Annotated in this window: 101 protein-coding genes (2 of these 101 only partly in view); 54 read left to right on the plus strand and 47 right to left on the minus strand. The window is 72.2% G+C overall.

The annotated features are described in order from the left end of the window. The 3 genes in view from AC2EAQ_RS12200 to AC2EAQ_RS12210 are tightly spaced (each overlapping or abutting the next) and all read right to left on the minus strand, a layout consistent with a single transcriptional unit that may run on beyond the window. A protein-coding gene (locus AC2EAQ_RS12200; RefSeq protein ID WP_484644137.1) for an ABC transporter permease crosses the window boundary here: on the minus strand, nt 1–1,091 show its 5' portion. 73 nt of this gene lie to the left of the window's left edge; only the first 1,091 of its 1,164 coding nucleotides appear in the window; its start codon is at nt 1,089–1,091; the stop codon falls past the left edge of the window. Then, nucleotides 1,088–1,852 carry an ABC transporter ATP-binding protein gene (locus AC2EAQ_RS12205; RefSeq protein ID WP_484644141.1) on the minus strand — a complete coding sequence of 255 codons (765 nt, stop codon included), beginning with the start codon at nt 1,850–1,852 and terminating at the stop codon, nt 1,088–1,090. Before AC2EAQ_RS12205 ends, AC2EAQ_RS12200 begins: the two co-directional genes overlap by 4 nt. Then, nucleotides 1,849–3,354, minus strand: a complete 1,506-nt coding sequence (locus AC2EAQ_RS12210; RefSeq protein ID WP_484644145.1) for an alpha/beta fold hydrolase — start codon at nt 3,352–3,354, stop codon at nt 1,849–1,851. Before AC2EAQ_RS12210 ends, AC2EAQ_RS12205 begins: the two co-directional genes overlap by 4 nt. Before the next feature lie 169 nt (nt 3,355–3,523). Here AC2EAQ_RS12210 and gstA point away from each other — a divergent pair, with 169 nt between their 5' ends. Then, nucleotides 3,524–4,129, plus strand: a complete 606-nt coding sequence (gene gstA / locus AC2EAQ_RS12215) for a glutathione transferase GstA (RefSeq protein WP_484644148.1) — start codon at nt 3,524–3,526, stop codon at nt 4,127–4,129. Between the two features lie 22 nt (nt 4,130–4,151). Here gstA and AC2EAQ_RS12220 read toward each other — a convergent pair whose 3' ends face one another. The 3 genes from AC2EAQ_RS12220 to AC2EAQ_RS12230 all read right to left on the minus strand — a co-directional run bounded on the left by AC2EAQ_RS12220 (nt 4,152) and on the right by AC2EAQ_RS12230 (nt 8,609). Next, complete coding sequence (locus AC2EAQ_RS12220) at nt 4,152–5,972, minus strand: S8 family serine peptidase (RefSeq protein WP_484644150.1); 1,821 nt, start codon at nt 5,970–5,972, stop codon at nt 4,152–4,154. Nucleotides 5,973–6,171: 199 nt separating this feature from the next. Then, on the minus strand, nt 6,172–7,761 hold the full coding sequence (locus AC2EAQ_RS12225) for a thioredoxin family protein (RefSeq protein ID WP_484644152.1): 1,590 nt from the start codon (nt 7,759–7,761) through the stop codon (nt 6,172–6,174). Nucleotides 7,762–7,829: 68 nt separating this feature from the next. Next, nucleotides 7,830–8,609, minus strand: a complete 780-nt coding sequence (locus tag AC2EAQ_RS12230) for a hypothetical protein (RefSeq protein WP_484644153.1) — start codon at nt 8,607–8,609, stop codon at nt 7,830–7,832. 94 nt (nt 8,610–8,703) lie between these two features. Between AC2EAQ_RS12230 and AC2EAQ_RS12235 the strand changes: the two genes are divergently transcribed. Beyond that, nucleotides 8,704–9,573 carry a pirin family protein gene (locus AC2EAQ_RS12235; RefSeq protein WP_484644158.1) on the plus strand — a complete coding sequence of 290 codons (870 nt, stop codon included), beginning with the start codon at nt 8,704–8,706 and terminating at the stop codon, nt 9,571–9,573. A gap of 204 nt (nt 9,574–9,777) precedes the next feature. Here the strand turns inward: AC2EAQ_RS12235 and AC2EAQ_RS12240 are convergent, their stop codons facing one another. Together AC2EAQ_RS12240 and AC2EAQ_RS12245 are read right to left on the minus strand one after the other, a co-directional pair. After that, nucleotides 9,778–10,074 carry a DUF427 domain-containing protein gene (locus tag AC2EAQ_RS12240; protein ID WP_510166857.1) on the minus strand — a complete coding sequence of 99 codons (297 nt, stop codon included), beginning with the start codon at nt 10,072–10,074 and terminating at the stop codon, nt 9,778–9,780. A 55-nt stretch (nt 10,075–10,129) separates the two neighbouring features. Continuing rightward, nucleotides 10,130–10,375 (minus strand): hypothetical protein, encoded by a 246-nt coding sequence (locus tag AC2EAQ_RS12245; protein ID WP_484644164.1) that lies wholly within the window; start codon nt 10,373–10,375, stop codon nt 10,130–10,132. A 51-nt stretch (nt 10,376–10,426) separates the two neighbouring features. Between AC2EAQ_RS12245 and AC2EAQ_RS12250 the strand changes: the two genes are divergently transcribed. Together AC2EAQ_RS12250 and AC2EAQ_RS12255 are read left to right on the plus strand one after the other, a co-directional pair. After that, the gene (locus AC2EAQ_RS12250) at nt 10,427–12,535 is read left to right on the plus strand and encodes an oxidoreductase (protein ID WP_484644167.1); all 2,109 of its coding nucleotides are present in this window, start codon (nt 10,427–10,429) and stop codon (nt 12,533–12,535) included. 11 nt (nt 12,536–12,546) lie between these two features. After that, complete coding sequence (locus tag AC2EAQ_RS12255) at nt 12,547–14,469, plus strand: hypothetical protein (RefSeq protein ID WP_484644169.1); 1,923 nt, start codon at nt 12,547–12,549, stop codon at nt 14,467–14,469. Here the strand turns inward: AC2EAQ_RS12255 and AC2EAQ_RS12260 are convergent. Continuing rightward, a complete protein-coding gene (locus AC2EAQ_RS12260; protein WP_484644171.1) occupies nt 14,466–14,777 on the minus strand; it encodes a hypothetical protein in 312 nt (103 codons plus the stop codon). The two genes, AC2EAQ_RS12255 and AC2EAQ_RS12260, sit on opposite strands and share 4 nt — an antisense overlap. A gap of 251 nt (nt 14,778–15,028) precedes the next feature. Here AC2EAQ_RS12260 and AC2EAQ_RS12265 point away from each other — a divergent pair, with 251 nt between their 5' ends. Further along, complete coding sequence (locus AC2EAQ_RS12265; RefSeq protein WP_484644173.1) at nt 15,029–15,346, plus strand: hypothetical protein; 318 nt, start codon at nt 15,029–15,031, stop codon at nt 15,344–15,346. 82 nt (nt 15,347–15,428) lie between these two features. Beyond that, complete coding sequence (locus AC2EAQ_RS12270; protein WP_484644175.1) at nt 15,429–16,223, plus strand: sulfite exporter TauE/SafE family protein; 795 nt, start codon at nt 15,429–15,431, stop codon at nt 16,221–16,223. On the opposite strand, the gene AC2EAQ_RS12275 is transcribed toward AC2EAQ_RS12270, so the two are convergent. From AC2EAQ_RS12275 to AC2EAQ_RS12295, 5 genes are read right to left on the minus strand one after another with little or no spacing between them, the layout of a single operon-like run. Next, the gene (locus AC2EAQ_RS12275; protein WP_484644177.1) at nt 16,214–17,788 is read right to left on the minus strand and encodes an ATP-binding protein; all 1,575 of its coding nucleotides are present in this window, start codon (nt 17,786–17,788) and stop codon (nt 16,214–16,216) included. The two genes, AC2EAQ_RS12270 and AC2EAQ_RS12275, sit on opposite strands and share 10 nt — an antisense overlap. Before the next feature lie 58 nt (nt 17,789–17,846). Next, nucleotides 17,847–18,410 carry a heme NO-binding domain-containing protein gene (locus tag AC2EAQ_RS12280; RefSeq protein ID WP_484644180.1) on the minus strand — a complete coding sequence of 188 codons (564 nt, stop codon included), beginning with the start codon at nt 18,408–18,410 and terminating at the stop codon, nt 17,847–17,849. 7 nt (nt 18,411–18,417) lie between these two features. Beyond that, complete coding sequence (locus tag AC2EAQ_RS12285; protein ID WP_484644182.1) at nt 18,418–21,030, minus strand: sensor histidine kinase; 2,613 nt, start codon at nt 21,028–21,030, stop codon at nt 18,418–18,420. 48 nt (nt 21,031–21,078) lie between these two features. Then, entirely contained in the window at nt 21,079–21,453 is a 375-nt protein-coding gene (locus tag AC2EAQ_RS12290) for a response regulator transcription factor (RefSeq protein ID WP_484644186.1), read from the minus strand. A 38-nt stretch (nt 21,454–21,491) separates the two neighbouring features. Beyond that, a complete protein-coding gene (locus AC2EAQ_RS12295; RefSeq protein ID WP_484644189.1) occupies nt 21,492–22,610 on the minus strand; it encodes a sensor histidine kinase in 1,119 nt (372 codons plus the stop codon). Between the two features lie 214 nt (nt 22,611–22,824). Between AC2EAQ_RS12295 and AC2EAQ_RS12300 the strand changes: the two genes are divergently transcribed. The 5 genes from AC2EAQ_RS12300 to AC2EAQ_RS12320 are packed head-to-tail and all read left to right on the plus strand — an operon-like array spanning nt 22,825 to nt 28,128. Then, entirely contained in the window at nt 22,825–23,436 is a 612-nt protein-coding gene (locus AC2EAQ_RS12300; RefSeq protein WP_484644191.1) for an HAD family hydrolase, read from the plus strand. Nucleotides 23,437–23,459: 23 nt separating this feature from the next. Next, nucleotides 23,460–24,359: a nucleotidyltransferase family protein gene (locus AC2EAQ_RS12305; RefSeq protein ID WP_484644193.1), complete on the plus strand. Its 900-nt coding sequence runs from the start codon at nt 23,460–23,462 to the stop codon at nt 24,357–24,359. 36 nt (nt 24,360–24,395) lie between these two features. Continuing rightward, nucleotides 24,396–25,376 carry an extracellular solute-binding protein gene (locus tag AC2EAQ_RS12310; protein WP_484644195.1) on the plus strand — a complete coding sequence of 327 codons (981 nt, stop codon included), beginning with the start codon at nt 24,396–24,398 and terminating at the stop codon, nt 25,374–25,376. 17 nt (nt 25,377–25,393) lie between these two features. Beyond that, nucleotides 25,394–26,467 carry an ABC transporter ATP-binding protein gene (locus AC2EAQ_RS12315; RefSeq protein ID WP_484644198.1) on the plus strand — a complete coding sequence of 358 codons (1,074 nt, stop codon included), beginning with the start codon at nt 25,394–25,396 and terminating at the stop codon, nt 26,465–26,467. Continuing rightward, complete coding sequence (locus AC2EAQ_RS12320; protein ID WP_484644200.1) at nt 26,464–28,128, plus strand: ABC transporter permease; 1,665 nt, start codon at nt 26,464–26,466, stop codon at nt 28,126–28,128. The genes AC2EAQ_RS12315 and AC2EAQ_RS12320 overlap by 4 nt, the downstream gene beginning before the upstream one ends. 12 nt (nt 28,129–28,140) lie before the next feature. Here the strand turns inward: AC2EAQ_RS12320 and AC2EAQ_RS12325 are convergent, their stop codons facing one another. Both AC2EAQ_RS12325 and AC2EAQ_RS12330 read right to left on the minus strand, forming a co-directional pair. Next, nucleotides 28,141–28,941 (minus strand): SDR family NAD(P)-dependent oxidoreductase, encoded by an 801-nt coding sequence (locus AC2EAQ_RS12325; RefSeq protein WP_484644202.1) that lies wholly within the window; start codon nt 28,939–28,941, stop codon nt 28,141–28,143. Nucleotides 28,942–28,990: 49 nt separating this feature from the next. Next, the gene (locus AC2EAQ_RS12330) at nt 28,991–29,563 is read right to left on the minus strand and encodes an SOUL family heme-binding protein (RefSeq protein ID WP_484644204.1); all 573 of its coding nucleotides are present in this window, start codon (nt 29,561–29,563) and stop codon (nt 28,991–28,993) included. A gap of 215 nt (nt 29,564–29,778) precedes the next feature. On the opposite strand from AC2EAQ_RS12330, the gene AC2EAQ_RS12335 reads away from it, so the two are divergent. Further along, nucleotides 29,779–31,497, plus strand: a complete 1,719-nt coding sequence (locus AC2EAQ_RS12335) for a hypothetical protein (RefSeq protein WP_484644206.1) — start codon at nt 29,779–29,781, stop codon at nt 31,495–31,497. 124 nt (nt 31,498–31,621) lie between these two features. Further along, nucleotides 31,622–32,407, plus strand: coding sequence for a protein NO VEIN domain-containing protein (locus tag AC2EAQ_RS12340; RefSeq protein ID WP_484644208.1), 786 nt, complete (start codon nt 31,622–31,624; stop codon nt 32,405–32,407). Between the two features lie 41 nt (nt 32,408–32,448). Here the strand turns inward: AC2EAQ_RS12340 and AC2EAQ_RS12345 are convergent, their stop codons facing one another. From AC2EAQ_RS12345 to dnaA, 5 genes are all read right to left on the minus strand, one after another. Beyond that, the gene (locus AC2EAQ_RS12345) at nt 32,449–33,354 is read right to left on the minus strand and encodes a bile acid:sodium symporter family protein (RefSeq protein WP_484644210.1); all 906 of its coding nucleotides are present in this window, start codon (nt 33,352–33,354) and stop codon (nt 32,449–32,451) included. 3 nt (nt 33,355–33,357) lie between these two features. Next, nucleotides 33,358–35,088 (minus strand): AMP-binding protein, encoded by a 1,731-nt coding sequence (locus AC2EAQ_RS12350; protein ID WP_484644212.1) that lies wholly within the window; start codon nt 35,086–35,088, stop codon nt 33,358–33,360. A gap of 166 nt (nt 35,089–35,254) precedes the next feature. Then, nucleotides 35,255–37,750, minus strand: coding sequence for a DNA topoisomerase (ATP-hydrolyzing) subunit B (gene gyrB / locus AC2EAQ_RS12355; RefSeq protein WP_484644214.1), 2,496 nt, complete (start codon nt 37,748–37,750; stop codon nt 35,255–35,257). A gap of 73 nt (nt 37,751–37,823) precedes the next feature. After that, nucleotides 37,824–38,930 (minus strand): DNA polymerase III subunit beta, encoded by a 1,107-nt coding sequence (gene dnaN / locus AC2EAQ_RS12360; RefSeq protein ID WP_484644216.1) that lies wholly within the window; start codon nt 38,928–38,930, stop codon nt 37,824–37,826. A gap of 240 nt (nt 38,931–39,170) precedes the next feature. After that, nucleotides 39,171–40,586 (minus strand): chromosomal replication initiator protein DnaA, encoded by a 1,416-nt coding sequence (gene dnaA / locus AC2EAQ_RS12365; protein ID WP_484644218.1) that lies wholly within the window; start codon nt 40,584–40,586, stop codon nt 39,171–39,173. 201 nt (nt 40,587–40,787) lie between these two features. Here dnaA and rpmH point away from each other — a divergent pair, with 201 nt between their 5' ends. The 5 genes from rpmH (at nt 40,788) to mnmE (ending at nt 45,076) form a co-directional block, all read left to right on the plus strand. Further along, complete coding sequence (rpmH, locus tag AC2EAQ_RS12370; RefSeq protein ID WP_484644222.1) at nt 40,788–40,922, plus strand: 50S ribosomal protein L34; 135 nt, start codon at nt 40,788–40,790, stop codon at nt 40,920–40,922. A gap of 44 nt (nt 40,923–40,966) precedes the next feature. Beyond that, nucleotides 40,967–41,443 (plus strand): ribonuclease P protein component, encoded by a 477-nt coding sequence (locus AC2EAQ_RS12375; RefSeq protein ID WP_484644226.1) that lies wholly within the window; start codon nt 40,967–40,969, stop codon nt 41,441–41,443. After that, nucleotides 41,440–41,715 carry a membrane protein insertion efficiency factor YidD gene (yidD, locus tag AC2EAQ_RS12380; RefSeq protein WP_484644230.1) on the plus strand — a complete coding sequence of 92 codons (276 nt, stop codon included), beginning with the start codon at nt 41,440–41,442 and terminating at the stop codon, nt 41,713–41,715. Before AC2EAQ_RS12375 ends, yidD begins: the two co-directional genes overlap by 4 nt. Then, nucleotides 41,712–43,424, plus strand: a complete 1,713-nt coding sequence (yidC, locus tag AC2EAQ_RS12385) for a membrane protein insertase YidC (RefSeq protein ID WP_484644233.1) — start codon at nt 41,712–41,714, stop codon at nt 43,422–43,424. Before yidD ends, yidC begins: the two co-directional genes overlap by 4 nt. 224 nt (nt 43,425–43,648) lie before the next feature. Continuing rightward, nucleotides 43,649–45,076 carry a tRNA uridine-5-carboxymethylaminomethyl(34) synthesis GTPase MnmE gene (mnmE, locus tag AC2EAQ_RS12390; protein WP_484644235.1) on the plus strand — a complete coding sequence of 476 codons (1,428 nt, stop codon included), beginning with the start codon at nt 43,649–43,651 and terminating at the stop codon, nt 45,074–45,076. A gap of 27 nt (nt 45,077–45,103) precedes the next feature. On the opposite strand, the gene AC2EAQ_RS12395 is transcribed toward mnmE, so the two are convergent. From AC2EAQ_RS12395 to AC2EAQ_RS12405, 3 genes are read right to left on the minus strand one after another with little or no spacing between them, the layout of a single operon-like run. After that, on the minus strand, nt 45,104–45,667 hold the full coding sequence (locus tag AC2EAQ_RS12395) for an adenine phosphoribosyltransferase (RefSeq protein ID WP_484644238.1): 564 nt from the start codon (nt 45,665–45,667) through the stop codon (nt 45,104–45,106). Nucleotides 45,668–45,694: 27 nt separating this feature from the next. Next, entirely contained in the window at nt 45,695–46,285 is a 591-nt protein-coding gene (locus tag AC2EAQ_RS12400; RefSeq protein ID WP_484644243.1) for a histidine phosphatase family protein, read from the minus strand. After that, nucleotides 46,282–48,279 (minus strand): monovalent cation:proton antiporter family protein, encoded by a 1,998-nt coding sequence (locus AC2EAQ_RS12405; RefSeq protein ID WP_484644245.1) that lies wholly within the window; start codon nt 48,277–48,279, stop codon nt 46,282–46,284. The genes AC2EAQ_RS12400 and AC2EAQ_RS12405 overlap by 4 nt, the downstream gene beginning before the upstream one ends. Nucleotides 48,280–48,348: 69 nt before the next feature. Here AC2EAQ_RS12405 and AC2EAQ_RS12410 point away from each other — a divergent pair, with 69 nt between their 5' ends. The 7 genes from AC2EAQ_RS12410 (at nt 48,349) to AC2EAQ_RS12440 (ending at nt 55,324) form a co-directional block, all read left to right on the plus strand. Beyond that, nucleotides 48,349–49,341: a KpsF/GutQ family sugar-phosphate isomerase gene (locus AC2EAQ_RS12410; protein WP_484644247.1), complete on the plus strand. Its 993-nt coding sequence runs from the start codon at nt 48,349–48,351 to the stop codon at nt 49,339–49,341. Beyond that, entirely contained in the window at nt 49,341–49,922 is a 582-nt protein-coding gene (locus AC2EAQ_RS12415) for a KdsC family phosphatase (RefSeq protein WP_484644249.1), read from the plus strand. Before AC2EAQ_RS12410 ends, AC2EAQ_RS12415 begins: the two co-directional genes overlap by 1 nt. A gap of 21 nt (nt 49,923–49,943) precedes the next feature. Further along, nucleotides 49,944–50,642 (plus strand): LPS export ABC transporter periplasmic protein LptC, encoded by a 699-nt coding sequence (lptC, locus tag AC2EAQ_RS12420; RefSeq protein ID WP_484644251.1) that lies wholly within the window; start codon nt 49,944–49,946, stop codon nt 50,640–50,642. A gap of 78 nt (nt 50,643–50,720) precedes the next feature. Further along, nucleotides 50,721–51,503, plus strand: a complete 783-nt coding sequence (locus tag AC2EAQ_RS12425; protein ID WP_484644254.1) for an SDR family oxidoreductase — start codon at nt 50,721–50,723, stop codon at nt 51,501–51,503. 290 nt (nt 51,504–51,793) lie between these two features. After that, a complete protein-coding gene (locus AC2EAQ_RS12430; protein WP_484644256.1) occupies nt 51,794–54,022 on the plus strand; it encodes a carbohydrate binding family 9 domain-containing protein in 2,229 nt (742 codons plus the stop codon). Between the two features lie 31 nt (nt 54,023–54,053). Then, the gene (locus tag AC2EAQ_RS12435) at nt 54,054–55,019 is read left to right on the plus strand and encodes a sodium-dependent bicarbonate transport family permease (RefSeq protein ID WP_484644258.1); all 966 of its coding nucleotides are present in this window, start codon (nt 54,054–54,056) and stop codon (nt 55,017–55,019) included. Continuing rightward, on the plus strand, nt 55,016–55,324 hold the full coding sequence (locus AC2EAQ_RS12440; protein WP_484644260.1) for a P-II family nitrogen regulator: 309 nt from the start codon (nt 55,016–55,018) through the stop codon (nt 55,322–55,324). Before AC2EAQ_RS12435 ends, AC2EAQ_RS12440 begins: the two co-directional genes overlap by 4 nt. Nucleotides 55,325–55,406: 82 nt before the next feature. Here AC2EAQ_RS12440 and rbp read toward each other — a convergent pair whose 3' ends face one another. Then, nucleotides 55,407–55,898, minus strand: coding sequence for an RNA-binding regulator (gene rbp / locus AC2EAQ_RS12445; protein WP_484644262.1), 492 nt, complete (start codon nt 55,896–55,898; stop codon nt 55,407–55,409). A gap of 233 nt (nt 55,899–56,131) precedes the next feature. On the opposite strand from rbp, the gene AC2EAQ_RS12450 reads away from it, so the two are divergent. The 10 genes from AC2EAQ_RS12450 to AC2EAQ_RS12495 all read left to right on the plus strand — a co-directional run bounded on the left by AC2EAQ_RS12450 (nt 56,132) and on the right by AC2EAQ_RS12495 (nt 66,174). Beyond that, nucleotides 56,132–56,911 (plus strand): helical backbone metal receptor, encoded by a 780-nt coding sequence (locus AC2EAQ_RS12450; protein WP_484644265.1) that lies wholly within the window; start codon nt 56,132–56,134, stop codon nt 56,909–56,911. Nucleotides 56,912–56,921: 10 nt separating this feature from the next. After that, nucleotides 56,922–57,551 carry a MarC family protein gene (locus tag AC2EAQ_RS12455; RefSeq protein ID WP_484644268.1) on the plus strand — a complete coding sequence of 210 codons (630 nt, stop codon included), beginning with the start codon at nt 56,922–56,924 and terminating at the stop codon, nt 57,549–57,551. Nucleotides 57,552–57,562: 11 nt separating this feature from the next. Continuing rightward, complete coding sequence (locus AC2EAQ_RS12460) at nt 57,563–59,185, plus strand: GMC family oxidoreductase (protein ID WP_484644270.1); 1,623 nt, start codon at nt 57,563–57,565, stop codon at nt 59,183–59,185. Nucleotides 59,186–59,281: 96 nt separating this feature from the next. Next, nucleotides 59,282–61,327 carry a sensor histidine kinase gene (locus AC2EAQ_RS12465; RefSeq protein ID WP_484644272.1) on the plus strand — a complete coding sequence of 682 codons (2,046 nt, stop codon included), beginning with the start codon at nt 59,282–59,284 and terminating at the stop codon, nt 61,325–61,327. A gap of 46 nt (nt 61,328–61,373) precedes the next feature. After that, nucleotides 61,374–62,159 carry a sulfite exporter TauE/SafE family protein gene (locus tag AC2EAQ_RS12470; RefSeq protein WP_484644274.1) on the plus strand — a complete coding sequence of 262 codons (786 nt, stop codon included), beginning with the start codon at nt 61,374–61,376 and terminating at the stop codon, nt 62,157–62,159. Between the two features lie 151 nt (nt 62,160–62,310). Next, complete coding sequence (locus tag AC2EAQ_RS12475; protein WP_484644276.1) at nt 62,311–64,011, plus strand: AMP-binding protein; 1,701 nt, start codon at nt 62,311–62,313, stop codon at nt 64,009–64,011. Nucleotides 64,012–64,183: 172 nt separating this feature from the next. Continuing rightward, on the plus strand, nt 64,184–64,813 hold the full coding sequence (locus tag AC2EAQ_RS12480) for a nucleotidyltransferase family protein (protein WP_484644279.1): 630 nt from the start codon (nt 64,184–64,186) through the stop codon (nt 64,811–64,813). After that, entirely contained in the window at nt 64,782–65,057 is a 276-nt protein-coding gene (locus AC2EAQ_RS12485; protein ID WP_484644281.1) for a DUF2164 domain-containing protein, read from the plus strand. The genes AC2EAQ_RS12480 and AC2EAQ_RS12485 overlap by 32 nt, the downstream gene beginning before the upstream one ends. A gap of 108 nt (nt 65,058–65,165) precedes the next feature. Further along, nucleotides 65,166–65,816, plus strand: a complete 651-nt coding sequence (locus AC2EAQ_RS12490; RefSeq protein WP_484644283.1) for a dihydrofolate reductase family protein — start codon at nt 65,166–65,168, stop codon at nt 65,814–65,816. 10 nt (nt 65,817–65,826) lie between these two features. Further along, nucleotides 65,827–66,174, plus strand: a complete 348-nt coding sequence (locus AC2EAQ_RS12495) for a cupin domain-containing protein (protein ID WP_484644285.1) — start codon at nt 65,827–65,829, stop codon at nt 66,172–66,174. Nucleotides 66,175–66,198: 24 nt separating this feature from the next. Here AC2EAQ_RS12495 and AC2EAQ_RS12500 read toward each other — a convergent pair whose 3' ends face one another. The 6 genes from AC2EAQ_RS12500 to AC2EAQ_RS12525 form a co-directional block, all read right to left on the minus strand. Further along, nucleotides 66,199–67,899, minus strand: a complete 1,701-nt coding sequence (locus tag AC2EAQ_RS12500; RefSeq protein ID WP_484644287.1) for a M14 family metallopeptidase — start codon at nt 67,897–67,899, stop codon at nt 66,199–66,201. 66 nt (nt 67,900–67,965) lie between these two features. Further along, nucleotides 67,966–68,724: a LytR/AlgR family response regulator transcription factor gene (locus tag AC2EAQ_RS12505; RefSeq protein ID WP_484644288.1), complete on the minus strand. Its 759-nt coding sequence runs from the start codon at nt 68,722–68,724 to the stop codon at nt 67,966–67,968. Then, on the minus strand, nt 68,721–69,791 hold the full coding sequence (locus AC2EAQ_RS12510; RefSeq protein ID WP_484644289.1) for a sensor histidine kinase: 1,071 nt from the start codon (nt 69,789–69,791) through the stop codon (nt 68,721–68,723). The genes AC2EAQ_RS12505 and AC2EAQ_RS12510 overlap by 4 nt, the downstream gene beginning before the upstream one ends. Beyond that, complete coding sequence (locus tag AC2EAQ_RS12515) at nt 69,781–70,968, minus strand: sensor histidine kinase (protein ID WP_484644290.1); 1,188 nt, start codon at nt 70,966–70,968, stop codon at nt 69,781–69,783. Before AC2EAQ_RS12515 ends, AC2EAQ_RS12510 begins: the two co-directional genes overlap by 11 nt. Before the next feature lie 121 nt (nt 70,969–71,089). After that, nucleotides 71,090–71,845: a class II glutamine amidotransferase gene (locus AC2EAQ_RS12520; RefSeq protein WP_484644291.1), complete on the minus strand. Its 756-nt coding sequence runs from the start codon at nt 71,843–71,845 to the stop codon at nt 71,090–71,092. Nucleotides 71,846–71,873: 28 nt separating this feature from the next. Continuing rightward, nucleotides 71,874–73,121: an NAD(P)/FAD-dependent oxidoreductase gene (locus AC2EAQ_RS12525; protein ID WP_484644292.1), complete on the minus strand. Its 1,248-nt coding sequence runs from the start codon at nt 73,119–73,121 to the stop codon at nt 71,874–71,876. A 76-nt stretch (nt 73,122–73,197) separates the two neighbouring features. On the opposite strand from AC2EAQ_RS12525, the gene AC2EAQ_RS12530 reads away from it, so the two are divergent. Continuing rightward, entirely contained in the window at nt 73,198–73,572 is a 375-nt protein-coding gene (locus AC2EAQ_RS12530; protein WP_484644293.1) for a TraR/DksA family transcriptional regulator, read from the plus strand. A 1-nt stretch (nt 73,573) separates the two neighbouring features. After that, nucleotides 73,574–73,954, plus strand: coding sequence for a hypothetical protein (locus AC2EAQ_RS12535; protein WP_484644295.1), 381 nt, complete (start codon nt 73,574–73,576; stop codon nt 73,952–73,954). A gap of 49 nt (nt 73,955–74,003) precedes the next feature. On the opposite strand, the gene AC2EAQ_RS12540 is transcribed toward AC2EAQ_RS12535, so the two are convergent. Both AC2EAQ_RS12540 and AC2EAQ_RS12545 read right to left on the minus strand, forming a co-directional pair. Further along, nucleotides 74,004–76,199: a malate synthase G gene (locus AC2EAQ_RS12540; RefSeq protein ID WP_484644297.1), complete on the minus strand. Its 2,196-nt coding sequence runs from the start codon at nt 76,197–76,199 to the stop codon at nt 74,004–74,006. Nucleotides 76,200–76,224: 25 nt separating this feature from the next. Then, a complete protein-coding gene (locus AC2EAQ_RS12545; protein WP_484644299.1) occupies nt 76,225–76,908 on the minus strand; it encodes a haloacid dehalogenase type II in 684 nt (227 codons plus the stop codon). A 107-nt stretch (nt 76,909–77,015) separates the two neighbouring features. On the opposite strand from AC2EAQ_RS12545, the gene AC2EAQ_RS12550 reads away from it, so the two are divergent. Beyond that, a complete protein-coding gene (locus AC2EAQ_RS12550; protein WP_484644300.1) occupies nt 77,016–77,951 on the plus strand; it encodes a LysR family transcriptional regulator in 936 nt (311 codons plus the stop codon). A gap of 19 nt (nt 77,952–77,970) precedes the next feature. On the opposite strand, the gene AC2EAQ_RS12555 is transcribed toward AC2EAQ_RS12550, so the two are convergent. Both AC2EAQ_RS12555 and AC2EAQ_RS12560 read right to left on the minus strand, forming a co-directional pair. Continuing rightward, nucleotides 77,971–78,321, minus strand: a complete 351-nt coding sequence (locus AC2EAQ_RS12555) for a hypothetical protein (RefSeq protein ID WP_484644302.1) — start codon at nt 78,319–78,321, stop codon at nt 77,971–77,973. A 161-nt stretch (nt 78,322–78,482) separates the two neighbouring features. After that, nucleotides 78,483–79,829 carry a serine/threonine-protein kinase gene (locus AC2EAQ_RS12560; protein WP_484644304.1) on the minus strand — a complete coding sequence of 449 codons (1,347 nt, stop codon included), beginning with the start codon at nt 79,827–79,829 and terminating at the stop codon, nt 78,483–78,485. Nucleotides 79,830–80,040: 211 nt separating this feature from the next. Here AC2EAQ_RS12560 and argS point away from each other — a divergent pair, with 211 nt between their 5' ends. The 10 genes from argS to AC2EAQ_RS12610 all read left to right on the plus strand — a co-directional run bounded on the left by argS (nt 80,041) and on the right by AC2EAQ_RS12610 (nt 88,791). After that, nucleotides 80,041–81,756, plus strand: a complete 1,716-nt coding sequence (gene argS, locus AC2EAQ_RS12565; RefSeq protein WP_484644306.1) for an arginine--tRNA ligase — start codon at nt 80,041–80,043, stop codon at nt 81,754–81,756. Continuing rightward, nucleotides 81,753–82,385 carry an SPOR domain-containing protein gene (locus AC2EAQ_RS12570; RefSeq protein WP_484644309.1) on the plus strand — a complete coding sequence of 211 codons (633 nt, stop codon included), beginning with the start codon at nt 81,753–81,755 and terminating at the stop codon, nt 82,383–82,385. The genes argS and AC2EAQ_RS12570 overlap by 4 nt, the downstream gene beginning before the upstream one ends. A gap of 50 nt (nt 82,386–82,435) precedes the next feature. Further along, complete coding sequence (locus tag AC2EAQ_RS12575) at nt 82,436–83,080, plus strand: thiol:disulfide interchange protein DsbA/DsbL (RefSeq protein ID WP_484644311.1); 645 nt, start codon at nt 82,436–82,438, stop codon at nt 83,078–83,080. A 129-nt stretch (nt 83,081–83,209) separates the two neighbouring features. Next, a complete protein-coding gene (lptA, locus tag AC2EAQ_RS12580) occupies nt 83,210–83,785 on the plus strand; it encodes a lipopolysaccharide transport periplasmic protein LptA (RefSeq protein WP_484644313.1) in 576 nt (191 codons plus the stop codon). Then, on the plus strand, nt 83,782–84,579 hold the full coding sequence (lptB, locus tag AC2EAQ_RS12585) for an LPS export ABC transporter ATP-binding protein (protein WP_484644316.1): 798 nt from the start codon (nt 83,782–83,784) through the stop codon (nt 84,577–84,579). The genes lptA and lptB overlap by 4 nt, the downstream gene beginning before the upstream one ends. Nucleotides 84,580–84,601: 22 nt before the next feature. Continuing rightward, on the plus strand, nt 84,602–86,143 hold the full coding sequence (locus tag AC2EAQ_RS12590; RefSeq protein ID WP_484644319.1) for an RNA polymerase factor sigma-54: 1,542 nt from the start codon (nt 84,602–84,604) through the stop codon (nt 86,141–86,143). Further along, on the plus strand, nt 86,140–87,372 hold the full coding sequence (locus AC2EAQ_RS12595) for a THUMP domain-containing class I SAM-dependent RNA methyltransferase (RefSeq protein ID WP_484644321.1): 1,233 nt from the start codon (nt 86,140–86,142) through the stop codon (nt 87,370–87,372). Before AC2EAQ_RS12590 ends, AC2EAQ_RS12595 begins: the two co-directional genes overlap by 4 nt. Before the next feature lie 93 nt (nt 87,373–87,465). Beyond that, the gene (locus tag AC2EAQ_RS12600; RefSeq protein ID WP_484644324.1) at nt 87,466–87,879 is read left to right on the plus strand and encodes a DUF6249 domain-containing protein; all 414 of its coding nucleotides are present in this window, start codon (nt 87,466–87,468) and stop codon (nt 87,877–87,879) included. A gap of 7 nt (nt 87,880–87,886) precedes the next feature. Then, nucleotides 87,887–88,429, plus strand: a complete 543-nt coding sequence (locus tag AC2EAQ_RS12605; RefSeq protein ID WP_484644326.1) for an RNA polymerase sigma factor — start codon at nt 87,887–87,889, stop codon at nt 88,427–88,429. Then, nucleotides 88,426–88,791, plus strand: coding sequence for a hypothetical protein (locus AC2EAQ_RS12610; RefSeq protein ID WP_484644329.1), 366 nt, complete (start codon nt 88,426–88,428; stop codon nt 88,789–88,791). Before AC2EAQ_RS12605 ends, AC2EAQ_RS12610 begins: the two co-directional genes overlap by 4 nt. 35 nt (nt 88,792–88,826) lie before the next feature. Here AC2EAQ_RS12610 and AC2EAQ_RS12615 read toward each other — a convergent pair whose 3' ends face one another. The 5 genes from AC2EAQ_RS12615 to AC2EAQ_RS12635 form a co-directional block, all read right to left on the minus strand. After that, on the minus strand, nt 88,827–89,561 hold the full coding sequence (locus tag AC2EAQ_RS12615) for a 16S rRNA (uracil(1498)-N(3))-methyltransferase (RefSeq protein ID WP_484644332.1): 735 nt from the start codon (nt 89,559–89,561) through the stop codon (nt 88,827–88,829). 86 nt (nt 89,562–89,647) lie between these two features. Continuing rightward, a complete protein-coding gene (locus tag AC2EAQ_RS12620) occupies nt 89,648–90,343 on the minus strand; it encodes a 5'-methylthioadenosine/adenosylhomocysteine nucleosidase (protein WP_484644334.1) in 696 nt (231 codons plus the stop codon). Nucleotides 90,344–90,352: 9 nt separating this feature from the next. Next, nucleotides 90,353–92,041, minus strand: a complete 1,689-nt coding sequence (locus tag AC2EAQ_RS12625; protein WP_484644338.1) for a long-chain-fatty-acid--CoA ligase — start codon at nt 92,039–92,041, stop codon at nt 90,353–90,355. 143 nt (nt 92,042–92,184) lie between these two features. Further along, on the minus strand, nt 92,185–93,177 hold the full coding sequence (locus AC2EAQ_RS12630; protein WP_484644340.1) for a BMP family lipoprotein: 993 nt from the start codon (nt 93,175–93,177) through the stop codon (nt 92,185–92,187). A 23-nt stretch (nt 93,178–93,200) separates the two neighbouring features. Next, nucleotides 93,201–95,525: a TonB-dependent receptor gene (locus AC2EAQ_RS12635; protein WP_484644342.1), complete on the minus strand. Its 2,325-nt coding sequence runs from the start codon at nt 95,523–95,525 to the stop codon at nt 93,201–93,203. Nucleotides 95,526–95,650: 125 nt separating this feature from the next. Between AC2EAQ_RS12635 and AC2EAQ_RS12640 the strand changes: the two genes are divergently transcribed. Next, nucleotides 95,651–96,535: a phytanoyl-CoA dioxygenase family protein gene (locus AC2EAQ_RS12640; protein WP_484644345.1), complete on the plus strand. Its 885-nt coding sequence runs from the start codon at nt 95,651–95,653 to the stop codon at nt 96,533–96,535. A 34-nt stretch (nt 96,536–96,569) separates the two neighbouring features. Here the strand turns inward: AC2EAQ_RS12640 and AC2EAQ_RS12645 are convergent, their stop codons facing one another. Genes AC2EAQ_RS12645 through AC2EAQ_RS12655 form a run of 3 tightly spaced genes read right to left on the minus strand, consistent with a single transcriptional unit; the run spans nt 96,570 to nt 99,459 of the window. Next, complete coding sequence (locus tag AC2EAQ_RS12645; RefSeq protein ID WP_484644347.1) at nt 96,570–97,994, minus strand: NAD(P)(+) transhydrogenase (Re/Si-specific) subunit beta; 1,425 nt, start codon at nt 97,992–97,994, stop codon at nt 96,570–96,572. Further along, entirely contained in the window at nt 97,991–98,311 is a 321-nt protein-coding gene (locus AC2EAQ_RS12650; protein WP_484644350.1) for an NAD(P) transhydrogenase subunit alpha part 2, read from the minus strand. Before AC2EAQ_RS12650 ends, AC2EAQ_RS12645 begins: the two co-directional genes overlap by 4 nt. A 5-nt stretch (nt 98,312–98,316) precedes the next feature. Further along, entirely contained in the window at nt 98,317–99,459 is a 1,143-nt protein-coding gene (locus tag AC2EAQ_RS12655) for a Re/Si-specific NAD(P)(+) transhydrogenase subunit alpha (RefSeq protein WP_484644352.1), read from the minus strand. Nucleotides 99,460–99,605: 146 nt separating this feature from the next. On the opposite strand from AC2EAQ_RS12655, the gene mnmA reads away from it, so the two are divergent. Further along, nucleotides 99,606–100,766, plus strand: a complete 1,161-nt coding sequence (gene mnmA, locus AC2EAQ_RS12660; protein ID WP_484644354.1) for a tRNA 2-thiouridine(34) synthase MnmA — start codon at nt 99,606–99,608, stop codon at nt 100,764–100,766. Here the strand turns inward: mnmA and AC2EAQ_RS12665 are convergent. The 3 genes from AC2EAQ_RS12665 to ssb form a co-directional block, all read right to left on the minus strand. Continuing rightward, complete coding sequence (locus tag AC2EAQ_RS12665; RefSeq protein ID WP_484644357.1) at nt 100,726–101,439, minus strand: alpha/beta fold hydrolase; 714 nt, start codon at nt 101,437–101,439, stop codon at nt 100,726–100,728. The two genes, mnmA and AC2EAQ_RS12665, sit on opposite strands and share 41 nt — an antisense overlap. 28 nt (nt 101,440–101,467) lie before the next feature. Then, entirely contained in the window at nt 101,468–102,433 is a 966-nt protein-coding gene (locus tag AC2EAQ_RS12670; protein WP_484644359.1) for a fasciclin domain-containing protein, read from the minus strand. A gap of 267 nt (nt 102,434–102,700) precedes the next feature. After that, entirely contained in the window at nt 102,701–103,180 is a 480-nt protein-coding gene (gene ssb / locus AC2EAQ_RS12675) for a single-stranded DNA-binding protein (protein WP_484644362.1), read from the minus strand. 131 nt (nt 103,181–103,311) lie between these two features. Here ssb and recQ point away from each other — a divergent pair, with 131 nt between their 5' ends. Next, nucleotides 103,312–105,177, plus strand: coding sequence for a DNA helicase RecQ (recQ, locus tag AC2EAQ_RS12680; protein WP_484644364.1), 1,866 nt, complete (start codon nt 103,312–103,314; stop codon nt 105,175–105,177). Between the two features lie 31 nt (nt 105,178–105,208). Here recQ and AC2EAQ_RS12685 read toward each other — a convergent pair whose 3' ends face one another. Then, the gene (locus tag AC2EAQ_RS12685) at nt 105,209–105,592 is read right to left on the minus strand and encodes a hypothetical protein (protein WP_484644366.1); all 384 of its coding nucleotides are present in this window, start codon (nt 105,590–105,592) and stop codon (nt 105,209–105,211) included. 179 nt (nt 105,593–105,771) lie between these two features. On the opposite strand from AC2EAQ_RS12685, the gene uvrA reads away from it, so the two are divergent. The 3 genes from uvrA to AC2EAQ_RS12700 all read left to right on the plus strand — a co-directional run. Next, nucleotides 105,772–108,693 carry an excinuclease ABC subunit UvrA gene (gene uvrA / locus AC2EAQ_RS12690; RefSeq protein ID WP_484644368.1) on the plus strand — a complete coding sequence of 974 codons (2,922 nt, stop codon included), beginning with the start codon at nt 105,772–105,774 and terminating at the stop codon, nt 108,691–108,693. A gap of 81 nt (nt 108,694–108,774) precedes the next feature. Continuing rightward, nucleotides 108,775–109,380: a 2-hydroxychromene-2-carboxylate isomerase gene (locus AC2EAQ_RS12695; RefSeq protein ID WP_484644373.1), complete on the plus strand. Its 606-nt coding sequence runs from the start codon at nt 108,775–108,777 to the stop codon at nt 109,378–109,380. A 5-nt stretch (nt 109,381–109,385) separates the two neighbouring features. Continuing rightward, nucleotides 109,386–109,947, plus strand: partial view of an amidohydrolase family protein gene (locus tag AC2EAQ_RS12700; RefSeq protein WP_484644376.1) — the 5' portion only. 314 nt of this gene lie beyond the right edge of the window; 562 of the gene's 876 nt are visible here — the first part of the coding sequence; its start codon is at nt 109,386–109,388; its stop codon lies off the right edge, out of view.

Raw genomic sequence — 109,947 nt, forward strand, 5'->3', positions numbered from 1 at the left:
AGCAGGGGCACGCCCACGTCCAGCGCGGCGACGACGTCGCCCTTGAGCACGCGGTTCATCAGCGTGATCTGGCCCAGGGCGGGCACCCACAGGTGCCAGGGCGACTCGCCGCCCAGGTTGAACAGCGTCACCATCGGCAGCAGCGACACGCCCAGGATCACCACCGTGTTGTTGGCCTGCGCCTCCTTGAAGGTCTTGCAGCGGATGGCGATGGCCATCATCACCGCGGCCAGCGCGGCGGCCAGCGGCGCCAGCAGCAGCAGGAACAGGCCGGCCTCGCGCGCGCCGAACTGGAACATCGCCGCCAGCGTCTCGCTGCGCAGGAGCCACTGCGCGGGCAGGAATGACAGACACGACAGCACCGCGATCAGCATGCCCACCGCGGCCACCGCGCCCCACTTGCCCAGCACCAGCGCCAGGCGCGAGGCCGGGTTCATCAGCAGCGGCTCGAGCGAGCCGCGCTCGCGCTCGCCGGCGGTGGTGTCGAGCGCGGCATTGAGCGCGCCGTACAGCACCGCCATCAGCACGAAGAACGGCAGCATGCCGGTGAAGCGGGCCGCGCGCGACTGCGGGTTGGCGAGGTCGCGCTCCTGCACGTCCAACACCTCCAGCGTGGCCGGCGCGACACCGCGCAGCGACAGCCGCAGCGTGGCCTGCTCGCTGGAGAAGCCGCGCAGCAGCCGCGTCAGCCGGCCCACGCCGGCACCGGCGCGCTGGTTGGCCGACGACGACACCAGCTCCACCAGCGGCTGCTGGCCGGCGGCCAGCTCGGCCTCGAAGTCGCGGCCGATCACGAGCACCGGGTCGCCCAGCTTCTGCGACACGAGCTGCGCCTCGTAGTCGGGCGGCGCGGCGTCGATGCGGTAGGTCTGCCGCTCGAGGTAGTTGCGCAGCGTCGGCGCATGCTCGATGCCGGCCACCACCAGCGTGCGCTCCTCGGCGCGCTTCTCGATGCCGCTGACCAGGGCCGACAGCGCGATCAGCACGATCGGCCCGATGGCCACCGACGACAGCAGCACCATGAACAGCGTGCGCCGGTCGCGCAGCGCGTCCAGCAGCTCCTTGCGGAAGACGACGAAGGCGTTCGTCATGCGCGGGCCCTTTCCTCGGCCGAGAAGGCCAGCTTCACGAAGGTTTCCTCGAAGTCGCTCTCGCCGCACTGGGCGTTGAGCGAGGCCACCATGCCGTCGGCCACGGTGCGGCCGTGCGCAACCACCACCACGCGGTCGCACAGCCGTTCCACCTCCTGCATGATGTGGGTGGAAAAGACGATGCACTTGCCGGCGTCGTCGCGCAGCCGGCGCAGCGCCTCGCGCAGCGAGCGCGTGGCCAGCACGTCCAGGCCGTTGGTCGGCTCGTCCAGGATCAGGTTCGGCGGGTCGTGGATCACCGCGCGCGCCAGCGCCGTCTTCATGCGCTCGCCCTGGCTGAAGCCCTCGGTGCGACGCTCGAGCAGCGGCCGCATGTCGAACATGTCGGCCAGCGTGTCCGCGCGGGCCGACGCGGCGGCCTCGGTCATGCCGTGCAGCCGGCCGTAGTAGACGATGTTCTCGCGCGCCGTCAGCCGCGGGTACAGGCCGCGCGCGTCCGACAGCACGCCCATGCGCGCCAGCGCCTCCTGCGGCCGGGTCGCCACGTCGATGCCGTCCACCAGCACGCGGCCGGCGTCGGGCGGGATCAGCGCCGCGGCCATGCGCAGCGTGGTGGTCTTGCCCGCGCCGTTGGGGCCGAGCAGGCCGGTGATGCGGCCGTTGTCGGCCACCAGGCTCACGCCGTCCACCGCCTGCACCACGCGCGCCTTGCGGCCGCGTCCCTGAACGAAGCGCTTGGCGAGTTGCTCGATGACGATCATTTCGTGCCCCCCTTCGGCGCCAGTGCGGGATCGGGCAGCGCGAACATCGGCGGCCGCGGGATCGCGGTGACGCAGCCGGCGTCCACCGCCAGCGCGTCGGCGTCGGTGGCGGCGTCGACGAAGCGGTAGAGCACGTCGCGCATGCAGCCGATGCCCATCACGCCGTGGCCGGCCTGGGGCACTTCCACATGGCGCGCCAGCGCGCCCAGCGCCTTCGTGGCGCGCTGGCCGTGGCGCGGCGGCGTGACCGGGTCGATGCCGCCGGACAGCACCAGCGTGGCCTGCTGCGCCGGCACCATCGAATAGAACGCCGCGGGCACCTCGGCGCGCGGCAGCGCGCGGCAGGCGTCGCGGTAGACGTCGGCGAAGGTCTCGCCGAAGTCGGCGCCGGGCCGGTCGGTCGCGGCGGCCAGGCGGGGGTAGTCCTCGGCGCAGATCACGGCGAAGTGCATGCCCGCGGCCATCTGCGTGCTGCGCCGCGATCCCGCAAAGCCCACGGCCAGCGCGGCCAGCGGCTCGAAGCGGCCGCGCGTGGCCTCGCCCATCGCCGCGGGCAGCGCGGCGGCCAGCGCCGGCACATACAGCGGCCCGCGCAGCAGGCCCGCCAGCATCGGCGCGCTCATCTCCACGGTCTCGGGCCGGCCCGTCACCGGATGCGCCAGCGTCACCTTGCGCGGCAGCGACGCGCGCAGCGCGGCCCAGCGGCCGGCCAGGCCCGGCTCGCGCGCGTTGCAGGCGGCGTCCTTCGCGCAGGCCGCCAGCAGCGCGTCGAGCGCGGCCTGGTTGTCGGGCGAGAACGACGCCGGCAGCACCATGTCCGGCGGCGCCACGCCGTCGATCACCGCGCGGCGCACGCGCTGCGGGAACTGGCGCTGGTACTCCAGCACCGCCCGCGTGCCGTAGGAGCCGCCGATGGCGTTGATGCGCTCGGCGCCGAGGGCGGCGCGCACCGCGTCGGCGTCGGCCATCGCGATGGGCGTGGTGAAGAAGCGCAGGTCGCCGTAGGGCAGCGCCTGCAGACGCGTCAGGCACTGCGCCAGCCGCTCGCGCGCGCGCTGCAGGTCGAACTGCTCGGCCAGCGGCAGGCCCGGGTCCTCGGCCTCGCACTGCAGCGGCGCGCTGCGGCCGGTGCCGCGCTGGTCCACCAGCACGATGTCGCGCCGGTTGCCGAAGCGGCCCAGCAGCATCGCGATCTGCGGCGCGAGGTCGATCGCGCTCTGGCCCGGGCCGCCGGCGAAGAAGAACACCGGGTCCGGCTTCTTGTTGCGCGCCAGGGCCGGCAGCACGGCGTAGTGGACGTCGATCTGCGGCCCGTCGGGCCGGGCCGGGTCGAGCGCCCGGCGCACGGTGCCGCACAGGGCCTCGTGTTCGACGCCGCGCAGGCGGCAGGCAGCGGGCGGTGCGCCGGCGGCGCCGGTGGCACCGGCGGCGGAGGCTTCGGCGGGCCAGGCCAGCAGCGCGCCCGCGAACGCGGCTGCGGCGATGAGCAATGGGTTCGGCATGGGGGCATTGTCAGCGCGGCCCCGACCGCCCGGCCCAAGACGCGGGCGAATGGCCGTTTGCGGTGCGCGAGCGGCCGGCCGGGCTGGCGAGTGGCGGGCCGGCGCCTGCAAGCCGGAGCACAAACCGCTATCGTGTCCGGCCGTCCTACTTCCAGAAGACCCCGACACCATGAAGCTCTACTACAGCCCCGGCGCCTGCTCGCTGTCCCCGCACATCGTGCTGCACGAAGCCGGCCTGCCGTTCACGCCTGTGCTGGCCAGCACCAAGACGCACCAGCTCGCCGACGGCACGGACTTCTACACGATCAACCCCAAGGGCTACGTGCCGCTGCTGGAGCTGGACAACGGCGAGCGGCTGTCCGAAGGGCCGGTGATCGTGCAGTACATCGCCGACCAGGCGCCGGCCAGCAAGCTGGTGCCGCCGGCTGGCACGATGGCGCGCTACCGCGTGATGGAGTGGCTGAACTTCATCACCAGCGAGCTGCACAAGAGCTACTCGCCGCTGTTCAACAAGGACATGCCCGAGGAAGGCAAGGCGATCTACCGCAAGAAGCTCGGCGACCGCTACGCCTGGATCGACCGCCAGCTCGCCGGCAAGGACTACCTGATGGGCGAGCAGTTCACCGTGGCCGACGCCTACCTGTACACCGTGACCACCTGGGCCGGCTACGTCGGCGTGGACCTGTCGGCGCTGCCGAACCTCGGCGCGTACATGGCGCGCGTGGCCGCCCGCCCCGCGGTGCAGGCCGCGCGCAAGGCCGAAGGCCTGAAGTAGGCCCCGGCCCCCGGCCGGGCGCTCAGGGCCGCAGGCCCACCAGCTCGGCCGAGCGGCGCGGGTTCACCAGGTTGACCCGGCCGCGCCGGTCGGCGCCGTCGAGGATGGCCTGGCGCACCTGCGCCACGGTCAGCGTGGGCTTGAGCGCGAACAGCTTGGCGGCCAGGTTGGCCACCTGCGGGCTGGCCATGCTGGTGCCGCTGAACTTGATGCGGTCGCCACCGGGGATGACGCTGTCGACCTCGAAGCCGTTGGCGTGCACCACCACCGTCTTGCCGAAGGTGGAGAAGCTCGTCTCCTCGCCCGAGCGGTCCACCGCGCCGACGGTGATCAGGTTGGGCAGCTGCAGGCCGGCGGGGATGTACTCCTGGAAGTCGGCGCTGTTGTCCTCGTTGCCCGAGCCGGCCACGAACAGGATCTCCGGCGCCGACGCGATGGCCTCGCGCAGGGCGTCGCGCTCCAGCGCGAACATCTGGCGCGCGATCTCCTTGCGCTCCTGCGCATTGGCGCCGACGTTGTGCCAGGCCAGCGCGCCTTCATACGCGGTCGAACCGTAGCGCCAGCTCATGTTGACCACGCGCACCTTCTGCGCCTTGAACGCGTCGACGATGCGGCGGTAGCTGTCGGCAGTGCGCTGCGAGCGCTCCATCGTCGGCTTCTGCGGCTCCAGGCGGTGGTCCCAGAGCATGGTGGCGGCATAGACGCGGGCGAAGGGGTTGCCTTCCACGGCGATGCCGGCCACGTGCGTGCCGTGGGTGTACACGCCGGCCAGCGACAGGTCCTCCTGGAAGCCCTTGGCCTGGTCGGCCTTGAGCGAGGCCACCGTCTGCTTCAGGCGCCGCGAGTCCTCGGTGTCGAGCGCGGCGCGCAGGTCCATCGCGCCCTTGACCATCTGCCTGAGCTGCGGCCAGCGCGGCGCGGCGTCTTCCAGCGGGCGCAGCAGCTGCGTCGACGGCCGCGAGTCGCGATCGATCGCGATGCCGCGTCCGGGCGCCGCCTTGAACAGCGACAGGTCCACGCCCGAGTCCCACACCGCCACCACCACTTCGGAGGCCTTGGCGTCGGGGGCGATCGCGAACTGGCGCGGCGTCCAGATGTCGGGGCGGGCGGCGGCGCTGGCCTGCCGGTCCACCACGACCTGCAGCCCGGCGACGATCGCGTCCTTGATCGGCACGATCTGCTCCTGCTGCAGGCGCGCGCCGACGATGGCGCCGACGATGCCCTCGGGCACGGTCATGTTCATGTTGCGCGCCATCGTGTCGAGCTGCTGCTCGAAGGTGCCGCGCACCAGCGCCGGGTTCAGCAGTTCAAGCTGGCTCTTCAAGCCCTTGATGTTGTCGGCCGCGTCCTGCCACGGCAGCTCGCCGTAGCGACGCGTCACTTCCGCCTGCACCCAGGCCGCGTCGCGCTGCCCGGTGGCCCGGTCGGCCAGGATGCCGGCCATCACGCCGGTGGTGACGCGCGCGCCGGGCTTGTCCTGCAGGTCGCGCAGCCGCGCCACCAGCGTGGGCATCGCGGCCCAGTCGCCCTTGTACTGGGCCACCGTCAGCAGGGCGCCGTAGTAGGCGCGCTGGGTGGCCACGTCGCGGATGTCGTAGCGCGCCAGGTCGCCTTGCAGCACGGTCTGCATCGCGTCGGCCAGGGCCAGCACCTCGGCACGCGGCGCGTCGAGATAGGCGCTGGGCAGCTTGTCCAGCTTGACGGTGCGGCGCGGCAGCTGGTCGGCGGAGGTCACCACCTCCTTGGCGGGCGCGGGCGACGGCGCGGTCTGGGCCTGCGAAGGCGCAGCGGCAAAGGCAAGGGCGACGGCGGCGGCCAGCAGGCCGGGGCGGAACGGACTCATCGGTGGACTTCCTCGGTCGGTTGAAACGGCGGGCGCACTCTATCCAGCGGCCCGGCGCTGCGGGCCCGCGGCCGGACGGGTGGCCGGAACGGGGACACGAGCGGCCGTCCTGGCGGACAAGCTGCGGGTCGGCGGGGCCGGTCCCGGTGGGGACCGGCGAGGGGCATCTGCCCCTGATCCGCCCCGGATCAACCCCGGTTCAACCCTTGGGCGCGGCGGCCGGCGACGCCGGCAGCAGCGCCTTGCAGGCGGTGCGGTCGGTGGCGGGCACCTTGGCGCACAGCGCGTCCACGCGCGCCTGCACGCGGCGCAGCGTGGCGGCCTGCCTGCCGTCGGCGTTCCAGGTCGCGAGCTTCTTGCTCACGCGCAGCAGCGAGCGGCCGCTGCGGTCGTGCAGCGCGCCGCGGCTGTCCTTGGCCGCGTCGTCGAACACCTGCGAGGCCGCCTTCCCGATGCGCGCGGCGTCGGCGGGCGCCAGGTCCACCAGCGCGTTGACGTAGCTCGCGCCCCACTGCAGCCGCGTGGCCGGGCCGACGCTGGTGTCGTAGGCCTTCTGGTACCAGGTCAGCGCCTCGTCGTTGCGGCCGAGCTTGCGCGCGTTGCTGGCGAGCTGGCTCATCAGGTAGTAGGGCGAGTGGCTGCGCGTCAGGTTGGCCTTGAGCAACGCGTCGCTGTCGGCCCACAGGCCGGCATGGCCCTGCAGGTAGGCCACCGCAGTGATCACGGCCTGGCGCTCGTAGCCGTCGGTGATCTCGCGATCCATCCGCGCGGCGGTGTCGCGCACTTCCTGCACCAGCGCGGCGGGCAGCTGCGGCTGGGTCTGGCTGCGCGGCTGGCCCAGGCGCGCCAGGTCCACGCGCTCGATCAGCAGGCCCACCCGGTCGCCGCGCGACAGCGAGGTATCGGCCTGCAGGCGCGCCAGCGTGGCGTCGAACTTCGCCACCAGCGGCGCGCGCTCGGCGCTGTCGTCGCTGGTCAGCGCCTTGGCCATCCGGGCCGAGCCGCTGCCCAGCACGTCCATGTGGGTGCGTGCCGCGGCCGGGTCGGCCAGCACGCGGGCCACGCGCTGGCGCAGCGCGTCGTCGGGCTTGACGCCCTTGCCCTCGTCGCTGGCGGCCAGCGCCTTGAGCCACAGCCGGGTCGTGGTTTCGGTGTCGCCTTGCGCGGCCTGCGCCTTGGCGGCCAGCTCGGCCAGCACCGCGGGGCGGTCGGCCTCGGCCACCAGGCCGCTGTCGTCCACCTCCCACGAATGGAAGGACAGCATGCGCCACTCGTTGGGCGTGAGCGCCTTGCCGGCGCGCGCGTCGGCCAGCACAGCGGCCACCGGGCGGCCGCCGGACAGGCCGGCTTCCAGCAGCGACAGCACCTGCGGCGCGTCGGCCTCGCCGGGCAGGCGCGTGATCTCGCGGCCCTCGGGCGTGAACAGCACCAGCGTCGGATAGCCGCTGACCTTGAAGCGCGCGCCGAGCTTCTGCGCCGACGGGCGGTCGCCGTCGACGAACACCGCCACGAAATGCTTGCTCTGGGCGGCGAAGTCCTGCCGGTTGAACAGCGTGGCCTTGAGCTGGTTGCACGGCGGGCACCAGGTGGCGCCCCAGTACAGCAGCACCGGCTTGTTCTGGGCACGGGCCTGGGTGAAGGCGCGCTCCACGTCGGCGTCGACCGCCGCGGTGAGCCAGGCCACGTTGGTGGACGGCAGGTCGCCCGGGCGGGCGTGGGCGGCAGGCGTCAGTGCCAGGGCGGCGGCGAACGCCAGGGCGGCGGCGGCGAGAACGGGTGTGCGGGGCATCGTGGGCTCCGAGGGCGGAACGGCCGGCGCGGGTGGCGGGACCAGGCCGGGGCCGGAATTGTGCGCCGTCAGGCGCCGCCCGGGGCCTCGGGGGGTTCCTGAGCCTGCGGGGGTTCGCCGAGCAGCCGCTGCCACTCGTCCTCGGGCGGCAGCGCCACCGGCGTGGCGCGCGCCAGCGCCATCCACACCGCGAACGGCAGCCCGGCCTCGTGGGCCATGGCCCGGGCCGGCGCCGGGCGCTGCACCTCCAGCGTGCCGAAGCCGCCCTCGGGATGGCGCCGCGCGAGCATCACGCCGCAGGCCTCCGGCACGTCGTCGGCCTCGCCCACGCCTTCGGCCAGCACGTACCAGCAGGCGCCGGCCATGCCCAGGTAGGCGGCGCGCTTGTGCGCGGTGCGCAGGTCCGACAGCAGGTCGGCGCGGCGCACCTTCACCTCGTGCACCTCGGGTTGCAGGTAGCCGGCCACCGTGGTGTGACGCACCGAGTACACGTCGGGCATCGCCACCTGCCAGCGCTCGCCCTTGGGGTGCTCCGGGTCGGGCACGCGGGCGCGCAGCGACAGGCCGCACCAGGCGATGCGCCCGGCGCGCTGCTGTTCCAGCGCCACCCGCGCCACCAGCGCCTCGTGATCGTCGCGCGCGGCGCGGTTGCGCTGCAGCGTGGCCGCCAGCACCTGCACCCCGGCGTCGGTGACGCGCAGCGTCTCGCGGCCCTGCGCGTCGCGCACCCGCTCCAGCAGGCCGGCGGCCAGCAGCTCCACTTCCAGCAGGTCCTGGCACGGCCAGCCGGCCGAGCGCCACACCTCGCGCAGGCGGCGACGGTGCTGGGCGGTGAGGGCCGGGCTCATGGGCGCGAGGTTAGCGCCGACGCACAGCCGGATTGAACGCTGCGTTCAAGGACTTGCCGATGCTGCGGCGCCGGCGCCGCCCTACATTGACGCCATGGACACTTCCGCCACCCCCACCCTGCCCCCGCTGGCCGCGCCGCGCGCGGTCGAGCGCCTGATCGCCGGCCGCGCCACCAGCGACGGCGCCGGCGTCAAGCTCACCCGCGTGCTGACGCAGGACCTGCAGCGCCGGCTCGACCCGTTCCTGATGCTCGACGCCTTCGGCAGCGACTCGGCCGACGACTACATCGCCGGCTTCCCGGACCACCCGCACCGCGGCTTCGAGACCGTGACCTACATGCTGGCCGGCCGCATGCGCCACCGCGACTCCGCCGGCCACGAGGGCCTGCTGGCCGACGGCGGCGTGCAGTGGATGACCGCCGGCCGCGGCGTGATCCATAGCGAGCTGCCCGAGCAGACCGAGGGCCGCATGGAAGGCTTCCAGCTGTGGCTGAACCTGCCCGCGCGGGACAAGATGAACCCGCCCTGGTACCGCGACATCCAGAGCGCCGAAGTGCCCGAGTGGCACGGGCCGGGCGTCACCGCCCGCGTGATCGCCGGCCACAGCCACGGCGTGGCCGGGGCGGTGCAGCGCGACGGCACCGAGCCGCTGTACCTCGACCTGCACCTCGAGCCCGGCGCCGCCTTCGAGCAGCCGCTGCCCGAGGGCCACAACGCCTTCGTCTATGTCTACCGCGGCGCGCTCGACATCGGCGCCCAGCCGGTGCCGGTGCAGCGCATGGCGATCCTGGCCAACGCCGGCGACGGCGTGCGCCTGACCGCCGGGGCACAGGGCGCGCGCGCGATCCTGGTGGCGGGCCGGCCGCTCAAGGAGCCGATCGTCCAGTACGGGCCCTTCGTGATGAACACGCAGCAGGAGATCTTCGCGGCGGTGGAGGACTACCGGGCGGGGCGGCTGGCGTGACCGGGACGGCGCAACGTGGTGGCTTAGCGAGAGAGTGACTGCGCAGACCGCTGCGGCAGCGCGGCGGCGGCACCCGCGGGCTCCGGTCGCCCGCGAGCGTGGACCGGAGATCGCACCCCCGGACCCCCGGCCACGCTGAACACTCCGCAAGCGAGAGCCGACGCCCTGCCTCCAGCAGCCCGCCACGGAGAGCTGCGGTCCGGGTCACCCCACCGTCACGCCCTTCCAGAACGCCACCCGCCCTTTGATCTCGGCCGCCGCCTCGCTCGGCTCGGGGTAGTACCAGACCGCGTCCGGGTTCAGCTCGCCGTTGACCAGCAGGCTGTGATAGCGGGCCTGGCCCTTCCAGGGGCAGCACGTGCGGTGGTTGGAGAACGTCAGGTACTCGCGCTTGACGCTGCTCTCGGGGAAGTAGTGGTTGCCCTCGACGACGACGGTGTCGTCGCTCTCGGCGATGGTGACGCCGTTCCAGACCGCCTTGACCATGGGGCTGCTCCGCAGGGTGTTGCCAGGCGCGCATCATGCCGCGCCCCGCGGCCGGGGGCCGGCGCTGCGGCTACCGGGCCAGCGCCTGGGTCGACGGCGGGTAGTGGAAGGCGGGCATCGTGTCCGGGAACACCGGCACCGGCTCGAAGTGCTCCACCACCGCCAGCCCGGCCGACAGCTCATAGCTGGAGTTGTGCCAGGTGCGGTCGCTGTCCTCCCAGTCGCGGGCCGGGCGGGCGGGCTGGCGGCGCGGCAGCAGCCGGGCGAAACCGGAGGCGATCTGGTCGAGCATGGCGGCGAGCGGTGAGGAAGGCATGGGTGGCATCTTGGTCGCCGGCCGGTCCGGGGCCAATCACACCGAAGGGGGATGCGGCCCCCTAGACTCGCGTCTGCCCGCCACCACACCCGCCCCGCCTTGACCTACCCGCACCTGCTCGCGCCGCTGGACCTCGGCTTCACCACGCTGCCCAACCGCGTGCTCATGGGTTCCATGCACACCGGCCTGGAGGACGGGCGCAAGCACTTCCCCGCGATGGCGGCGTTCTACGCCGAGCGCGCGCGCGGCGGCGTGGGGCTGATCGTCACCGGCGGCTTCGCGCCCAACATCGAGGGCTGGTCCAAGCCCTTCGCCGGCACGCTGGCCACGCATGCCGCGGCGCGGCGGCACCGCGCGGTGACCGACGCGGTGCATGCCGAGGGCGGGCGCATCGCGCTGCAGATCCTGCACACCGGCCGCTACGCCTACCACCCGCTGGCCGTGGCGCCGTCGCGCATCCAGAGCCCGATCTCGCCGTTCACCCCGCGCGAACTCACCGAGCGCGGCATCGAGCGCCAGATCCGCGCCTTCGTGCGCTGCGCCGCGCTGGCGCGCGAGGCCGGCTACGACGGCGTGGAGGTGATGGGCAGCGAGGGCTACCTGATCAACCAGTTCCTGGTGACGCACACCAACCAGCGCACCGACCGCTGGGGCGGCGACTACGCCAACCGCATGCGGCTGGCGGTGGAGGTGGTGCGCCGCGTGCGCGAGGCGGTGGGGCCGGACTTCATCCTGATCTACCGCCTGAGCCTGATCGACCTGATCCCCGGCGGCAGCTCGTGGGACGAGGTGCTGCAACTGGCGCAGGCGGTGGCGGCGGCGGGCGCCACGATCATCAACTCGGGCATCGGCTGGCACGAGGCGCGCGTGCCCACCATCGCCACGTCGGTGCCGCGCGCGGCCTTCACCGGCGTGACGCGGCGCCTGCGCGAGGACCTGCGCGCCCTGGGCCTGACCACGCCGGTGGTGGCCAGCAACCGCATCAACACGCCCGAGGTGGCCGAGCAGGTGCTGGCCGCGGGCGACGCCGACATGGTGAGCCTGGCGCGGCCCTTCCTGGCCGACGCCGACTTCGTGGCCAAGGCCGCTGCCGGCCGTGCCGACGAGATCAACACCTGCATCGCCTGCAACCAGGCCTGCCTCGACCACGCGTTCCAGAACCGGCTGGCGAGCTGCCTCGTCAACCCGCGCGCCGGGCACGAGACCACGCTCGTCATCCGCCCGGCCACCGAGCGTAGGCGCTTCGCGGTGGTGGGCGCCGGCCCGGCCGGGCTGGCCGCGGCCACCACGCTGGCCGAGCGCGGCCATGCGGTGGACCTGTTCGACGCCGCCGACGACATCGGCGGCCAGTTCAACCTGGCGCGGCGCATCCCCGGCAAGGAGGAGTTCGCCGAGACGCTGCGCTACTTCCGCCGCCGCATCGAGCGCACCGGCGTCGTGCTGCACCTGCGCACGCGGGTGGACGCGGCCGCGCTTGCCGGCGCCGGCTACGCCGCGGTGCTGCTGGCCACCGGCGTCACCCCGCGCAACCCGCGCATCCCGGGCCAGGACACGCCGGGCGTGCTGAGCTACATCGACGCCATCCGCGACCCGTCGCGCGTGGGCCGGCGCGTCGCACTGGTGGGCGCGGGCGGCATCGGCTTCGACGTGGCCGAGCTGCTGGTGCACGACAGCGCGCACGCCGCGCCGTCGCTCGACGCCGCGGCCTGGCGCCTGGAATGGGGCGTGGCCGACCCGACCGAGGTGCGCGGCGGCGTGGTGCGCGCCGAACCGGCGCCGCCGGCGCGCCAGGTGACGCTGCTGCAGCGCAAGGCCGGCAAGCCCGGCGCCGGCCTGGGCAAGACCACCGGCTGGATCCACCGCGCCGCGCTCAAGATGAAGGGCGTGGAGATGCTGGCCGGTGTCAACTACGAGCGCATCGGCCCGTGGCAGGACGGCCTCGGCCTGCATGTCACCTTCGGCAGCGAGCGCCGCGACGCCACCGTGATCGAGTGCGACAACGTCGTGCTGTGCGCCGGCCAGGAGCCGCTGCGCGAGCTGGCCGACCCGCTCACGGCCGCCGGCGTCGCGGTGCACCTGATCGGCGGCGCGCTCGAAGCCGGCGAGCTCGACGCCAAGCGCGCCATCGACCAGGGCACCCGCGTGGCGGCCGCGCTCTGAGCGGCGCCGCGATGCCGCGCCGCTTCGGGTCCGACATTCCGCCGCACGAGCGGCTGCCGGTGGCTTGGTACGCGCCGCCGGTGCTGCTGCAGGCTGGCGAGGAGCTGGTGCAGTCGCAGAACTTCCTGCGCAACCTGGACCGGCGCGAGAGCTTCTCGCCGGCGCTCGCGCCGATCGACCTGACGGCGCAGCGCGCCGCGGACGGCCAGTCGCTGTGGCTGGACTTCATCGCCGACACCGGCGACGGCGGCAATGCCACCTTCGCCGTGGCGCAGGGCGCGTTGGCGGCGGCGCTCGACGTGACCGACGCGCAGGGGCGCACGCACCGCCTGCCCGAGGGCGACGTGCTGGTGCTCGGCGGCGACCTCGCCTATCCCGGCGCCAGCCCGGCCACCTACCAGTACCGGCTGTACGAGCCGTTCAAGCTGGCGCTGGACCCGTCGAGCCGGCTGCGCCAGCCCGGCGGGCCGCGCAAGGTGGTGGCCGCGATCCCGCAGAACCACGACTGGTTCGACAGCGCCTCCACCTTCTGCCGCTACTTCGTGGCGCAGGACCGTGGCGACTTCCTCGGCGCCAGCACGCCGCAGCGGCAGACCTACTTCGCACTGCGCCTGCCGCACGGCGCGTGGCTGCTGGGCTTCGACTGGGCGCTGACCGGCGACCTCGACCGGCAGCAGTTCGACGCCTTCCGCGCGCTGCTCGACCCGACCCGGCCCGACGCCATCGCGCCCGGCGACGACGTGCTGCTGGTCTACCCCGAGCCCTACTGGACACGCCCGATCGGCGACGGCGCGCCCGACGGCTACCCGCGCCGCTACCAGCGCCTGGAAGCGCTGATCGAGGCCCACGGCGCGCGCATCCGCCTGCGCCTGGCCGGCGACCTGCATCACTACCACCGCGACACGCTCGACGCCGATGCCGCCGCCGGCGGCACCGACAGCCACCTCGTCGTGTGCGGCAGCGGCGGCGCGTTCCTGCACCCGACGCATGGCCGCGAGCAACTGCTGCACAAGGCGATCGACCGCACGCCCGAGCCCGCCGCCGCCGACCCCGAGCTGCGCCACCGCGTGCGCGTGGGGCTGCCGCGGCGCGGCGCCGCCGGCCGGGCCGCGGCCGACGCGCCGCGCTTCTCGCCGCGCCGCTCCTGGCCCGACGCCGAGACCTCGCGCGCGCTGGCCTGGCGCAACCTGTGGTCGATGTTCACGCTGCGCTTCTCGCGCGCGCCGTGGCGCCAGGGCTGGGCCGCGTCGGCGCTCGACCTGTGGCACAGCAACTTCGCCTTCGCGCTGGCCATCGGCCTGCTGTACGGCGTCAACGTCTACGTCAACTCCTTCGTCTTCACCCGCTCGTTCATGCCCGACGGCTTCGAGCCGATGGAGCAGCTGGCCTTCGACGACGGCGCGCGGCGCTGGCTGCGCGCGATGGTGTTCAGCCCGCTGGCCACCGGCGTGAACCTGCTGATGCTGGCCGGCTGCGTGCGCGTGGCCTGGGAGGGGCCGGCGCCCTGGCCGTGGCGCGTGGCTGGCGGCCTGCTGCACGGCATGACGCATGGCTTCGCGATCTATGCGCTGTACTGGGCCGCCAGCCACGCCATGGCGCCGTGGCTGGCCGCGCTCGGCCCGGTGGCCACGCTCACCGGCGGCCTGCTGGTGTGGTCGGCCGTGGCCCTGGCCGGCGTGGCCGTGGGCGGGCTGCTGTTCGGTGCCTACCTCGCGCTGATGAGCGGCGCCTTCGGCCAGCTGCCCAACAACGCCTTCGGCTCGCTGGCGATCCAGGACTGGAAGGGCTTCCTGCGCCTGCGCGTGCATGCCGGCGGGCTGGAGGTGTGGATGCTGGGCCGCGACCGCGTGCCGCGCCGCGGGCCCGCGCCGCCGGAAGGCTGGCGCGTGGTCGACCGGTTCGAGATCGGGCGCCGGGGCCCGGGGGCCGACTAGCGCGTGGCCGGCCAGTCGCGCGGCACGAGGTCCTCGGACCAGGCCGACTCGCTGACTTCCAGGCCCAGACGCAGCTCGTAGCTCGACTCGTGGAATCCGCCGGCGCGCGCCGCGGCCGCCGCGGACTCGAAGGCGTCCGCTTCGGACTGCGCCGCGGACACGGTGCCGCCAGCGGCCACCGTCACCACCACCGCGGGCGCCGGCACCGGCACCACCACCGGCGGCTGCACGGTGGCGGCCACCGGCTCGTAGGCCGGAGCCTGCGGCGCGAAAGCCGGGGCCTGCGGCAGGCGGCGGGTGGAAGGCATGCGGGCCATGGACAGCTCAGGAAAACGGGGCGGCAGAACGCGGGACGAAAGCCTATCACCGCCCTGTCGCCGCGCCATCTACCGCATTCAGGGGATGTGCGAGCGGTTGAAACGGCCCTTGCGGCGCGCCGCATTTCACGCCGCGGCCCCCTGAATCGATTCTGGGCCCGAAGCGCGGCGCTGTTCGCCCTTTGGCCCGGTGCCCGCCCGGCCGATAGTCACATCACACCGACGCAACGCCGTACCGCACCATGACCACACCTCACATCTTTCGCCCCGCACCCGACGCCGGCATCGAGTGGGAAGAACTCCCGTCGCTGAGCAACGTGGTGCTGCGCCGCAACGTGCCGCAGGGCTCCTACGCGCTGGCCAGCCAGTTCGTCGGCGAGGCCCGCGCCCGGCTGGCCGACGAACCCTTCGGCGGCCCGGTGTGGGTGGAGACCACGCCTTCCGAGCTGGACCCGCTGCAGCCGTCGCTGCCGCTGGCCGACACCCGCATCGAAGGCCTCGCCGCGCGCGAGATCCTCGAGCCGGACCTGTTCCGCCACTTCTTCGGCCGCGCCCGCTGACGCCGCGGCGCTTGCGCTAACCTGCGGGCCCCGCGCCCGCACCCTCCGTGGCGGCCGGCCCTGTCCCGGAGACACCCGCAGCATGCAGTGGATCGCAGCCTACATGGCCATCGGCGCCGTGATCGGCTTCCTCGCGGGCCTGCTGGGCATCGGCGGCGGCATGATCATCGTGCCGATCCTGGCCGCGATGTTCGCGGCCCAGTCCCTGGCCCCCGACCACACCCTGCACATGGCCCTGGCCACCGCGATGGCCGGCGTGATGTTCACGTCCAGCGCCAGCGGGCGCGAGCACCACCGCCTGGGCGGCGTGGACTGGTCCATCGTGCGCCGCCTCGGGCCCGCGATGGCCGTGGGCACGCTGCTGTCGGCCTATGGCGCGGGCTGGCTGCCGCAGCGCACGCTGGCGCTGGCCTTCGCGCTGATCGTCTACGGCGGCGCGACGCAGATCTGGCTCGGCCGCAAGCCCGCCGCCGGACGCAGCCTGCCCGGCAGCGCCGGCCTGTGGGCGGTGGGGCTGGTCATCGGCGCGATCAGCGGCCTGGTCTCGGCCGGCGGCACCTTCCTGTCGATGCCCTTCATGCTGTGGTGCGGCGTGCCGATGCGCACCGCCATCGGCACCGGCGCGGCGCTCGGGCTGCCGGTGGCGCTGCTGGGCACCGTCGGCTACGTGACGACCGGCTGGTCCGTGCCGGGCCTGCCGGCGTGGTCGGCCGGCTTCGTCTACCTGCCCGCGCTCGGCGCGCTGGTGCTGGCCAGCACCTTCACCGCGCCCTACGGCGCGCGCGCCGCGCAGCGCCTGCCGGTGGCCATGCTGCGCCGCCTCTTCGCGCTGCTCCTCTACGCGCTGGCCACGCGGATGCTGTTCGCCTACTGGTAGGCCGCGCCGTCGGCCAGCGCGGCGTAGCAGGTGGAGTCTTGCTCGCCGGGGCCGTCCCCGTCGCCCGACAGCAGCGGCCAGGTCAGCTCCACCGTGGTGCCGCGACCGGACCGGCTCGTCACCTTCACCGCGCCGCCCTGCAGCTCGGTGATCTCCTTGACCAGGCTCATGCCCAGGCCGGTGCCCGGGATGTTGCCCGACGGGTCGGCGCGGTAGAAGCGTTCGAACACGCGGCCGAGCTGCTCGGCCGTCATGCCGATGCCCTCGTCGCGCACGCGCACGGTCAGCGCCGGCCGGCCGGCCAGATCGCTGTCCCTTGTGCTCACCTCCACGGTGCCGCCGGCGGGGGAGTACTTGATCGCGTTGGACAGCACGTTGGTCAGTGCACGATGGGTCTTTTCCGGGTCCAGCCGCACAAGGGTGCCGACGTGGCCCAGCTCGAGGCGGATGGCGTGCACGGCCGACGCCCCGGCGAACGGCGCCACGGCGTCGCGCACCAGCGTCTCCAGCCGGCACGGCACCGGCCGCAGGTCGCTGCCCTGGCGCGCCTCGATGCGCGCCAGGTCCAGCAGCTCGTTGACCATGTGGATCAGCAGCGAGCTCTGGCGGTGGATCGTCTCCAGCATGTCGCGCCGCTTGGCGTCGCTAACGGGCCGGTTCAGCAGCAGCTCGGTGAAGCCGTGCACGCTGACCATCGGCGTGCGCAGCTCGTGCGCCGCGGTGGTGAGGAACTCGCTCTTCATGCGTTCGACCTCGGTCTCGCGCGTGATGTCGCGCAGGTAGAGCACCTGCCCGCCGTCGTCGCGCTGGCGCGAGCTGAGCTCGATGACCGCGTGGCGCGGCCGGGCCAGCACCAGGCGCTGCGACGCGGCACCCTCGGCCGGCGCCACGCCCAGCACGGCCTCGCCACGGGCGGCCGGCGGCAGGCGCCGCCGCACCAGCGCGTCCACCTCGGCCAGCGTCGCGCCGGCCAGGCGGTCGGCCCGCACGCCGAGCATGCGCGTCACCGCCGCGTTGCAGTGCTGCAGCACGCCGTCGGCACCGAAGGCCAGCACGCCGTTGTGACTCAGCTCCAGGATGGAGTCCAGCAGCTCGGTTCGCGCCTGCAGCCGCTCGGCCAGGCGCTCGCTGTCGCGCGCCGACATCTGCGTGGTGCGCGCGGCCAGCAGCAGCTCGCCGGCCGCGTCGTGGCGGGCGAAGTCGTTGAACGTGAGGCCGAGCGAGCGCACCTGGTCCAGCGAGGTGAGCACCGGCGACACCAGCAGCAGCAGGCTGCCGTCGTCCAGCAGCTCGGCATTGCCGCGCAGCGTCAGACGCACCTCGCCGCGCGCGCGCAGCGTGCACAGCGCCGTGCCGTGGCGCCGCCAGTCGGCCAGGTCGACGGCGCCGCGCGGCCGGGTCACGTCGAAGGCGTCCGCCAGGGCCGTGCCCTCCACCAGCGCCGGCAGCGCCTTGCGCAGCGCGCTGCCGGCTCGGCGCAGGCGCAGGCCGGCGTCGAGCCAGAGGTGGAAGGGGAACGCGCGCTCGAACCGAGCGCCGTCCAGCCCGGGCGCGCCATCGCTCACTGGACGACCCTCCGCGCCGTGCGCTGCGGGATTCGCGCTGGGGAGCGGCCCGGCGCGCTCATGCCGCCACCGTCTCCTCGACGTGCTGCACCTCGAACAGGTCCACCGGGCAGCCCTTGCCGCGGGCGTGCACCAGGCGCACCTCGACCTTCTCGCCGAAGCGCTGCGCCAGGCCCTTGAGCAGGCCGGTCACCATCGGCGCGAGGCCCTCGCGCTCGGACGAGTACACCACCCGGTAGCGGCCGGGCTCGATGTCCTGCACCTCGAACTGCGGCAGGCGCATCTGCGGGAACACGGTCTCGACGCGGCCGTGCATGTCGTTCAGGTTGTCGAGGAACTCGCGCAGGCTGCTGCCGCCCGACTCGAGCAGCTCGCCGTAGCCTTCCTCGGCGGTGTAGAGGATCCAGTACTCGCCGAAGGCTTCCAGCACCGACTCGGCCGGCATCGCCATCTCCTCGCTCACCGCGCCCACGAGGCGGTAGGTCACGTCGTCGTGGTAGGGGCACATGGCCACGAAGCCGTCGGCCTGGACGTTGGCGCGCTGGCACACACGCTGCCAGGCGGGTTCGCCCTTGAGGGACACGACAAGCTGTTCGATCGCGCGATTGACGAGGCCGTACATGGGGGGCTCACTTTCCTTCGGTTTCGATGAGGGGTTGCGACGCCGACGCGCAGGGCCACCACAGCGTCACGCTGGTGCCCTCGCCAGGCCGGCTGTCGATCTGCACCGAGCCGCCCTGCAGCTCGGTGATCTCCTTGACGAGGCTCATGCCCAGGCCCGTGCCGGGGATGTTTCCGGACGGGTCGGCGCGGTAGAAGCGCTCGAACACGCGCGCCAGCTGCTCCGGCGTCATGCCGATGCCATGGTCGCGCACGCGCAGGCCCACCGCCGGCTGACCGGCCAGCCGTCCGGCCAGCGTGTCCACCTCGATCGCACCGCCCGCGGGCGAGTACTTGAAGGCGTTGGACAGCACGTTGGTGAACACGCGATGCGTCTTCTCGGGGTCGACGAAGATCTCCGCGTCGGCATGCACCATCGCCACCGCGAGCCGGTCGCCGCCGGGCTGGCTGGCGAACGCCGCCGCGGCCTGCCGCACCAGCGCGCCGAGGCTGCAGCGCTCGCGCTTGAGGTCCTTGCCCTGTCGCGCCTCGATGCGCGCCAGGTCCAGCAGCTCGTTGACCATGTTGATCAGCAGCGAGGCCTGGCGGTGGATCGTCTCCAGCATGTCCTTGCGCCGCGCCTCGGGCACCGGCCGGCGCAGCAGCAGCTCGGTGAAGCCGAACACGCTGACCATCGGCGTGCGCAGCTCGTGCGCAGCGGTGGTCAGGAACTCGCTCTTCATGCGGTCCACCTCGGTCTCGCGCGTCACGTCGCGGAAGTAGAGGATCGTCTCGCCCGCGCCGTCGGCCTGGTGCCGCACGGCCCGCGCCAGCACGCGGTGCTGCGGCCGCTCGATGTGCAGCGTCTCCACCGCGCCGTCGTGCGCCAGCGCCAGCACCTCGGCCACCGGGCGGCAGGGCACGCTCAGGCTGCCCAGCGTGGCGAACTCGCGGTCGAAGTCGGCCAGATTCGCGCCGCGGCCGTCGGCCAGCAGGTCCAGCCCGGTCATCTCGACGAAGGCGCGGTTGGTGTAGACCAGCTCGCCCTCGCGGTCGAACACCACGAAGCCGTCCGGGCTCAGGTCGAACACCGCGTTCAGGCGCGCGCTGCGCTCGGCGATGGCCAGCCGGGTGCGCTCGCGGTCGGTCACGTCGTTGAGCACGCCCACGTAGTGCGCCGCGCGGCCCTCGGGCGAGGGCACCGGCGCGATCGACAGCTCGTTGAAGAACAGGCTGCCGTCCTTGCGGTAATTGCGCAGCACCACCGACGCGCTCTGGCCGTCGGCCACCGCCTGGCGCAGCGTGTCGAGCTCGGGCTGGTCGCGGTCGTCGCGCTGCAGGAAGCCGCAGTTGCGGCCGATCGCCTCGCCCGGCTCGTAGCCGGTGATGCGATAGAAGGCCGGGTTGGCATAGAACACCGGCTGCCCGGGCAGCGTCATGTCGGAGATGACCACGCCGTTGGTGGTGCACTCCAGCGCGCGGCTGTACAGGTTGAGCACCGACGCGTTCATGCGCTGCTCGGTGATGTCGCGCACGACGCAGGTGTAGTGCGCCACGCCGCCGATCTCGGTGCGCGACAGCGACACGTCGGCCGGGAACACGGTGCCGTCCACGCGGCGCGCGTCGGCCTCGAAGCGCGCCACGTGCACACCGCTGCTGCGCAGGTACATGCCTTCCAGCGTGCGCGTCTCGGGGTCGTCCAGGCCCTGGCCCGGCACCAGCCGCTCCAGCGTCACGTCCGCCGGGCGCGACGTGTCCAGGCCCAGCACGCTGGCCGCCGACGGGCTGATCAGTGCCACCTTGCCGTCCGGGTCGATGCCCACCACCGCGTCGGGCAGGCCGTTGAGCAGCGCCTGCATGCGGTCGCGGGCGAGCTTGAGCTCGGTCCACTGCGCCGCCAGCGTGGTGGACGCCTCGTTGAGTGCGTCGTTCAGCTCGCCCACCTCCTGGCTGCCGGCGTCCTGCTGCAGCGTGGCGCCGCGCTGATGCGCCAGCGCCCGCGAGAAGCGCGCCAGACGCTGCAGCGGCGTCAGCGCGCGCTGCAGCAGCAGGTGCGTGGCCAGCAGCGTGACCAGCGCCACCGCCGCGATGCCCAGCACGGCGTCGTAGCGAAGCTCCTGCAGCACGTTGCGCTCGCCGTCGAGCGCGAAGCTCACGCCCACGCTGCCGAGCGCGCCGCCCGGCCCGAGCGGGGCCCAGACCTGCACCGCGTCCTGGCCGCCCAGGCGCAGCGCCCGCGACCGAGCCGCGTCGGGGCCGGGCAGCGGCATGTCGGCGGCGTGGAAGGTGGTGGTGAGCCGGCCCGTGGACTCGTGCATCACCGACAGCAGCGGCCCGTTGCGGTCGTCCACCACGTCGATGCGCAGCACGCCGGGCAGCGAGGCCAGGTCGCGCAGCGTCTCGGCCATGCCCGGGTAGTCGCGCGCGGCCAGGGTGGAGCTGCCGGCGCCGGCCGCGGTGCGCGCCACCGACTCGGCCCACTGGCGCGCGCCGTCGTAGGCCACGCTGCCCAGGCGCCACGAGGACACCTCGTACAGCACCGCCAGCGCCAGCAGCATCACCGCGGCCAGCATCATCAGCATCTGGTGCCGAAGGCGCTGCGGTCGCAGGCGCTGCAGCAGGGAAACGGCGGTGGGGGTCATGGTGTCGTCCGGTCGGGGCGTCGTGATGTCGGGGCGGGCGCGGGCGTGTCAGGCCGACACGGCCAGCTGCTTCTCGATCACGTCGATGAGCTGCAGCGGGCTGAACGGCTTGACGAGGTACTCGTCGGCGCCGGCGCTCTGGCCCGCCTCGCGGTCGCGGGCCTGGCCGCGCGCGGTGAGCAGCACGACCTTGATCGACTGGAGGTTGACGTCGCTCTTGATCGCCTGGCAGACCTGCAGGCCGTCCATCTCGCCGGGCATCATCACGTCCAGCAGCATCAGGTCCGGCCGCACGCCGCGCGCCAGGTGCAGGCCCTGCGTGCCCTCGCTGGCCTCGTGGATCTCGTAGTCCTCGAACTCGAGGGTCATGCGGATGAGTTTGCGGATGTCGGCCTGGTCTTCGACGATGAGGATGCGTTTCATGGTGCGGCTCCTGGTGTGATCGGGTGCGGGGGCGGGTTTTAGGTGGGCGTGCCGGCGTCGGCCTTGCGGGTGCGGGCGCGCGACATCAGCGCGGCCAGGTCGCGCGCGTACTGCTGCGCCTGGGCCACGTCGAGCTGGCTGTGGTCGTTGCGGTGCGGCGCGCCGGTGGGCAGGTCGATCAGGAAGTTGCGCAGGCCGCCCTCCTCCTCCTCGCGCAGCTGGCCGCCGTGCAGCGACACGATGTGGCGGCACAGCTTCAGGCCGATCTGGTCGCGTGCGGCCAGGCGCGGCGCGACGGCGGCCTTGGCGCGCGGCGTCGAGGGCATGGCCACCGCGTCCTGCGTGGGCGGCGGGGCGAACGCGCCGCAGTCGCGGAACACGACCAGCGCTCGCGGGCCCATCTGGCGGTGCTCGATCTCCAGCGTGGCGCCGCCACGGCCGGCGCGCACCGCGGCTTCCATGCATTCGACGAACACGCGCTTGAGCCACTCGTGGCTGCCGTACAGCGCGGTCTGCTTGTCGCTGGTGCCCGACGCACGGAAACGCACCTTCAGACCGCGCTGCACCGCCATCGGCTCGACCTCGGCCCACACTTCCTTGAGCAGCGTCCACAGCTCGATGCGGTCGTTGGCCAGCAGCGAGCTGCTGCCCCACACCGAGGCCAGGTCGATCAGCTTGCGCAGCGTCTGCAGCACGTCGTCGACGTCGTTGGCCAGCGCGTCGATCGCGTGCGCGTCGCCGGCGTTCTGGCGCGCCATCAGCAGCGTCGACTGCGCGCGGTCGAGCGGGTCCTTCAGGTCGGACCGGATCACCATCATCAGGTTGTCGAAGGCCTCGCCGTGGTCGGCGCCGGGGTCGCTGCCGATCAGCACGAAGGCGTCGTCCTGCGACAGGCCGGGGATGACGCGGCACTTGAGTTCGGGCACCGCGCCGCCCTGCTGGGCCGGCGTGCCCATCGCCGTGACCGCGCGCGGCGTGCGGCCCGACACCGCGGTGGACACGGCGCGCGCCAGGTCCGGGTCGTACAGCTTGCGTCCCGGCGCCAGGCCGGTGCGGGCGCTGGCGTCGCCGTTGGCGTAGCGCACCACGCCCTCGCGGCTGACCCACAGCAGTCCGGGCTTCAGGTTTTCGAGCAGTTCGGCGAGGCTTGAGTGCATGGCGTCTGATCTCCTGGCCTCAAATGTATCGACTGCATCATTTTGTGGGTGCGAATAATTCACGAAAATGTGCGCAGATTGATCAATACGGGCCTGAATGCCGCCAAGACGCCCCGCCAGCCGCCCCTGAACAAGGGGCGTAGTATCATTTCAATCAAATGATCGGGGTTAGCGCCAACCGTCGTGCCGCAGCCCGGTCCCGACAATCGGCCCGATGCGCACCATCGACACCGTCGTCTTCGACATCGGCAACGTGCTGATCCCCTGGGACCCGCGCTGGCTGTTCCGCCAGCTGCTGCCGGACGACGCCGCCGTCGAGCGCTTCCTGCACGAGGTGGACTTCAATGCCTGGAACCGGGCGCACGACGCCGGCCTGCCGTTCGCCGAGGGCATCGCGGCGCACAGCGAGGCGTTTCCGCACTACGGCCCGCTGTTCGAGGCCTTCCACGCGCGCTGGGAGGAGACCACCGGCCCGCCGATCGAAGGATCGGTAACGCTGGCGCGCGAGCTGCGGCAAGGCGGATACCGCACGCTTGCGCTCACCAACTTCTCGGCGGAGACCTTTCCGCGGGCGCTGCGCCAGCACCCCTACCTGGGCGAGTTCGAGGGCATCGTGGTGTCCGGCCAGGAGCGGCTGATGAAGCCCGACGCGGCGATCTACCGCCTGCTGTGCGACCGCTACCGCGTGGACCCGGCGCGCGCGGTGTTCATCGACGACAGCCCGGCCAACGTGGAGGGCGCGCGCGCCATCGGCATGCACGGCGTGCACTTCGAGTCCCCCGCGCAGCTGCGCGACGCGCTGCGCGCACTGGGAGTGCGGGCCTGACGTCGCCCGGCCCGACGCTGCTGGTGCTGGCGGCCGGCCTGGGCAGCCGCTTCGGCGGCCTGAAGCAATGCGCGCCGATGGGGCCGGCCGGCGAGACGCTGCTCGACTACGCGGTGCACGACGCCCACCGGGCGGGCTTCTCGCGCGTGGTGTTCGTGCTGCGCGAGGACTTCGCGGCCGAGTTCATGGCCCGCGCGCGGGCACGCTTCGCCGCGCGCCTGCCGGTGGACGCCGTGCTGCAGCGCCCGGACGACCTGCCGGCCGGTTTCGCGCGGCCGACGCAGCGGCGCAAGCCCTGGGGCACCACGCACGCCGTGCTGGCCGCGCGCGACGCCATCGACGGACCCTTCGCCGTGGTCAACGCCGACGACTTCTACGGCCGCGACGCCTACTGCCGCGTGGCCGCGCACCTGACCTCGCCGCCGCTGGTCGCGGCGGGCGCGCCGCTGCCGCTGTGCATGGTGGGCTACCCGCTGGACCACACGCTGTCCGACAGCGGCGGCGTCAACCGCGGCATCTGCGAACTGCGCGGAGAGCAGCTGGTGTCGGTGCAGGAGCACCGCGACATCGTGGCCGACGGCCCGGGCCGCTGCCGAGGGCTGGACCTCGCCGGCGAGCGCGTGCCGCTGGCCGCCGACGCGGTGGCTTCGATGAACTTCTGGGGCTTCCCGCCCACGGTGTTCGGCCCGATGCAGCGCGGCTTCGCCGCGTTCCTGCAGCAGCACGGGCATCGGGACGATGCCGAGTGCTACATCCCCAGCGTGGTCGATACACTGGTCCGCAGCGGCGAGGCGCATTGCCGTGTCCTGCCCACCGACGGCCGCTGGTTCGGCGTCACCTACCCGCAGGACGCGGCCGTCACCGCCCGACGCCTGCGCGAACTCACCGAAGACGGCACCTACCCGCACACGCTCTGGCCCTGAGGCCCGGGCGACACCACCCCCACCGAGGAGACACCCATGAACGCGTTTCGAAAGCTGACGGCCGTGCTGGCCGCCGGCGTCGCGCTGGCCCTGCCGGCGATGGCCCAGGACAAGGTCACCATCTACTCGGCCGCGCCGCAGGACCTGCTCGACCAGATCATCCCGGCCTTCGAGAAGGCCTCGAAGATGAAGGTCGACGTGATCAAGGGCGGCTCGGGCGACCTCATCAACCGCCTGAAGGCCGAGGCCGGCCGCGCCACCGCCGACGTGCTGTTCAGCGTGTCCACCGACGTGGTGGAAGCCAACGGCAAGCTGTTCACCAGGTTCACGCCGGACAACGCCAAGGCGCTGGCCGACACCTTCAAGATCAACGACGCCGCGATCCCGTTCACCGCGGTGGCCACGTCGATCGGCGTCAACACCAAGCTGCTGACCCCGGCCCAGTACCCCAAGACCTGGGCCGACCTCGGCAACCCGATCTACAAGGGCAAGATCTCCGCCGGCCGCCCGGACAAGTCCGGCTCGGCCTACATCCAGCTCGCGCTGATCCTGCAGATCTATGGCGAGGAGAAAGGCTGGCCGATCTACGCCCGCATCCTCGACAACACCGTACTGAGCAACAGTTCGGGCGCGGTGAGCAAGTTCGTCAACGACGGCGAGGCGATGGTGGGCCTGTCCAACGAGGACACGCTGCTGCGCTTCAAGGTCGGCGGCGGCCCGGTGGAACTGCTCTACCCCGCCGACGGCACCTCGGCCATCGCCGACGTGATGGCGCTCACCGCCACGCCGGCCAACCCCAACGGCGGCCGCGCCTTCATCAACTTCATGCTGTCGAAGGAGGCGCAGGAGATCCTCGACGGCGCCGGCCGCCGCTCGGTGCGCGCCGACGTGGTGTCGAAGAACGCGCTGACGCCGCTGTCGCGCATCAAGGTCGTGAAGTACGACGACGACTGGGCCGGCGCCAACCGCGCGCGCATCCTGGCCAAGTGGAACGAGCTGCTGCTCAACAAGAAGTAGCCCGCTGCCCGCTGCCCATGTCGCATGTCCAGATCCGCCATGTCCGCAAGACCTACGGCGCGCATGTCGCGCTGAAGGACGTCAGCCTCGACATCGAGCGCGGCGCGTTCTTCACGCTGCTGGGCCCCAGCGGCTGCGGCAAGACCACGCTGCTGCGCGCGGTGGCCGGATTCAACCCGCAGGACGCCGGCGAGATCCTGCTCGAAGGCCAGTCGATCGGGCACCTGCGCGCCAACCAGCGCCCGATCGGCATGGTGTTCCAGGACTACGCGGTATTCCCGCATCTGAGCGTGTTCGACAACGTGGCCTTCGGCCTGGTGCAGCGCAAGCTGCCGGCCGCCGAGATCCGCGAGCGCGTGGGCGCGATCCTGGCCACGGTGCAGCTGGCCGAGCAGGCGCAGCGCATGCCGCACCAGCTCAGCGGTGGCCAGCAGCAGCGCGTGGGCCTGGCGCGCGCGCTGGTGGTGCGGCCCAAGGTGCTGCTGATGGACGAGCCGCTGTCCAACCTGGACGCCAAGCTGCGCGTGGACCTGCGGCGCGACATCCGCGCGCTGCAGCAGCAGCTCGACATCACCACCTTGTACGTCACGCACGACCAGGAGGAGGCGCTGTCCATCTCCGACCGCGTGTGCGTGATGTACGACGGCGTGGTGCAGCAGGTGGACACGCCGTGGGCCGTGTACAACCGGCCGGCCAACCGGTTCGTAGCCACCTTCGTCGGCAGCAACAACTTCCTGCCCGTGGCGCGCGACGCCGGCGGCCGCACGCTGCTGCTGGGCCAGGCGCTGCCGCTGCCCGCGGCGGCCGGCACCGCGGGCGCGGTGGCCGCAGTGCGGCCCGAGAAGGTGCGCGTGGACCGCGAGCTCGACGGCCCCGGCGTGCTGTGCGACGCGGTGGTGCGCCAGGCCATGTTCGCCGGACGCGAGCTGCAGCTGGCGCTGCAGGTGGAAGGACACGGCACGATCGACGCGCTGGTGGAGCCCAGCGAGGCCATGATGGCGCGCCGCCCCGGCGACCGCGTGCAGCTGGCCGTGCACGCGCGCGACCTGCAGTGCTTCGCGCCCGACGACACCGGGGCGCGCCTCGAATGACCGCGCTGCTGCAGCGCCTGCGACGCGCCGACTTCTGGTCGGTGGTGATGCTGGGGTCGCTGCTGGTCGTGTCGGTGGTGCTGCTGTGGCCGATCCTGCAGGTGCTTCGGCTGGGCGTGTTCGACCCCGAGTCGCAACAGCTGTCGGGCGCCGGCTACGTGAAGCTGCTGACGCACCCCTACTACCTGGGCGCGCTGTGGAACACCGTGCTGGTGGGCGTGGGCGGCATGGTGGGCGCCTGCCTGATCGGCGTGCCGCTGGCCTACTGCACCGCGCGCTACGTGATCCGCGGCCGCGGCGTCATCGCCACGCTGGCGGTGATGGCGCTGGTGTCGCCGCCCTTCATCGGCGCGTACTCGTGGATCGTGGTGCTGGGCAACAACGGCTGGCTCACCAACCAGATGCGCGACCTGGGCATCGCGTTGCCCACCATCTACGGCGCGGCCGGCATCGTGCTGGTGTTCAGCCTGAAGTTCTTCCCCTTCGTGTACCTGATGACCGAGAGCGCGCTGCGCAACGTGAACCGGTCGTTCGAGGAGGCGGCGGAGAACCTCGGCTGCACGCCGTGGCAGCGCTTCCGGCGCGTAACGCTGCCGCTGGTGTTCCCGGCCACCAGCTCGGGCGCGATCCTGTGCTTCGTGCTGTCGATCGCCGACTTCGGCACGCCATCGATCATCGGGCGCGACTTCCGCACCCTGTCCACGCTGGCCTACAACCAGTACACGTCCGAGATGGGCGGCACGCCCACCATGGCGGTGAGCATCTCGATGCTGATGGTGGTCATCTCCATGGCGGCGGTGCTGCTGCAGCGCCACCTGATCGGCAAGCGCCGCTATGCCGGCGCCATGACCAACCGCGCGGCGCCCAAGCCGGTGCGAGGCGCGTTCTCGGCGGCGGTGCATGCGTTCAGCTGGGGCGTCATCGCGCTGGCCACGCTGCCGATCCTGGTGGTGGTGTACACGTCGTTCCTGCAGACCAAGGGCCCGGTGTTCAGCGGCGGCTTCGGCCTGAACAGCTACGCGCGCGTGATCCGCGAGGTGCCCGACGTGGTGTTCAACACCTTCGCCTACTCGCTGGCGGCCACGCTGCTGATCACGCTGGTGGGCGGGCTCATGTCCTACGTGATCGTGCGGCGCGAGTCGCGCTGGGCCGGCTTCCTGGACGCGGTGCTGATGGTGCCCTACGTGGTGCCCGGCGTGGTGATGGCCATCGGCTTCCTGCTCACGTTCAACGCCGCGCCCCTGGACCTGGTGGGCACGGCGTGGATCATCGTGCTGATCCTGTTCATCCGCCGCCTGCCCTACGGCGTGCGCGCCACCAGCGCGGTGCTGCGGCAGATCAAGCCGTCGATCGAGGAAGCCGCCATCGGCCTGGGCGCGTCGCCGGCCCGGGCCTTTGCGTCGGTGACGGTGCCGCTGATGCTGCCGGGCATCGTGGCCGGCGCGATGATGAGCTTCATCACCGCGATCAACGAGCTGAGCTCCACGCTGCTGCTCTACACCGCGCGCACCACCACCATGCCGGTGAAGGTGTACAGCGCCGTGCTCGACGGCGAGTTCGGCATCGCCGCAGCGCTGTCCACGCTGCTGCTGGCCAGTTCCGGCCTGTGCGTGTACGTGGTGCTGCGCTTCTCGCAGCAGAAGGAAGCGGCCTTCGTCTGAGGCCGCGCCGGCTCAGGCCCAGCCGGCGTCTACCTTGAACTCCTGCGCGGTGCACATCGCCGCGTCGTCGGAGGCCAGGAACAGCACCATGCGCGCGATGTCGTGCGGCAGCAGCTTGTCGGGCAGGCACTGGTTGCGGCGCAGGTCCTCCTCGCCGGCGGCGTCGAGCCACAGCGCCATCTGGCGCTCGGTCATCACCCAGCCCGGCGACACGGTGTTGATGCGGATGCGGTCCTGCCCCAGCGGCTTGGCCAGCCCGCGCGTGAGCCCGTTCACCGACGACTTGGCCTGCGCATAGCACGGGAAGCCGCCGCCCTTGGTCTGCCAGCCGGTGGAGCCCAGGTTCACGATCGAGCCGCCGCCCAGGCGCCGCATGCCCGGCACCACCGCCTGGATGGCAAACATCGCCGGCCGCTCGTTGAGGGCCATGCGCTCGTCGTAGTACTCGGGCGTGACCTCTTCCAGCGTGTGGCGGTCGTCGTTGGCCACGTTGTTGACCAGTACCGCGAAGTCGCCCAGCGCCGAAGCCGCCGCGGCAATCGCCGCCTGCAGCGCGCGCACGTCGCGCACGTCGCATGCCTGCTGCCAGGGGCGCGGGTGGCCGGCCTGGTCCAGCCGGTCGGCCAGCGCTCGCGCCGCGTCGGCCGCGACGTCCACGAAGGCCACGCGCGCGCCCTGCTGCGCGAACGCCGACACGATGCCCGCGCCGATGCCGGTGGCCCCGCCGGTGACGAACACCGTGCGGCCGCGCAGGCTGGGGTAGGTGGCCAGCGTGGCGGCCGGCGGCTCGGGGCGCAGGGGGTTCGGCGTCATGGTGGGGCGACTGTAGCCAACCCGCCGCCGCGGAAGAACGCTCGCCGCGTCAGCGGCCCGGCGGCGGCGCCACCGGCACCAGCGCCTCGTTGCGGCGCAGGAACCAGGGCGTGAACGGCCCGTTGTAGACCGCCATCTGCGCCGGGCCCGTGGCCTGCAGGCCGGCGGCGGGCAGCGCGCGCAGCAGCGCCGCGGCCTCGTCCTGGAAGTTGGCCTCGGTGGTGCGCCCGGTGTAGCGGCGCACCGCCACCCACTGCGCCGGCAGCTCGCGCACGCGCAGCGCTGCGTCCAGCGGCACCGGCGCCGTGGCCAGCGTGAAGCGCGCGGGCAGCACGAACTGCATCGTCGGCGCCGCGTCGCCGCCCGGCTGCGTGATCACGGGCACGGTCATCTCGATCCTCTGCGCCGCGGGGCCCATCACCACCGGCACCGTCATCTCGATCTTTTGCTGCGCGCGGTTGTTGCCCGCGATGTAGTCGAACAGCTTGCGGAACGCCGCGTTGCCGCCCTCGTCGCGGCCGCCGGGCATGGCCGCTTCCACCACCAGCATCGGCGCGTAGCGGCGCAGCTCGAAGGTGTCGAAGGTCTGCACGACCTCGTGCGCAGGTTCCTCGTAGGCCATGGCGGGGGGTGTGGACAGAAGGGGCAACGTCAGCGCGAGCACCGCGCCGAGGCGGGAGAGCGCGGCGCGCCAGCGCGGCCGGGCATCGATCGGATGGGCGTGTGGCAAGGGGACCTTTCGGCAAGCGGCATCGAAAGACCGGCGCGCCGGGGGTGAAGTTCCGCTAGGCCGGCGCGACGGTACCGCCTAGCATGGCACGACTGGAGGAGCGCACGATGAACCACACCCTGCACGGCGCCCGGCGCCCGCTGGCCGCCCTGGCCCTGGCGGCGCTGACGGCCTGCGCGATCGCGCCGCTGGAACCCGACGCCAGCGCGCGCGCCCCGCTGCTGGAAGGCTTCGGCACGCTCGACTGGCGCATCGCCACCGACAGCCCCGAGGCGCAGCGCCTGTTCACCCAGGGTGTGCTGCAGGCCTATGCCTTCAACGAGAAGGAGGCGGTGCGCCAGTTCAAGGCCGCGCTGGCGGCCGACCTGCGCTGCGCGATGTGCGCCTGGGGCGTGGCCTGGCAGCTGGGCCCCAACATCAACGCGCCCGACCGCGGCGACCTCACCGAGGCGCGCCGCTACGTCGTCTACGCCATGCGCCACGCCGAGCGCGCCAGCCCGCGCGACCGCGCGCTCATCGAGGCCATGGCCGTGCGCTACGGCGAGGCCAAACCGGCCGACGTGCGCCGCGACGGCCCGGCGGCCGCGGGCGAGGTGTGCCGCAGCGGCAGCAGCGGCGGCACCCAGGCCAACCCGCTGGACGTGGCCTACGCGCAGCGCCTGCATGCGCTGGTGCAGGCCACGCCCGGCGACCCCGACCTGCTGTCGCTGTGGTCCGAGGCCGCCATGATCGCCACCGGCGAGGACGACTGGTGGCACCCGGACACCGGCAAGCCGCTGCCCGTGATCGCCGAGATGGTGGACCGGCTCGAAAGCGCGCAGGCGCGGGCCACGACCCACACCGGCCTGAACCACTACCTGATCCACGCCGCCGACGCGCCCGGCGGCGCGGCGCGCGCGGTGGCCGCCGCCGACCGCCTGGGCGCGCTGGCGCCGGCGTCGCCGCACCTGCTGCACATGCCGTCGCACACCTACGCGCAGGTGGGCCGGTTCGAGGACGCGCGGCGCGTCAATGCGCAGGCCGTGGACGCCGAGGACGCGCTCGACGCGCGCCAGAAGGCGCAGGGCTTCGCCATCAGCAAGGACTGGCGGCAGCACAACATCCACTTCCACTGGTACGGCGCGCTGATGCAGGGCCGCGGCGACGAGGCGCTGGCCGTGGCGCGCAAGCTGGCCACCCGCGCCGCCACGCGCGACACCGCCTTTGCCGAGTACTGGCGCAGCCTGCCGCTGCACACGCTGATGCGCCTGGAGCGCTGGGACGCCGTGCTGGCCGAGCCCCTGCCCGGCGGCGAGCGCGGCATGGCCGCCGTGTATGCGCAGCAGGCGCGCGGCACCGCGCTGGCGCGCCTGGGCCGCGGCGCGGAGGCCGCCGCCGCGCTGGCCCTGGCGCAGGCCGGCTACGACAAGGTGGCCGCCGCCCACCCGGGCGCGGGCGACAACGACCAGGGCATGCGCCACCTTGCCGAAGCCGCGCTCACGCGGCTGCGCGCCGAAGTGGCCGTGGCCGAGCGCCGCGCCGACGCCGCCCTGGCCGAGCAGGCCAAGGCCGTGGCCGCGTCCAAGGGCGCCGACCTGCGCGAGCCGCCCACCACCGGCGCGGGCTCGCTGCTGGCACTGGGCGACGTGCAGCTGGCCCTGGGCCGCGCGGCGGACGCCGAGGCCACGTACCGCAGCGACCTGGTGCTGCGGCCCGAGAGCGGCTGGGCGCTGCGCGGGCTGGCGCGCGCGCTGGCGGCGCAGGGCAAGGCGGCGGAGGCGGCGGTGGTGAGGGGGAGGTTGGAGAAGGTGTGGGGGGACGCGGATGGGGGGTTGAAAAAGGGCTGACTCGCCAGAGGCGCGTGTTCATCCTCAGCACAGAACGCAACGGTGACGTGGCAGGGAGAGGCGATTGAGCGGTAGTGATTGGTCTCGGCTTGAGGTCGAAGCAGTCGTCAACGACTACCTGACCATGCTCGCATCGGAGCTTGCAGGCACTCCCTACAGCAAAGCGGCTCACCGTCGTGCACTGCTGCCCCTGCTCAATGGCCGCACAGAGCAATCGATCGAGTTCAAGCACGCAAACATCAGCGCAGCGCTGCTGGATGCGGGCTTCCCTTACATCTCGGGCTACAAGCCTCGGTCGAACTACCAAGCACTGCTCGCAGATGTGCTCGTTGAGCGCATGGCCAGCGCAGCGCAGCTACAAGTAGTCGCCGCAGCCGATGCCGACCGCCCGATGGTTGTGCCCGAGGTCGACGACATCCTGGCGGTGCTGACCACTGCACCCAAGCCACCGAGCGTGGGTCACAAAGCTGCGGAATCTCCTCGGCCCATCGTCCGACTGTCCACGAACTACATCGAGCGCGAAGCCCGGAATCGATCGTTGGGCGATGCGGGGGAGCACTTCGCGCTCACCTACGAACGCGCACGACTCATTCATCTGGGCCAGGAGAGTCTGGCGGCTCGCATCGAGCACACGTCCAAGGTCAGGGGCGACTACGAGGGCTACGACATCCTGTCCTATGAAGAGACGGGGGCGGAAAGACTCATCGAGGTAAAGACCACCAAGTACGGCGCCGAGACGCCGTTCTTCGTCACGCGCAACGAGGTGGCCACTTCCGAGCGACGCGCGACCCTGTACCACGTGTACAGGCTGTACGGCTTTCGCCAGGCTCCGAAGCTCTACACGCTGCCGGGTGCCATCAGCCAAAGCTGTCAGCTTGCCGCCGCGAACTTCCTGGCGGTGCCCAGGTAGGAGCTACTCGTCGCATCTCGCCACCGACCCTGCCCGCCCCCTCACGCCCGCGCCAGCGCCCCGATCTTGGCCGAGTCGCGCGCCAGTTCCTCGCGCGTGGTGATGCCGCGGAACCAGACCGTCACTGCGCTCGAGGTCAGCACGATGAACAGCGAGTACAGCACCGGCACCAGCAGCACCTCCTGCTGCTGCGTGCCGCTGAAGGTCAGCAGCACGATCAGCACGGCCAGCGGGCCGTTCTGGATGCCGGTTTCCAGCGCGATGGTGCGCGCGCGGCGCGGGTCCTGGCGCAGGCCGCGGCTGAGCAGGTAGCCGAGCGCAAAGCCGGCCAGGCCGAGGCCGACGGAGCCGGCATAGACCGGGAAGCCGGTGGACAGCAGCAGCTGCCAGTTGCGCGGCACCCAGGACACGATCAGGAACAGGATCACCAGCACGCCGAGCAGGCCGCCGATCATCTCGATGACGGCGCCGACGTTGGCGTTCCACTTGCGCAGCGCGATGCCGATGACGGTGGGCACGAGCAGCACGAACAGCACCTGGATCACGTTCTCGCGCGGGATCTGCCACTGGCCCTCGATGCCCTGGCTGTAGAACGCCAGCGTCACCGGCACCATCACGATGGCCACCAGCGTCGAGCTCATCGTCATCAGGATCGACAGGCTCAGCGTGCCCTTGCTGAAGTAGGTGAAGATGTTGCTCGTGGTGCCGCCGGGCATGCAGCCCATCAGGATCAGGCCCACGGCGTAGGCCGGCGGCAGCTGCAGGGCCGTCGCCAGCACGAAGGCCAGCGCCGGCATGATCCCGTACTGGCACAGCAGGCCCACCAGGATGCCGGCGGGCCTGCGCAGCGCGATCGCGAAGTCCTTGAAGGTCAGGCTCGCGCCCATGCCGAGCATGATGACCATCATCATCACGCCCAGCAGCTTGGTTTCGGTGTCGCTCAGCATCGCTCAGGCCTTCTTCTGCAGGGCTTCGGCACGCAGGTCCTTGCGCAGGATCTTGCCCACCGGGGTCTTCGGAAGCTCGTCGCGGAAGACGACGCGCGCAGGGATCTTGTAGCCGGTGAGCAGCTTGCGCGCGTGCTCGGCCAGCTCGGCCTCGGTCAGCGACTCGTCGCGCTTGACCACGTAGGCCACCACCGCCTCGCCGGTCTTGGCGTCCGGCAGGCCGATCACGGCCGCCTCCATCACCTTGTCGTGCCGCGACAGGGCGTCCTCGATCTCGTTCGGGTAGACGTTGAAGCCGCTCACCAGGATCATGTCCTTCTTGCGGTCGACGATGCGGAAGGTGCCGTGCTCGTCCATCACCGCCACGTCGCCGGTGTGCAGCCAGCCGTTGCGGATGACTTCGGCGGTGGCCTCGGGGCGCTGCCAGTAGCCGCGCATCACCTGCGGCCCGCGCACGCACAGCTCGCCGGGCTGGCCCACCGGCACCGGGCGGCCCTCGTCGTCGAGCAGCACGATCTCGGTCATCGGCGCCGGGATGCCGATGCTGTCCTTCACGCGGGGCACGTGCAGCGGCTGGAAGCACACCACGGGCGAGGCCTCGGTGAGGCCATAGCCTTCGGCCAGCGGCGCGCCGGTCACGGCCTCGAAGCGCTCGACGACGGCGTGGTGCATGGCCGCACCCCCGCCGCCGGCAGCCTTCAGGTGCTTGGGCGGGTAGGCGGTGAACCACTCCTCGTTCAGCAGCGCGTTGAACAGCGTGTTCACGCCGGTGATCCAGGTCACGCGGTGGTTCTCGATGGCGCGCTGCAGGTTCTGGATCGGCCGCGGGCTGGGCACCAGCACGTTGCACGCGCCGGCGGCGAACATGCACAGGAAGTTCACCGTGAACGCGAAGATGTGATACAGCGGCAGCGCGGTGAGGACGACCTCCTCGCCCTCGACGATGTGGGCGCTGGCCATGGCGCGCATCTGCGACAGGTTCCACAGCAGGTTGCCATGGGTCAGCTCGGCGCCCTTGGCCACACCGGTGGTGCCGCCGGTGTACTGCAGCAGCGCGAGGCTGTCGTGGGTCAGGTCCTGCCAGTACGGGCGAACCTCGCCGCCGGCCGCGCGGCCCAGCGCCAGCGCCTCGGGCAGCGTCACCGACTTCAGCCCGTGGGCCGGGATCTGCCGGTTCCAGTGCTTCATCACGGCGTGCACGATCGGCCCCACCACCGGCGGGAAGAACTCGGGCACGCGGGCGACAACGATGTGCTCGATCTTCAGTTCGGGGTGCTCGCGCAGCGCCTGCTCGAGCTTGTCGGTGAACAGGTCGGTGATCACCACCACCTTGGCGCCGCTGTCGCTGAACTGGTGCGCCATCTCCCGCGGCGTGTACAGCGGGTTGGTGTTCACGGCCACGCAGCCGGCCTTCATCACCCCGAGCAGCGCCACCGGGTAGGCCAGCGCATTGGGCATCTGCAGGGCCACCCGGTCGCCCGCGGACAGCCCGGCGGTGCGGCGCAGGTACAGGGCGAAGTCGTCACTCAGCCGGTCGAGCTCGGCGTAGCTGAGCGACCCGTACATGCCGTTGGGCATCACGGTCGTGAACGCGGTCCTGGCGGCATGGCGGCGCATGGCGTCGCTGGCCAGCGCGGCCAGGCTGGCATGCGCCGGCGCGGGCAGCGTGTGGGGGATCGTGCCGCCGTACTGGCCGATCCACGGCTTGAGCTCGTAGGGGGAAGAGGCGTCCATGGACCGGGCCCGCACTGAAAAAGTGCGCGACGATAACCCACGGATATCGCTCCCGGCGATCGGCCCCGCTGACTGTGGGGCTGATTCACCGGGTGCGGCGCCGCGACGCTCCCGTCCGATGGCCCGAATGGCGCCGTTGGCGCTGGCGCGGGCGCTCCGGCCCCGCTCAGACGTCGATGTTCGCCGCCCTCAGCGCATTGCCCTCGATGAAGTCGCGCCGCGGCTCCACCTCGTCGCCCATCAGCATCGTGAACACCCGGTCGGCCTCAATCGCGTCGTCGATCTGCACGCGCAGCAGACGCCGCACGGTGGGGTCCATCGTGGTCTCCCACAGCTGCTCGGGGTTCATCTCGCCCAGGCCCTTGTAGCGCTGGCGGCTCACGCTGTTCTCGGCCTGCTGCATCAGCCAGGCCATCGCCGCGCGGAAGTCGGCCACCTGCAGCTCGCGCGCCTTGTCGCCCTCGCCGCGGCGCACCAGCGCGTCGGCGCCGAGCAGGCCCTTGAAGGTGACGCCCGCGCGCGACAGCGCCTCGTAGTCGGCGCCATGCACGAAGTCGGCGGTGATCACGCTGGACTTCACGTTGCCGTGGTGGCGGCGGCTGATGCGCAGCAGGTGCTTGTCGGTGCGCGCGTCGTACTCGGCGGCCACCTCGGCGTCGTGCAGCGCGGCCTGCAGCGCGGCGGCGCTGGCCTCGGCGGCGGCGGCGCTGTCCAGGTCCAGCGCCAGGCCGTCGGCCATGGCCTTGAGGCCTTCCACGTCCATCCAGTTGGCCAGGCGCTCGATCACGTTCTCGGCCAGCACGTACTGGCGCGCCAGCTCCTCCAGCGCGCTGCCGCTGATGGCGGGCTTGCCGTCGCCGGGCTGCACCTGCGCGCCGTCCAGCGCCACCTTCATCAGGTAGGCGTCGAGCTCGTGGCCGTCCTTCAGGTACTGCTCGGCCTTGCCGTGCTTCACCTTGTACAGCGGCGGCTGCGCGATGTAGATGTGGCCGCGCTCCACCAGCTCGGGCATCTGGCGGTAGAAGAACGTCAGCAGCAGCGTGCGGATGTGCGCGCCGTCCACGTCGGCGTCGGTCATCACGATGATGCGGTGGTAGCGCAGCTTGTCGGGGTTGAAGTCGTCCTTGCCGATGCCGGTGCCCAGCGCGGTGATCAGCGTGATGATCTCGTTGCTGGTGACGAGCTTCTCGTAGCGCGCCTTCTCCACGTTGAGGATCTTGCCGCGCAGCGGCAGGATCGCCTGGAACTTGCGGTCACGCCCCTGCTTGGCCGAGCCGCCCGCGGAGTCGCCCTCCACGATGTAGATCTCGCACAGCGACGGGTCCTTCTCCTGGCAGTCGGCCAGCTTGCCCGGCAGGCCCATGCTGCCCAGCACCGTCTTGCGCGTGGCCTCGCGCGCCTTGCGCGCCGCCTCGCGGGCGCGCGCGGCGTCGACGATCTTGCCGCACACGATCTTGGCGTCGGTGGGGTTCTCCAGCAGCCAGTCGTTGAGCTTGGCCGCCACGATCTCCTCCACCGGGCCGCGCACCTCGGACGACACCAGCTTGTCCTTGGTCTGCGAGCTGAACTTGGGCTCGGGCACCTTCACGCTCACCACGCAGGCCAGGCCCTCGCGCATGTCGTCGCCGGCGATCTCCACCTTGGCCTTCTTGGCGAGCTCGTTTTCCTCGATGTACTTGTTGATCACGCGCGTCATCGCCGCGCGCAGGCCGGTCAGGTGGGTGCCGCCGTCACGCTGCGGGATGTTGTTGGTGAAGCACAGCACCGACTCGTTGTAGCCGTCGTTCCACTGCATCGCCACTTCCACGCCAATCGGCGTGTTCTGGTCGCTCATCTTCTCGCCCATGGCGTGGAAGATGTTCGGGTGCAGCGTGCGCTTGCCCTGGTTGATGAACTCCACGAAGCCCTTGACGCCGCCCACGTAGGCGAAGTTGTCCTCCTTGGCCTGGCGCTCGTCCACGAGGCGGATCTTCACGCCGTTGTTCAGGAAGGACAGCTCGCGCAGGCGCTTGGCCAGCACGTCGTAGTGGAAGTCGATGTTGTTGAAGATCTCGTCGTCGGGCAGGAAGTGCACCTCGGTGCCGCGCTTGTCGGTGTCGCCCACCACGCGCATGGGGCTCACCTCCACGCCGTCGCGCGTTTCGAGGACACGGTCCTGCGGCACGCCCTTGCGGAACTCCAGCAGGTGCACCTTGCCCTCGCGGCGCACGGTCAGGCGCAGGTGCTTGCTCAGCGCGTTGACGCAGCTCACGCCCACGCCGTGCAGGCCGCCGGACACCTTGTAGCTGTTCTGGTTGAACTTGCCGCCGGCGTGCAGCTCGGTCAGCGCGATCTCGGCGGCCGAGCGCTTGGGCTCGTGCTTGTCGTCCATCTTCACGCCGGTGGGGATGCCGCGGCCGTTGTCGATGACGCTGATGCTGTTGTCGCTGTGGATGGTGACGATGATGTCGTCGCAGTGGCCGGCCAGCGATTCGTCGATGGAGTTGTCCACCACCTCGAACACCAGGTGGTGCAGGCCGGTGCCGTCGGAGGTGTCGCCGATGTACATGCCCGGGCGCTTGCGCACGGCTTCCAGCCCTTCCAGGATCTGGATCGAGTCCGCGCCATAGGCGTCGGGCTGGCTGCCGGCGGGGCCGGGGGGCAGGTTCGGGGTGTCGCTCATCGTTCTCGCAATCGCTCGAAAAAGCGCAAGCGGGCTCGCGGCCCGCTCGCTGCAGGGGTGTCGGTGCCGGCGCTCAGATGCGCATCGGCATCACCACGTACTTGAAGCCGGCCTGGTCGGGCAGGGTGAACAGCGCGCTGGAGCTGCTGTCCTGCAGTTCCAGCTTCACCATCTCGGCGCTGCTGTTGGCCAGCGCGTCGATCAGGTAGGTGACGTTGAAGCCGATCTCGATGGCGTCGCCGTTGTAGTCGACCTCGAGCTCCTCCTTGGCCTCCTCCTGCTCGGCATTGCTGGCCGACAGGCGCAGCACGCCCGGCTCGATGTTCACGCGCACGGCCTTGAACTTCTCGCTGGTCAGGATGGCGGCGCGCTGCAGACTCGACAGCAGCGGCGCGCGGCCGAGGGTCACGCTGTTCTTCAGCGTCTTGGGGATCACGCGGTTGTAGTCGGGGAACTTGCCTTCCACGAGCTTGGTCACGAATTCCATGCCCGAGAAGGCGAACTTGGCCTGGTTGCCGGCGAAGCGCATCTCGATGGGCGTGTCCTCGTCCTTGAGCAGGCGTTGCAGCTCGAGCACGGTCTTGCGCGGCAGGATCACGTCCTGCTTGGGGATGTCCACGTCCAGCGTGGCCTGCGCCAGCGCCAGGCGGTGGCCGTCGGTGGCCACCAGCGTGAGCACCTTGCCCTCGGCCACGAACAGGATGCCGTTGAGGTAGTAGCGGATGTCGTGCACCGCCATCGCGAAGTGCACCTGGTTGATCAGGTCGCGCAGCGCCTTCTGCGGCACCGAGAACGCGGGCCCGAAGTCCACCGCCTCGTTGACGAGCGGGAAGTCGTCGGCCGGCAGCGTCTGCAGCGTGAAGCGGCTCTTGCCGCCCTGCAGCGTGAGCTTGTTCTGGCTCGAGCTGAGCGTCACCACCTGGTCGGCGGGCAGCGTGCGCAGGATGTCGATCATCTTGCGCGCGCCCACCGTGGTGGAGAAGTTGCCCGCGTCGCCGCCCAGCTCGGCCGCCGTGCGCACCTGGATCTCCAGGTCGCTGGTGGTGAACTCGAGCCGGCCGCCGGTCTTGCGCAGCAGCACGTTGGCCAGGATCGGCAGCGTATGACGCCGCTCGACGATGCCGGCCACGGACTGCAGCGCGGCCAGCACCTGCTCCTGTGCTGCCTTGAACACGATCATGTTGTCTTCCTCTCTGTCTTCTTAATAGAAAGGTCGTAGTAGTTGGTAGGCAGGCGCAGGGCCTGTGGAAAACGGCATTTTCGCCTGTCCGATCAGCCACTTACCCTGACACCAACCCTGTGCGCCACCCTGAGGGCGGCAGCGGGGCTGGCCGGTAACAACCTGGTCGGGCAGGCCGCGCCTGTGGATGACCGGGCAGTTGCCAGCGGATTGTCCCCAGGGTTTGCGCACGGCCATGTGTCAGCCCTTGAGCGTCTGCTCGAGCACGTGCAGCTGCTGGTTCAGTTCGGTGTTCTTCTGCCGCTCGCCGCCGATCTTGCGCACCGCGTGCAGCACCGTGGTGTGGTCGCGGCCGCCGAAGCTGTCGCCGATCTCGGGCAGGCTCTTCTGCGTCATTTCCTTGGCCAGGTACATCGCGATCTGGCGCGGCCGTGCGATCGAGGCCGGGCGCTTCTTGCTGTACATGTCCGCGACCTTGATCTTGTAGAAGTCGGCCACGGTCTTCTGGATGTTCTCGATCGACACCTGCCGGTTCTGGATCGACAGCAGGTCGCGCAGCGCCTCGCGCGCCAGGCCGATGGCGATTTCCTTCTGCGAGAAGCGCGCGTAGGCGATCACCTTGCGCAGCGCGCCTTCGAGCTCGCGCACGTTGGCGCGCACGTTCTTGGCGATGAAGAAGGCCACGTCCTCGGGCATCTCCGCGCCCTCGGCCAGCGCCTTGCGGATCAGGATCGCCACGCGCATCTCCAGCTCGGGCGGCTCGATCGCCACGGTGAGCCCGGAGTCGAAGCGCGAGGTCAGCCGCTCGTCGATATCCACCAGCCCCTTCGGGTAGGTGTCGCTGGTCATGATGATGTGCGCCTTCTTGGCCAGCAGCGCCTCGAAGGCGTTGAAGAACTCCTCCTGGGTGCGGTCCTTGCCGGCGAAGAACTGCACGTCGTCGATCAGCAGCAGGTCCAGCGAGTGGTACTTGGCCTTCAGTTCGTCGAAGGTCTTGCGCTGGTAGTTCTTGACCACGTCGCTGATGAACTGCTCGGCGTGCAGGTACAGCACGCGGGCGTCCGGGCGGTCCTTCAGCAGGGCGTTGCCCACGGAATGGATCAGGTGCGTCTTGCCCAGGCCGACGCCGCCGTAGATGAACAGCGGGTTGTACATGTGGCCGGGGTTGCCGGCCACGTGCAGCGCGGCGGTGCGCGCCATCTGGTTGGCGCGGCCGGCCACCAGGGTGTCGAAGGTGAGCGCGGCGTTCAGCCGGTGCACCGGCAGCGCATGGCGCGGCAGCGGCGCGCGGCGGCTGTCGTCGGCCGCCGGGGCGGCGTCGGCGGACTCAGTACCAGTACCGGGGGCGCCGGCAGCGCCCGCGCCGGCGGTGGCCGCGGCAGGGGCGGCCGCACGCGGGGCCGGCGGCGCCAGGTGCAGCTGCAGCGACACCGGCTTGCCGGCCAGGCGCGTGAGCACGTCCTGGATGCGGCCGGCGTACTGGGAGCGGATCCAGTCCAGCTTGAACCGGTTGGGCACGCGCAGCGACACCACGGCCGAGTCGCCCTCGAACGCGACGTCGGCGGGCGGCAGCGGCCGGATCCAGGTATTGAACTGTTGTTCGGGCAGTTCCGCGGCCAGTTGCGAGCAGCCGCGTTGCCAGAGGTCGTCGCTCATTGTGGACAAGTTCTTCTAGAGCGGCCGCAGTGTAGCCCAGGCGCGGGGGGTGCCAAGGGGCTTATCCACAGGGACGAACCCGGGGCCGATCGGGCCGCATCCCGGCCGCGGAACAGCCCTTGCGTTGACCCTCAGCGCCGTTCATGGTGCAATCGCGGGTTTTCCTCGAATCTCCAGGCGTTTTGCCACGGGGTCATAGCCATGAAACGTACTTATCAAGGGTCCAAGACCCGCCGCGCCCGCACCCACGGCTTTCTCGTGCGCATGAAGACCCGCGGCGGCCGTGCCGTGCTGAACGCCCGTCGCGCCAAGGGGCGCAAGCGCCTGGCGGTCTGATGCCCGGGCGCCCGGGCGCCCGGGCCCCGACCGCGGTGCGCCCGATGCCCCGCCCGCCCCGCCCCGAGCCGCCCGCCGCACGGTGGGACGCGCTCCAGAAGCCTGACATCGAAGCCCTCTTGGGAACGCGACCCGTTGCCAAGACGGACCACTTCGTCCTCCATTATGTGAGCCGAGCCGTGGTTGTGAGCGAGTTATCAACAGAAGCCGCACCAGATCGAGCCGCTTCTGTGGACATCTCGGCCGCTCAGGGGCCGGCGGCAGCGCCTTGCGGCTTTGCGGCCTTGGTGCCCAAGCGCCACGCCCGCCGCGCCGTCACGCGCAACCTGATCCGGCGTCAGATGCGCGAGGCGCTGCACCGGCAGGCCCGGCTGGCGCCCGGCACCCGGGTGCTGATCCGCCTGCGCGCGCCGTTCGACCCGCGCCGGTTCGCCAGCGCGGCGTCGGTGCCGTTGCGCCAGGCGGTGCGCGCCGAACTCGACCTGCTGCTCGCCCGCCCGGGCGTCGGGGCCGCGGCATGACGCCAGCCAAGACCTTTGCGCTGTGGCCGCGCCGCGTGCTGGCCTGGCCGGTGCGCGCCTACCGTTACTTCCTGAGCCCGTGGCTCGGCAGCGCCTGCCGCTTCGAGCCCACCTGTTCCCGTTACGCGCTCGACGCGCTCGACCAGCACGGCGCCGCCCGCGGCGCCTACCTGGCCACGCGCCGCGTGCTGCGTTGCCACCCCTGGTGCGACGGCGGTTTCGACCCCGTGCCGCCGCCCGCCCGATCCTTCAGCGAAGCCAGTCACCCATGACCGACATCCGCCGCACCCTGCTCTGGGTGGTCTTCACCATGTCGCTTGTCCTGCTGTGGGACGCGTGGAACAAGCACACCGGCCAGCCGTCGATGTTCTCGCCCACGCCGCGTCCCGCCGCCGCGGCCAGCGCGCCGCCGGCAGCGGCCGCCACCTCGCCGCAGGCCGGCGTGCCGCAGGCGGGCGTGCCCACCGCCAGCGCCACGGGGGCCCTGCCGGCCGCCATGCCGGCGTCGGGTGCGGCCGCCGCGCCCACCGCCGCAGCGCCGGGCGCTGCCGCCGGCGAGGTCACCGTGGTGACCACCGACCTGGTCAAGGCCCACTTCGACAGCGTCGGCGGCAACCTCGTCAAGCTCGAGCTGCTGCGCCACGTGGACGCCGAGGACCGCCAGCGCAACGTGCTGCTGTTCGACCGCAGCGCCGAGCGCGTGTACGCCGCGCAGACGGGCCTGATCACCGCCCAGCCCGGCGTGACGCTGCCCAACCACTACACGCCGATGAAGCGCGTGGCCGGGCCTGACGCGATGGCCGCCGGTGCCAATGAACTGGCCGTGCGCTTCGAGACCACCACGCCCGGCGGCGTGACCCTGGCCAAGACCTTCACCTTCCAGCGCGGCAGCTACGCGGTGGGCGTGAAGCACGAGGTGGTCAACGCCGGCGCCGCTGCGGTGACGCCGCAGCTCTACCTGCAGCTCGTGCGCGACGGCAATCCGGCGCGCGGCGAGTCCAAGTGGTACTTCACCTTCACCGGCCCGGCCGTCTACACCGACGCCAAGCGCTTCGAGAAGATCGAGTTCGGCGACATCGCCAAGGGCAAGGCGAGCCACATCGCCAGCGCCTCCGACGGCTGGATCGCGATGGTGCAGCACTACTTCGCGTCGGCGTGGCTGGTGGGCACGGCCGGCCCGCGCGAGTTCCGCACCCAGAAGGTGAGCGAGAACCTCTACGCGGTGCAGATGGTGCTGCCGCTGGGCGAGCTGGCGCCCGGCGCCAGCAAGACGCACGAGTCGCAGCTGTTCGCCGGCCCGCAGGAGGAGCACAAGCTCGCCGCGCTGGCCCCGGGCCTGGAGCTGGTCAAGGACTACGGCTGGTTCACGGTGCTGGCCAAGCCGCTGTTCTGGGTGCTGGACCAGCTGCACAAGGTGATCCAGAACTGGGGCTGGTCGATCGTGGCCCTGGTGGTGCTGCTGAAGATCGCCTTCTACTGGCTCAACGCCAGCGCCTACCGCTCGATGGCCAAGATGAAGGCGCTGGGCCCGCGCATCACCGACCTGCGCGAGCGCTACAAGGACAAGCCGCAGCTGATGCAGCAGGAGATGATGCGCATCTACCGCGAGGAGAAGGTCAACCCGCTCGGCGGCTGCCTGCCGATCCTGGCGCAGATGCCGTTCTTCATCGCGCTGTACTGGGTGCTGCTGTCGTCGGTGGAGATGCGCAACGCACCGTGGATCGGCTGGATCGTCGACCTGTCCACGCCCGACCCGTGGTTCGTGCTGCCGCTGCTGATGACCGCATCGTCGCTGCTGCAGGTGTGGCTGCAGCCTGCGCCGGCCGACCCGACCCAGGCCAAGCTGATGTGGATGATGCCGATCATCTTCGGCGTCATGTTCTTCTTCTTCCCGGCCGGCCTGGTGCTGTACTGGCTGACGAACAACATCCTGTCCATCGCCCAGCAGTGGTGGATCAACAAGCAGCTCGGCGTCAAGTGACCCCGCCCGCCGCCGGCCGTGAAAAGCTGGCGGTGCGTTCGCACGGCGCGGGCCGGATGCCCCGTTCGGGGGGTTGAGCCCCGCGCCCGCAACGACGACAGTGCGCTTCATGCGGGGTTGACCCGGCGCGGTCCCCAACGGACGCGGCGGCCGGCTCTGGAGGGTGCGAGCCCACTCCCCCCGCGCCATCTTCAGCATGGCACCGCCGCGACGACAATCGCGCGGTGCCTTCGTCCTTGAGCCCCTCGCTGACCTCGCTGGCCGACCCGATCGTGGCCGTGGCCACCGCGCCCGGACGCGGCGGCGTGGGCATCGTGCGCGTGTCCGGCGCGTCGCTGCAGTCGCTGGCCGAGGCGCTGACAGGCCGCACGCCGGCCCCACGCGTGGCCACCTACGCCGGCTTCCTGGACGCGCAGGGCGAGCCAATCGACCAGGGCCTGGCGCTGCACTTCCCGGCGCCGCACTCCTACACCGGCGAGGACGTGCTCGAACTGCAGGCCCACGGCGGCCCGGTGCTGCTGCAGCTGCTGCTGGCGCGCTGCCTCGAAGCCGCCGCCGAGACCGACCCGCGCACCGGGCGCGAGCGCCTGCCGCGCCTGCGCCTCGCGCAACCCGGCGAGTTCACGCAGCGCGCCTTCCTCAACGGCAAGCTCGACCTGGCGCAGGCCGAGGCCGTGGCCGACCTGATCGACGCCGGCACCGAGGCCGCCGCGCGCTCGGCCGGCCGCTCGCTGGCCGGCGCGTTCTCGCGCGAGGTGGGCGCGCTGGCCACCGGCCTGCTGGAACTGCGCACGCTGGTCGAAGCCACGCTCGACTTCCCGGAAGAGGAGATCGACTTCCTGGAACGCGCCGACGCGCGCGGCCGGCTCGCGCGGCTGGCCGCGCAGCTCGACGCGCTGGCCGACCGCACGCGCCAGGGCGCGCTGCTACGCGAGGGCCTCACCGTGGTGCTGGCCGGCCAGCCCAACGTGGGCAAGAGCTCTCTGCTCAACGCGCTGGCGGGGGCCGAGCTGGCCATCGTCACGCCGATCCCCGGCACCACGCGCGACCGCATCGGCCAGACGATCCAGATCGAAGGCGTGCCGGTGCACGTGGTGGACACCGCCGGCCTGCGCAGCGACGCCGCGCCCGCCACCGACGAGGTGGAACGCATCGGCATCGCGCGCAGCTGGGCCGAGATCGAGGGCGCCGACGCGGTGCTGTTCCTGCACGACCTGACGCGCCGCGGCCAGCCCGACTACGAGGCCGCCGACGCCGAGATCGCCGCGCGCCTGGGCGCGCCGCAGCGCGTGCTGCACGTCTACAACAAGCGCGACGCCAGCGACGCGCCGGTGCCCGACGGCGCGCTGGCGCTGTCCGCGCGCACCGGCGACGGCCTGGCCGCGCTGCGCCGCGCGCTGCTCGAGCGCGCCGGCTGGCACGCCAGTTCCGAAGGCGTGTTCATCGCCCGCACCCGCCACGTGCACGCGCTGGCGCAGGCGCGCGGGCACCTCGCGAGCGCCGACGCCATCGCAGCACAGGGCGACGCCGCGCTCGACCTGCTGGCCGAGGAGCTGCGCCTGGCGCACGACGCGCTGGGCGAGATCACCGGGCGCGTCACGCCGGATGCGCTGCTGGGCGAGATCTTCGGGCGTTTTTGTATCGGCAAGTGAGCCCGCCGCGGCCCGCGCCGCCGCCGCTCAATGCCCGGCGAAGTCCACCAGCGTGAACAGCGGCAGCCCCGCCTCGCGCAGCTTGGCCGATCCGCCCAGCTCGGGCAGGTCGACGATGGCGGCGCCCTCGATCACGGTGGCGCCCAGGCGTTCGAGCAGGCGCTTGCCGGCCATCATGGTGCCGCCGGTGGCGATCAGGTCGTCGATCAGCAGCACGCGGTCGCCAGGGCGCACCGCGTCGGTGTGCATCTCCACGGTGGCGCTGCCGTACTCCAGTTCGTAGGTCTCTTCCACGGTGGTGAAGGGCAGCTTGCCCTTCTTACGGATCGGCACGAAGCCCACGCCCAGCTCGTAGGCCAGCACGGCGCCGATGATGAAGCCGCGCGCGTCCAGGCCGGCGACGAGGTCGGTGCGCACGTCGAAGTAGCGGTGCACGAACTGGTCGATCAGCACGCGGAACACCTTCGGGTCGGACAGCAGCGGCGTGATGTCGCGGAACATCACGCCCGGCTCGGGCCAGTCGGGCACGGTGCGGATGCGCTCGCGGATGTAGGCCGCGGGGTCGGCCACGGCGGTGGGCAGGCGGTTCATCGCGGGTCTCCGGGTCGGGGCGGGGGATCAGGCGTCGAAGGGGCGCACCGCCAGCGTGCCGTCGTGGCGCCAGGCCAGCCACAGGGCCTGCCCCATGCCGACCGACTGGCCCGCCAGCGCGCTGATGTTCACCTGGTGCGTGACCCACACCTCGCGCAGCACGGGGCCGTCGCCCAGCGCGCGCAGGCGCTCGCGCAGGGCGGCGGTCTGCGCCGGCTCGCGCTCGCGGGCGTCGAAGAAGGAGTCCAGCGCGGGCAGCGGCTCCACCGCGGGCGCGCCCGCGCCCAGGCCGCGGGCGAGCAGGCTGGCGGTGTCCAGGCAGCGGCACCAGCGGCTCGAACGCAGCGCGCGCGGGCGCGCGCCGGCCTTCGCCAGCCGCTGACCCAGCGCCTCGGCCTGCGCGCGGCCTTCGGCCGACAGGTTGCGCTGGGTCTCGCAGCGGCCGAGCACGAAGCCCGGCGGGTCGCCGATGCCGGGCTCGGTGGCGGCATGGCGCAGCACCAGCACCGGGGCCTGCGCCGCCGCGGCGGCGCGCGCGGGCAGCGCGAGCGCGGGCGCGGCCAGCAGCGCACCCGCACCCTGCAGCAGGCGTCGGCGCGGCAGGCGGGCGGCGTTCATCGGTGCAGCAGCTTCTCTTCGGCCAGGGCCAGCGCCTCGGGCAGGCCGGCCAGCACCAGGGTGTCGCCCGCGGTGAGCAACAGGTCGTCCGTGGGGTCGATCGCGCCGCCCTCGGCGCGCCGCACCGACACCACCTGCACGCCCACCGCATGCAGCGCCAGCGCGCCCAGCGGCTGGCCCAGGCTCGGCGCGGCGGCGGGCAGCGACACGCTGGTCAGGCGCGCCTGCTGGCGCTCTTCCACGGTGTCGTCGTCGGCGCCGTGGAAGTAGCCGCGCAGCAGGCCGTAGCGCGCGTCGCGCGCGTCGCGGGTGATGCGGATCACGCGGCGCATCGGCACGCCCACCAGGGCCAGCGCATGGCTGGCCAGCATCAGCGACCCCTCGATCGCCTCGGGCACCACCTCGGCGGCGCCGGCAGCGCGCAGCTTGTCCAGGTCGGCGTCGTCCACCGTGCGCACCACCACTGGCACCTGCGGCGCGTGCGACCGCACCAGCTGCAGGATCTTCAGCGCCGAGGGCGTGTCGTGGTAGGTGACCACCACCGCGCTGGCGCGCGCCAGGCCGGCGGCCATCAGGCTCTTCAGGCGCGCCGCGTCGCCGAACACCACGCTCTGGCCGGCGGCGGCGGCCTGGCGCACGCGGTCGGGGTCGAGGTCCAGCGCCATGTAGGGGATGCGCTCGTTGTCCAGCAGGCGCGCCAGGTTCTGGCCGCTGCGGCCGTAGCCGCAGATGATCACGTGCGCCTCGGTGGCGATCGACTTCTTGGCGATCGTGGTCAGCGCCACCGACTGCATCATCCAGTCGCTGGACGACAGGCGCGACACGATGCGGTTGCTGTACATCACGATGAACGGCGTGGCGATCATCGACAGCACCATGCTGGCCAGCACCGGGCTCATCCACTGCGGCGCCACCAAGCCGCCGTCGGCGCCCAGCGTCAGCAGCACGAAGCCGAACTCGCCGGCCTGCGCGAGATACAGGCCGGTGCGCAGCGCCACGCCGGGCGCGGCGCCGAACAGCCGCGCCAGCAGCGCCACCAGCACGAACTTCGCGACCACCGGGCCCAGCACCAGGATCAGCACCAGGCCCCACTGGTCGAGCACCGGCCGCCAGTCGAGCTTCATGCCGATGGTGATGAAGAACAGCCCCAGCAGCACGTCGTGGAAGGGCCGGATGTCGGTTTCCACCTGATGCTTGTATTCGGTCTCGGCCACCAGCATGCCGGCCACGAACGCGCCCAGCGCCAGCGACAGGCCCGCGTGCTCGGTGATCCACGCCAGGCCCAGCGTCACCAGCAGCAGGTTCAGCACGAAGAGCTCCTCGCTCTTGCGCCGCGCCACCAGCGTGAGCCACCAGCGCATGGCCTGCTGGCCGCCGGTGAGCAGCAGCGCCAGCAGCACCGTGGCCTTGAGCACGGCCCAGCCCAGCGTGGTGGCCATCGACCCGTCCGGCGTCGACAGCGCGGGGATCAGCACCAGCAGCGGCACCACGGCCAGATCCTGGAACAGCAGCACACCCATCACGCGGCGGCCGTGCTCGCTTTCCAGCTCCAGCCGGTCGGCCATCAGCTTGACGACGATGGCGGTGGACGACATCGCCATCGCGCTGCCCAGCACCAGCGCTCCGGCATAGCCTAGCTCCCAGGGGCGGGTGGCGAAGCTGAACAGCCAGATCAGCAGCGCGTTGCCGATCAGCGCGCCGGCGATCGTCAGCCCCACCTGCGACAGGCCCAGGCCGAACACCAGGCTGCGCATCGCGCGCAGCTTGGGCAGGTTGAACTCGAGCCCGATGACGAACATCAGGAACACCACGCCGAACTCGGCCAGGTAGGTGGTGGCGCCGGACTCGCCGGCCAGCGCCAGCGCATTGGGGCCGATGATCACGCCCACCACCAGGTAGCCCAGCATCGGCGGCAGCTTCATCCAGCGGCAGGCCGTCACGCCGAGCACCGCGGCCACCAGGTAGAGCAGAACCAGTTCGAGCGTCGAAGCCATCGGCGGGAATCATCCGCGGGGCCGGGGCCCCGCGCCTAGAATCGTTTGCCAGTAGAACACGCAAGGACGATGCCGCAGAACCACCCCCCCTTCGACGCCGGCCGCGCACTGGCCCTGGCCGCGCGCACGCTGGACATCGAGGCGCAGGCGCTGGCCGGCGTGAAGGCGCGGCTGTCGGACACCTTCACCGCGGCCGTGGCCGCCATTCTCGCCAGCCGCGGCCGCGTGGTCGTGATGGGCATGGGCAAGAGCGGCCACGTCGGCCGCAAGATCGCCGCCACGCTGGCGTCCACCGGCACGCCGGCGATGTTCGTGCACCCGGCCGAGGCCAGCCACGGCGACCTGGGCATGGTCACGCGCGACGACGTCGTGATCGCCATTTCCAACTCCGGCGAGAGCGACGAGCTCAATGTCATCCTGCCGGTGCTCAAGCGCCAGCACGTCAAGCTGATCGCGATGACCGGCAAGCCCGGCTCCACGCTCGCCGAGCACGCCGACATCGTGCTGGCCACCACCGTGGAGCAGGAAGCCTGCCCGCTGAACCTGGCGCCCACCGCCAGCACCACCGCCCAGATGGCGCTGGGCGACGCGCTGGCCGTGGCGCTGCTCGACGCGCGCGGCTTCGCCGAGGAGGACTTCGCCCGCTCGCACCCGGGCGGCGCGCTCGGGCGCAAGTTGCTGGTGCTGGTGCGCGACCTGATGCGCCGCGACGAGCGCGTGCCGCGCGTGGGCCCGGACGCGGCCTTCACCGACCTGCTGCGCGAGATGGGCGGCAAGGGCATGGGCGCCACCGCCATCGTCGACGACGCCGGCCGGCCGGTGGGCGTGTTCACCGACGGCGACCTGCGCCGCCTGATCGAAAAGGGCGCCGACCTTCGCAGCGTGGTCGCCGGCGAGGTGATGCGCGCCAGCCCGCGCACGATCCGCGACGACCGCCTCGCTGCCGAAGCGGCGGACCTGATGGAAACGTCCAAGATCAACTGCATGCTGGTGGTGGACGACACCGGCGTGCTGGTGGGCGCGTTCAACTCGAACGACCTGATGCGCGCGAAGGTCATCTGATGGCCGCCGCGCCGCGCTTCGCCCCGGAACTGCTGCTCAAGGCCCAGGGCCGCAGCGCCGGCCGCATCGGCGTGCGGCTGGCGATCTTCGACGTCGACGGCGTGCTCACCGACGGCCGCCTGTACATCGGCGAGCACGGCGAGACCTTCAAGGCCTTCCACGCGCTGGACGGCCACGGCCTGAAGATGCTGGCGCAGGGCGGCATCGTGCCGGCGGTGATCACCGGGCGCGACTCGCCCGCGGTGCGGCGCCGCCTGGCCGACCTGGGCATCGCGCATGCGCACTTCGGCGTGCAGGACAAGCTGCCCGCCGCGCAGCAGCTGATGGCCGCGCTGGGCGTGGGCTGGGACGACACCGCGGCGATGGGCGACGACTGGCCCGACCTGCCGCTGCTCACGCGCGCGGCCTTCGCCTGCGCGCCGCCCAATGCGCATGCCGAGGTGCTGGCCGTGGCCCACCATGTCACCGCGGCGCACGGCGGCCACGGCGCGGCGCGCGAGTGCTGCGACCTGCTGCTGGCCGCCAGCGGCCGCTACGCCGCGCAGCTCGACGGCCACCTTGCCACGCTCGACGGGCGCTGAGCGCCGCGCGCAGGCCCCGGCATGGCGATCGACCTCGACACCCTGATCCAGCCGCTGGACCCGCTGCCCGCGGCGCCCGCGGTCGCCGCGCCGCCGCGGCCACGCCAGCCGCTGTGGTGGCGCTTCGGCCAGCTGCTGTCGGCCTACCTGCCGCTGGTGCTGATGGGCCTGCTGGCACTGGCCACCTGGTGGCTGGTGCAGAACACGCCGCGCATCACCGACCCGGGGCAGGCCGCGCCGGCGCGCCACGAGCCCGACTACACGATGGAAGGCTTCACGATGCAGCGCTTTGGCGCCGACGGCAGCCTGCGCGTGCAGGTGCATGGTTCGCAGATGCGCCACTACCCCGACACCGACACGATCGAGATCGACGGCGTGACCATCCGTGCCTGGGGTGCGGGCGGCCGGCTCACGCTGGCCACGGCGCAGCGCGCGGTGGCCAATGCCGACGCCACCGAGGTGCAGCTGCAGGGCCAGGCCCGCGTGGTGCACGGCGCCGACGGCACCAGCGGCACCGACACGCCGGTCGAGTTCACCAGCGAGTTCCTGCACGCCTTCTTCGCCACCGAGCGGCTGCGCTCGCACCTGCCGGTGGTGCTGCGCCAGGGCAGCAGCGAGCTGCGGGTGGCGTGGATCGAGTACGACCACCTCGCCCGCAGCGCCCGCCTCGGCGGCCCGCTGCGCGGTCGCTTCGACGTGCCGGCGGGAGCGCGGCCATGACGCGGAGCCTGTCCCGATGAGCGCGCCGGGCCGCTCCCAAGCGCTCACGGCGAAGCGCAACGCGCGGAGCCTGTCCCGATGAGCGCGCCGCCGCTGGTCTTCATCACGGGTGCGTCCAGCGGCATCGGCCAGGCGCTGGCCGAGCACTACGCGCGCGCGGGCTGGCGCCTCGCGCTCGCGGCACGGCGCGTCGGCGAGATCGAGGCCTGGGCGGCGGCGCGCGGCCTGGCGCGCGACCGCTGCGTGGCCTACGCCGCCGACGTGCAGCGCACCGACAGCATCGTCGCGGCCGGGCGCCAGTGCATCGCCGAGCAGGGCCTGCCCGACGTGGTGATCGCCAACGCCGGCATCAGCGTGGGCATGGACACCGCCGTGCGCGAGGACATCGACGTGATGGCCGACACGCTGGCCATCAACAACGTGGGCCTGGCCGCGACCTTCCATCCTTTTCTGGCGCCGATGCGCGAGCGCGGCGCGGGCACGCTGGTGGGCGTGGCCAGCGTGGCGGCCATCCGCGGCCTGCCCGGGCATGGCGCCTACTGCGCCAGCAAGGCTGGCGTGGTGGCCTACTGCGAGAGCCTGCGTGGCGAATGCCGCGGCAGCGGCGTGCGCGTGGTGACGCTGCTGCCGGGCTACGTGGCCACGCCACTGACCGCGCGCAACCCCTACGGCATGCCCTTCCTGCTGCAGGCCGACGAGTTCGCGGCGCGGGCCGCGCGCGCCATCGCCGCGGGCACGAGCTACCGCGTGATCCCGTGGCAGATGGGGATCGTGGCCAAGCTGATGCGGCTGCTGCCCAACCCGCTGTTCGACAAGCTGTTCGCCGGCCGCGGCCGCAAGAAGCGCCGCGGCGAGACCTGAGGCGCCACGCGCGCGGGCGCTGCAACCAAAACGCCACAGCCGCTTGTGGCGCCGGCATCGCGCCGCTACAGTGCGCGCCTTCCCGGTCGCTGCGGCATTCGTCCGCGGCAAGGAGGCTCCCGTGACACAGAAGGACATCCTCGGCTAGCTGCCCCCCAGGGCAGTACGAGCGGCGCGCCCCGTGCAGCGCCGCACCGACTTCTGACCGCGCCGTCGCCTGCGGCACGCGCGGCAATCCGGGACTTTCTCGAATGCATCCCTTTCGGACGCTCCTGCGCTGCGCCCTCGGCGTGACGCTGACCCTTCTCATCACCGGGCAGGCCGCCGCCCAGCCGCGCGCGCTGCTGCTCGGGGCCGGCGAACGCGTCGCGCTCGACGGCCGGCTCGACGACGCGGCGTGGCAGAACGCGCCGGTGCACGACCGCTTCGTGCAGTTCCAGCCGCTGGACCGGCTGCCGCCGCCGGCGGGCTACCGCACCACGGTGCAGGTGGTGGCCGAGGCCGATGCGCTGGTGATCGGCGTGCGCGCCTTCGACCCCGCGCCCGGCGAGATCCGCGCGCCGCTGACGCGGCGCGACCAGGTGCGGCGCGACCAGGACTTCATCGCCGTGTTCGTCGACGCGGTGGGCGACCGCCGCGCGGCGCAGTTCGTGCGCGTCAGCGCCGCCGGCGTGCTGGCCGACGGCGTCTACGTCGCGGCCGGCGACTCGGAGGACTTCGCGCCCGACTTCGACGTCGACGCCGCGGTGCAGCGCCTGCCCGACGGCTACAGCGTCGAGCTGCGCCTGCCTTTCATCGCGCTGCGCTACCCGCACGAGGGCGGCGCGCCGTGGCGGCTGATGGTGGCGCGCAGCGTGCCGCGGGCGTCGAACACGCTTCTGCTGTCGGCGCCGCTCACCAAGGACGGCCTGTCCTTCATCGCCGAGGCGCCGGTGGTGCAGGGCCTGGAAAGCGTGGCCGAGCGCGCGCGTCACCAGAGCCTGCTGTGGTTCAAGCCCGAGCTCACGGTGCGCGCCACGCGCGAGCGCGCCGACGGCCAGCCGCGGCGGCGCGAGGAGACCGCGTCGCTCGGCGCGGAACTGAAGTGGCGCCCGCGTGCCGACTGGGTGATCGACGCCACCCTCGAGCCGGACTTTTCCCAAGTGGAGCTCGACGCGCCGCAGCTCGCCGGCAACACGCGCTTCGCGCTGTCGGTCCCGGAGAAGCGCCCGTTCTTCCTGGAGAGCACCGACGTGATCGACCTGCCGCTGGCGGGCTTCTACTCGCGCTCGGTGACCGACCCGCGCTACGGCCTGCGCGCCACCTGGCGCGCGCCGCGCACCGACGCCACCGCGCTGACCCTGCGCGACGAGGGTGGCGGCCTGGTGCTGCGCCCGGGCGCGTTCGGCACCGCGGTGTACGCGCAGGACGGAAGCTCCCAGGCCACGCTGCTGCGCGCACGCCGCCACGAGGGCGCGGTCACGGCCGGCGTGGTGCTGTCCGAGCGCGACTTCGGCGCCGGGCGCGGCACCACCCGCGTGGCGGGCGCGGACCTGTACTGGGCCCTTGGTGCGCAGGACCAGCTGCGCCTGCGCGCGCTGCGCTCGCGCAGCAGCGCCGGCTTCGACGCCCAGGGCCAGGCACAGGCGGGGCCGGCCGAGTCCGGCCACTGGATGGAACTGCGCTGGAACCGGCGCAGCGCCGACTGGATCGTCAACCTCGACGTCGACGACATCTCGCCGCGATTTCGCAACGACAACGGCTTCGTCGACCAGGCCGGCGTGCGCCGCGTCGAGGCCGAGGTGATCCGGCGCTGGGGCGAGGCCGCGCTGCCCGGCTTCGTGGCGCACGAGTTCGAGACCTACGTCTGGGCGCGCCACGTCGCCACACGGCCCGATGCCGCCGCCGGCATCGAGGGCGGCCGCACGGTGGCCACGCTGTGGCACCCCGGCATCTGGTTCGCGGGGCCGCTCGGGTCGGAAGGCTGGGTTCAGATCGAAGTCGACACCGAGCGCGTGCGCCCGGGCGGGCGCCTGCATGCCACGCGCGGCGTCGGCACGCAGATCGCCCTGAGCCCTGCGCCGTGGATGCCGCGGCTGGCCGCCGAGCTCAAGGCCGGCGATCGCGTGGACGTGGAGGCCGACCGCGTCGGCCGCGGCGTCGACGGCTTCGTGGAGGCCAAGCTGCGCGGCACGCTGGGCGGCCTGGGCGTGGAGTCGGAGCAGAAGCTGCAGTACGCGCGCATCGAGCACGACGGCCGCTTCGCGCTCGACGACCTGGCCGCGCGCTGGCTCGGCGTGCTGCACCTGAGCGCACGCGACTCGGTGCGCGCGGTATGGCAGCTGTCGCGCTACCGCCGCGCCGCCGACGCGCCGCTGGGGCTGGTGGACGCCGACGACCGCGAGCGCACGCTGTCGCTGGTGTTCCAGCATCGCGTGGGGCTGGGTCGCAGCCTGGCCGTGGGCGCGACGCGCCAGCGCGCCGAGCCCGCAGGCCTGCGCCGCGACGAGCTGTTCGTGAAGGCCGCACTGGCGCTGTGACCCGCGAAGGCGGGCGACAATCGCGCCCGCCATGATCGACGTCGTCGTGCTGTTCTTCCTGCTGGGCGTGTTCGCACGCCTGGTGGGCAGCGACCTGCGCCTGCCCGAGGCGCTGTACGAGACGCTGTCGATCTACCTGCTGCTGGCCATCGGCCTGAAGGGCGGCATCGAGTTGTCGCGCCAGCCGCTGGACGTGCTGGCGCCCCAGGTGCTGGCGTGCATGGCGCTGGGCTTCGCGATCCCGTTCGCGCTGTTCCCGCTGCTGCGCGCGCTGCGCCTGTCCGGTGCCGACGCGGCGTCGGTGGCGGCGCACTACGGCTCGGTCAGCGTGGTCACCTTCGCGGTGGCCAGCGCCGCGCTGGCGCGCGAGGGCATCGCCTACGAAAGCCACGCCGCGCTGTGGGTGGCCGTGATGGAAGCGCCGGGCCTGGTGGCCGGCATCCTGCTGGCACGCTGGTCCGCACGGCGCGCGCAGGGCGCCGACGCCGGCACGGCGCAATGGCGCGAGCTGGCGCACGACGTGCTGTTCGGCAAGAGCGTGCTGCTGCTGCTGGGCGGGCTCATCATCGGTGCGGTGGCCGGGGAGGCCGGCGCGAAGCCGATCGCGGCGGTGTTCGTCGACCCGTTCAAGGGCGTGCTCGCGCTGTTCCTGCTGGAACTGGGCCTGGTGGCCGGCGCACGCCTGGCCGAGGTGCGGCGCTTCGGTGCCGCGGTGCTGGTGGTGGGCGTGGCCGTGCCGCCGGTGCTGGCCGTGGCCGGCGCCGCGGTGGGCTGGGCGCTCGGCCTGTCCACCGGCGGCATCGCGCTGCTGGCCACGCTGGCCGCCAGCGCCAGCTACATCGCCGCGCCCACGGCGATGCGCATCGCGGTGCCCGAGGCCAATGCGGCGCTGTCGATCACCGCGGCGCTCGGCGTCACCTTTCCGTTCAACCTGGTCGTCGGCATACCGATGTACATCGCGCTGGCGCAGTGGATCGCCCAGAGGAGCCCGTCATGAGCCTGGCCCGCCACCCCAAGACGCTGCTCGTGATCGTGGCCGAGGCCGCGCTGGAGAAGGCCCTGGTGCGCGATGCGCGCGAGCGCGGCGCCCAGCGCTGGACCGTCACCGAGGTGCACGGTGCCGGCGTCGAGGGCGTGCGCGAAGGTGCCTGGGAGGCCGACCGCACGATCGAGCTCAAGCTGATCTGCGACGCCGCGGTGGCCGAGGCGATCGCCGAGCACGTGATCGCGCGCTACGCGGCGAACTACGCCGTGGCGCTGTACTTCGCCGACGTGCAGGTGGTGCGGCCCGACCGGTTCTAGGCCGCCTCCGCATCACGGAGCGGCTGGCCAAAGCAAACAGGGCGCCGAAGCGCCCTGTGTGTGCCGGGTAAGGAGCCGGGGCTCAGTAGCCCTGGCCGCGGCCGCCGCCGCCGTAGCTGCCGCCACCGCTGCCGCCACCACCGCCGTAGCCGCCGCGGCCACCGCCGCCGCCACCACCGCCGTAGCCGCCACGGCCACCGCCGCCGCCACCACCGCCGTAGGGGCTGCGGCCACCGCCGCCGCCGCCACCGCCGTAGCCGCCACCACCGCCGCCGCCGTAGCCGCCGCGGCCACCGCCGCCGCCACCGAAGCCGCCCGGACGCTCTTCGCGCGGACGGGCCTCGTTCACGACGAGCGGACGGCCCTCGAGGGCCTGGCCGTTCATGCCGTTGATCGCGGCCTGGGCTTCAGCGTCACTGCCCATCTCGACGAAGCCGAAGCCCTTCGAGCGGCCGGTCTCGCGGTCCATCATGACCTTGGCCGACGTGACGGTGCCAAATTGAGAAAACGCGGCCTGAAGCGAATCGTCCCGCACGCTGTAGGCAAGGTTGCCCACGTAAAGCTTGTTGCCCATTCGGCAAGCTCCTCATCAAAACACTGGGATACCTAGTGGAGCTATCGACCGGCTCGAGAACTTCAAGCTTTGGCTTCGCATCCAGACAGGGAACTCCGATTATTCAGGAACGCGTCGCGGCCGTGACGGCGCCACGGGCAAAAGTGTTGTTTTCTGGCCCGCGGCCGGTCGCATGGCACGCCGATCCCTACGGGTGAACCCGTAGCGGCGGCGGTTGCTAGGATCGGCGCGCCATGACGGTGCGCATCGCCAGCCTCGTGCCCAGCGTGACCGAGCTGCTCGCCGCCCTCGGCCTGGCGCCGCACCTGGTGGCGCGCACCGGCTACTGCACCCACCCGGCCGCGGCCCTGTCCGGCGTGCCCAAGGTGGGCGGCACCAAGGACGTCAACCTCGACAAGCTGCGCCGCCTTTCGCCCACCCACGCCATCGTCAACGTGGACGAGAACCGGCTCGACACGGCCGAAGCGCTGCGCGGCTTCGTGCCGAACGTGCTGGTGACCCACCCCTGCGGCCCGCAGGACGTGCCGGCCCTGATCGACCAGATGGCGCAGGCCTTCGCCGACGTGCCCGGCGTGGACGCACGCGCCGCCGTGCTGCGCGACGAGCTGGCGCTCGAGATGCAGGCCACCGCAGACGCCCGCCTCGAACCCGAGCCGGTGCTCTACCTGATCTGGCGCGACCCCTGGATGACCGTGGCGCGCGACACCTACATCGCCCGCCTGCTGGCCTGTGCCGGATGGCACACGCTGCCGGCGCAGGACGGCGGCGCCCACGGCGCGGCGCGCTACCCGGTGCTGGAGGCCGGGGCGCCGTGGCTGCAGGGGGTGCGCGAGGTGCTGCTGTCGTCCGAGCCGTATGCGTTCGGCCCGCAGCACGTGGAGGAAGCCGCCCGTCTGTGTCCCGGCGCGCGGGTGCGCCTGGTCGACGGCCGGCGGCTGTCCTGGTACGGCCCGTCCACGGCCGAGGGCCTGCGCTACCTGCGCGCGCTGCGGGGCGCGCCCGGCAGCCCGTAGCATTCCGGCCATGGACCTGTTCAAGCCGCTGATCGCGCTGCTGGCGATCGTCAACCCGATCGGCGTGGTGCCCTTCTTCCTGGCGTTCACGCAGAACTTCACCCGCGAGCAGCGCCGTCGCACCATCACGGTGGCGTCGTTCTCGGCCTTCATGGTGATCGCCGTCAGCGCGGTGGCCGGGCTGAAGATCATCGAGTTCTTCGGCATCAGCATCGCGTCGTTCCAGGTCGGCGGCGGCGCGCTGCTGCTGATCAGCTCGCTGCAGATGCTCAACGCCCAGCCGGCCGAAGCGCGGCCGGCCGACGTGGACGAGGGCAACCAGAAGGTCGACGCCGGCGCCAGCATCGCGGTGGTGCCGCTGGCCATCCCGCTGCTCACCGGGCCGGCCACCATCTCCACCATGGTGATCTACGCCGAGAAGACGCGCCACCTGTGGGAGCACGCGGTGCTGGTGGGCTACGGCGTGGTGATCGGCCTGGCCACCTACGCCTGCTTCAGCGCGTCGGGCCGCATCGCCCGGGTGCTGGGGCGCACCGGCATCAACGTGATGACCCGGCTGATGGGCCTGATCCTGGCGGCCATGGCGGTGGAACTGCTGGCCGACGGCCTCGTGAAGCTCTTTCCGGGCCTGCTGAAGTGAGCACTGGTGCTATGACCGACAAACCGGCCTTCGACTACATCGTGGTGGGCGCGGGCACCGCCGGCTGCCTGCTGGCCAACCGGCTGTCGGCCGACCCGGGCGCTCGCGTGCTGCTGCTGGAAGCCGGCGGGCGCGATGACTACGCCTGGATCCACATCCCGGTGGGCTACCTGTACTGCATCGGCAACCCGCGCACCGACTGGCTCTACCGCACCGAGCCCGACCCCGGCCTGAACGGCCGCGTGCTGCGCTATCCGCGCGGCAAGGTGCTCGGCGGCTGCTCCAGCATCAACGGAATGATCTACATGCGCGGCCAGGCGCGCGACTACGACGGCTGGGCCGCGATGCTGGGCGACGACGCCTGGCGCTGGGACGCCTGCCTGCCCCACTTCAAGCGCCACGAGGACCACTGGCGCGGCAGCGACGCGCACCATGGCGCGGGCGCCGAGTGGCGCGTCGAGCGCCAGCGCCTGCGCTGGGACCTGCTCGACGCGTTCGCGCAGGCCGCGGTGCAGGCCGGCATCCCCGCCAGCGACGACTTCAACCGCGGCGACAACGAGGGCGTGGGCTACTTCGAGGTGAACCAGCGCCGCGGCGTGCGCTGGAACGCGAGCAAGGCCTTCCTGCGCCCGGTGCGGCACCGGCCCAACCTGCACGTGGAGACCGGGGCCCTGGTCACGCGCGTGGACCTCGGCACCGGCGCCGACGGCGCGCTGCGCGCCACGGGGGTGCAGGTGCGCACCGCGCGCGGCCTGCAATCGTTTGCCGCAAAGCGGGCGGTGGTGATGGCCGCCGGCGCCATCGGCACGCCGCAGCTGCTGCAGCTGTCGGGCATCGGCGATCCCGCGCTGCTGGCGCGCCACGGCATCGCGCTGCGCCATGCGCTGCCCGGCGTGGGCGCGAACCTGCAGGACCATCTCCAGATCCGCGCCGTGTTCGGCGTGGAAGGCGTGAGCACGCTGAACCAGCTCGCCAACTCGTGGCTGGGCAAGGCGCGCATCGCGCTGGAATACGCGCTGCGGCGCAGCGGGCCGATGAGCATGGCGCCGTCGCAGCTCGGGGCGTTCACCCGCTCGTCGCCGCAGCAGCCCTGGCCCAACATCGAATATCACGTGCAGCCGCTGTCGCTGGACGCGTTCGGCGAGCCGCTGCACCGCTTTCCCGCCTTCACCGCCAGCGTCTGCAACCTCAACCCGGAATCGCGCGGCACGGTGAGCATCCGCTCGGCCGACCCGGCCGACGCGCCGCTGATCGCGCCGAACTACCTGTCCACCGACGGCGACCGCCGCGTGGCGGCCGAGTCGCTGCGCGTCACGCGCCGCATCGCGGCGCAGCCGGCACTGGCGAAGTACCGGCCGCGCGAGATCAAGCCCGGCGTGCAGTTCGACACCGACGACGAGCTGTGGCGCCTGGCGGGCGACATCGGCACCACGATCTTCCACCCGGTGGGCACCTGCCGCATGGGCCCCGACGGCGACGCCGGCGCCGTGCTCGACGCGCGGCTGCGCGTGCGCGGCGTGCAGGGCCTGGTGGTGGCCGACGCCAGTGCCATGCCCACCATCACCAGCGGCAACACCAACGCGCCGACCCTGATGCTGGCCGAGCGGGCCGCACAGTGGATCGCCTCGGCGTGACAGATCGATGAACCTAGGGATGCAGTGACCGAAAGGCCACGACCCCGTAAGAGTTGACGGGTTGCCCTCGCGGCCCGCGTCGATAGACTCGACGCGATGTCGTCATCGCCCGAGCCTGCACCTGCCGCCGGCGGACCCGCCGGGGACGCGGCGCGGCAGCGCAAAGGCTCCGACGTGCGCGCGGTGGCCTGGGGCGCCCTGGCCATCACGCTGCTGGCGGCGGTGTCGATCACGCCGCTGTGGTGGCGCGACAGCCCGGTGGCGGCCTGGGTGGCGGCGGCGGCCGTGCTGCTGCTGGGCGCCGCATCGGTGCTGCTGCTGCTGCGCCTGGCGCGCCAGACCCGCAGCAACGCGCTCGCGCTGGACCGCTTCGCCGACCGCCTGCGCCATGGCGACGTGGCCGGCGCGCTGAAGGCCGTCAAGGCCGAAGGCCCGAAGGTCATCTCCGCCTGGGGCGACCTCGACGAGGCGCCCGGCGCGGCCGCGTCGCCGCCGGCGCCTGCGCCGTCCACGCTGTTCGGCGACACGCCGTCGCGCTTCGACCTCGGCGCGCGCGAGGTGGAACTGGCGCTGGGCGAGCGCGAGCGGCGCTGGCAGGCGCGCATGAAGCTGTCCGCCGACTGGCACTGGGAGACCGACGAGCGGCTGCGCTTCACCTGGGTGTCGCAGGACCTCGCCTCGCTGGGCAAGCTGGGCGTGCAGCCGGCCGACCTGCTGGGCCGGCGCCTGGACATGGTGCCGCTGTTTCAGCCGCCGGCCGGGGGCTGGGGCCCGGTGATGGAGCGCGTGGCGCAGCACAAGAGCCTGCGCGACGTGCTGATCGAGGTGCACCGCCGCGGCCGCTCGCCGGTGTGGGTCACGCTGACCGGGCGACCGCATGTCGACGATTCGGGCCGCTTCACCGGCTACGAGGGCGTGGGCCGCGACGTCACCGAGCAGCGCCTCGCGCACGAGCGCCTGGCCGAGAGCGAGCGCCGCCACGCGATGATGGCCGACCTGGCCGCCGACTGGTTCTGGCAGACCGACGCCGCGCACCGGATCGTGGAAGTGGGCCCGGTGGCGCGCCAGATCGCCGGCGACCGCTACGACCAGGTGATCGGCCAGCCGCGCTGGGCCGTGTTCCCCGACGGCGCCAGCGAGGCCGAGTGGGCGGCGCACCGCGCCGACCTCGACGCGCACCGCGCCTTCCGCGGCTTCGAGTTCGCCATCCGCAGCAACGGCCGCACGCTGCGCTGGGTGTCCATCAGCGGCCTGCCGCGCTTCGACGCGCACGGCACCTTCCTCGGCTACCACGGCGTGGGCCGCGACATCACGCTGAAGAAGCGCGCCGAGCGGCTGCTGCTCACCCGCAACGAGCAGCTCGAGCGCCTGGTGGCCGAGCGCACCACCGAGCTGGAGCAGTCCAACCGCGACCTCGAGGCCTTCTCGCGCCAGCTCGCGCACGAGCTGCGCACGCCCATCGGCCAGGTGGTGGGGCTGGCGGACCTGCTCAAGAGCAGCGCCTGGGAGCGCCTGACCGAGGGCGAGCGCGAGTGGCTGCGCCTGTCGGGCCAGGCCGCGCGCGACATGTCGTTCACCGTGACCGCGCTGCTGGAGCTGGCGCGGTCCACGTCCACCGCGCTGCTGCTCGAGCCGGTGGACCTGTCCACGCTGGCCGAGGCGGTGATCGCCGACCTGCCCTGGATCGAGCGCCAGGCCCCGGTGCAGTGGGTGGTGGAGCCCGGAATGGCCGCGCACTGCAGCGCCGCGCTGGCGCGCGTGGTGCTGGGCAACCTGCTGGGCAACGCCGCCAAGTTCACGCGCGACGTGGCGCAGCCGCGGGTGCAGATCGGCCGCGCCGACGACGACGAGTCCGGCCCCGGCGCGTTCTACGTGCAGGACAACGGCGCCGGCTTCGACGCTTCCCGGGCCGACAGCCTGTTCCAGCCCTTCGTGCGGCTGCACCGCAACGAGCAGTTCCAGGGCACCGGCCTGGGCCTGTCGATCGTGCGCCGCATCGTCGAGCGCCATGGCGGCAGCGTGCGGGCGCAGGGCGAGCCCGGCCACGGTGCGCGCTTCGTGTTCCGCTTCGGCCCGCCGCGAGCCGCCGGGCTCGCCCTGCCCGCCGACGCGCTGGACAGCACCCGCGACGCCGCCGCATGACCTGATGACCTAGGGGCCCCTGGCGCGCTGCGTCGACAATCGGCGCATGCTGGACGTGTTCTCGGGCGAGGCGGCCCGCTTGTTGCTGGTGGCCGCGGCCGGGGGGCTGGCCGGCTTCGTGGACGCGATCGTCGGCGGCGGTGGGCTGGTGCTGGTGCCGGCGCTGTTCGCGGTGTATCCGCAGGCGCCGCCGGCCACGCTCTTGGGCACCAACAAGGGCGGCGCGGTGTGGGGCACGGCCTGGGCCACCGCGCAGTTCGCGCGCCGCGTCACGCTGCGCTGGAGCGCGTTGTGGCCGGCGGTGGCCGCCGCGCTGGTCGGCAGCCTGGCCGGCGCCTGGGCGGTGACCCAGGTCAGCGCCGACGGCCTGAAGCGCGCGCTGCCCTTCGTGCTGGCCGGCGTGCTGGCCTACACCCTGGCGCGCAAGGACCTCGGGCGCCACCACGCGCCGCGCTTCGAGGGCCGGCGCGAGGCGGCGTGGGCGGCGGGCATCGGCACCGTGATCGGCTTCTACGACGGCTTCTTCGGCCCGGGCACCGGCAGCTTCTTCGTGTTCCTGTTCGTGCGCCTGCTCGGCTACGACTTCCTGCACGCCAGCGCGAGCGCGAAGCTGCTCAATACCGTCACCAACGCATCGGCGCTGGCCCTGTTCGCCTGGAAGGGCCATGTCTGGTGGCACATCGCCGCGGTGATCGCGGTGGCCAACGTGCTGGGCAGCCTGGCCGGCACCCGCCTGGCATTGCGCCACGGCGCGGGCTTCGTCCGCGCCGTGTTCATCGTGGTGGTGGGGGCGCTGATCGTGAAGACGGGCTACGACGGCTTCCTGCGCTGACGCGGGCCGGTTCGGGCCGCAGGCGCCCGACGGGCCCCGGGAGTTCACGTCTAGAGGCTCCCCTCCAGCCGGGCCTTGGGAAAGCCCGCTGTGCGGCGGGTCGCGCCGCGGCTAGGCTGGCTGCCTTCCGATCCGCTGGAGCACCCTGCCCATGACCGCCGTCGCCGCCGACTCGCTTGCCCTGCAACGCCTCTATCACTGGGAGAAGACCACCCCGGACCGCGTGGTGTTCACGCAGCCCTACGACGGCGCCTCCAAGGGCGGCCCTGTGCGCACCTGGACCTGGAAGCAGGCGATGGAGGAAACCCGTCGCATGGCCAGCTACCTGCAGAGCCTGGGCCTGCCCAAGGGCAGCCACATCGCGCTGATCTCCAAGAACTGCGCCCACTGGCTGATGACCGACTGGGCCATCTGGATGGCCGGCCACGTGTCGGTGCCGCTGTACCCCACGCTGGCCGCCGAGACGATCCGCCAGATCCTGGTGCACAGCGAGTCCAAGCTGCTGTTCGTCGGCAAGCTCGACGGCTGGGACGGCATGAAGGCCGGCGTGCCGCAGGGCCTGCCCTGCGTCACCTACCCGCTGTCGCCGGCCAACGCCGTGCCCGGCGCGCCCACCTGGGACGACCTCGTCAAGCAGCATGCGCCGCTGGCCGGCGAGCCCGTGCGCCCGGCCGACGAGCTGTGCACGATCATGTACACGTCGGGCACCACTGGCATGCCCAAGGGCGTGATGCACAGCTTCGGCAACTTCGCCTGGAGCGTGCAGTCGGGCCTCAAGCGCGTGCCGATCGACAACAACGCGCGCATGCTGAGCTACCTGCCGCTGTCGCACATCGCCGAGCGCACGCTGGTGGAGCACGGCATGATCGCCACCGGCATGCAGGTGTTCTTCGCCGAGAGCCTGGACACCTTCACGCTCGACCTGCAGCGCGCCAAGCCCACCGTGTTCTTCTCGGTGCCGCGGCTGTGGGTCAAGTTCCAGCAGGGCATCCACCACAAGATGCCGCCGGCCAAGCTCGACCGGCTGCTCAAGATCCCCATCCTGGGCGGCATCGTGCGCAAGAAGGTGCTCAAGGCACTCGGCCTGGACCAGTGCACCTTCGCCGCCGGCGGCGCCGCGCCGATGCCGCCGGACCTGCTGCGCTGGTACAACAAGCTCGGCCTGGACCTGGTCGAGGTGTACGGCATGACCGAGAACTGCGGCGTCAGCCATGCCACCCTGCCGGGCAAGCAGCGCCCCGGCACCGTGGGCCTGCCGTATGACGGCGTGCACAGCCGCCTGAACCCGGCCGACGGCGAGATCCAGATGAAGAGCGGCGGCCTGATGATGGGCTACTACAAGGAGCCCGAGCAGACCCGTGCCGCCCTCACCGACGACGGCTGGCTCAAGACCGGCGACAAGGGCGCGCTCGACGCCGAGGGCAACCTCAAGATCACCGGCCGCGTGAAGGACCTGTTCAAGACCAGCAAGGGCAAGTACGTGGCCCCGGCCCCGATCGAGGACCGGCTGGTCATGCACGAGGTGGTGGAGGCCTGCGCCGTGACCGGCGCCAACCTGGGCCAGCCGCTGGGCATCGTGATGCTCAATGCCGACGGCATCGCCAAGGCCGCCGACGCGAACGGCCGCAAGGAGATCGAGGTGTCGCTCACCGCGCACCTGGCCGCCGTGAACGACAAGCTCGACCCGCACGAGCAGCTCGACTGCGTGGTCGTCGTCACCGAGCCCTGGAGCGTGGACAACGGCTTCATCACGCCCACCTTCAAGGTCAAGCGCAACCGCATCGAAGAGGTCTACGGCCCCGACTACGAGACCTGGGTCGGCTCGCGCAAGAAGGTGATCTGGAGGGGGTGACACGCCCCCCCCCATTGCGCCTTCGGCGCTCCCCCGGGACCGTGAAGGTCCCTTGGCGGGACCGGGGGCGGCGCCTGCGGGCCGGCGGAGCCGGACCCGCGGCGCCTGCTGGAGGGGTTCGGAGGGCTGCGTTTGACGGGTGGCGCCGGCGCCGCGTTGATACTTCGGTGTCATGTCGGCTGCCTTTCTCTTGGACGTGTCGCGCAACCCGGTCAATGCGGCGATCCTGGCGCGGTGGGATCGGCTGGGGCTGCCTGACGCCTGGCTGGTGGCGGGGTGCCTGTTCCAGACGGTCTGGAACCTTCGGTGCGGGCGGGCGGCTGCTTCGGGCATCAAGGACTACGACCTGTTCTATTTCGATGCCGGCGACCTGGGCGAGGCGGGCGAGCGGCGGGCGCAGGACCGCGTCGACGCGGCGCTCGCGGACCTGGGGGTCACGGTCGAGGTGGCCAACCAGGCGCGCGTGCATCTCTGGTATCCCGGCCACTTCGGCCGACCGTACCCGCCGCTGTCTTCGTCGCAGGACGGGATCCGGCGCTTTCTCGTGCTGGAAACCTGCGTCGGCGTGCGCCCGGGCGAGGTTCATGCGCCCTACGGCCTGGACGGCATCGATGCGGGCACGCTGTCGCCCAATCCGCTGACACCGTACCCCGAGCTGTTCGCCGCCAAGGCGGCGAGCTACCGGGCGCGCTGGCCGCACCTGCGCCGGGTCGATGCCGCCGCCGCGGACGACGCAAGCACAATGACTGCATTCGGAACCGGAGAAGCGAATGGCCATCGAGCTGAGCCGCGAGGCACGTGACCGAGCCGTGGCCTCCATCGAGCGCTACTTCGCCGACGAGCTCGACCAGCGCATCGGCAATGTCGCGGCGGGCGCCCTGCTGGGCTTCTTCCTGGAGGAGATCGGCCCGCTCGTCTACAACAAGGCCGTCGGCCAGGTGCAGGAGCGCCTGCTGGAGCGCGTGCAGGAACTCGACATCGAGTTCAACGAGGACGAGTTCCAGTACTGGCGGCGTCGCGAGGCGGCCGCCAGGGTGAAGAGGTAGGCCCATGAAGCTCGGATACACCATCGTGTACGTGTCGGACGTCGCGCAGTCGCTGGCGCCGCCGGTCAGCGGCTGAGAGCGGCGGCGCATCTCCACAGGGAGCAAACCATGACCCGAGTCCGCGTCGAAAGCTTCACGGTGTCGCTCGACGGCTACGGCGCCGGGCCGGACCAGAGCCTGGAGAACCCGCTCGGCTTGGGCGGGACCGAACTGCACCAGTGGCTGTGGCCGACGCGCACGTTCCAGCGCATGCTGTTCGGCAAGGACGAAGGCAGCACCGGCGTCGATGACCGCTTCGCGGCGCGCGGCTTTGCCGATGTCGGCGCATGGATCCTCGGCCGCAACATGTTCGGCCCGGTGCGCGGCCCCTGGGCGGCGTCGGACTGGAAGGGCTGGTGGGGCGACACGCCGCCCTATCGCGTGCCGGTGTTCGTGTTGACCCACCATGCGCGCGAGCCCGTCGTGATGCAGGGCGGCACCACTTTCCACTTCGTCACCGGGGGCCACCGCGCCGCGCTCGACCGCGCCCGCGACGCCGCCGCCGGCAAGGACGTGCGCATCGGGGGCGGGCCGGCGACGATCCGGCAGTACCTGCGCGACGGCCTGGTCGACGAGCTGCACATCGCCATCTCGCCTGCGCTGCTCGGCTGCGGCGAGCCGCTGCTCGCGGGCATCGACCTGCGCGCGCTGGGCTACGCCTGCGTCGAGTTCGTGCCGTCCGAGAAGGCCACGCACGTGGTGCTGCGGCGGCAGTCCTAGCATGGCTGCCATGAAGGCCACCGCCGCCGAACTCCTCGCCCGCCTGCCGGGCCCCGTCACCGCCCGCTGGCCGCAGGGTGAGCGCTTCGTGCAGGCGCTGGCGCACGGCAGCATGTCGGTGGAGCTGTATGCCCCGGTGGGCACGGACCCGCAGACGCCGCACGCCCAGGACGAGCTGTACTTCGTCGTCTCCGGCACCGGCGACTTCGTGCAGGGCGCGCAGCGCGAGCGCTTTGCGCCGGGCACGGTGCTGTTCGTGCCCGCGGGGCAGGAACACCGCTTCGAGAACTTCTCCCTCGACTTCGCCACCTGGGTGGTGTTCTGGGGCCCGCAGGGTGGCGAGACGGGCGGCAAGTAGACCAGCGCGCCCGAGACCGGGCGCTCAGTCCAGCTCGACCTCGCTGCGCACCGCGCCGGCGCGGTCGGCGCGGGCGCTCATCGCGATGCGCGTGCCGCGCGGCGCGCGCACCACCCACTCGGCCACGGCGCGGTCGGCGGTCACCTCGCGCGCGGGCAGGAAGGCCAGCTGCGTCGCCTTGGGTGCATGGCCTTCGAGCTGCGGGCCTTCGTACCGGTGCTTGCCGTTGACCAGGCTCACCTCCGGATGCTCGGGCAGGTGGATCTCGAACATCACCCCGCGCACCGCCTTGCGCTTGAGCGCAAGCTGGGTCACGTAGGCCGGCAGCCAGCCGCTGTTGGCCACGGCCAGACGCACGCGCCAGGTGTCGGGGCCGAGCGCACGCACCTCGGTGCGCAGCAGCTCCAGCTTCGGCAGCGACAGCGCGATCTGCGTCATCCACGCCGGGAAGCGCGCCGCCTCGCGCTCGCGCAGGTGCGGCGGCGGGTTGCGCCAGTAGTTCATCTTGTCCCAGCCGCCGATCTCCACCGCGCCGAGCTGCGGGTGCATGAAGGGGCGCCAGTCCACGTAGGCCTGGCCGCCGCAGTGGCCGTCGCTCCAGGCCAGCAGCTTCAGGTCGTCCTCCACCGGGTGGTCGCGGAACCACTCGATCCACTTGTAGTCGGTGATGCCGGCTTCCTTGTTGGGCGACCACAGCTCCACCACCCAGAACAGCGCGCCCAGGTGCTCGTACAGCCAGTCCTGGGTGCCGGTGATGATCTCCTTCGGGTGGTACTTGAAGTCGTGCCAGATGCTGATGGCCGGGTAGCCGGAGAGCTTCTCGCCCAGCGCCGAGAAGCGCTTGATCGACCACAGGTCCTCCGGGATCATGTCGTCGTCGCTGCTGCTGCCCATCGGCCGCAGGATCACGCCGCTGTGCGTGTGGTAGCTGATCGCCGCGCCGATGTTCGGGTGCCTGACGATGAAGTCCACCATCGCCCGCACCTCGGGCTCGCTGGTCGGGTACGGGCCCGCGCCCACCTGCTCGTGCTCGCCGCGCCAGTTGGCGGGGAAGTTGCGGTTCAGGTCCAGGCCCTCGATGTCGCGGTTCACGCTCACCGTGAGCCCGTCCCAGTGCTGCAGCGTGCCCTCGGGGATCAGCCGGTAGTACTCGCCGCCGAACTCGCCCGGCTCGCGCGGCACCATCAGGCGCGGCTCGGTGGCGTGCTTCTTGTAGGCGCCGTGCGGGTCGGGCACGCGCATCGTCAGCACGCGGCCGTCGCCGTCGACGTCCTCGATGGTCAGGCCGTCCACCGGCTCCTCGTCGAAGGGCCAGGGCCGGGTGGAGCTGCGGATGTGGCGCGGCCGCTCGGCCAGCGCCAGCTCGGCGCCGTCGGGGTTCAGGCGCGGGCACAGGTACACGGCACGGGTGTCGAGCAGGCCCGTCACCTCGCGGTCGTGGCCGTAGCGGGTGACGAGGTGGTGCAGGTAGTACAGCACCGTGGTGCTGGCGGTCAGCTCGGCGGCGTGGATGTTGCCGTCGGCCCAGAACGCGGGCTTGTCGGCCGCCTCGCCGGTGGCAGCGCTGGTGACGGTGACCACCCAGATCTCGCGCCCTTCGTGACTGCGCCCGATCGACTCCACCTGCACCAGGTCCGGCGCCGCGGCCGAGTAGTCGAACAGCAGGCGGGTCAGCTCTTCGTAGCGGTAGAAGGTGTCGAAGCGGGGGATCGGCAGGCCGGTCATGGTGGGCAGCGCAGGGGCGCGGGGGGTGGCGCGTGCCCGATTGTTGCCCGGCCGCCGCGCGGCGGCTCACTGGCCCTTGAACTGGCCCTGGAAGTGGCGCGACACCGGCAGCTTCTCGTCGCGCCCGCGCAGCGTGAGGTGCATCACGCCCTCGTCCACGCGCACCGCCGACGCGATCCAGCGCTGGTTCACGATCACCGACCGGTGCACCTGCCAGAACTGCGTCTCGTCGAGCTGCGCCAGCAGCTCCTTGAGCGGGGTGCGGATCAGCGCCTCGCCGCCCTCGTGCACCACGCGCGTGTAGCGGCTGTCGGCCTCGAAGTAGATGACCTCGGCGGTGCGGATCAGCCGCACCTCCTTGCCCACGCCGGCCTGGATCACCTCCAGCGTCGGGCGACGCGCCACCTGCCCGGCCAGCTGCGACAGCAGCGCCTGCAGGCCCTCGGGGGCGAGCGGCGCGGCCTGAGCCAGCCGGGGCTTCAGGCGCTCCATCGCCTGCGCCAGGCGCTCGGCGTCCACCGGCTTCATCAGGTAGTCCACCGCGCCGGCGTCGAACGCCGCCAGCGCGTGGTCGCCGAAGGCGGTGACGAACACCACCGCGGCGCGGCCGGCGATGCGCTGCGCCACCTCGATGCCGGTCAGGCCCGGCATGCGGATGTCCAGCAGCGCCACCTGCGGCTCGTGCTCCAGGAACGCGTCCCAGGCGTCGACGCCGTTGCTGCACTCGGCCACCACGCGGGCGGCGGGCCACACCTGGCGCAGGGCGGCCAGCAGTTGCGCGCGCGGCGCTTCCTCGTCGTCGGCGATCAGGACGGTGGGGTTCATGGCGTGTCGGGGGTGAAGGGGCAGTCGATGCGGGCGACGCAGCCGCCCTCGGGGGGGGATTCGAGCACGAGCGAGGCGCCGGGGCCGAAGGCCTGGGCGAGCCGCGCGCGGGCGTTGGCCAGGCCCACGCCCGGGGGCTCGTTCGTGGGGGTGGCGACGGTGGCGGGGCCCGGGCCGGTGTCGCGCACCTCGACCTGCAGGCGTCCGGCGGCCACGCGGGCGCCCAGGCGCACCTCGCCGCCGCGCAGCACGGGCTGCACGCCGTGTTCGAGGGCGTTCTCCACCAGCGTGAGCAGCAGTCCCGGCGGCAGCCGGGCGGCGCCGGCCTCGGCGTCCACCTCGACCTGCCAGCGCAGGCGCTCGCCCAGGCGAAGCTGCATCACCGCGAGGTAGTGGCGCACGGCCTGCGCCTCGTCGGCCAGCGCGATCCAGCGGCGGTCGAACAGCGGCAGCGTGGCGCGCAGGAACCCCAGCAGCGCGTCGAGCATCGGCGCGGCGCGGTCGTCGCGGCCGTGCACCCAGTGCTGCAGCGACGCGAGCGAGTTGAACAGGAAGTGCGGCTGGATCTGCGCCTGCGCCAGCTGGCGCGCCATCTCCGCGCTGCGGTCGCGCTCGTCCAGCTCGGCCAGCCGCATCTCCACGTACTTGTGGCGGTAGACGATGGCGAACCACAGCAGCAGCGACGACCCGGCACCGGTCAATGCCACCATCAGCACCTGCGACACGGTGGCGCCGCCGAGTCGGCTCGCCCCCAGGCCCGCGATCATGCCCAGGCCCATCGGCAGCGCGTAGTAGGCCGCGTGCGCCACGCGGTGGCTCGGGTCGCGCCAAGCCAGGGCCAGCGCGTAGACCATCGCGACGCCCACCCCGGTCAGCAAGGCGCCCAGGGCCAGCCCGGCGCCGTCGCCGAAGGCCCAGGACAGGGCAACGACCGCTAGCGCGAGGTTGAACACCACCGCCACCTTCAGCGACAGGCTGGCCGGCTCGGGGATGGCGCGGCGCAGTTCGTCGGCGCTGAAGCGGCGCCGCGGCGGCATCATGCAGACGGTGCGCCAGTCAATCGGCATGCGGGGCCTCCGCGGGGCGCGGCATCGTGACGCGGGCACGCGTGCCCTCGGTGTCGCCCGTCAGGTCCAGGCGCGCGTCGGCACCGAAGCGATGGGTCAGCCGCGCGCGGCAGTTGGCCAGGCCCACACCCTCGCTCCAGGCCGCGGGCAGCGGCGCGCCGGTGTTGACCACTTCGAGCACGACGTTCGCGCCGTCCTCCCGGGCGCGCACGTCGACGCGGCCGCCGTGCAGCGCCGGCGTCACGCCGTGCTCCACCGCGTTCTCCACCAGCGTCAGCAGCAGCCCCGGCGGCACCGGCTGCGCCGACACCGCCGGCGCCACCTCCACCGACGACGCCAGTCGCGCGCCCAGCCGCGCCTGCTGGATGGCCAGGTAGTGGCGCACCACGGCGGCTTCGTCGCCCACCGGGGTGACGTCGCGCCCGAGCAGCTCGGTCGAGCCGCGCAGGAAGGCCGTCAGCGACCGCAGCAGGGCCGGCGCCCGGGCGTCGCCCGTGTCCACCCAGTGCTGCAGCGCCGACAGGGTGTTGAAGATGAAGTGCGGCTGGATCTGGCCCTGCAGCAGGCGCAGCTGGGCCTCGGCGGCCTGGCGCGCCGAGGTGTCGCGTTCGCTGGTGAGCCGCGCCCGCTCGAGCTCGACCTGCAGCACCTGCTGCCGGATGCGCGCCGCGCCCCACAGCAGCGCGGCGATGGCGGCGCCGACGGCCAGCGCCGCCGGCGCCAGCACCAGCCCCTTGGCCTGCAGCGACTCCCACAGCAGCGGCAGGTCCAGGCGGCCGTGGCGCCCGACATGCCCGACCACGAAGCCGGTCAGGGCCCCGGCCATCGCGCACAGCGCCACGATGACCATGGCGCGCACCGAGCCCTGGCGCCGCGTGAAGGCGTCCGGCGCCATCCACACGGCCAGGCCCATGATCGGGACGAAGACCCAGAACAGCCCGCTGCACAGCAGGGACAGCCACAGCGGCAAGCCCGCCGCCATGAGGCCGGCCGTGGAGCCCGCGGCGGCCATCAGCACGCCCAGCCACACGCCCAGGCCGCGCCGGCTGTAGAGGAAGCGGTCGATCAGCTCGGCCTGCTCGCGCAGCTGAGGCTCCATGCGGGCGTAGTGCGGCGTGGCCCATGCGTGGTACCAGCGCTGGAAGCGGTTGCCTTCGGCCAGGGATCGGGGTTGCATCGCGCCGCAGTGTAGGCAGGGCGGCGCGCGGCGCGGGCTGCGGGCGGGCGGGCGGCCGGAAGCGGCGGGTGAACGGCGGGAATCGCCGGGTGGACGGACGGCGGGCGGGACCCGGGGTGGCTCAGGCCATGGCGCGCCCGCCGACGAACACCCGCAGCTCGCCCGGGGCAAAGGCGGTCCAGGCCTCGTCGGTGGTCATCGGCTCGGTGGCCACCACGGCGACGCGGTCGTCCGGCGTGGTCAGGGCACCGAAGTCCACCGTCACGTCGTCGTCGGCCAGCGTGGCGCGGCCGAAGGGGTGGGCGCGCTCCACCCAGTGCAGCCGGCTGCTGCCGTGCGCCCACAGCGCCTGCCCGTTGGACAGCAGCAGGTTGAAGTTGCCGTGCGCGGCCGGCTGCGGCAGCAGCTCGCGCAGCGTCAGCGTCAGTTCGGCCACGCTGGGCACCGCGGCATGGGCCTTGGCCAGCTCCTGCATCAGCCAGCAGAACGCGCGCTCGCTGTCGGTGTCGCCCACCGGGCGGAAGGCGCCGTGCAGCCGCGGCGCGAAGCCCTTGAGATCGCCGTTGTGGGCGAACACCCAGTAACGGCCCCACAGCTCGCGCACGAAGGGGTGCGTGTTCTCCAGCGCCACGCCGCCCTGCGTGGCCTTGCGGATGTGGGCGATGACGTTGCCGCTGCGGATCGGATAGCGCCGCACCAGCTCGGCCACCGGCGACTCGCGCGCGCTCTTCGCGTCGACGAAGGTGCGCAGGCCGCGGTCCTCGAAGAACGCGATGCCGAAGCCGTCCTTGTGCTCGGTGGCGCGCTGCGCCAGGCCGGCGAAGCTGAAGCACACGTCGGTGGGCGTGTTGGCGTTCATGCCCAGCAGCTGGCACATGGCGATGCGTCGGCGCGCGGGGCCGCGGTCAGGGGATCGGGACGAACAGGCGGATGAAGCCGCGCACGCTGAACAGGTTGCCCGGGTTGCCCTGCTCCTCCAGCACCGCGCTCATGCGGCGCAGGATGCGCGGGCTCTTGTTGGCGCGCGAGATCACCAGGTCGGCCAGCCAGGGGAAGTCGTTGACGCGGCTGGCCTTCTCGTAGAGGTCGAAGCGCGGCTTGAGCTGCATCAGCTGCCCCTCGTAGGCGGCGCGCGCCTGGCCGTCGGTGAGAAAGGTGTCGCGCGCCTCGGCGATGGTCTCGGCGGCGAGGATGCCGGTTTCCATCGCCTTGCCGATGCCCTCGCCGGTGAAGGCATAGGTGCTGCCGGCGGCCTCGCCGGTGACCAGCAGGCCCGGGCGCGAGAAGCGCGCGCCGGCCAGCGAGCAGCGCAGCGGCGCGCCCTTGAGCGGGCCCAGTTTCTCGCCGCCGGCCACCAGCTCGCCGGCGGGCGGGTAGACGCTGCAGAAGCGCTCGAACAGCTCGCGCAGGTTCACGTCGGACATCACCTCGCGGCCGTCGTCGCCGGCGTCGTGGCTGTGGGCCAGGCCCACGCCGACGTTGAACACGCCGTCGGGGCACGGAAAGATCCAGCCGTAGCCGCCCGACAACGCCTTGTGCCAGACCACGTCGAGGGTCTTGATGCGGCCGGCCATCGCAAGGTTGCGCACGTAGCCGCGCAGCGCCACGCCGCTGGGCGTGCGCCGGTCGCACACGCCGGCGGCCATCAGCGCCTGCGGCACCGCGCCGGTGGCCAGCACGGTCCAGGTGGCGCGCACGTCGTGCAGCTCGCCGCCGTCGAGCTTCAGGCGCGCGCCGATCACGCGCTCGACGCGGTCGCCGCTGTCCACCAGCGGTGCCTCGTAGCGCGCGGGGGCGAGCCAGTGCGCCCCGGCACGCAGCGCGGCGCGGCGCAGGATGTCGTCGAGCTCCAGCCGCGGCAGCACCGCCAGGCGGCCCGGCACGTCGACGCGGCCTCCCTTGGGCCCGACGCAGCCCAGGTGCGAGGCGCGCCGCGCCGCCTTCATCACCTCGTGGTGCACGCCGAGGCGGCCGAAGGCGGTGTGGGCGTCGGGGATCAGCGCGTCGCCGCAGACCTTGTCGCGCGGGAACTCGTGCTGGTCCACCAGCAGCACCTTGAAGCCGGCGCGCGCGAGCTGCTGCGCGCACGCGCTGCCCGCCGGGCCGGCGCCGACCACGAGGACGTCGCAGGAGGAAGGGGCAGTGTCAGACATGGGCGGCGCATTGTAGGCAGCGCGCCGCTTGCGCTGCATCAACGCGTCGTGACGCGCGCCACGACAAGCTTGGGATATGAACACCACGCTCACCACCGGACAGCGCGCCCAGTTGCGCGAACTGCTCGAACTCCAGCAGCACGAGCTCGACCGACGGATCTCTGCCCATGTCGGCGCGCAGGGCCGCGTCGAACATGCCGCCGAGGTGCTGGCGCAGGACGGCGACGACGCGCCGCAGCGCGACGCCGACCGCGTGGTCGACCTGGCGCAGGCCGACCGCGAGCTGATCGAGCTCGGCGCCGTCAGCCGCGCCCTGGCGCGCGTCGGCGAACCGGCCTACGGCCTGTGCGTGGCCTGCGGCAGCGCGATCCCGTTCGACCGCCTCAAGGTCGAGCCCTGGGCCGTGCGCTGCGTGGCCTGCGAGACGATTCACGAACAGAAGAAGGCCTGAGATGACCAAGTTCCATGCGGTGGTCTGGATCGACCACCAGCACGCCGACATCGTGCAGTTCGACGCCGACGAAAGCCTCGGCACGACCGTCAGGGCGCACACCCATCACACCGCGCAGCACGGCAGCGGCGTGCGCACGGAGCACGAGTACTTCGGCCAGGTGTGCGACGCGCTCGAAGGGGTGACCGAGGTGCTCGTCACCGGCGGCAAGACCACGCTGGCCGACCTTCGCCACTACGCCGAGAAGCACCGGCCGGCCACGGCCCGGCGCATCGTCGGCTGGCAGGTGGTGGACCACCCGAGCCCGCGCCAGCTGCTGGCGCAGGCGCGCGCGTTCTTCCTGAAGCACGACCGCATGGCCGGCGTGCCGACGCCGACCTGACCGCTTCGGCGACGCCCGGGGCGCGCCGCGCCCCGGTACCGTGCCGACGTCAGCGCGCGGCGGCCTTGACCTTCAGCCGCCAGGCGTGCAGCAGCGGCTCGGTGTAGCCGCTGGGCTGCTCCTTGCCCTTGAACACCAGGTCGCAGGCGGCCTGGTAGGCCATCGACTCGGCGAAGCGCCCGGCCATCGGGCGGTAGGCCGGGTCACCGGCGTTCTGCTGGTCCACCACCGCGGCCATGCGCTCGAAGGTGCGGCGCACCTGCGCCTCGTTCACCACGCCGTGGTGCAGCCAGTTGGCGATGTGCTGCGAGCTGATGCGCAGCGTGGCGCGGTCCTCCATCAGGCCCACGTCATGGATGTCGGGCACCTTGGAGCAGCCCACGCCCTGGTCGACCCAGCGCACCACGTAGCCGAGGATGCCCTGCGCGTTGTTGTCCAGCTCCTGCTGGATCTCCTGCGCGCTCCAGGTCGCCTTTGCCACCACCGGCACGGTGAGCAGGCCTTCCAGCAGCGTCTTGCGCTGCGCCTCGCGCTCGGCCGGCTTGCCCAGGCCGCGCTCCATCTGCTTCTGCAAGGCGGCCACGTCGACCTGGTGGTAGTGCAGCGCGTGCAGCGTGGCGGCGGTCGGGCTGGGCACCCAGGCGGTGTTGGCGCCGGCCATCGGGTGCACGATCTTTTGCTGCAGCATCGCGCGCATCAGGTCGGGCATGGCCCACATGCCCTTGCCGATCTGCGCGCGGCCACGCAGGCCGCACTCCAGGCCGACGATCACGTTGCTCTTCTCGTAGGCGGCGATCCACTCGCTGGACTTCATGTCGCCCTTGCGCCGCATCGGGCCGGCGAGCATGGCGGTGTGCATCTCGTCGCCGGTGCGGTCGAGGAAGCCGGTGTTGATGAAGGCCACGCGCGACGCGGCCGCAGCGATGCAGGCCTTGAGGTTGACGCTGGTGCGGCGTTCCTCGTCCATGATGCCGAGCTTGACCGTGTCCTGCGGCAGGCCCACCAGGGCCTCGACGCGCGAGAACAGTTCGCTGGCGAACGCGGTCTCCGCCGGGCCGTGCATCTTGGGCTTGACGATGTAGATCGAGCCGGCGCGGCTGTTGCGGCGCTGCGCCACGTCGCGCTTGGCGATCGCGGTGGTGACCACCGCGTCGAGGATGCCCTCGGGGATCTCACTGCCGTCGGCCAGCAGCACGGCCGGGCTCGTCATCAGGTGGCCGACGTTGCGGATGAACAGCAGCGAGCGGCCGTGCAGCACCACCTCGCCGCCGCCGGGCGCGCTGTAGCGGCGGTCGGCGGCCAGGCGCCGCGTGAAGGTGCGCCCGCCCTTGGACACCTCCTCCACCAGCGTGCCGTCGAGGATGCCGGCCCAGTTGGCATAGGCCTGCACCTTGTCGTCGGCGTCGACCACGGCCACCGAGTCCTCGAGGTCGAGGATGGTGGTGATGGCCGACTCGATCACCAGGTCGGCCACGCCGGCCGCGTCGCCGGCACCGATCGGCGTGCCGCGGTCGATGCGGATCTCCAGGTGCAGGCCGTGGTGCACGAGCAGCACCGCGGTCGGCGCCGCGGCGTCGCCTTGCCAGCCCACGAGCTGTTTCGCGTCCGCCAGCGTGCTGCTGCCGCCGCCGGCCAGGCCCACCACCAGCTTGCCGCCGTCGATGCGGTAGCCGGTGGAGCCCACGTGCGAGCCCTTCTTAAGCGGCGCGGTGCGGTCGAGCACATGGCGCGCGTACTCGATGACGCGAGCGCCGCGCACCGGGTTGTAGGCGCCGGCGCGCGTGGCGCCGCCGTCCTCGGGCAGCGCGTCGGTGCCGTACAGCGCGTCGTACAGCGAGCCCCAGCGCGCGTTGGCGGCGTTGAGCGCGTAGCGCGCGTTGGTGATCGGCACCACCAGCTGCGGGCCGGCCTGGACCGCGATCTCGCTGTCCACGTTCGCCGTCGTGGCCTTCACCTTCTTCGGCACCGGCACCAGATAGCCGATCTTTTCCAGGTGCTTGCGGTAGGCCTTGGGCTTGCGGATCGGGCCAGGATGGGCCGCATGCCATGCGTCGAGTTCGCGCTGCAGGCGGTCGCGCTCGGCCAGCAGCGCGGCGTTCTTCGGCGCCAGGTCGTGCGCGAGCTCGTCGAAGCCCTTCCAGAACTTCTTCGACGACAGGCCGCTGCCGGGCAGCACGGTCTCTTCGATGAATCGGTGCAGCGTGGTGGCCACCTGCAGGCGGCCGGCGGAAGTGCGTGCGGTCATGGGAAGGTCCGGGTGCGTTGCGGTTTCAGGATGGGAAGAAGGCGAGCACGTCGCGCAGCGACGTGCCGGTGCGGGTGGGTTCGGTGTCCAGCGCATCGAGCGGCGCGCCGCTGCGGTTGACCCACAGCGTCGTGTAGCCGTGCCAGGTGGCGCCGATCGCGTCCCAGCAGTTGCTCGACACGAAGAGGATGTCGCGCGCCGGCAGGCCGAGCGCGCGCGGGCCGAGCGCGTAGGCGGCGGGGTCGGTCTTGAAGCGGCGCACTTCCTCGACCGAGAGCACGTGCGACAGCAGCGTGTCGAAGCCGGCGCTCTTGACGGCCACCGCCAGCATCGCCGGGTCGCCGTTGGACAGGATGCCCGCCGGAATGCCGCGATCGCGCAGCGTCTCCAGCACCGCCTTGTTCTCGGGGAAGGCCGACAGGTGCCGGTACTGGTTGAGCAGGCGGGCCTCGGCCGCGGCGTCGAGCGCCAGGCCGTGGCGCTGGGCCGCGTAGCGCAGGCTGGCCGCGGTGAGGTCCCAGAAGCTGCGGTAGCGGCCGGCCAGCGTCAGCAGCCGCGTGTATTCGATCTGCTTGTCGCGCCACAGCAGCGCCAGCGCCTCGCCGCGCCCCGGGAACATCTGCTCGGCCGCGTGGGCGACCGAGTAGACGTCGAACAGGGTGCCGTAGGCGTCGAACAGGACGGCGCGCGGGGCCGGAGCGGCTTGCATGGCGCCACTCTATTGCGAACCTGCAACGACATTAATTGCCTGAAATGGCGTGGATTCGTGACTCCGATGCAAAATTGGGCGCATGACGACGCCGGCACCGCGCTGACATGGACAAGCTCAAGCAGATCGAATCCTTCGTCGGCGTGGCCACCAAGGGCAGCCTGACGGCCGCCGCCAAGGCCGAGGGCGTGGCCCCGGCGGTGATCGGCCGCCGCATCGACGCGCTCGAGGAGCGACTGGGCGTCAAGCTGATGGTGCGCACCACGCGGCGCATCTCGCTCACCCACGAAGGCAGCGCCTTTCTCGACGATTGCCAGCGCGTGCTGGGCGACCTGGCCAATGCGGAAGCGAGCGTCAGCGCGGGCGGCGTGAAAGCCAGTGGCTACTTGCGCATCACCGCGCCAGCCGGCTTCGGGCGCCGCCACGTGGCGCCGATGGTGCCGCGCTTCCTGGCCCAGCACCCGGACGTGCACGTGTCGCTGAACCTGTCGGACCGGGTGGTGGACATCGTCAACGAGAACTTCGACTGCGCCGTGCGGGTGGGCGACCTGCCCGATTCCAGCCTCGTGAGCGTGCGCCTGGCCGACAACCGGCGCCTGTGCGTGGCCTCGCCGGCCTACCTGAAGCGCGCCGGCACGCCGAAGACGCCGGCCGACCTGCACCGCCACGAGTGCCTGACGCTGAGTTCCGACGCCAGCCAGACCCGCGGCTGGGCGTTCAAGGTGGACGGTGCGGTGACGCACCTGCGGCCGTCGGGCCGGCTGGACTGCAGCGACGGCCAGGTGCTGCACGAGTGGTGCCTGCTCGGCATGGGCGTCGCCTGGCGCAGCACCTGGGAGGTGGCGCAGGACCTGGCCAGCGGCCGCCTCGTCAAGGTGCTGGAGGACTTCGCCGCGCCGCCCAACGGCATCTACGCGGTGTTTCCGCAGCGCAAGCACCTGCCGCTGCGCGTGCGCCTGTGGATCGACTTCCTCAAGCACACCTGGGGCGACGCCGCCTACTGGGACCACGCCGGCGAAGGCGCGGCCCAGCAGGCGGGCTGAGCCCGTCAGGAAGGGCGGATCAGCCCTTCTTGCTGTCGGCCATGCACTTCTTGATGTGGCTGGTGCGGGCGGCACCGGCCAGCTTCTTGTCGTCGGCGGACTTCTCGCAGGCCGGGCTGGCCGCGGGCTTGGCGTCGGCCATGCACTTCTTGATGTGGCTGGTGCGGGCGGCGCCGGCGAGCTTCTTGTCGTCGGCGGACTTCTCGCAGGCCGGGCTGCCGGCGGGCTTGGCGTCGGCCTTGGCGGCCGGCGCCGCGGCGGGTGCGGCGGCGGAAGCGGCCGGTTTGGCCGGGGCCGCGGCCGCATGGCTGGCGGCGAACGAGGCGGTGGCGGCGAAGGCCAGGGCCAGGGCGGTGATCAGTTGCTTCATCGGGGCGTTTCCTTTTTCAGGTTTTGGAACCAGGAGCATGCTTCCGGGCACGAAAGCCGCGAAGGATTGGAGCAGCTTGCATCCCCCCCGGCAAGGCGCCCAACGCCCGGCCCGCCCGCCGGGCCTACAGGTTTGCCCTTGTCCGGCGCCTTATCCCCAGTTCAAAGGATCCGGCGCGGGTGGTCCAGCGCTTCGTGCGCGGCGTGCAGCCGCCGCACCAGCACCTTGATGAAGGCGTCGTCGAAGCGATGCCGCGTGCCCGGCGACAGCTGGGCCAGCGTGTCCGGGTTGAACGACACCGTGGTGGTGGGCGCGTTGACGATCACGTCGGCGCGGTGCGTGCGCAGGTCGGGGCTGGGCGCGAGGTAGGCCATCTCGCCCACCGACGTGCCGCGGCCGAGCTCGGCCACGCGCCGCCCCTCGCGGAACACGTCCACGCCGCCGGCGGCCATGATGTGGAAGTCGCGGCCCTGCTGGCCCTGCTTGTACAGCGCATGGCCGAAGGCGAAGCGCTGCCACTTGGCGCGGTGCACCACCTCCCACAGCTCGACGTCGCCGAACTCGGCGAAGAAGTCGAGCGCGCGCAGCAGGTTGAAGCGCTCCGAGTCGAGCACGCCCTGCACACGGCCGAGCGGCACCTCGCGTCGCGCGATCACGCCGGCCAGGCCCTGGGCGAACTCGTCCCAGGTGGCCGGGCGCTCGTCGGGCGCCTTGGCCAGGCTGCGCCGCACCAGCGCGTCCAGGCTTGGCGGCACGCCCTCGCGCAGCTCGGTCAACGGGGCCGGCGTCTCGTGGAACACCTGGTGCATCAGCGCGGCCTGGGTCGGGCCCTCGAAGGGCGGCCGGCCCGAGATCAGGTGGTACAGCACCGCGGCCAGCGAGTACATGTCGGCGCGCGCGTCGAGCGTGCCGCCGTCGAGCTGCTCGGGCGACATGTAGGCCAGCGAGCCGACGCGGTGGATCTGGGTGCGCTCGGCGTCGAGCTGCAGCACGCTGCCGAAGTCGGTGATCTTCACGTCGATCAGGCGGTCGCCGTCCATCAGCGCCAGCAGGTTGGCCGGCTTCACGTCGCGGTGGATCAGGCCCTGCCGCGCCACGTAGCCCAGCGCCATCGCGCACTTGAAGCCGATCTCGACGATCTGCTCCAGCGGCAGCAGCGCGTCCGGGCGGCAGAAGGCCTTGAGCGTGGTGCCCGGCACGTACTCCATCACCAGGTGCGGGCGCTTGGGGTCGGCCACCGCGTCGTAGATCTGCACGATGTTCGGGTGCTGCAGCCGGCCCACGAGTGCCGCCTCGGCGGCGAAGAAGCGCTCGTAGAACTGGCTGTCGCCGCCCGGCGTGGCGGGGCTGTCGGGCGGGCGCACGCACTTGATCGCCACCTCGCGGCCGTGGAACTCGTCGCGCCCGAGCAGCACCTCGCTGGTGGCGCCCTCGCCCAGGCGCCCGAGGATGCGGTACTTGCCGACCTGGCGCGGCAGTCGCTGGGCTTTCTGGGCGTCGGCTCGCATGGCGGATCGAGGGTATTGCTGCGGAGCGAGTGCGGACATGGCGGTACGGACAGGCGGGGCTCGGAGCGTGATGTTCGCCACGAACGGCGTCGGCCGGTCCGCCGAACAGGGCCGCCGCAGCGGGCCAACTTCACGAATCGGCGGGCCCGCCCGGCGGCCGGCGCGGCGGCGCGCGCGGCGGGCGCGCCGGGTCGATCCTTAGAATCCGCCCATGATCCAGGCCCAACAGGAGCTGCTCGCAGCGCTGGCCCAGGCGCTCGAGGACACGGTCCCGGGCCACGGCACCACGCCCGCGTTCGAATCGCCCAAGCAGGCGTCGCACGGCGACCTCGCCATCACCGCGGCGATGCCGCTCGCCCGCGTGGCCAAGGTGCCGCCGCGCGAGCTGGCGCAGCGCCTGGTGGCTGCGCTGCAGGCGCAGCCGGCGGTGCAGCGCTGGGTCGGCGCACTGGAGATCGCGGGCCCGGGCTTCATCAATCTTCGCCTCGCGCCCGCGGCCAAGCAGGCCGTGGTGGCCGAGGTGCTGGGCGCGGGCGAGCGCTTCGGCGTGCAGCCGTCCAACGGCCAGCACGTGCTGGTGGAGTTCGTGTCGGCCAACCCGACCGGCCCGCTGCACCTGGGCCATGCGCGCCAGGCCGCGCTGGGCGACTCGCTGTGCAGCCTGTTCGCCACCCAGGGCTGGCAGGTCACGCGCGAGTTCTATTACAACGACGCCGGCGTGCAGATCGCTACGCTGGCCGCGTCGGTCAAGGCGCGCGTTGACGGCCTCGCGCCCGGCGACGCCGGCTGGCCCGAGGCCGCCTACCAGGGCGACTACATCGCCGACATCGCGGCCGACTTCCTGGCCGGCAAGACGGTCAGGGCCGACGACCGCCAGGTGACCGCCAGCGCCGACCCGGCCGACCTGGACGGCATCCGCGAGTTCGCGGTGGCCTACCTGCGCCACGAGCAGGACCTCGACCTGCGCGCCTTCGGCCTGAAGTTCGACAACTACTTCCTCGAGTCGGGCCTGTACCGCGACGGCAAGGTCGACGCCACCGTGGCGCGCCTGCAGGCCTCGGGCCACACCTACGAGGCCGACGGCGCGCTGTGGCTGCGCAGCACGGAGTACGGCGACGACAAGGACCGCGTGATGCGCAAGTCCGACGGCACGTACACCTACTTCGTGCCGGACGTGGCCTACCACATCGACAAGTGGAGCCGCGGCTACACCAAGTGCATCAACTGCCAGGGCACCGACCACCACGGCACGATCGCACGCGTGCGCGCCGGCCTGCAGGCCGCCGGCATGGGCATCCCGCAGGGCTTCCCGGACTACGTGCTCAACAAGATGGTCACGGTGATGAAGGGCGGCGCCGAGGTCAAGATCAGCAAGCGCGCCGGCGGCTACGTCACGCTGCGCGACCTGATCGACTGGACCAGCCGCGACGCGGTGCGCTTCTTCCTGATCAGCCGCAAGGCCGACACCGAGTACACCTTCGACGTCGACCTGGCGCTGGCCCAGAACGACGAGAACCCGGTGTTCTACGTGCAGTACGCGCATGCCCGCATCTGCTCGGTGCTGGCGGCCTGGCGCGAGCGCGGCGGCGACCCGGCCACGCTGGCGCAGGCCGACCTGTCGCGGCTTTCGGCGCCCACCGAGGCGGCGCTGATGCTGGCGCTGGCCGACTACCCGGCCATGCTCGGGCGCGCCGCGGCCAGCCTGGCGCCGCACGACGTCGCGTTCTATGCACGCTCGCTGGCGTCGGCGTTTCATTCCTATTACGCGGCCGAGCGCTTTCTGGTCGATGATGCGGCCCTGGCGCGCTCGCGCATGGCGCTGCTGGCCGCCACGGCCCAGGTGCTGCGCAACGCGCTCGGCGTGCTGGGCGTGTCCGCGCCCGAACGCATGGAACGCGAAACCCCAACCGAACCTCAAGACGCATGACCTCCCAGCGCGGCAGCTTCGCCCTCGGCCTGATCGTCGGCCTGCTCATCGGTCTGGCGCTGGCGCTGGGCGTGGCCCTGTACGTCACCAAGGTGCCGGTGCCCTTCGTCAACAAGGTGCCGCAGCGCACGGCCGAGCAGGACGCGGCCGAGGCCGAGCGCAACAAGAACTGGGACCCGAACGCCCCGCTGGCGGGCAAGCCGGCTCCGCCGCGCCCCGCGGCCAGCGGCGCCGCGCCGCCGCCCGGCGTGGCCGTGGCCCCGCCGGTGCCCGCGCGGCCGGCCGCCAGCGCGCCGGTGTCCAAGCGCGACCCGGCCGCCATCCTGGCCGGCGAGGCGGTGCCCGCGCCGGCGTCGGCCCCCGCCGCCAAGTCCACCAAACCGGGCGTCGACCCGTTCACCTACTACGTTCAGGTCGGCGCCTTCGCCCGCCCGGACGAGGCCGAGCAGCAACGTGCCCGCGTCAGCCTGATGGGCATGACGGCCAAGGTCAGCGAGCGCGAGCAGTCCGGCCGCACGATGTACCGGGTGCGCGTGGGCCCGTTCGACCGCAAGTCGGACGCCGACGCCGCCCAGGAGAAGCTGGCCGGCAACGGCGTCGAGGCCGCACTGGTGCGGGTGGAACGCTGAGGCCGCAAACCGATCCGACGGGTTCCGACCCCACAAGAAACCGAATCACCATGATCAATCGACGCGAACTCACCTGTGGCACCGGCGCCGCCACCCTGCTGCTGGCCTCGGGCCTGGCCCGGGCCCAGGGCGCGGCCCCTGTCGAGGGGCGCGACTTCGTGCGTCTGAACCCGCCGGTGCCGGTGGCGGCCGGCGCCAAGATCGACGTCATCGAGTTCTTCTCCTACGGCTGCCCGCATTGCTACGCCTTCGAGCCGATGCTCGAGCCGTGGATCAAGCGCCTGCCGGCCGACGTGGCCTTCCGCCGCGTGCCCGCGGCGTTCAATGCGCCGTTCGAGGGCTATGCGCGCCTGTTCTATGCCCTGGAGGCGATGGGCCTGGCCGAGCAGCTGCACAAGCGCGTGTTCGCCGCCATCCACGTGCAGCGCCAGCGCCTGGACAAGGACGCCGACCTGGCCGCCTTCGTGAGCTCGGCCGGCGGCGACGGCGCCAAGTTCGTCGAGACCTACAAGTCCTTCGGCGTGGCCACCAAGGTGCGTCAGGCCAAGCAGCTGTCCGAGGCCTACAAGATCGACGGCGTGCCCACGCTGGGCATCCACGGGCGCTGGTTCACGTCCGGCTCGCTGGCCGGCGGCCACGAGCGCGCGCTCCAGGTGGCCGACCTGCTGATCCAGCGCGCCCGCAAGCCGGCCTGACGCCGACCCGGCCCGCGCGCCGGGCCGCCGGCGGCCTCGCCCGCCGGGTGCACCCGAACGAAATCCGTGTCATTCGACGCGGCTGTTCCAGGAACGGCCGCTAGAATGGCCTGCAAGTTCCGTGCCCTCATGAAACGCCGATTCCCCGCCCTGACCCTGGCCGCCGCGCTCGCCGCCGGCCTCGCCCTGCCGGTCTGGGCCGAGAAGGCCGACCGCGGCAAGCCGCTGACGATCGAGGCCGACCAGCCCGGCACGCTGGACCTGATCAAGCAGGTGGTGGTGTTCAACGGCAACGTGGTCGTGGCCCAGGGCACGATGGCGATCCGCGCCGAGAAGGTCGAGGTGCGCGAGCGGCCGGACGGCCACCGCAGCGCCACCGCGCTCGGTTCGCCCGGCCGGCCGGCCAGCTTCCGCCAGAAGCGCGAAGGCGTCGACGAGACGATCGAAGGCGTGGCCGACCGCATCGAGTACGACAGCCGCGGCGACGTGGTGCGCTTCGCCGGCAACGCCCAGGTGCGGCGGCTGCGCGGCAGCACGCCGGCCGACGAGATCACCGGCAGCCTGATCACCTACGACAACGGCAACGAGACCTTCAGCGTGCAGGGCGGCGCGCCGGCCGCCGCCGGGGCCTCGGCACCGTCCGGCGGGCGCGTCCGCGTGGTGCTCACGCCCCGCCCCGACGCCGCGGCGTCCGCGCCGAAATGAGGTCCCCCAGCGTCGCGCCGGACGGGTTCGCCCCCTCCGGTGGCAGCACCGCCGCCAGCCGGCTCGAGGCCCGCGGCCTGCAGAAGCGCTACGGCACGCGCACGGTGGTCAAGGACGTGCATCTCGCGGTGGCCGCCGGCGAGGTGGTGGGCCTGCTCGGCCCCAACGGCGCCGGCAAGACCACCACGTTCTACATGGTGGTGGGCCTGCTGCGGGCCGACGCCGGCGAGATCACCATCGACGGCGCGCCGGTGCAGGGCATGCCGATCCACCAGCGCTCGCGCCTGGGCCTGTCCTACCTGCCGCAGGAAGCGTCGATCTTCCGCAAGCTCACGGTGGAGGAGAACATCCGCGCCGTGCTCGAGCTGCAGCACGGGCCCGACGGCCGCGCGCTGCCCGCGGCGCAGATCGACCGCCTGCTCGACGGCCTGCTGGCCGACCTGTCGATCGAGAAGCTGCGCACCAGCCCGGCCCCGGCGCTGTCGGGCGGCGAGCGGCGCCGCGTGGAGATCGCCCGCGCGCTGGCCACGCAGCCGCGCTTCATCCTGCTGGACGAGCCCTTCGCCGGCGTGGACCCGATCGCCGTGATCGAGATCCAGCGCATCATCGGCTTCCTCCGGGCGCGCGGCATCGGCGTGCTGATCACCGACCACAACGTGCGCGAGACCCTGGGCATCTGCGACCGGGCCTACATCATCAGCGAGGGCAACGTGCTGGCCGAAGGCACGCCCGAGGCCATCGTCGAGAACCCCGACGTGCGCAAGGTGTACCTCGGCGAGCACTTCCGGATGTGACCGTGGGCGCGAGAGTCTGTCCATGAAGCCGTCGTTGCAGGTCCGGCTGTCGCAGCACCTGGCGCTGACGCCGCAGCTGCAGCAGTCGATCCGGCTGCTGCAGCTGTCGACGCTGGAGCTGCATCAGGAAGTCGAGCAGATGCTCGAGCAGAACCCCTTCCTGGAGGCCGACGAGGACACCGCGGCGGTGCCGCTGAACGAGCCGCTGCCCGAGCGCACGCTGCCGCGCGACGAGCCGGTGGGCGGCGACGACGGCGCGGCCGACGAGGCCGCGTACTCCGACGCGGGCGGCGACGCCGCGTCCGGGGTCGACAACGCCGACTTCGGCACCACCGAGCGCGAGGACTGGGCCAACGGCACCGAGGGCGACGACTTCGACGGCATCCGCGAGACGCCGTCGCTGGCCGGCAGCGGCGCCGCGGGCAGCGGCGACGACGACTTCGAGCCGCAGGAGCGTTCCACCCAGGGGCCGACGCTGGCCGAGCACCTCGAGCGCCAGCTCGCCGGCATGCGCCTGTCGCCCGAGGACCGTGCCGCGGTGCAGGTGCTGATCGACTCGCTCAACGAGGACGGCTACCTCGCCGACACGCCCGAGGAGATCGCGCAGCAGCTCGTGCCCGACGAGGCCGACGCCGACGAGCGCGAGGCCCTGGTCGAGCGGCTGAACTGCGCGCTGCGCTGGCTGCAGAGCCTGGAGCCGCCGGGCGTGGGCGCGCGCAACCTGTCGGAATGCCTCGTGCTGCAGCTGCGCGCGCAGCCGCGCAGCGAGGTGCAGGCCGTGGCAGTGATCATCTGCAAGCAGCACCTGGACCTGCTGGCCCGGCGCGACTTCAAGAAGCTGGCCGCGGCCACCGGCGCCGACGACGACTTGCTGCGCGCCGCGCATGGCCTGATCGTGACCTGCGAACCCAAGCCCGGGCGGCCCTTCGGCCGCTCCGAGGGCGCGGTGGTGGTGCCCGACGTGATCGTGCAGAAGACCGGCCGCGGCTGGAAGGTGGTGCTCAACCCGGACGTGATGCCGCGGCTGCGCATCAACGACCTGTACGCCCAGGCGATCAAGGGCGCGCGCGGCAACGGCAGCTCGCCGCTGGCGGCGCGGCTGCAGGAGGCGCGCTGGTTCGTCAAGAACGTGCAGCAGCGCTTCGACACCATCGTGCGCGTGTCGCAGGCCATCGTCGAGCGCCAGAAGGGCTTCTTCACCCATGGCGAGATCGCGATGCGGCCGCTGGTGCTGCGCGAGATCGCCGACGAGCTGGGCCTGCACGAGAGCACCATCTCGCGCGTGACCACCGCCAAGTACATGGCCACGCCGCTGGGCACCTTCGAACTGAAGTACTTCTTCGGCTCGGCCCTGGCCACCGAGGCGGGCGGCAATGCGTCGTCCACCGCCGTGCGGGCGCTGATCAAGCAGCTGGTGGCGGTGGAGCCGGCCGACAAGCCGCTGTCGGACCACCAGCTGTCGGCCATGCTGGCCGAGCAGGGCATCCAGGTGGCGCGCCGCACGGTGGCCAAGTACCGCGAAGCGCTGAAGATCGCGCCCGCCAACCTGCGGCGGGCGGTATGACGGCTCCCGCCCGGCCGCCGCTGGTGGCGCTGTTCCTGCCCTGCGCGCAGGGCGTCGAGTCGCTGCTGATCGACGAGTGCAAGCGCCTGCTCGGCCCCGGCGCGCGCCTGGGCGAGCAGCGCGGCGGCGTCACCGTGATGGGCGACCACGTCACGGCCATGACGCTCAACCTGGAGAGCCGGCTCGCGCAGCGCGTGCTGTGGCCGCTGGCGCACGGGCCCTACCGTCACGAGCTGGAGCTGTACGAGCTGGCGCGCACCGTCGACTGGACCGCCTGGATCACGCCGCGCCAGACGCTGCGCGTGGACACCACGGCGCAGCGCTCGCCGCTCAAGAGCCTGAACTTCGCCACGCTGCGCATCAAGGACGCGGTGTGCGACGTGCTGCGCGAGGCCACCGGCGAGCGCCCGAGCGTGGACACGCGTCACCCCGACCTGCCGCTCGCCCTGCACCTCACCGCCACCCACGCCACGCTGTACGTGGACACCTCGGGCGAGGCGCTGTTCAAGCGCGGCTGGCGCGACGCCGGCGCGCAGAAGGGCGAGGCGCCGCTGAAGGAGACGCTGGCCGCCGCGATGCTGGCCGCCGCCGGCTGGCAGGGCCGCGCCGAGGACGGGCCGCTGCTCGACCCGTGCTGCGGCGCCGGCACCATCGCCATCGAGGCGGCGCAGATCGCCTGCGGCATGGCGCCGGGCCTGTCGCGCCGCTTCGCGTTCGAGCGCCTGGCGCCCTGGCGCACCCACCTGCCGGCCTGGCGCGCGATGGCGCAGGCCGCGCGCGAGCGCGTGCATGCCAGCGCGGTGCCGATCTTCGCCGGCGACGTGAGCTTCCGCATGACCGACTTCGCGCAGCGCAACGCGGCACGGGCCGGCGTGGCCGGCGCGATCGAGTTCAAGACCGCCGACGCGCTGCAGCGCCTGCCGCCCGCGCCGCAGGGCACTATGGTGCTGAACCCGCCCTACGGCGAGCGCATCGAGGCCAAGGGCCGCGGCCAGGCCGCCGCGCGCGAGGGCTTCGACGGCGACGGCACGCCGGCGGACTTCTTCGCCGCGCTGGCCACGCACTGGAAGCGCCACTACCCGGGCTGGACCGCCTGGGTGCTGGCCCCCGAGATGAAGCTGCCGTCGCTGATGCGGCTGAAGGAAAGCCGCCGCGTGCCGATGTGGAACGGGCCGATCGAGTGCCGGCTGTTCCGCTTCGACATGGTCGCCGGCTCGGCCCGCGGCTGACGCCGGGCGCCCCGAAACTTTTTTCGCGGCGACTGCATCCGCCGGCCGCCCTGCCGGCATCCAAGTGGACATTCCCCCTGCCTGGAGACCGACGTGGACCTTTCCATCCTGCCCAAGATCGCCGGCCTGACCATCCCGCTGGCCGGCATCGCGCTGCCGCTGCTGATCCTGTGGGTGGTGCTGCACTACCGCGAGCGCCAGCGCTCCAAGCTCTACGACACGGTGAAGTACTTCGCCGACCGCGGCATGCCCGTGCCGCGCGAGCTGCTCGACCCGCCGCAGGACCAGCGCCCGACCCTGGGCACGCCGCGCTTTCGCGCCTTCACGACGATCGGCACCGGCCTGGGCGTGGCGCTGATGTTCGCCATCATGGACATGCGCTTCCTGATCGGCATCGGCGGCCTGCTGGTCTTCATCGGCCTGGCGCAGCTGATCGCGTTGCACCTGGACGCCCAGGACGCCGAGAAGGCGCGCGCGCGCCAGGACGGCCCGGCCAGCGGCGACTGATGCCGCGATGACCGATGCGGCACCATCGGCACCCCTGCGGCCCGACGCGTTCGAGGCCCTGGTGCGCGAGCACCAGGCCCGCGTGCGCCGTCAGCTGCGCCGCCTGACGCGCGGCGACGCGGCACTGGCCGACGACCTGGCGCAGGAGACCTTCGTGCTGGCCTGGCGTCATGTCGGCACCTTCCGCGGCGATGCCCGGGTGTCCACCTGGCTGCACCGCATCGCGCTCAATGCATGGCTGGCGCACGGCCGCCGCGCCGCGCCCGACGCGGTCGAGCCGCCCGACGACGACGCGGACGCCGCCGTCGCCGTGCCCGACCCGAGCGGCCGCACCGTGCAGCGCCTGGACGTCGAGCGCGCGCTGGCCGCGCTGCCCGAGCCCGAGCGCCTGGCGCTGATCCACTGCTTCCAGCTCGACCTGACGCATGCCGAGGCGGCCCAGGTGCTGGGCTGGCCACTCGGCACGCTCAAGTCGCATGTGGCGCGCGGCAAGGCGCGCCTGCGCGAGCACCTGGCGGCCTGGCAGGGCCATCGAGGAGACGAACCATGACCTGGCTGACCGACGACGCGGCGCTCGAGGCGCTGCTGAGCGTGCGCGACGACGAGCGTCTCGACGACGACGCCTTCACCCGGGCCGTGATGCAGCGCGTGCGGCACGACGCGGCGGGCGCCCTGCCGCCGCTGGACGGGCCGGTGGCGCTGGCGCTGCTGCAGCGCCGCCAGGCCGGCGAGCGACGCGCGGGCCGCTGGCGCTGGCTCGGTGCGGCGACCGGCGTGGCCGTCGCAGGCGGCCTGTGGTGGGTGGTGGGCCCGCCGACGAGCGCTTCGCCGGCGCAGTCGTTCGCGCTGCTGGCCGGGCTGGCGGCGATGGCCTGGGGGGTCGTGGTCCAGGCCCTTCGCGAGGTGCCCTGAAGCGTCGTCAGGCGACCTGCGGCGCCGGCGCTGCGTCAGGCCGGCGTGTCCAGCCCCAGCGCGGCCAGCGCGGCCAGCGGCGCCGTGTCGGCCCGCAGCACGCGCGGTCCCAGCGTGGCGACGCGAAAGCCGCGCGACCGCGCCAGCGCCTCCTCGGCGTCGGTGAGGCCGCCTTCCGGCCCGCTCAGCAGGCGCACCGCGGCAGCGCCGCGCGCCGCGCCCGCCCAGGGCGCAGCGTCACGCCAACCCAGCAGCAGGCGCTGCTCGTCCGGCGGCGCGTCGGCGGGCAGCGACGCCAGCCAGGCTTCGAGCGCCTGAGGCGCCTGCACCGCGGGCACGCGGTTGCGGCCGCACTGCTCGCAGGCCGCCACCGCGATGGCCTGCCAGTGCGCCCGGCGCCGCTCGGCGCGCTCGCCGGACAGCCGTAGCACCGACCGTGCGGTGACGAGCGGCACGATGGCCCCCGCCCCGAGCTCGGTGGCCTTCTCGACCACGAAGTCCATGCGCTCGCCGGCGGGCATGCCCAGCGCCAGCGTCACCGAAAGCGGCAGTTCGCGTTCCGTCGCGTGGTGCTCGCGCACGCGCACCGTCACGTCGCGCCGGCCCATCGCCGCCACCTCGGCCGACCACTCGCCGCCATGGCCGTCGAACAGCGTCAGCGCGTCGCCCGGCTGCAGCCGCAGCACCTGCGCGTGGCGCGCCGCCTCGGCCGGCAGCTCGCGCTCGCCCGCGGCGAGCACGCTGTCCGCAGCATAGAGACGGGGAGGCATCGAGTCGGGTCCTCAGGCCAGCGCCGGGCCGCCCCAAGCGGCCTGAGCTCCCCTCGGGGGACGCGAGCGCAGCGAGCCAGGGGCTGTCATGTCAGGGCTTCGCGCACGATGCGGCGCGTCAGGCCGCTGGCGACGTCGGCCACGAAGCGCGGGAAGTCCACGTGCGCGGCATCGTCGGCGCGGTCGGAGATGGTGCGCATGACGGCGAACGGGCGCCCGAAGTCGTGGCACACCTGGGCCACGGCGGCGCCTTCCATTTCCACCGCCAGCGCGTCGGGCAGCAGCGCGCGCATGGCGGCGCTCTCGGCCGTGGTGGACACGAAGCGGTCGCCGCTGACGACGAGGCCGCGGTGCACGGCGTGGCCGGCCTGGCGCGCCCCCGCAGCGAGGCGGTCGGTCCAGGCGGTGTCGGCCGCAAAGCGCGAGCGGCCGGTCAGCGGCACCTCCCAGCGCGGAAAGATCGGCGAGGCGTCCATGTCGTGCTGCAGCAGCGTGTCGCCCACCACGACGTCGCCCACGGCCACGCCCTCGCCCAGGCCACCGGCCACGCCGGTGAACAGCACCGCGTCGACCTCGAACCGGTCGAGCAGCAGCGCGGTGGTGGTGGCGGCGGCCACCTTGCCGATGCCGGCCAGCACCAGCAGCGCCGGCCGGCCGTGCAGCGTGCCGAGGTGGAAGTCGCGGCTGGCCACGCGCTCGATGCGCGGGCCGTGCAGGTCGTCGTGCAGCGCGTGCAGCTCCTCGCGCATCGCGCTGACGACCGCGATGCGGGGGGTCGCCATGGGCGCAGCTTACTGGCTGGCCGGGCGTGGCGCGTCGCGCAGCTCGCGGCGCAGGATCTTGCCCACCGGCGACTTGGGCAGGTCGGTGCGGAACTCGACGATGCGCGGCCGCTTGTAGCCGGTGAGATGCGCCTCGCAGTAGGCCTTCACGTCCGCCGCGGTGATCTTGTCGTCCTTGCGCACGACCACCACCTTGACCGCCTCGCCGGCCTTGTCGTCGGGCACGCCGACCGCGGCGCACTCGAGCACGCCGGGCATCTGCGTGAGCACGTCCTCGACCTCGTTCGGGTACACGTTGAAGCCGCTCACGAGGATCATGTCCTTCTTGCGGTCGACGATCTTGAAGTAGCCGCGCTCGTCGACCGTGCCGATGTCGCCGGTGCGGAAGAAGCCGTCGGCGGTCATCACCTTGGCGGTCTCGTCCGGGCGCTGCCAGTAGCCGGCCATCACCTGCGGGCCCTTGATCGCGATCTCGCCCGGCGTGCCGGGGGGCACCTCGCGCCCGTCGTCGTCGAGCAGCCGGATGTCGGTGCCGGGCATCGGCAGGCCGATGTTGCCGCTGTAGGCCGTGCTGTCGACCGGGTTGCAGGTGGCCGACGGCGAGGTCTCGGACAGGCCGTAGCCCTCGACGATGGGGCAGCCGGTCCTGTCGAGCCAGAGTCTGGCGGTGGCGCTCTGCACCGCCATGCCGCCGCCGACGCTGATCTTCAGCGACGACCAGTCCACCTTGTCGAAGTCCGGGTGGTTGGCCATCGCGTTGAACAGCGTGTTCACCGCGGGAAAGCTGTGGAAGCGGTGCGCCGACAGCTCCTTGAGCGTGCCCGGGATGTCGCGCGGGTTGGCGATCAGGATGTTGCAGCCGCCCATGCGCATGCCCAGCATCATGTTCGTGTTGAAGCCGAAGATGTGATACAGCGGCAGCGCGCACACGGTGTGGATCTGCTCGCCGGGCGGGATCTTCTTCAGCGCCGGCTGGTACCAGGCCTCGGCCTGCAGCAGGTTGGCGATCAGGTTGCGGTGCAGCAGCACCGCGCCCTTGCTGACGCCGGTGGTGCCGCCGGTGTACTGCAGCACCGCCACGTCGTCGGGGCCGATCGACGGCGCGACGAGCGCGAGGCGACGGCCCTGGGCCAGCGCGTCCTTGAAGCGCACGGCGCCGGGCAGCTGGAACGCGGGCACCATCCTGCGCACGTTGCGCACCACGTGGTTGACGATCGTGCCCTTGACCAGGCCGAGCATGTCGCCCATGGACGCCAGCACCACCTTGCGCGTGGGCACCGCGTCGATCACCTGCTGCAGCGTGGCGGCGAAGTTCTCGAGAATGACGATCGCCCGCGCGCCCGAGTCCTTGAGCTGGTGCTCGAGCTCGCGCGGCGTGTACAGCGGGTTGACGTTGACCACCACGTAGCCCGCGCGCAGGATCGCCGCCACCGCCACCGGGTACTGCGGCACGTTGGGCATCATGATGGCGACGCGGTCGCCGCGGGCCAGGCCCTGGGCCTGCAGCCATGCCGCGAAGGCGCGCGACAGGTCGTCCACCTGGGCAAAGCCGATCGCCTTGCCCATGAACTTGTAAGCCGGCAGGTCGCGGTAGCGGGCGAAGCTCTCTTCGAGCAGGGCCACCAGCGAGGGGTACAGGTCGGTCTTCACCTCCGCCGGCACGCCGGCCGGGTAGTGCTTGAGCCAGATCTTGTCCATCTCGCACGCTCCAGGGGTGGCGGCCGATTCTGCGGGCGCCACCGAGCGGCAAGCATCAGGGGATTCGATAGCGCCCCGCCCCTCCCGGGGCAGGGCAAGCCCCTAGGGCGGATCACCCTCATGGGTGCCTGTGCGTGCGGCCCTCAGCGGCAGGCCGTTGCGACCGTGTAGTCCACCACCCGCAGGCGGCCCTGCACGATGTCGGCGCGGGCGGCATCGATGCGCGCGCGCATCGCCGGCGTCACGAGACGCGCGTTGTGCTCGTCCATCGCGAGGTCCACGCCGCCCTCGCGCAATCCCAGCGACGTCACGCCGGGCCGGATGCCCTCGAACGACTGCTGCACCGCCAGGTCCACGCGCTTGACCATCGACGTCAGCATCGTGCCCGGGTGCAGGCCGTTCTGGTTGCTGTCCACGCCGATGGCCAGGATGCCGGCGTCGCGCGCGGCCTGCAGGATGCCCAGACCGCTGGTGCCCGCGGCAGCGAAGACGACGTCCACGCCCTGTGCCACCTGCGCCTTGGTGAGCTCGGCGCCGCGTGCAGGGTCGGTCCAGGCGGCGGGCGTGTTGCCGATCAGGCTCGTGAAGACCACCGCCTTGGGATTGGCATGCCGAGCGCCCTGCTCGAACCCGCAGGCGAACTTGCGCACCAGGGGGATGTCCATCGCTCCGACGAAGCCCACCTTGCCTGTGCGGCTGGCCATGGCCGCCAGCATGCCGGCCAGGAAGCTGCCTTCGTGCTCGCGGTACACGAAGCTCTGCACGTTGGGCAGATCGACCACCGCGTCGATGATCGCGAAGGGCACCTGCGGGTGCGCCCGCGCCACCTTGGCGATCGTGGCCGCCTGCGGGAAGCCCACCGCCACCACAGGCTGCGCGCCGCGCTCGACGAGACGCATCGCCGCCTGTTCGCGCTGCGCGGCATTGACGATCTCGAACTCCAGGTAGGCGCGGCCGGCGTTGGCCTTCCAGCGCTCGGCGCCCTGCCAGGCCGCCTGGTTGAACGAGCGGTCGAACTTGCCGCCCAGCCCATAGATCACCGCCGGTGTCGGCGCGGACGGCTGGGCACGCGCCGGCGCGCCCGGCACCAGCAGGGCAGCGGCCAGCCACCCTGCGGCCCAGCGGGCGCGCCTCATCGCCGGGGCTGACGCAGCCGGTCTCAGAACACGGCCTTGAACTGCACGCCCCAGGTGCGCGGCTCGTTGATGAAGCCGGTGAGGTTGTTGAAGTCGATGCCGCCCACGATGCGGATCTGGTTCGTGATGTTGCGGCCGTAGGCGGCGACCTCGTACTTGCCGTTGCCGAACAGGTAGCCCACGCGCACGCCCCCTTCCGTGAGCGGCCGACCCGTGAACTCGACCGAGTCGTACAGGAAGAAGTTGATCTTGCTGCGATAGACCCAGTCGGTCAGCACGTACCACTCGCCACCGGCGGTGGACGGCAGCGTGTACTTCAGGGTCAGGTTGGCCGTGACCTTGGGCGCCTGCGGAAGCGGATTGCCGTTGACCAGGCGGCCGCCGTTGGGGCCCACCGGGTCGGTCATCGTGCAGCCGCCACCGCAGCCGGCCACTTCCAGCGCCGGATCCTTGATCTGCGTGTCGTTGTAGCCCAGGCCGAACGCCGCCATCAGGTTGGGGCTGACGTACGCCTGCATGTCGAGCTCGAAGCCCTGGCCGGTGGCCTTCTTCGCGTTGAGCAGGATGTTGGCGTTGGCCGCACCGCCCACGGCGGTGAGCTGCAGGTCCTTCACGCGGTAGCTGAACACGCCGAAGTTGACCCGCGCACGCCGGTCGAACAGGTCGGCCTTGATGCCGGCCTCGACCGAGGTGTTGTTCTCCGCGTCGGCCACCGACTTGCCGTTGAACGCGCTGGCGCTCTGGACGCTGCTGCCGCGGAAGCCCGTGGCCGCACGCGCGTACAGGTTGATGTCCTTGTCGAGCGCGTAGCTGGCCGACAGGTCCCAGTTGACCTTGCGATCGCGCGGCGCGGCCGACAGGCTGCCCCCGGGACCCTCGGCGGCCAGCAGGTCGGCGAGCGTGCAGCGCACCGGCGGCGGCAGCGCGCCGATGGTCGGCCCGATGCAGGGGGCGAAGCCGCTGGCCTCGTAGGCTTCCACCGACAGCTTCTTCTTGTCCTCCGTGAAGCGAAGGCCGCCGCGCAGCTTCAGCTGCGGGCTGACGGCGAGGCTGGCCGCGCCGAACACGGCCCAGGCGTCGTTCTTCTGGCGGATGCGCTGATAGCCGTCCTGCGCGTTGGCGGCCAGCGAGTCGTAGCTGAAGCTTTCGACCTTGTAGTCCTCCTTGAAGAGGAACACGCCGGCCTGCCAGTCGATCGGGCCGCGGGTGTCGGACTCCAGCCGCAGTTCCTGGGTCCACTGCGAATGCTTGGGCAGGCCATCGGCGGTTTCCGACGCGAACGGGATCGTGCCCGGCCCGAACGAGCCCGGCGGCAGGAAGCTCGCGCCGAAGCCGCCGTCGATGTCGCCGCGGCTGTAGGTGCGTACCTGCTCGTAGCCGGTGATCGAGTGCAGCTTGAGGGTCGGCGACAGCGTCCAGCGCAGCTTGACGCTGCCGCCGTAGTTCTGCAGCTCGCTCTCGTTGCGGCCGTCGATGGAGATCTTCTTCTCGTCGAAGCCGTCGACGAAGTCGTTGCTGCCGACCCGGATGATGTTGGCGCGGAAAAGGCGTGCCGACCCGTCGTAGTCGCGCGCGTGCAGGTTCACCAGGGCACTGAAGTCCTTGGTCGGCTGCGTCAGCCACTGCAGGCGCAGGGCGCTGTCGCGGTAGCCCTCGAGCTCCTTCGTCGGCCCGGCCGCAAAGGTGTTGTCCACCCAGTCCTTGCGCGTCTGGTTCAGCAGCGACAGGCGCACAGCCGACGTGGACGACAGCGGCATGTTGACCGCGCCTTCGGCATTGACGGTGGACAGCGTGCCCAGGGAGATGCTGCCGTAGCCTTCCATGCGGCCGAAGGTCGGGCGCACCGACTCGAACTTCACCACGCCGGCCGGCGTGTTGCGTCCGAACAGCGACCCCTGCGGGCCGCGCAGCACCTCGACCTGGGCCAGATCGAAGGCCGGGAAGCCCTTGAGGATCGGGTTCTCCTGGACCACGTCGTCGTACACCAGCGACACCGGCTGCGACGCATTGAGCCGGAAGTCGGTGTTGCCGTAGCCCCGGATGTAGAAGCGCGGGAAGGCGCGGCCGAACGACGACTCGATGTTCAGGCTGGGCACGCGACCGGCCATCATGCGGACGTCCTGGCCGCTGGTGTTGAGCACTTCGAGCAGCTCGGAGGACATGACGCTCACCGAGTTGGGAATGCGCTGGACGTTCTCTTCACGGCGTTCGGCCGTCACGGTGATGGTCTGCACCTTGCCGGCTTCGGCGTCGGTGGCCTGGGCGGCGGCGCCGCCGTGGAGTGCGGCAAGTGCGGCGGCTGCCAGCAAATGGTGCGGCGGCAGGCGGCGGGCGACAAGTCGGTGCATGGGGACTCCTCGGTTTGGGGCGGCGGGACAAACGGGGCGAAGGCCGGCATCATCCGCGCGCGAAGCCGACCCGTCGAGAGGCGCCAGACCGGCGCAGCGGATCGTGTGTCGAGGACGCAACCGTCATGCCAGCCTTTCTCACCCCGGACCAGATCGACGACTGGACACGCGACGGCGTCCTGGTGCTGCCGCGCTTTGCTGCGCCCGACGCCGTCGCCGCCCTGCGCGACCGGGCCCGGGCCCTGGTGGACGCCTTCGAGCCCCCTGCCGGCGACGCCGCGGTGTTCTCATCGCGGGACCGGGAGCGACTGTCGCAGCAGGCGCTGGCCGACTCTGCCGGCTCGGTGCGCTGCTTCCTCGAGGAGGAGGCCGTCGACGACGGGGGACGGCTGCGGGTGCCCAAGGAGCGCGCCGTGAACAAGATCGGCCACGCGCTGCACGACCGCGACCCGGTGTTCGACCGCTTCTCGCGCGACCCGCGGCTGGCCGCCCTGGTGGCCGACCTGGGCATCGCCGATCCGCGTCTGGTTCAGTCGATGCTGATCTTCAAGCAGCCGCGCATCGGCGGCGAGGTGATGTGGCACCAGGACGCCAGTTTCCTGATCACCGAGCCGTCATCGGTGCTGGGCCTGTGGTTCGCCCTCGAAGATGCCCGCTGCGACAACGGCTGCCTCTGGGTGGCGCCGGGAGCGCATCGCGGGCCGCAGGGCGTGCTGCGCGAACGCTTCCAGCGCCGAAGCGACGGCACGGGATTCGAGATGGTGCGGCTGGACGACACGCCGTGGCCGCAAGGGCCGCAGACGCGGGCGCTCGAGGTGGACGCCGGCGCGCTGGTGGTGTTCCACGGCCATCTGCCGCATGCCAGCGCACCCAACCGCTCGGCGCAGTCTCGCCTGGCCTACACGCTGCACGTGGTGGACGGCCGGGCGCGATGGGCTCCCGGCAACTGGCTCCAGCGCGATGCGACCGATCCGCCGCGCGGGTTCCATGGCGCCGCCGGGCCGGACTGACGGCTGCCTTGGGCCCGGTGGCGCCGGAGCAGGTCTACTCGACGGCCTTGACCATGTCCTCGACCACCTTCTTGGCGTCGCCGAAGACCATCATCGTCTTGTCCATGTAGAACAGCTCGTTGTCCAGACCGGCGTAGCCGGCGGCCATCGAGCGCTTGTTGACGATGATCGTGCGCGCCTTGTAGGCCTCGAGGATCGGCATGCCGTAGATCGGCGTGCCCTTCTGCAGCGCGGCGGGGTTCACCACGTCGTTGGCACCCAGGATGATCGCGACGTCGGCCTGGCCGAACTCGCCGTTGATGTCCTCCATCTCGAACACCTGGTCGTAGGGCACCTCGGCCTCGGCCAGCAGCACGTTCATGTGGCCCGGCATGCGGCCGGCCACCGGGTGGATCGCGTACTTGACCGTGATGCCCTTGTGCGTGAGCTTCTCGGCCAGCTCCTTGACCGCGTGCTGCGCGCGCGCCACCGCCAGGCCGTAGCCGGGGACGATGATCACGGTCTCGGCATTGCCCAGCACGAAGGCCGCGTCGTCGGCGCTGCCGCTCTTGACGTTGCGCTGCTGCTGCGCGCCGGCCGCCGCGGTGGACGCCTCGCCGCCGAAGCCGCCGAGGATCACGTTGAAGAACGACCGGTTCATCGCCTTGCACATGATGTAGCTCAGGATCGCGCCCGAGCTGCCCACCAGCGACCCCGCGATGATCAGCATGCTGTTGTTGAGCGAGAAGCCGATGCCCGCGGCCGCCCAGCCCGAGTAGCTGTTGAGCATCGACACCACCACCGGCATGTCGGCACCGCCGATCGGGATGATCAGCGTGACGCCCACGATGAAGGCCAGCACCAGCAGCGCGGCGAAGGCCACGTTGGACTGGTTGACGGTGTAGATCGCGATCAGCACCAGCATCGCGATGCCCAGCGCCGCGTTGATCATGTGCTGGCCCGCGAACACCACCGGCGCGCCCTGGAACAGGCGGAACTTGTAGGTGCCCGACAGCTTGCCGAAGGCGATGACCGAGCCGCTGAAGGTGATGGCGCCGATGGCCGCGCCCAGCGCCAGCTCGAGCCGGTTGCCGTGCGGGATCGCGCCGCCCTTGTCGGTGATCGAGAACGCCCAGGGCTCCACCGCCGCGGCGATGGCGATGAACACCGCCGCCAGGCCGATCATGCTGTGGAAGAACGCCACCAGCTCGGGCATCTTGGTCATCTCGACCGTCTTGGCGCGCCAGGCGCCGTAGGCGCCGCCGGCCACCAGGCCCAGCAGCACCCACACCATGCCGAAGGCGTTGCCGCCGGCCAGCTTGACGATCAGCGCCGCGGTGGTGAACACGGCGATGGCCATGCCGACCATGCCGAACAGGTTGCCGCGGATCGACGTGGTCGGGTGCGACAGGCCCTTGAGGGCCTGGATGAAGCACACGCTGGCGACGAGGTACAGCAGCGTGACGACGTTCAGGCTCATTGCTTGCCCTCCGCGGCGCCGGACTTCTTCTCTTTCTTCTTGAACATCTCCAGCATGCGCCGGGTGACAAGGAAGCCGCCGAAGATGTTGACCGCCGCCAGCGCCACCGCCAGCACGCCCATGGTCTTGCCCAGGCCGGTCTCGGTGAGCGCGGCGGCCAGCATGGCGCCCACGATCACGATGGCCGACACCGCGTTGGTCACCGCCATCAGCGGCGTGTGCAGCGCGGGCGTGACGGTCCACACCACGTGGTAGCCCACGTAGATGGCCAGCACGAAGATGATCAGGTTCAGGATGGTCGGTGACACGAGTTCCATGGTGGTCAGCTCCGCAGCACTTGTCCGTCGCGCGTGACCATGCACGCGGTCACGATGTCGTCGTCGCCGGGGATGGCGAGCGCGCCTTCCTTGGTGACGATGAGCTTGAGGAAGTCGAGCACGTTGCGGGCGTACAGCGCGCTCGAGTCGGTGGCCACCAGGGCCGGCAGGTTGGTCTCGCCCACGAGCGTGACGCCATGGCGCACCACCGTGCGGTCCGCCTCGGTGAGCGGGCAGTTGCCGCCGGGGCCGCCGTGCGGGCCGGGAGCGCCCTTGCCGGCGGCCATGTCGACGATCACCGAGCCCGGCTTCATCGACCTGACCATCTCCTCGGTGATCAGCGTCGGCGCGGCGCGGCCGGGGATCAGCGCGGTGGAGATCACCACGTCGGCCTGGGCCACGCGCTTGGCCACCTCGACCTTCTGGCGCTCGAGCCAGGACGGCGGCATCGGGCGGGCGTAGCCGCCCACGCCCTCGGCGGCTTCCTTCTCCTCGGCGGTCTCGTAGGGCACGTCGATGAACTTCGCGCCCAGCGATTCCACCTGCTCCTTGACCGAGGGCCGCACGTCGCTGGCCTCGATCACGGCGCCCAGGCGCTTGGCGGTGGCGATGGCCTGCAGGCCCGCCACGCCCACGCCCAGGATCACCACGCGGCCGGCCTTGATGGTGCCGGCGGCGGTCATCAGCATCGGCATCAGGCGCTGGTACCTGTCGGCGCCGATCATCACCGCCTTGTAGCCGGCGATGTTGGCCTGCGAGGACAGCACGTCCATGCTCTGCGCGCGCGTGGTGCGCGGCGCGGCCTCGAGCGCGAAGCTGGTCAGCCCGGCGCCGGCCAGGCGCGTCAGGCCGTCGCGGTCGAAGGGGTTGAGCATGCCCACCAGCACGGCGCCGGTCTTCATCATCGGCAGCTCGTCGAGCGAGGGGTTGCGCACCTTGAGCACCAGCTCGGCGCCGAAGGCGCCGGCGCGGTCGGTGATCTCGGCCCCGACGGCGGCATAGGCCTCGTCGGTGAAGTGCGCGGCCATCCCGGCCCCGGACTGCACCCGGACCGAGTGGCCCTGGGCCTTGAGTTTCTTGGCCGTCTCGGGCGTGACGGCAACACGGGTCTCGCCCGGCGCCGTCTCGAGCGGTACGCCGATCAGCATGGTGCAGGTCTCCTCGAAAGTCGCTCCGGCCGTCTCGGCGGCAGGGCGCGAGCTTATTACAGACCGCGTCCTGCCGCGTCGCTCTTGAGCGCGGTCATGTTCCGCCGGGATCCAACGGCGGCGGCCCGGCCACCGATAATCGCGCCATGGCCCGGAAGGAACGCGTCGTCGTCGGTCTGAGCGGCGGTGTGGACTCCGCGGTCAGCGCCTGGCTGCTCAAGCAGCAGGGGCACGAGGTCGTCGGCCTGTTCATGAAGAACTGGGAGGACGACGACGACAGCGAGTACTGCTCCAGCAACGTCGACTTCGTCGACGCCGCCGCGGTGGCCGACGTGATCGGCATCGAGATCGAGCACGTCAACTTCGCCGCCGATTACAAGGACCGCGTCTTCGCCGAGTTCCTGCGCGAGTACGCCGCCGGCCGCACGCCCAACCCGGACGTGCTGTGCAATGCCGAGATCAAGTTCAAGGCCTTCCTGGACCACGCCCTGCGCCTGGGGGCCCAGCGCATCGCCACCGGCCACTACGCCCGCGTGCGCGAGCGCGCCGGGGCCTTCGAGCTGCTCAAGGGGCTGGACCCGGCCAAGGACCAGAGCTACTTCCTTCACCGCCTGACCCAGGCCCAGCTGGCGCGGACCTGGTTTCCGGTCGGCGAGCTGCGCAAGACCGAGGTGCGGCGCGTGGCCGCCGAGATCGGGCTGCCCAACGCGAAGAAGAAGGACTCCACCGGCATCTGCTTCATCGGCGAGCGGCCGTTCCGCGAGTTCCTCAACCGCTACCTGAGCCATGCGCCGGGGCCGATCGAGGACGAGCGCGGGCGCCGCCTGGGCGCCCACGTGGGCCTGAGCTTCTACACCCTCGGCCAGCGCCAGGGGCTGGGCATCGGCGGGGTGCGCGGCCGGGCGGACGCGGCGGGCGAGCATGCGCCGTGGTTCGTGGCGCGCAAGGACCTCGCCCGCAACGCCCTGGTGGTGGTGCAGGGCCATGAGCACCCGGCGCTGCAGTCGTCGGCGCTGCGCGCGGGCGACCTGAGCTGGGTGTCCGGCAGCGCGCCGGCGCCGGGGCGCTACGCGGCCAAGACCCGCTATCGCCAGGCCGACGCCGCCTGCCGGCTGGCCCTGGCCGACGGCGACCTGGCGCTCGCCTTCGACGAGCCGCAGTGGGCGGTGACGCCGGGCCAGAGCGCAGTGGTCTACGACGGCGAGGTGTGCCTGGGCGGCGGGGTCATCGGCTCGGCCGAGCCCTGGCCGGGCGCAGCGGCCGGCCTCAGCGCAGCGCCTCGAGCCACTGCTGCATCAGCCGGCTGACGCGCAGCGGCGTCTCCAGCGTCGGCAGGTGGCCGGCGCCGTCGATCAGGTGCAGTTGCGCGTGGGGCACCGCGGCGGCGATCTCGCGCGCGTGCTCGGGCGGCGTCACCGCGTCGGTCTCGCCGGTGATCAGCAGTATCGGGCAGCCCAGCGCCGGCAGGCGCGGGCGCAGGTCGGGGCGCTGCATCACGGCGCGGTTCTGCGCCACCAGCTGCGCCGCGCCGGCGCGCAGCACCATGGCGAGGTAGTCGTCCACCAGCACCGGGTCCGCGGCCTGGCGCGGGTGCAGCACCAGCGGCGCGTTGGCGCGCAGGAAGGGCTCCACGTCGCCCTGCTCGAAGTGCGCGATGGCGTCGGCGCGCAACCGCTGCAGCTCGGCGTCGTCGGCGCGGGCGCTGGCGCCCACCAGCACCAGGGCCGCCACGCGGCCGGGCGCCTGCAGCGCGGCGTGCAGGGCGACCATCGCCCCCATCGACGCGCCGGCCAGCACCAGCCGCCCGGGGTGCTCGGCCAGCAGCGTGGCGGCCATGCGCTCCAGCGACGGCTCGCGGGTGTGGACGTCGGTGGTGGCGCAGCGCCAGCCCGCCGCCTCCAGCGAAAAGGCCTGCGCAGCCCACAGGTGGGCGTCGCAGGCCAGGCCGGGAAGGAGGATCAGGCGGGGCGTCGTCGGCATGCGCCGATGATGCCCCGGGCCCGCGGCCTCACAGCGTGGGCAGCAGCACCTTGTTGATGACGTGGATCACGCCGTTGCTGGCACGCACGTCCACCGCCACGATGTTGGCCGGCGTGGTGGTGGTGTCGGTGATGGTCGCGATCACCGGCGGGGTGCCGTTGTTGATCGTGATGTTCTGGCCCGACACCGTGGCCACCGGGGTGCCGAAGGGGATGCCGCTGGACAGCACCTGGGTGCCGAGCACGTGGTAGGTCAGCACCGTCTGCAGCTGCGGCGTGGTCAGACCGGCCACGGTGCTGGCGATGGCGGCGAACGCGGTGTTGGTCGGTGCGAACACCGTGAACGTGCCCGCCGGGTTGTTCAGCGTGGACGTCAGGCCCGCCGAGCCCACGGCGCCCGTCAGGGTCGAGAACGCCGTCGGGTTGGTCTGCGCCATCTGCAGCACGGTCAGCACGCCGGGAGGCACCAGCACCTTGTCCACCACGTGGATGACGCCGTTGCTGGCCTCGACGTTGGCGGTCGTGACGGCGGCGGTGTTCAGCACCGCATCGGTGATGCGCACGCCGGCGGTCGTGTTCAGCGTCAGGCGCGCGGGCGCCGCGTTGTAGGTGTAGATCGTCGACTGCGTCGAACCGCCGGCGGCCAGGTCGGCGGCGGTGCGGCGGGCCGGCAGCACGTGGTAGCTCAGGATGCTGGCCAGGGCCGACGGCGGCAGGGCCGCGACCATCGCGTTGGCGTCGGCGAAGCCGAGCTGGGTGGCCAGGGTGGTGAAGGCGGCATTGGTGGGTGCGAACACCGTCAGGCCGTTGGCGCTGGCCGCGGCCAGGTCGTCGTCCAGGCCGGCCCGGGTGGCGGCTGCGAGCAGGGCCGAGAAGCCATTGGCCTGGGCCACCTGGACCAGGTTGCCGGTCTCGTCGTCGTCATGGCCTCCGCAAGCGCTTACTAGCGCGCCAGCCAAAACCACACCTGCGATCTTGATGAATGACTGCCTCATCGCGTCGAACTCCTGAAGGGGTTGGCGGGCCCGCGGGCGGCGACGCCGGGTGCGGACTCCGTGGCAAAGAAAACTGCCAGGGGCAAGTATGAACTCATCAGTTCAAGTTGCAAACCGCCGAGTTCATAAAGACCCGCAATCGTCCAGGGGTATCGCCCTTCGCGGGGCCGCCACCAAGCAAAGCGCCCCGGCGAAGCGGGGCGCTGAGGCTCGTCGACGCGGTGCAGGCGCCCGACTCGCGGCCGACCGGCCGCCGGGCGCGGGGCTCTAGAAGGGGATGTCGTCGTCCATGTCGTCGAAGCCGGTCGACGACTTCTGGGCCGCGGCCGGGCGCGACGCCGGCGGGCGCGCCGCGGGGGCGCTGCGCTGGCCGCCGCCACCGCCGCCTTCGCCGCCGCCGTCACCCATGCCTTCGCGGCTGCCCAGCAGCTGCATCTGGTCGGCGACGATCTCGGTGGTGTACTTCTCGACGCCGTCCTTGTCGGTCCACTTGCGGGTCTTCAGGCGCCCTTCCACGTAGACCGGGCGGCCCTTCTTCAGGTACTCGCCGGCGATCTCGGCCAGGCGGTCGTAGAACACCACGCGGTGCCATTCGGTCTCCTCCTGGCGCTCGCCGCTGGTCTTGTCCTTCCACTGCCGGCTGGTGGCGATGGTGACGTTGCAGATCGCCGAGCCGCTGGGGGCGTAGCGCACTTCCGGGTCGCGCCCGAGGTTGCCGATGAGGATGACTTTGTTGACCGAGGCCATGGCGGCGCTCCTGCGTGAGGGGACTGTGCCCGCATGATAGTGGGCCGCCCGCCGGGTGCGGCGATCCGCGGCGCGGGACGCCGGTGGCGCGGATCGGAGGCCGCCGCCGCGGGCGGCGACAATCGCGCCCCGTGATCGACGTGCGCCCGCCTTCCCTTTCCGTCCTGCAGGAAGTCTTCGGCTACCCGAAGTTCCGCGGCCTGCAGTCGCAGATCGTCGAACACGTGGTGGACGGCGGCGACGCGCTGGTGCTGATGCCCACCGGCGGCGGCAAGAGCCTGACCTATCAGGTGCCGGCGATCGTGCGCCACCGCGCCGGCCGCGGCGTCACGCTGGTGGTCAGCCCGCTGATCGCGCTGATGCAGGACCAGGTCGGCGCGCTGGAGGAGGTGGGCGTGCATGCCGCCTTCCTGAACAGCACGCTCGACGGCGACGAGGCGCGCGGCATCGAGCGCGAACTGCTGTCGGGCCGCCTGGTGCTGCTGTACGCCGCGCCCGAGCGCATCCTGACGCCGCGCTTCCTGGCCATGCTCGACTCGCTGCACGAGCGCGGCCTGCTGTCGCTGGTGGCGATCGACGAGGCGCACTGCGTCAGCCAGTGGGGCCACGACTTCCGCGAGGAGTATCTGGCGCTGGGCCAGCTCGCCGAGCGCTTCGCTGGCGTGCCGCGCATGGCGCTCACCGCCACCGCCGACGAGATCACCCGGCAGGACATCGTGCAGCGCCTCGCGCTGCAGGGTGCGCGCACCTTCGTGGCCAGCTTCGACCGGCCCAACATCCGCTACACCATCGTCGAGAAGGACGAGCCGCGGCGTCAGCTGCTGCGCCTGCTGCGCGACGAGCACGAGGGCGAGGCCGGCATCGTCTACTGCGGCACGCGCAAGAAGGTGGAGGAGACCGCCGCCTGGCTGGTGGACGAGGGCATCGAGGCCCTGCCCTACCACGCCGGCCTCGACGCCGACGTGCGCGAGCGCCACCAGCGCCGCTTCCTGCGCGACGAGGGCCTGGTGATGGTGGCCACCATCGCCTTCGGCATGGGCATCGACAAGCCCGACGTGCGCTTCGTCGCCCACCTCGACCTGCCGAAGAACATCGAGGCCTACTACCAGGAGACCGGCCGCGCCGGCCGTGACGGCGAGCCGGCCCAGGCCTGGATGGCCTACGGCCTGCAGGACGTGGTCAACCAGCGCCGCATGATCGACGACGGCAGCGCCGGCGAGGAGTTCAAGCGCGTGCAGCGCGGCAAGCTCGAGGCCCTGCTGGCGCTGTGCGAAGCGCACGACTGCCGCCGCGTGCGCCTGCTCGGCTACTTCGGCGAAGACAGTGCACGCTGCGGAAACTGCGATAACTGCCTGAACCCGCCCGACACCTGGGAGGCCACCGAAGCCGCGCGCAAGCTGCTGTCGTGCATCTACCGCATGCAGCAGGCCAGCGGCATCGGCTACGGCGCGGGCCATCTGCTCGACGTGCTGCGCGGCAAGCGCACCGACAAGGTGGCGCAGCACCACCACGACCGGCTCACCACCTTCGGCATCGGTGCCGACCTCGACGAGGCGCGCTGGCGCGGCGTGCTGCGCCAGCTGGTGGCGCTGGGCCACGTGGCCACCGAGGGCGAATACAACACGCTGGCGCTGACCGACAGCGCGCGCTCGGTGCTCAAGGGCGAGGTGCCGATCGTGCTGCGCGTGCCGCGCGAGCCGGCGCCGCGCGGCCGCACCCGGCGCGACGGGCGTGGCGCCGGCCGCCCGGCCGCGGCCGGCGTGGCCGCCGCGCTCGACGCCGACGCGCAGCAGCGCTTCGCCGCGCTCAAGGCCTGGCGCGCCGAAGTGGCGCGCGAGCACAACCTGCCGGCCTATGTCGTGTTCCACGATGCGACGCTGGCCGCGATGGCGCAGCAGCAGCCGGCCACGCTCGACGCGCTGGGCACCATCAGCGGCGTGGGGGCCAAGAAGCTGCAGGCCTACGGCCGCGAGATCCTGCGCGTGCTGTCGGCGTGACCCTGCGGCGGCCGGCGCGGCGCCTTCGTGCTCAGCGCACGCCCACCACGACGTCCTGGCTCTGCGCCTGCTGCCCGGCGTCGTCGAAGGCGCGGGCGAAGTAGCGCACGCTGCCCGTGGCGCCCACGGGGATCGTCGTGTCGAGCGCGTAGGGCTCGACAGCGTCGACGCCCAGCAGCGTCGCGCCGCCGATGTCGACCCGGTAGAAGCGCACCTCGGTGATGCGGTAGTCGTCCTGCGCCGCTGCGACCAGCGCCACGCGTTCGCCCGGCGCGGCGAGCGTCGGCGCCGCGGCCAGGCTCACCGTGGGCGGGTCGTCGTCGGGCCCGATGCCGAAGGTCAGGCTGCCGTAGCAGCCGGGCAGCACGAGGCCGGCGCACAGCGCCAGCAGCACGCAGCGGGTTCGCAGGGCCATGACGCCACGATCATGCCCGACGGACCGGGCCGTCTCGCCGGCTGTCACGCCGATTTACACGCACCCCGGCGCCCCTGCTGCCACCACGCCGGCAGCAGGCCGTGCCCTGCCCGCAGCGGCAGGATGGCGTTGTGCGCACGGGCTGCCGATAATGCTCGGTTCGCCCTTTGCCGCCACCGATGCCCGACGACCCCAGCTCCGACCGCCCGACCCCGCGCCGACCGACGCCGCCGGACCCGGGCACGCTGCGGGTGCGCGGTGCGCGCACGCACAACCTGAAGAACGTCGACCTCGACATCCCGAAGCATGCGCTGGTGGTGATCACCGGCCTGTCGGGCTCGGGCAAGTCGAGCCTGGCCTTCGACACGCTGTACGCCGAGGGCCAGCGCCGCTACGTGGAGAGCCTGTCGGCCTACGCGCGCCAGTTCCTGCAGCTGATGGACAAGCCCGACGTCGACGTGATCGAGGGCCTGTCGCCCGCCATCGCGATCGAGCAGAAGGCCACCAGCCACAACCCGCGCTCCACCGTCGGCACCATCACCGAGATCCACGACTACCTGCGCCTGCTCTACGCGCGCGCCGGCACGCCCTACTGCCCCGACCACGACCTGCCGCTGGCCGCGCAGAGCATCGGCCAGATGGTCGACGCCGTGCTCGCACTGCCCGAGGACACGCGCCTGGCGGTGCTCGCCCCGGCGGTGCGCGACCGCAAGGGCGAGTTCGCCGAGCTGTTCGCCGACATGCAGGCGCAGGGCTACGTGCGCTTCCGCGTCGACGGCGTGGTGGTCGAGGCCGACGCGCTGCCGAAGCTGAAGAAGACCGAGAAGCACGACATCGACGTCGTGATCGACCGCGTGCGCACGCGCGCCGACCTGAAGCAGCGCCTGGCTGAAAGCTTCGAGGCGGCGCTGCGCGTGGCCGACGGCCGCGCCATCGCACTGGAACTCGACAGCGGCCGCGAGCACCTGTTCTCCAGCCGCTTCGGCTGCCCGGTGTGCAGCTACTCGCTGCCCGAGCTGGAGCCGCGGCTGTTCTCGTTCAACTCGCCGATGGGCGCCTGCCCCAGCTGCGACGGCCTGGGCCATGTCACCGTGTTCGACGCCGAACGCGTGGTGGCCTTCCCCTCGATCAGCCTGGCCGGCGGCGCGATCAAGGGCTGGGACCGGCGCAACGGCTACACCTTCGGCCTGCTCGAGAGCGTGGCCCGCCACTACGGCTTCGACCTCGACACGCCGTTCGAGCAGCTCGCGCCCGAGCACCGGCAGGTGCTGCTGTACGGCAGCGGCACCACCGAGCTGCCCTTCGTCTACACGGCCGAAGGCGCCGGCGGCAAGCGGCGCAGCGTCAAGCGCTGGCATCCGTTCGAGGGCATCCTGCCCAGCTTCGAGCGGCGCTGGCGCGAGACCGACTCGGCCGCGGTGCGCGAGGACCTTGCGCGCTTCCAGTCGGTCAAGCCCTGCCCGGCCTGCGACGGCACCCGCCTGCGCCGCGAGGCGCGCCACGTGTTCCTGCAGGGCCCCGACCCGGCCGTGCGCGGCCTGGCCATCTATCAGGCCGAGCACCTGACGCTGGCGCAGTGCCAGGCGCACTTCGACGCGCTGCACCTGGTGGGCAACAAGGCCGACATCGCCGAGAAGGTGATGCGCGAGATCCGCTCGCGGCTGGCCTTCCTCAACGACGTGGGGCTGACCTACCTGAGCCTGGACCGCAGCGCCGACACGCTGTCGGGCGGCGAGTCGCAGCGCATCCGGCTCGCGTCGCAGATCGGCTCCGGCCTCACCGGCGTGATGTACGTGCTCGACGAGCCGAGCATCGGCCTGCACCAGCGCGACAACGAGCGGCTGATCGGCACGCTGCGCCATCTGCGCGACCTGGGCAACAGCGTGCTCGTGGTCGAGCACGACGAGGACATGATCCGCGCCGCCGACCACGTGGTGGACCTTGGCCCCGGCGCCGGCGTGCACGGCGGGCGCATCATGGCCCAGGGCACGCCCGATCAGGTGGCCGCCGATGCCGGCTCGCTCACCGGGCGCTACCTCGGCGGCGCGCTGCGCATCGCCGTGCCGCGCCGGCGCACCACGCTGGCCGCCAGCACCGACCCGCAGCGGCTGCGCATCGTCAACGCGCGCGGCAACAACCTGCGCGACGTGACGGTGGAAGTCCCGGTGGGCCTGTTCACCTGCGTCACCGGCGTGTCCGGGTCGGGCAAGAGCACGCTGGTCAACGACACGCTGTATGCCGCGGTGGCGCGCAAGCTCTACCAGAGCCACGCCGAGCCGGCCGCGCACGACGCCATCGAGGGCCTGGACGCGTTCGACAAGGTGATCAACGTCGACCAGAGCCCGATCGGTCGCACGCCGCGCAGCAACCCGGCCACCTACACCGGCCTGTTCACGCCGATCCGCGAGCTGTTCGCCGAGGTGCCGGCCGCGCGCGAACGCGGCTACGGCCCCGGGCGCTTCAGCTTCAACGTGGCGGGCGGGCGCTGCGAGGCCTGCCAGGGCGACGGCGTGATCAAGGTCGAGATGCACTTCCTGCCCGACGTCTACGTGCCCTGCGACGTCTGCCACGGCACGCGCTACAACCGCGAGACGCTGGAGATCCTCTACAAGGGCAAGCACATCACCGACGTGCTCAACCTCACCGTGGAGGACGCGCACGCCTTCTTCGCCGCGGTGCCGTCGATCGCGCGCAAGCTGCAGACCCTGCTCGACGTGGGCCTGGGCTACATCACCCTCGGCCAGAGCGCCACCACGCTGTCCGGCGGCGAGGCGCAGCGGGTGAAGCTGGCGCTGGAGCTGTCCAAGCGCGACACCGGCCGCACGCTCTACATCCTGGACGAGCCCACCACCGGCCTGCACTTCGCCGACATCGAGCTGCTGCTGAAGGTGCTGCACCAGCTGCGCGACGCAGGCAACACCATCGTCGTCATCGAGCACAACCTGGACGTCATCAAGACCGCCGACTGGGTGATCGACATGGGCCCCGAAGGCGGCGGCGGCGGCGGCCGGGTGGTGGCCGCCGGCACGCCGGAGGACGTGGCGGCCAGCCCCGACAGCCACACCGGGCGCTTCCTGGCCCCGCTGCTGGCGCGGCGCTGACCCGGCGCCGGCGCGGCGGCGCGACTTCGGCTACCGTTGCCCCCCGGCCCGCCAGAGGCCCGTCGACGCCGAGGAGATGCCATGCCCGCCACCGTCCAGTACTACTTCGCCCCCAACTCGCCCTGGACCTACCTCGGCCACCTGCGCTTCTGGGACATCGCGCGCCAGCACGGCGCGCGCATCGAGGTGCTGCCGGTGGACCTGGGTGGCAAGGTGTTCCCGATCTCCGGCGGCCTGCCGCTGGGCAAGCGCGCGCCGCAGCGGCAGGCCTACCGTCTGGTGGAGCTGAAGCGCTTCTCCGAGCACTTGCACGCGCCGCTGAACCTGCAGCCGAAGTACTTCCCGGTGGCGGCCGATGACGCGGCGCGGCTGATCATCGCGGTGGACCTGCACGACGGCACCGACGCGGCCATGCACATCACCGACGCGGTGCTGCGGGCCGTGTGGGTGGAGGAGCGCAACATCGCCGACGAGGCGGTGCTGGCGGCGCTGCTCAAGGAGCGCGAGCTGCCCGCCCGGCGCCTGGAGGACGCGCACTCGCAGGCGGTGTCCGTGCGCTACGAGGCCAACACCGCGCGCGCCATCGAGGCCGGCGTGTTCGGCGCGCCGAGCTACGTCGTCGACGGCGAGATCTTCTGGGGACAGGACCGGCTCGACTTCCTCGACCGCCGCCTGGCCAGGGGCTGAGTGCGATGGACCGGCGCCACTTCCTGGCCGGCTCGGCGACGCTGCTGGGCCTGGGCCGCACCGCGCAGGCCGCGACCCCCTATGCCGGGCCGCTGTTCGACGCCCACCTGCACTACAACGACGAGGCCCAGCAGCCGCATCCGCTGGCCGACGTGCTCGGCCGCATGCAGCGCAGCGGCGTGCGCGCCATCGTGGCCAACAGCCGGCCCAACGCCGGCACGCTGACGCTGGCCACCGCGCGCGAGGCCACGCGCGCCGCCGGCGTCACCGTGGTGCCCTTCGTGCGGCTGTACCGCAACCGGGCCGACTACACCGGCTGGTTCGCCGACGACACGATCTATCAGATGGTGCTCGACGAACTGGCGCGCGGCACGCCCGCCGGTGCGCAGCGCGGCATCGGCGAGTTCCATCTCTACGACAGTGCCAACGCCGACGGGCCGGTGGCCGTGCGGCTGATGCGGCTGGCGCGCGAGCGGGGTCTGGCCGTGCTGGCGCACTGCGACGACGTGGCGGTGGACAAGCTGATGGCGCATGCGCCCGGCACGCGGCTGATCTGGGCCCACACCG

The organism is Aquabacterium sp. T101 (genome assembly GCF_057219775.1).

Excerpts from the sequence above, each read along its gene's own strand:
- rpmH (WP_484644222.1), top strand. The coding sequence starts at position 40,788 with ATGAAACGTACTTATCAAGGGTCCAAGACCCGCCGCGCCCGCACCCAC.
- AC2EAQ_RS12655 (WP_484644352.1), bottom strand. The coding sequence starts at position 99,459 with ATGCTGATCGGCGTACCGCTCGAGACGGCGCCGGGCGAGACCCGTGTT.
- AC2EAQ_RS12610 (WP_484644329.1), top strand. The coding sequence starts at position 88,426 with ATGACCTGGCTGACCGACGACGCGGCGCTCGAGGCGCTGCTGAGCGTG.
- AC2EAQ_RS12575 (WP_484644311.1), top strand. The coding sequence starts at position 82,436 with ATGATCAATCGACGCGAACTCACCTGTGGCACCGGCGCCGCCACCCTG.
- AC2EAQ_RS12465 (WP_484644272.1), top strand. The coding sequence starts at position 59,282 with ATGTCGTCATCGCCCGAGCCTGCACCTGCCGCCGGCGGACCCGCCGGG.
- AC2EAQ_RS12485 (WP_484644281.1), top strand. The coding sequence starts at position 64,782 with ATGGCCATCGAGCTGAGCCGCGAGGCACGTGACCGAGCCGTGGCCTCC.
- argS (WP_484644306.1), top strand. The coding sequence starts at position 80,041 with ATGATCCAGGCCCAACAGGAGCTGCTCGCAGCGCTGGCCCAGGCGCTC.
- AC2EAQ_RS12685 (WP_484644366.1), bottom strand. The coding sequence starts at position 105,592 with ATGGCCCTGCGAACCCGCTGCGTGCTGCTGGCGCTGTGCGCCGGCCTC.
- AC2EAQ_RS12605 (WP_484644326.1), top strand. The coding sequence starts at position 87,887 with ATGACCGATGCGGCACCATCGGCACCCCTGCGGCCCGACGCGTTCGAG.
- AC2EAQ_RS12470 (WP_484644274.1), top strand. The coding sequence starts at position 61,374 with ATGCTGGACGTGTTCTCGGGCGAGGCGGCCCGCTTGTTGCTGGTGGCC.
- AC2EAQ_RS12560 (WP_484644304.1), bottom strand. The coding sequence starts at position 79,829 with ATGCGAGCCGACGCCCAGAAAGCCCAGCGACTGCCGCGCCAGGTCGGC.
- AC2EAQ_RS12220 (WP_484644150.1), bottom strand. The coding sequence starts at position 5,972 with ATGAGTCCGTTCCGCCCCGGCCTGCTGGCCGCCGCCGTCGCCCTTGCC.
- AC2EAQ_RS12290 (WP_484644186.1), bottom strand. The coding sequence starts at position 21,453 with ATGAAACGCATCCTCATCGTCGAAGACCAGGCCGACATCCGCAAACTC.
- AC2EAQ_RS12280 (WP_484644180.1), bottom strand. The coding sequence starts at position 18,410 with ATGTACGGCCTCGTCAATCGCGCGATCGAACAGCTTGTCGTGTCCCTC.
- AC2EAQ_RS12410 (WP_484644247.1), top strand. The coding sequence starts at position 48,349 with ATGCCGCAGAACCACCCCCCCTTCGACGCCGGCCGCGCACTGGCCCTG.
- AC2EAQ_RS12270 (WP_484644175.1), top strand. The coding sequence starts at position 15,429 with ATGCAGTGGATCGCAGCCTACATGGCCATCGGCGCCGTGATCGGCTTC.
- AC2EAQ_RS12620 (WP_484644334.1), bottom strand. The coding sequence starts at position 90,343 with ATGGCGACCCCCCGCATCGCGGTCGTCAGCGCGATGCGCGAGGAGCTG.
- AC2EAQ_RS12405 (WP_484644245.1), bottom strand. The coding sequence starts at position 48,279 with ATGGCTTCGACGCTCGAACTGGTTCTGCTCTACCTGGTGGCCGCGGTG.
- AC2EAQ_RS12645 (WP_484644347.1), bottom strand. The coding sequence starts at position 97,994 with ATGAGCCTGAACGTCGTCACGCTGCTGTACCTCGTCGCCAGCGTGTGC.
- AC2EAQ_RS12300 (WP_484644191.1), top strand. The coding sequence starts at position 22,825 with ATGCGCACCATCGACACCGTCGTCTTCGACATCGGCAACGTGCTGATC.
- lptA (WP_484644313.1), top strand. The coding sequence starts at position 83,210 with ATGAAACGCCGATTCCCCGCCCTGACCCTGGCCGCCGCGCTCGCCGCC.
- AC2EAQ_RS12325 (WP_484644202.1), bottom strand. The coding sequence starts at position 28,941 with ATGACGCCGAACCCCCTGCGCCCCGAGCCGCCGGCCGCCACGCTGGCC.
- AC2EAQ_RS12375 (WP_484644226.1), top strand. The coding sequence starts at position 40,967 with ATGCCCCGCCCGCCCCGCCCCGAGCCGCCCGCCGCACGGTGGGACGCG.
- AC2EAQ_RS12310 (WP_484644195.1), top strand. The coding sequence starts at position 24,396 with ATGAACGCGTTTCGAAAGCTGACGGCCGTGCTGGCCGCCGGCGTCGCG.
- AC2EAQ_RS12535 (WP_484644295.1), top strand. The coding sequence starts at position 73,574 with ATGACCAAGTTCCATGCGGTGGTCTGGATCGACCACCAGCACGCCGAC.
- AC2EAQ_RS12515 (WP_484644290.1), bottom strand. The coding sequence starts at position 70,968 with ATGCAACCCCGATCCCTGGCCGAAGGCAACCGCTTCCAGCGCTGGTAC.
- AC2EAQ_RS12505 (WP_484644288.1), bottom strand. The coding sequence starts at position 68,724 with ATGAACCCCACCGTCCTGATCGCCGACGACGAGGAAGCGCCGCGCGCG.
- AC2EAQ_RS12480 (WP_484644279.1), top strand. The coding sequence starts at position 64,184 with ATGTCGGCTGCCTTTCTCTTGGACGTGTCGCGCAACCCGGTCAATGCG.
- AC2EAQ_RS12400 (WP_484644243.1), bottom strand. The coding sequence starts at position 46,285 with ATGAACGCCGCCCGCCTGCCGCGCCGACGCCTGCTGCAGGGTGCGGGT.
- lptB (WP_484644316.1), top strand. The coding sequence starts at position 83,782 with ATGAGGTCCCCCAGCGTCGCGCCGGACGGGTTCGCCCCCTCCGGTGGC.
- AC2EAQ_RS12460 (WP_484644270.1), top strand. The coding sequence starts at position 57,563 with ATGACCGACAAACCGGCCTTCGACTACATCGTGGTGGGCGCGGGCACC.
- AC2EAQ_RS12320 (WP_484644200.1), top strand. The coding sequence starts at position 26,464 with ATGACCGCGCTGCTGCAGCGCCTGCGACGCGCCGACTTCTGGTCGGTG.
- mnmA (WP_484644354.1), top strand. The coding sequence starts at position 99,606 with ATGGCCCGGAAGGAACGCGTCGTCGTCGGTCTGAGCGGCGGTGTGGAC.
- AC2EAQ_RS12635 (WP_484644342.1), bottom strand. The coding sequence starts at position 95,525 with ATGCACCGACTTGTCGCCCGCCGCCTGCCGCCGCACCATTTGCTGGCA.
- gstA (WP_484644148.1), top strand. The coding sequence starts at position 3,524 with ATGAAGCTCTACTACAGCCCCGGCGCCTGCTCGCTGTCCCCGCACATC.
- AC2EAQ_RS12650 (WP_484644350.1), bottom strand. The coding sequence starts at position 98,311 with ATGGAACTCGTGTCACCGACCATCCTGAACCTGATCATCTTCGTGCTG.
- AC2EAQ_RS12570 (WP_484644309.1), top strand. The coding sequence starts at position 81,753 with ATGACCTCCCAGCGCGGCAGCTTCGCCCTCGGCCTGATCGTCGGCCTG.
- AC2EAQ_RS12205 (WP_484644141.1), bottom strand. The coding sequence starts at position 1,852 with ATGATCGTCATCGAGCAACTCGCCAAGCGCTTCGTTCAGGGACGCGGC.
- AC2EAQ_RS12555 (WP_484644302.1), bottom strand. The coding sequence starts at position 78,321 with ATGAAGCAACTGATCACCGCCCTGGCCCTGGCCTTCGCCGCCACCGCC.
- uvrA (WP_484644368.1), top strand. The coding sequence starts at position 105,772 with ATGCCCGACGACCCCAGCTCCGACCGCCCGACCCCGCGCCGACCGACG.
- AC2EAQ_RS12590 (WP_484644319.1), top strand. The coding sequence starts at position 84,602 with ATGAAGCCGTCGTTGCAGGTCCGGCTGTCGCAGCACCTGGCGCTGACG.
- AC2EAQ_RS12500 (WP_484644287.1), bottom strand. The coding sequence starts at position 67,899 with ATGACCGGCCTGCCGATCCCCCGCTTCGACACCTTCTACCGCTACGAA.
- AC2EAQ_RS12255 (WP_484644169.1), top strand. The coding sequence starts at position 12,547 with ATGCCGCGCCGCTTCGGGTCCGACATTCCGCCGCACGAGCGGCTGCCG.
- AC2EAQ_RS12235 (WP_484644158.1), top strand. The coding sequence starts at position 8,704 with ATGGACACTTCCGCCACCCCCACCCTGCCCCCGCTGGCCGCGCCGCGC.
- AC2EAQ_RS12545 (WP_484644299.1), bottom strand. The coding sequence starts at position 76,908 with ATGCAAGCCGCTCCGGCCCCGCGCGCCGTCCTGTTCGACGCCTACGGC.
- AC2EAQ_RS12315 (WP_484644198.1), top strand. The coding sequence starts at position 25,394 with ATGTCGCATGTCCAGATCCGCCATGTCCGCAAGACCTACGGCGCGCAT.
- dnaN (WP_484644216.1), bottom strand. The coding sequence starts at position 38,930 with ATGATCGTGTTCAAGGCAGCACAGGAGCAGGTGCTGGCCGCGCTGCAG.
- ssb (WP_484644362.1), bottom strand. The coding sequence starts at position 103,180 with ATGGCCTCGGTCAACAAAGTCATCCTCATCGGCAACCTCGGGCGCGAC.
- AC2EAQ_RS12335 (WP_484644206.1), top strand. The coding sequence starts at position 29,779 with ATGAACCACACCCTGCACGGCGCCCGGCGCCCGCTGGCCGCCCTGGCC.
- AC2EAQ_RS12530 (WP_484644293.1), top strand. The coding sequence starts at position 73,198 with ATGAACACCACGCTCACCACCGGACAGCGCGCCCAGTTGCGCGAACTG.
- AC2EAQ_RS12450 (WP_484644265.1), top strand. The coding sequence starts at position 56,132 with ATGACGGTGCGCATCGCCAGCCTCGTGCCCAGCGTGACCGAGCTGCTC.
- AC2EAQ_RS12615 (WP_484644332.1), bottom strand. The coding sequence starts at position 89,561 with ATGCCTCCCCGTCTCTATGCTGCGGACAGCGTGCTCGCCGCGGGCGAG.
- yidD (WP_484644230.1), top strand. The coding sequence starts at position 41,440 with ATGACGCCAGCCAAGACCTTTGCGCTGTGGCCGCGCCGCGTGCTGGCC.
- AC2EAQ_RS12495 (WP_484644285.1), top strand. The coding sequence starts at position 65,827 with ATGAAGGCCACCGCCGCCGAACTCCTCGCCCGCCTGCCGGGCCCCGTC.
- AC2EAQ_RS12260 (WP_484644171.1), bottom strand. The coding sequence starts at position 14,777 with ATGCCTTCCACCCGCCGCCTGCCGCAGGCCCCGGCTTTCGCGCCGCAG.
- AC2EAQ_RS12540 (WP_484644297.1), bottom strand. The coding sequence starts at position 76,199 with ATGACCGCACGCACTTCCGCCGGCCGCCTGCAGGTGGCCACCACGCTG.
- dnaA (WP_484644218.1), bottom strand. The coding sequence starts at position 40,586 with ATGAGCGACGACCTCTGGCAACGCGGCTGCTCGCAACTGGCCGCGGAA.
- AC2EAQ_RS12340 (WP_484644208.1), top strand. The coding sequence starts at position 31,622 with ATGCTCGCATCGGAGCTTGCAGGCACTCCCTACAGCAAAGCGGCTCAC.
- AC2EAQ_RS12490 (WP_484644283.1), top strand. The coding sequence starts at position 65,166 with ATGACCCGAGTCCGCGTCGAAAGCTTCACGGTGTCGCTCGACGGCTAC.
- AC2EAQ_RS12345 (WP_484644210.1), bottom strand. The coding sequence starts at position 33,354 with ATGCTGAGCGACACCGAAACCAAGCTGCTGGGCGTGATGATGATGGTC.
- AC2EAQ_RS12350 (WP_484644212.1), bottom strand. The coding sequence starts at position 35,088 with ATGGACGCCTCTTCCCCCTACGAGCTCAAGCCGTGGATCGGCCAGTAC.
- AC2EAQ_RS12455 (WP_484644268.1), top strand. The coding sequence starts at position 56,922 with ATGGACCTGTTCAAGCCGCTGATCGCGCTGCTGGCGATCGTCAACCCG.
- rbp (WP_484644262.1), bottom strand. The coding sequence starts at position 55,898 with ATGGGCAACAAGCTTTACGTGGGCAACCTTGCCTACAGCGTGCGGGAC.
- AC2EAQ_RS12425 (WP_484644254.1), top strand. The coding sequence starts at position 50,721 with ATGAGCGCGCCGCCGCTGGTCTTCATCACGGGTGCGTCCAGCGGCATC.
- AC2EAQ_RS12630 (WP_484644340.1), bottom strand. The coding sequence starts at position 93,177 with ATGAGGCGCGCCCGCTGGGCCGCAGGGTGGCTGGCCGCTGCCCTGCTG.
- AC2EAQ_RS12665 (WP_484644357.1), bottom strand. The coding sequence starts at position 101,439 with ATGCCGACGACGCCCCGCCTGATCCTCCTTCCCGGCCTGGCCTGCGAC.
- AC2EAQ_RS12265 (WP_484644173.1), top strand. The coding sequence starts at position 15,029 with ATGACCACACCTCACATCTTTCGCCCCGCACCCGACGCCGGCATCGAG.
- AC2EAQ_RS12435 (WP_484644258.1), top strand. The coding sequence starts at position 54,054 with ATGATCGACGTCGTCGTGCTGTTCTTCCTGCTGGGCGTGTTCGCACGC.
- AC2EAQ_RS12670 (WP_484644359.1), bottom strand. The coding sequence starts at position 102,433 with ATGAGGCAGTCATTCATCAAGATCGCAGGTGTGGTTTTGGCTGGCGCG.
- AC2EAQ_RS12230 (WP_484644153.1), bottom strand. The coding sequence starts at position 8,609 with ATGAGCCCGGCCCTCACCGCCCAGCACCGTCGCCGCCTGCGCGAGGTG.
- yidC (WP_484644233.1), top strand. The coding sequence starts at position 41,712 with ATGACCGACATCCGCCGCACCCTGCTCTGGGTGGTCTTCACCATGTCG.
- AC2EAQ_RS12225 (WP_484644152.1), bottom strand. The coding sequence starts at position 7,761 with ATGCCCCGCACACCCGTTCTCGCCGCCGCCGCCCTGGCGTTCGCCGCC.
- AC2EAQ_RS12415 (WP_484644249.1), top strand. The coding sequence starts at position 49,341 with ATGGCCGCCGCGCCGCGCTTCGCCCCGGAACTGCTGCTCAAGGCCCAG.
- AC2EAQ_RS12640 (WP_484644345.1), top strand. The coding sequence starts at position 95,651 with ATGCCAGCCTTTCTCACCCCGGACCAGATCGACGACTGGACACGCGAC.
- AC2EAQ_RS12550 (WP_484644300.1), top strand. The coding sequence starts at position 77,016 with ATGGACAAGCTCAAGCAGATCGAATCCTTCGTCGGCGTGGCCACCAAG.
- AC2EAQ_RS12475 (WP_484644276.1), top strand. The coding sequence starts at position 62,311 with ATGACCGCCGTCGCCGCCGACTCGCTTGCCCTGCAACGCCTCTATCAC.
- AC2EAQ_RS12595 (WP_484644321.1), top strand. The coding sequence starts at position 86,140 with ATGACGGCTCCCGCCCGGCCGCCGCTGGTGGCGCTGTTCCTGCCCTGC.
- AC2EAQ_RS12440 (WP_484644260.1), top strand. The coding sequence starts at position 55,016 with ATGAGCCTGGCCCGCCACCCCAAGACGCTGCTCGTGATCGTGGCCGAG.
- AC2EAQ_RS12395 (WP_484644238.1), bottom strand. The coding sequence starts at position 45,667 with ATGAACCGCCTGCCCACCGCCGTGGCCGACCCCGCGGCCTACATCCGC.
- AC2EAQ_RS12695 (WP_484644373.1), top strand. The coding sequence starts at position 108,775 with ATGCCCGCCACCGTCCAGTACTACTTCGCCCCCAACTCGCCCTGGACC.
- AC2EAQ_RS12245 (WP_484644164.1), bottom strand. The coding sequence starts at position 10,375 with ATGCCTTCCTCACCGCTCGCCGCCATGCTCGACCAGATCGCCTCCGGT.
- AC2EAQ_RS12510 (WP_484644289.1), bottom strand. The coding sequence starts at position 69,791 with ATGCCGATTGACTGGCGCACCGTCTGCATGATGCCGCCGCGGCGCCGC.
- AC2EAQ_RS12330 (WP_484644204.1), bottom strand. The coding sequence starts at position 29,563 with ATGGCCTACGAGGAACCTGCGCACGAGGTCGTGCAGACCTTCGACACC.
- lptC (WP_484644251.1), top strand. The coding sequence starts at position 49,944 with ATGGCGATCGACCTCGACACCCTGATCCAGCCGCTGGACCCGCTGCCC.
- gyrB (WP_484644214.1), bottom strand. The coding sequence starts at position 37,750 with ATGAGCGACACCCCGAACCTGCCCCCCGGCCCCGCCGGCAGCCAGCCC.
- AC2EAQ_RS12625 (WP_484644338.1), bottom strand. The coding sequence starts at position 92,041 with ATGGACAAGATCTGGCTCAAGCACTACCCGGCCGGCGTGCCGGCGGAG.
- AC2EAQ_RS12525 (WP_484644292.1), bottom strand. The coding sequence starts at position 73,121 with ATGTCTGACACTGCCCCTTCCTCCTGCGACGTCCTCGTGGTCGGCGCC.
- AC2EAQ_RS12285 (WP_484644182.1), bottom strand. The coding sequence starts at position 21,030 with ATGACCCCCACCGCCGTTTCCCTGCTGCAGCGCCTGCGACCGCAGCGC.
- AC2EAQ_RS12520 (WP_484644291.1), bottom strand. The coding sequence starts at position 71,845 with ATGTGCCAGCTGCTGGGCATGAACGCCAACACGCCCACCGACGTGTGC.
- AC2EAQ_RS12250 (WP_484644167.1), top strand. The coding sequence starts at position 10,427 with ATGCGGCCCCCTAGACTCGCGTCTGCCCGCCACCACACCCGCCCCGCC.
- AC2EAQ_RS12210 (WP_484644145.1), bottom strand. The coding sequence starts at position 3,354 with ATGCCGAACCCATTGCTCATCGCCGCAGCCGCGTTCGCGGGCGCGCTG.
- AC2EAQ_RS12295 (WP_484644189.1), bottom strand. The coding sequence starts at position 22,610 with ATGCACTCAAGCCTCGCCGAACTGCTCGAAAACCTGAAGCCCGGACTG.